Annotated in this window: 117 protein-coding genes (2 of these 117 running past the window's edge); 57 read left to right on the top strand and 60 right to left on the bottom strand. The window is 64.9% G+C overall.

Translation table 11 applies throughout. From position 1 onward, the window contains the following. Together GGQ64_RS04265 and GGQ64_RS04260 are read left to right on the top strand one after the other, a co-directional pair. A protein-coding gene (locus GGQ64_RS04265) for an NAD-dependent epimerase/dehydratase family protein (protein ID WP_343059413.1) crosses the window boundary here: on the top strand, positions 1–458 show its 3' portion. The gene continues 397 nt to the left of window position 1, outside the view; 458 of the gene's 855 nt are visible here — the last part of the coding sequence; the start codon falls outside the window, past its left edge; the stop codon is at positions 456–458. A 17-nt stretch (positions 459–475) separates the two neighbouring features. Then, complete coding sequence (locus GGQ64_RS04260; RefSeq protein WP_343059412.1) at positions 476–1,057, top strand: MarR family winged helix-turn-helix transcriptional regulator; 582 nt, start codon at positions 476–478, stop codon at positions 1,055–1,057. A 22-nt stretch (positions 1,058–1,079) separates the two neighbouring features. Here GGQ64_RS04260 and GGQ64_RS04255 read toward each other — a convergent pair whose 3' ends face one another. After that, positions 1,080–2,222 carry a PQQ-dependent sugar dehydrogenase gene (locus tag GGQ64_RS04255; RefSeq protein ID WP_183799613.1) on the bottom strand — a complete coding sequence of 381 codons (1,143 nt, stop codon included), beginning with the start codon at positions 2,220–2,222 and terminating at the stop codon, positions 1,080–1,082. Between the two features lie 213 nt (positions 2,223–2,435). Here GGQ64_RS04255 and GGQ64_RS04250 point away from each other — a divergent pair, with 213 nt between their 5' ends. After that, the gene (locus tag GGQ64_RS04250) at positions 2,436–4,997 is read left to right on the top strand and encodes a GcvT family protein (protein WP_183799610.1); all 2,562 of its coding nucleotides are present in this window, start codon (positions 2,436–2,438) and stop codon (positions 4,995–4,997) included. Between the two features lie 109 nt (positions 4,998–5,106). On the opposite strand, the gene GGQ64_RS04245 is transcribed toward GGQ64_RS04250, so the two are convergent. The 6 genes from GGQ64_RS04245 to GGQ64_RS04220 all read right to left on the bottom strand — a co-directional run bounded on the left by GGQ64_RS04245 (position 5,107) and on the right by GGQ64_RS04220 (position 13,527). Continuing rightward, positions 5,107–6,939, bottom strand: a complete 1,833-nt coding sequence (locus GGQ64_RS04245) for an ABC transporter ATP-binding protein (RefSeq protein ID WP_183799607.1) — start codon at positions 6,937–6,939, stop codon at positions 5,107–5,109. Between the two features lie 2 nt (positions 6,940–6,941). Then, positions 6,942–7,811 carry an ABC transporter permease gene (locus GGQ64_RS04240; RefSeq protein WP_183799604.1) on the bottom strand — a complete coding sequence of 290 codons (870 nt, stop codon included), beginning with the start codon at positions 7,809–7,811 and terminating at the stop codon, positions 6,942–6,944. Then, positions 7,808–8,758, bottom strand: coding sequence for an ABC transporter permease (locus GGQ64_RS04235; RefSeq protein WP_210300140.1), 951 nt, complete (start codon positions 8,756–8,758; stop codon positions 7,808–7,810). The genes GGQ64_RS04240 and GGQ64_RS04235 overlap by 4 nt, the downstream gene beginning before the upstream one ends. Before the next feature lie 11 nt (positions 8,759–8,769). Further along, the gene (locus GGQ64_RS04230; RefSeq protein ID WP_183799601.1) at positions 8,770–10,287 is read right to left on the bottom strand and encodes an ABC transporter substrate-binding protein; all 1,518 of its coding nucleotides are present in this window, start codon (positions 10,285–10,287) and stop codon (positions 8,770–8,772) included. A 95-nt stretch (positions 10,288–10,382) separates the two neighbouring features. After that, positions 10,383–11,864 carry a M81 family metallopeptidase gene (locus tag GGQ64_RS04225; protein WP_183799598.1) on the bottom strand — a complete coding sequence of 494 codons (1,482 nt, stop codon included), beginning with the start codon at positions 11,862–11,864 and terminating at the stop codon, positions 10,383–10,385. 574 nt (positions 11,865–12,438) lie between these two features. Next, on the bottom strand, positions 12,439–13,527 hold the full coding sequence (locus GGQ64_RS04220; protein WP_183799595.1) for a D-TA family PLP-dependent enzyme: 1,089 nt from the start codon (positions 13,525–13,527) through the stop codon (positions 12,439–12,441). A gap of 184 nt (positions 13,528–13,711) precedes the next feature. Here GGQ64_RS04220 and GGQ64_RS04215 point away from each other — a divergent pair, with 184 nt between their 5' ends. Continuing rightward, positions 13,712–14,575, top strand: a complete 864-nt coding sequence (locus GGQ64_RS04215) for a MurR/RpiR family transcriptional regulator (RefSeq protein ID WP_183799592.1) — start codon at positions 13,712–13,714, stop codon at positions 14,573–14,575. Positions 14,576–14,606: 31 nt separating this feature from the next. Here the strand turns inward: GGQ64_RS04215 and GGQ64_RS04210 are convergent, their stop codons facing one another. Then, on the bottom strand, positions 14,607–15,002 hold the full coding sequence (locus GGQ64_RS04210) for a RidA family protein (protein WP_183799589.1): 396 nt from the start codon (positions 15,000–15,002) through the stop codon (positions 14,607–14,609). A 191-nt stretch (positions 15,003–15,193) separates the two neighbouring features. Between GGQ64_RS04210 and GGQ64_RS04205 the strand changes: the two genes are divergently transcribed. Then, the gene (locus GGQ64_RS04205; RefSeq protein ID WP_183799586.1) at positions 15,194–15,592 is read left to right on the top strand and encodes a hypothetical protein; all 399 of its coding nucleotides are present in this window, start codon (positions 15,194–15,196) and stop codon (positions 15,590–15,592) included. Positions 15,593–15,775: 183 nt separating this feature from the next. After that, entirely contained in the window at positions 15,776–16,288 is a 513-nt protein-coding gene (locus GGQ64_RS04200) for a copper chaperone PCu(A)C (protein ID WP_246422324.1), read from the top strand. Positions 16,289–16,365: 77 nt separating this feature from the next. Here the strand turns inward: GGQ64_RS04200 and GGQ64_RS04195 are convergent, their stop codons facing one another. Genes GGQ64_RS04195 through GGQ64_RS04185 form a run of 3 tightly spaced genes read right to left on the bottom strand, consistent with a single transcriptional unit; the run spans position 16,366 to position 19,039 of the window. After that, positions 16,366–17,199 (bottom strand): ABC transporter ATP-binding protein, encoded by an 834-nt coding sequence (locus GGQ64_RS04195; protein ID WP_183799581.1) that lies wholly within the window; start codon positions 17,197–17,199, stop codon positions 16,366–16,368. A 3-nt stretch (positions 17,200–17,202) separates the two neighbouring features. Next, positions 17,203–18,039, bottom strand: a complete 837-nt coding sequence (locus tag GGQ64_RS04190) for an ABC transporter permease (protein WP_183799578.1) — start codon at positions 18,037–18,039, stop codon at positions 17,203–17,205. Positions 18,040–18,070: 31 nt separating this feature from the next. Continuing rightward, positions 18,071–19,039, bottom strand: coding sequence for an aliphatic sulfonate ABC transporter substrate-binding protein (locus GGQ64_RS04185; protein ID WP_183799575.1), 969 nt, complete (start codon positions 19,037–19,039; stop codon positions 18,071–18,073). A 233-nt stretch (positions 19,040–19,272) separates the two neighbouring features. On the opposite strand from GGQ64_RS04185, the gene GGQ64_RS04180 reads away from it, so the two are divergent. After that, positions 19,273–20,391: an acyl-CoA dehydrogenase family protein gene (locus tag GGQ64_RS04180; RefSeq protein WP_183799572.1), complete on the top strand. Its 1,119-nt coding sequence runs from the start codon at positions 19,273–19,275 to the stop codon at positions 20,389–20,391. A gap of 16 nt (positions 20,392–20,407) precedes the next feature. Here the strand turns inward: GGQ64_RS04180 and GGQ64_RS04175 are convergent, their stop codons facing one another. Beyond that, positions 20,408–21,856 carry an FAD/NAD(P)-binding protein gene (locus tag GGQ64_RS04175; protein ID WP_343059411.1) on the bottom strand — a complete coding sequence of 483 codons (1,449 nt, stop codon included), beginning with the start codon at positions 21,854–21,856 and terminating at the stop codon, positions 20,408–20,410. Further along, entirely contained in the window at positions 21,853–23,022 is a 1,170-nt protein-coding gene (ssuD, locus tag GGQ64_RS04170; RefSeq protein ID WP_183799570.1) for an FMNH2-dependent alkanesulfonate monooxygenase, read from the bottom strand. The genes GGQ64_RS04175 and ssuD overlap by 4 nt, the downstream gene beginning before the upstream one ends. A 173-nt stretch (positions 23,023–23,195) precedes the next feature. Between ssuD and GGQ64_RS04165 the strand changes: the two genes are divergently transcribed. Further along, positions 23,196–23,741: a flavin reductase family protein gene (locus GGQ64_RS04165; RefSeq protein ID WP_183800813.1), complete on the top strand. Its 546-nt coding sequence runs from the start codon at positions 23,196–23,198 to the stop codon at positions 23,739–23,741. 49 nt (positions 23,742–23,790) lie between these two features. On the opposite strand, the gene GGQ64_RS04160 is transcribed toward GGQ64_RS04165, so the two are convergent. Beyond that, positions 23,791–24,255 (bottom strand): RrF2 family transcriptional regulator, encoded by a 465-nt coding sequence (locus GGQ64_RS04160; RefSeq protein ID WP_183799567.1) that lies wholly within the window; start codon positions 24,253–24,255, stop codon positions 23,791–23,793. A 520-nt stretch (positions 24,256–24,775) separates the two neighbouring features. Here GGQ64_RS04160 and GGQ64_RS04155 point away from each other — a divergent pair. From GGQ64_RS04155 to GGQ64_RS04135, 5 genes are read left to right on the top strand one after another with little or no spacing between them, the layout of a single operon-like run. Beyond that, positions 24,776–25,612 carry a metallophosphoesterase family protein gene (locus tag GGQ64_RS04155; RefSeq protein ID WP_183799564.1) on the top strand — a complete coding sequence of 279 codons (837 nt, stop codon included), beginning with the start codon at positions 24,776–24,778 and terminating at the stop codon, positions 25,610–25,612. After that, positions 25,609–26,778 (top strand): ABC transporter ATP-binding protein, encoded by a 1,170-nt coding sequence (locus GGQ64_RS04150; RefSeq protein ID WP_183799561.1) that lies wholly within the window; start codon positions 25,609–25,611, stop codon positions 26,776–26,778. The genes GGQ64_RS04155 and GGQ64_RS04150 overlap by 4 nt, the downstream gene beginning before the upstream one ends. Beyond that, a complete protein-coding gene (locus tag GGQ64_RS04145; protein WP_183799559.1) occupies positions 26,771–27,706 on the top strand; it encodes a carbohydrate ABC transporter permease in 936 nt (311 codons plus the stop codon). The genes GGQ64_RS04150 and GGQ64_RS04145 overlap by 8 nt, the downstream gene beginning before the upstream one ends. Beyond that, positions 27,703–28,539 carry a carbohydrate ABC transporter permease gene (locus tag GGQ64_RS04140; protein ID WP_183799557.1) on the top strand — a complete coding sequence of 279 codons (837 nt, stop codon included), beginning with the start codon at positions 27,703–27,705 and terminating at the stop codon, positions 28,537–28,539. The genes GGQ64_RS04145 and GGQ64_RS04140 overlap by 4 nt, the downstream gene beginning before the upstream one ends. A gap of 23 nt (positions 28,540–28,562) precedes the next feature. Then, entirely contained in the window at positions 28,563–29,828 is a 1,266-nt protein-coding gene (locus GGQ64_RS04135; RefSeq protein WP_183799555.1) for an ABC transporter substrate-binding protein, read from the top strand. A gap of 62 nt (positions 29,829–29,890) precedes the next feature. On the opposite strand, the gene GGQ64_RS04130 is transcribed toward GGQ64_RS04135, so the two are convergent. Then, a complete protein-coding gene (locus tag GGQ64_RS04130) occupies positions 29,891–30,865 on the bottom strand; it encodes a substrate-binding domain-containing protein (RefSeq protein WP_183799553.1) in 975 nt (324 codons plus the stop codon). 28 nt (positions 30,866–30,893) lie between these two features. Here GGQ64_RS04130 and GGQ64_RS04125 point away from each other — a divergent pair, with 28 nt between their 5' ends. Genes GGQ64_RS04125 through arsK form a run of 6 tightly spaced genes read left to right on the top strand, consistent with a single transcriptional unit; the run spans position 30,894 to position 34,404 of the window. Then, positions 30,894–31,037, top strand: coding sequence for a hypothetical protein (locus GGQ64_RS04125; protein WP_183799551.1), 144 nt, complete (start codon positions 30,894–30,896; stop codon positions 31,035–31,037). A gap of 27 nt (positions 31,038–31,064) precedes the next feature. After that, positions 31,065–31,403 (top strand): ArsR/SmtB family transcription factor, encoded by a 339-nt coding sequence (locus tag GGQ64_RS04120; protein WP_183799549.1) that lies wholly within the window; start codon positions 31,065–31,067, stop codon positions 31,401–31,403. Then, positions 31,400–32,098, top strand: coding sequence for an aquaporin (locus GGQ64_RS04115; protein ID WP_183799548.1), 699 nt, complete (start codon positions 31,400–31,402; stop codon positions 32,096–32,098). The genes GGQ64_RS04120 and GGQ64_RS04115 overlap by 4 nt, the downstream gene beginning before the upstream one ends. 2 nt (positions 32,099–32,100) lie before the next feature. Continuing rightward, positions 32,101–32,523: an arsenate reductase (glutaredoxin) gene (arsC, locus tag GGQ64_RS04110; RefSeq protein ID WP_183799547.1), complete on the top strand. Its 423-nt coding sequence runs from the start codon at positions 32,101–32,103 to the stop codon at positions 32,521–32,523. After that, positions 32,516–33,223: an arsenical resistance protein ArsH gene (gene arsH, locus GGQ64_RS04105; RefSeq protein WP_183799546.1), complete on the top strand. Its 708-nt coding sequence runs from the start codon at positions 32,516–32,518 to the stop codon at positions 33,221–33,223. The genes arsC and arsH overlap by 8 nt, the downstream gene beginning before the upstream one ends. Then, a complete protein-coding gene (gene arsK, locus GGQ64_RS04100) occupies positions 33,220–34,404 on the top strand; it encodes an arsenite efflux MFS transporter ArsK (RefSeq protein WP_183799545.1) in 1,185 nt (394 codons plus the stop codon). The genes arsH and arsK overlap by 4 nt, the downstream gene beginning before the upstream one ends. 108 nt (positions 34,405–34,512) lie before the next feature. Here the strand turns inward: arsK and GGQ64_RS04095 are convergent, their stop codons facing one another. Next, entirely contained in the window at positions 34,513–35,718 is a 1,206-nt protein-coding gene (locus GGQ64_RS04095) for an NnrS family protein (protein ID WP_183799544.1), read from the bottom strand. A 176-nt stretch (positions 35,719–35,894) separates the two neighbouring features. On the opposite strand from GGQ64_RS04095, the gene nirK reads away from it, so the two are divergent. The 7 genes from nirK to GGQ64_RS04060 all read left to right on the top strand — a co-directional run bounded on the left by nirK (position 35,895) and on the right by GGQ64_RS04060 (position 40,353). After that, positions 35,895–37,028, top strand: a complete 1,134-nt coding sequence (gene nirK, locus GGQ64_RS04090; RefSeq protein WP_183799543.1) for a copper-containing nitrite reductase — start codon at positions 35,895–35,897, stop codon at positions 37,026–37,028. 121 nt (positions 37,029–37,149) lie between these two features. Continuing rightward, positions 37,150–38,058, top strand: a complete 909-nt coding sequence (locus tag GGQ64_RS04085) for an SUMF1/EgtB/PvdO family nonheme iron enzyme (RefSeq protein WP_183799540.1) — start codon at positions 37,150–37,152, stop codon at positions 38,056–38,058. A 139-nt stretch (positions 38,059–38,197) separates the two neighbouring features. After that, complete coding sequence (locus tag GGQ64_RS04080; RefSeq protein WP_183799537.1) at positions 38,198–38,893, top strand: cyclic nucleotide-binding domain-containing protein; 696 nt, start codon at positions 38,198–38,200, stop codon at positions 38,891–38,893. A gap of 113 nt (positions 38,894–39,006) precedes the next feature. Then, positions 39,007–39,453, top strand: coding sequence for a pseudoazurin (locus tag GGQ64_RS04075; RefSeq protein WP_183799535.1), 447 nt, complete (start codon positions 39,007–39,009; stop codon positions 39,451–39,453). A gap of 95 nt (positions 39,454–39,548) precedes the next feature. Further along, a complete protein-coding gene (locus GGQ64_RS04070; RefSeq protein WP_183799532.1) occupies positions 39,549–39,731 on the top strand; it encodes a hypothetical protein in 183 nt (60 codons plus the stop codon). 16 nt (positions 39,732–39,747) lie between these two features. Continuing rightward, complete coding sequence (locus tag GGQ64_RS04065) at positions 39,748–40,140, top strand: hypothetical protein (protein ID WP_210300139.1); 393 nt, start codon at positions 39,748–39,750, stop codon at positions 40,138–40,140. Between the two features lie 30 nt (positions 40,141–40,170). Continuing rightward, positions 40,171–40,353: a hypothetical protein gene (locus GGQ64_RS04060; RefSeq protein WP_183799529.1), complete on the top strand. Its 183-nt coding sequence runs from the start codon at positions 40,171–40,173 to the stop codon at positions 40,351–40,353. Between the two features lie 202 nt (positions 40,354–40,555). Here GGQ64_RS04060 and ubiV read toward each other — a convergent pair whose 3' ends face one another. The 3 genes from ubiV to ubiT are packed head-to-tail and all read right to left on the bottom strand — an operon-like array spanning position 40,556 to position 42,974. Beyond that, positions 40,556–41,491 carry a ubiquinone anaerobic biosynthesis protein UbiV gene (gene ubiV / locus GGQ64_RS04055; protein WP_183799526.1) on the bottom strand — a complete coding sequence of 312 codons (936 nt, stop codon included), beginning with the start codon at positions 41,489–41,491 and terminating at the stop codon, positions 40,556–40,558. Positions 41,492–41,499: 8 nt separating this feature from the next. Then, positions 41,500–42,477 (bottom strand): ubiquinone anaerobic biosynthesis protein UbiU, encoded by a 978-nt coding sequence (gene ubiU, locus GGQ64_RS04050; protein ID WP_183799523.1) that lies wholly within the window; start codon positions 42,475–42,477, stop codon positions 41,500–41,502. After that, positions 42,468–42,974, bottom strand: a complete 507-nt coding sequence (ubiT, locus tag GGQ64_RS04045) for a ubiquinone anaerobic biosynthesis accessory factor UbiT (RefSeq protein ID WP_183799520.1) — start codon at positions 42,972–42,974, stop codon at positions 42,468–42,470. Before ubiT ends, ubiU begins: the two co-directional genes overlap by 10 nt. Before the next feature lie 111 nt (positions 42,975–43,085). Between ubiT and GGQ64_RS04040 the strand changes: the two genes are divergently transcribed. The 5 genes from GGQ64_RS04040 to GGQ64_RS04020 are packed head-to-tail and all read left to right on the top strand — an operon-like array spanning position 43,086 to position 47,609. After that, entirely contained in the window at positions 43,086–44,597 is a 1,512-nt protein-coding gene (locus GGQ64_RS04040) for a UbiD family decarboxylase (RefSeq protein WP_183799517.1), read from the top strand. After that, positions 44,594–45,169, top strand: coding sequence for a UbiX family flavin prenyltransferase (locus tag GGQ64_RS04035; protein ID WP_183799514.1), 576 nt, complete (start codon positions 44,594–44,596; stop codon positions 45,167–45,169). The genes GGQ64_RS04040 and GGQ64_RS04035 overlap by 4 nt, the downstream gene beginning before the upstream one ends. Before the next feature lie 19 nt (positions 45,170–45,188). Continuing rightward, complete coding sequence (gene mog / locus GGQ64_RS04030; protein WP_183799511.1) at positions 45,189–45,725, top strand: molybdopterin adenylyltransferase; 537 nt, start codon at positions 45,189–45,191, stop codon at positions 45,723–45,725. Between the two features lie 29 nt (positions 45,726–45,754). Further along, a complete protein-coding gene (locus tag GGQ64_RS04025) occupies positions 45,755–46,426 on the top strand; it encodes a DUF542 domain-containing protein (protein WP_183799508.1) in 672 nt (223 codons plus the stop codon). 4 nt (positions 46,427–46,430) lie between these two features. After that, positions 46,431–47,609 carry an NnrS family protein gene (locus tag GGQ64_RS04020; protein WP_343059408.1) on the top strand — a complete coding sequence of 393 codons (1,179 nt, stop codon included), beginning with the start codon at positions 46,431–46,433 and terminating at the stop codon, positions 47,607–47,609. Positions 47,610–47,632: 23 nt separating this feature from the next. Here the strand turns inward: GGQ64_RS04020 and GGQ64_RS04015 are convergent, their stop codons facing one another. The 5 genes from GGQ64_RS04015 to GGQ64_RS03995 form a co-directional block, all read right to left on the bottom strand. Further along, on the bottom strand, positions 47,633–49,030 hold the full coding sequence (locus GGQ64_RS04015) for a 4Fe-4S binding protein (RefSeq protein WP_183799506.1): 1,398 nt from the start codon (positions 49,028–49,030) through the stop codon (positions 47,633–47,635). Continuing rightward, positions 49,027–49,872, bottom strand: a complete 846-nt coding sequence (locus GGQ64_RS04010; RefSeq protein WP_210300138.1) for an FTR1 family iron permease — start codon at positions 49,870–49,872, stop codon at positions 49,027–49,029. Before GGQ64_RS04010 ends, GGQ64_RS04015 begins: the two co-directional genes overlap by 4 nt. Before the next feature lie 11 nt (positions 49,873–49,883). Then, positions 49,884–50,222, bottom strand: coding sequence for a cupredoxin domain-containing protein (locus GGQ64_RS04005; protein ID WP_183799503.1), 339 nt, complete (start codon positions 50,220–50,222; stop codon positions 49,884–49,886). A gap of 1 nt (position 50,223) precedes the next feature. Next, positions 50,224–50,775 (bottom strand): iron transporter, encoded by a 552-nt coding sequence (locus GGQ64_RS04000; RefSeq protein WP_183799500.1) that lies wholly within the window; start codon positions 50,773–50,775, stop codon positions 50,224–50,226. Positions 50,776–50,890: 115 nt separating this feature from the next. Beyond that, positions 50,891–51,046: a hypothetical protein gene (locus tag GGQ64_RS03995; protein ID WP_183799497.1), complete on the bottom strand. Its 156-nt coding sequence runs from the start codon at positions 51,044–51,046 to the stop codon at positions 50,891–50,893. Positions 51,047–51,170: 124 nt separating this feature from the next. On the opposite strand from GGQ64_RS03995, the gene GGQ64_RS03990 reads away from it, so the two are divergent. The 10 genes from GGQ64_RS03990 (at position 51,171) to GGQ64_RS03945 (ending at position 59,519) form a co-directional block, all read left to right on the top strand. Next, positions 51,171–51,722 carry a cytochrome c oxidase subunit 3 gene (locus GGQ64_RS03990; RefSeq protein WP_183799493.1) on the top strand — a complete coding sequence of 184 codons (552 nt, stop codon included), beginning with the start codon at positions 51,171–51,173 and terminating at the stop codon, positions 51,720–51,722. A gap of 5 nt (positions 51,723–51,727) precedes the next feature. Further along, a complete protein-coding gene (locus GGQ64_RS03985) occupies positions 51,728–52,006 on the top strand; it encodes a cytochrome C oxidase subunit IV family protein (protein ID WP_183799490.1) in 279 nt (92 codons plus the stop codon). 222 nt (positions 52,007–52,228) lie between these two features. Then, complete coding sequence (locus tag GGQ64_RS03980; RefSeq protein WP_183799487.1) at positions 52,229–52,681, top strand: c-type cytochrome; 453 nt, start codon at positions 52,229–52,231, stop codon at positions 52,679–52,681. Positions 52,682–52,702: 21 nt separating this feature from the next. Further along, positions 52,703–54,049 carry a nitric-oxide reductase large subunit gene (locus GGQ64_RS03975; RefSeq protein WP_183799484.1) on the top strand — a complete coding sequence of 449 codons (1,347 nt, stop codon included), beginning with the start codon at positions 52,703–52,705 and terminating at the stop codon, positions 54,047–54,049. A 60-nt stretch (positions 54,050–54,109) separates the two neighbouring features. Continuing rightward, positions 54,110–54,922, top strand: coding sequence for a CbbQ/NirQ/NorQ/GpvN family protein (locus GGQ64_RS03970; RefSeq protein ID WP_183799481.1), 813 nt, complete (start codon positions 54,110–54,112; stop codon positions 54,920–54,922). 9 nt (positions 54,923–54,931) lie between these two features. Next, positions 54,932–56,830 carry a nitric oxide reductase activation protein NorD gene (locus GGQ64_RS03965; protein WP_183799478.1) on the top strand — a complete coding sequence of 633 codons (1,899 nt, stop codon included), beginning with the start codon at positions 54,932–54,934 and terminating at the stop codon, positions 56,828–56,830. A 236-nt stretch (positions 56,831–57,066) separates the two neighbouring features. After that, a complete protein-coding gene (locus GGQ64_RS03960) occupies positions 57,067–57,339 on the top strand; it encodes a DUF2249 domain-containing protein (protein ID WP_183799475.1) in 273 nt (90 codons plus the stop codon). Positions 57,340–57,372: 33 nt separating this feature from the next. After that, entirely contained in the window at positions 57,373–58,719 is a 1,347-nt protein-coding gene (locus GGQ64_RS03955; protein ID WP_183799472.1) for a hypothetical protein, read from the top strand. Positions 58,720–58,721: 2 nt separating this feature from the next. Further along, entirely contained in the window at positions 58,722–59,234 is a 513-nt protein-coding gene (locus GGQ64_RS03950; protein WP_183799469.1) for a DUF2249 domain-containing protein, read from the top strand. Then, the gene (locus GGQ64_RS03945; RefSeq protein ID WP_183799467.1) at positions 59,235–59,519 is read left to right on the top strand and encodes a metal-sulfur cluster assembly factor; all 285 of its coding nucleotides are present in this window, start codon (positions 59,235–59,237) and stop codon (positions 59,517–59,519) included. Positions 59,520–59,619: 100 nt separating this feature from the next. Here GGQ64_RS03945 and GGQ64_RS03940 read toward each other — a convergent pair whose 3' ends face one another. From GGQ64_RS03940 to GGQ64_RS03895, 10 genes are all read right to left on the bottom strand, one after another. Continuing rightward, complete coding sequence (locus GGQ64_RS03940) at positions 59,620–60,318, bottom strand: NapC/NirT family cytochrome c (RefSeq protein ID WP_183799463.1); 699 nt, start codon at positions 60,316–60,318, stop codon at positions 59,620–59,622. A 4-nt stretch (positions 60,319–60,322) separates the two neighbouring features. After that, a complete protein-coding gene (locus GGQ64_RS03935) occupies positions 60,323–60,826 on the bottom strand; it encodes a nitrate reductase cytochrome c-type subunit (RefSeq protein ID WP_183799460.1) in 504 nt (167 codons plus the stop codon). Beyond that, positions 60,793–63,300, bottom strand: coding sequence for a periplasmic nitrate reductase subunit alpha (napA, locus tag GGQ64_RS03930; protein ID WP_183799457.1), 2,508 nt, complete (start codon positions 63,298–63,300; stop codon positions 60,793–60,795). The genes GGQ64_RS03935 and napA overlap by 34 nt, the downstream gene beginning before the upstream one ends. Then, the gene (locus GGQ64_RS03925; RefSeq protein WP_183799454.1) at positions 63,275–63,562 is read right to left on the bottom strand and encodes a chaperone NapD; all 288 of its coding nucleotides are present in this window, start codon (positions 63,560–63,562) and stop codon (positions 63,275–63,277) included. The genes napA and GGQ64_RS03925 overlap by 26 nt, the downstream gene beginning before the upstream one ends. Continuing rightward, positions 63,555–64,073, bottom strand: coding sequence for a ferredoxin-type protein NapF (locus GGQ64_RS03920; RefSeq protein ID WP_183799451.1), 519 nt, complete (start codon positions 64,071–64,073; stop codon positions 63,555–63,557). Before GGQ64_RS03920 ends, GGQ64_RS03925 begins: the two co-directional genes overlap by 8 nt. A gap of 9 nt (positions 64,074–64,082) precedes the next feature. Next, the gene (napE, locus tag GGQ64_RS03915) at positions 64,083–64,262 is read right to left on the bottom strand and encodes a periplasmic nitrate reductase, NapE protein (RefSeq protein WP_183800801.1); all 180 of its coding nucleotides are present in this window, start codon (positions 64,260–64,262) and stop codon (positions 64,083–64,085) included. Between the two features lie 309 nt (positions 64,263–64,571). Beyond that, positions 64,572–64,724: a twin-arginine translocase TatA/TatE family subunit gene (locus tag GGQ64_RS03910; RefSeq protein ID WP_183799448.1), complete on the bottom strand. Its 153-nt coding sequence runs from the start codon at positions 64,722–64,724 to the stop codon at positions 64,572–64,574. 126 nt (positions 64,725–64,850) lie between these two features. Then, a complete protein-coding gene (locus GGQ64_RS03905; protein ID WP_183799445.1) occupies positions 64,851–66,464 on the bottom strand; it encodes a DHA2 family efflux MFS transporter permease subunit in 1,614 nt (537 codons plus the stop codon). After that, positions 66,461–67,555: an HlyD family secretion protein gene (locus tag GGQ64_RS03900; protein WP_183799442.1), complete on the bottom strand. Its 1,095-nt coding sequence runs from the start codon at positions 67,553–67,555 to the stop codon at positions 66,461–66,463. The genes GGQ64_RS03905 and GGQ64_RS03900 overlap by 4 nt, the downstream gene beginning before the upstream one ends. A gap of 91 nt (positions 67,556–67,646) precedes the next feature. Further along, on the bottom strand, positions 67,647–68,399 hold the full coding sequence (locus GGQ64_RS03895) for an SDR family oxidoreductase (RefSeq protein WP_183799439.1): 753 nt from the start codon (positions 68,397–68,399) through the stop codon (positions 67,647–67,649). Positions 68,400–68,627: 228 nt separating this feature from the next. On the opposite strand from GGQ64_RS03895, the gene GGQ64_RS03890 reads away from it, so the two are divergent. Next, a complete protein-coding gene (locus GGQ64_RS03890; RefSeq protein ID WP_183799436.1) occupies positions 68,628–70,223 on the top strand; it encodes a winged helix-turn-helix domain-containing protein in 1,596 nt (531 codons plus the stop codon). A 32-nt stretch (positions 70,224–70,255) separates the two neighbouring features. On the opposite strand, the gene GGQ64_RS03885 is transcribed toward GGQ64_RS03890, so the two are convergent. After that, a complete protein-coding gene (locus tag GGQ64_RS03885) occupies positions 70,256–70,432 on the bottom strand; it encodes a hypothetical protein (protein WP_183799433.1) in 177 nt (58 codons plus the stop codon). A 475-nt stretch (positions 70,433–70,907) separates the two neighbouring features. Between GGQ64_RS03885 and GGQ64_RS03880 the strand changes: the two genes are divergently transcribed. Further along, complete coding sequence (locus tag GGQ64_RS03880) at positions 70,908–73,127, top strand: tetratricopeptide repeat protein (protein WP_183799430.1); 2,220 nt, start codon at positions 70,908–70,910, stop codon at positions 73,125–73,127. Positions 73,128–73,155: 28 nt separating this feature from the next. Here GGQ64_RS03880 and GGQ64_RS03875 read toward each other — a convergent pair whose 3' ends face one another. The 13 genes from GGQ64_RS03875 to ehuR form a co-directional block, all read right to left on the bottom strand. After that, positions 73,156–73,653, bottom strand: coding sequence for a YHS domain-containing (seleno)protein (locus GGQ64_RS03875; protein ID WP_246422321.1), 498 nt, complete (start codon positions 73,651–73,653; stop codon positions 73,156–73,158). Positions 73,654–73,694: 41 nt separating this feature from the next. After that, positions 73,695–74,318, bottom strand: coding sequence for an ankyrin repeat domain-containing protein (locus GGQ64_RS03870; RefSeq protein WP_183799427.1), 624 nt, complete (start codon positions 74,316–74,318; stop codon positions 73,695–73,697). Positions 74,319–74,424: 106 nt separating this feature from the next. Next, entirely contained in the window at positions 74,425–75,321 is an 897-nt protein-coding gene (locus GGQ64_RS03865) for a DMT family transporter (protein WP_343059406.1), read from the bottom strand. A gap of 143 nt (positions 75,322–75,464) precedes the next feature. After that, a complete protein-coding gene (gene doeB, locus GGQ64_RS03860; RefSeq protein ID WP_183799424.1) occupies positions 75,465–76,469 on the bottom strand; it encodes a N(2)-acetyl-L-2,4-diaminobutanoate deacetylase DoeB in 1,005 nt (334 codons plus the stop codon). Positions 76,470–76,476: 7 nt separating this feature from the next. Then, entirely contained in the window at positions 76,477–77,658 is a 1,182-nt protein-coding gene (gene doeA, locus GGQ64_RS03855; RefSeq protein WP_183799420.1) for an ectoine hydrolase DoeA, read from the bottom strand. A gap of 32 nt (positions 77,659–77,690) precedes the next feature. After that, a complete protein-coding gene (gene eutC, locus GGQ64_RS03850; protein WP_183799416.1) occupies positions 77,691–78,683 on the bottom strand; it encodes an ectoine utilization protein EutC in 993 nt (330 codons plus the stop codon). Continuing rightward, positions 78,680–79,684 (bottom strand): hydroxyectoine utilization dehydratase EutB, encoded by a 1,005-nt coding sequence (gene eutB, locus GGQ64_RS03845; protein WP_183799413.1) that lies wholly within the window; start codon positions 79,682–79,684, stop codon positions 78,680–78,682. The genes eutC and eutB overlap by 4 nt, the downstream gene beginning before the upstream one ends. 4 nt (positions 79,685–79,688) lie before the next feature. Then, positions 79,689–80,471: an ectoine utilization protein EutA gene (gene eutA, locus GGQ64_RS03840; RefSeq protein WP_183799410.1), complete on the bottom strand. Its 783-nt coding sequence runs from the start codon at positions 80,469–80,471 to the stop codon at positions 79,689–79,691. After that, on the bottom strand, positions 80,468–81,130 hold the full coding sequence (gene ehuD / locus GGQ64_RS03835) for an ectoine/hydroxyectoine ABC transporter permease subunit EhuD (protein WP_183799407.1): 663 nt from the start codon (positions 81,128–81,130) through the stop codon (positions 80,468–80,470). The genes eutA and ehuD overlap by 4 nt, the downstream gene beginning before the upstream one ends. Positions 81,131–81,132: 2 nt before the next feature. After that, entirely contained in the window at positions 81,133–81,792 is a 660-nt protein-coding gene (gene ehuC / locus GGQ64_RS03830; protein WP_183799404.1) for an ectoine/hydroxyectoine ABC transporter permease subunit EhuC, read from the bottom strand. Between the two features lie 102 nt (positions 81,793–81,894). Next, a complete protein-coding gene (gene ehuB, locus GGQ64_RS03825; protein ID WP_183799400.1) occupies positions 81,895–82,749 on the bottom strand; it encodes an ectoine/hydroxyectoine ABC transporter substrate-binding protein EhuB in 855 nt (284 codons plus the stop codon). Between the two features lie 61 nt (positions 82,750–82,810). Further along, positions 82,811–83,596, bottom strand: coding sequence for an ectoine/hydroxyectoine ABC transporter ATP-binding protein EhuA (gene ehuA / locus GGQ64_RS03820; RefSeq protein ID WP_183799397.1), 786 nt, complete (start codon positions 83,594–83,596; stop codon positions 82,811–82,813). 121 nt (positions 83,597–83,717) lie between these two features. After that, a complete protein-coding gene (ehuR, locus tag GGQ64_RS03815) occupies positions 83,718–85,103 on the bottom strand; it encodes a MocR-like ectoine utilization transcription factor EhuR (protein ID WP_183799394.1) in 1,386 nt (461 codons plus the stop codon). A gap of 105 nt (positions 85,104–85,208) precedes the next feature. Between ehuR and GGQ64_RS03810 the strand changes: the two genes are divergently transcribed. The 10 genes from GGQ64_RS03810 (at position 85,209) to GGQ64_RS03765 (ending at position 95,123) form a co-directional block, all read left to right on the top strand. Next, positions 85,209–85,706 carry an Lrp/AsnC family transcriptional regulator gene (locus GGQ64_RS03810; RefSeq protein ID WP_183799391.1) on the top strand — a complete coding sequence of 166 codons (498 nt, stop codon included), beginning with the start codon at positions 85,209–85,211 and terminating at the stop codon, positions 85,704–85,706. 121 nt (positions 85,707–85,827) lie between these two features. After that, entirely contained in the window at positions 85,828–87,324 is a 1,497-nt protein-coding gene (locus GGQ64_RS03805) for an NAD-dependent succinate-semialdehyde dehydrogenase (protein ID WP_183799388.1), read from the top strand. Positions 87,325–87,368: 44 nt separating this feature from the next. Beyond that, the gene (locus GGQ64_RS03800; RefSeq protein ID WP_183799385.1) at positions 87,369–88,745 is read left to right on the top strand and encodes an aspartate aminotransferase family protein; all 1,377 of its coding nucleotides are present in this window, start codon (positions 87,369–87,371) and stop codon (positions 88,743–88,745) included. Between the two features lie 368 nt (positions 88,746–89,113). Beyond that, on the top strand, positions 89,114–90,247 hold the full coding sequence (locus GGQ64_RS03795) for an ABC transporter substrate-binding protein (RefSeq protein ID WP_183799381.1): 1,134 nt from the start codon (positions 89,114–89,116) through the stop codon (positions 90,245–90,247). A 27-nt stretch (positions 90,248–90,274) separates the two neighbouring features. Beyond that, positions 90,275–91,204 carry an ABC transporter permease gene (locus GGQ64_RS03790; protein WP_183799378.1) on the top strand — a complete coding sequence of 310 codons (930 nt, stop codon included), beginning with the start codon at positions 90,275–90,277 and terminating at the stop codon, positions 91,202–91,204. Beyond that, positions 91,204–92,019, top strand: coding sequence for an ABC transporter permease (locus GGQ64_RS03785; RefSeq protein ID WP_183799375.1), 816 nt, complete (start codon positions 91,204–91,206; stop codon positions 92,017–92,019). The genes GGQ64_RS03790 and GGQ64_RS03785 overlap by 1 nt, the downstream gene beginning before the upstream one ends. Before the next feature lie 14 nt (positions 92,020–92,033). Further along, entirely contained in the window at positions 92,034–93,122 is a 1,089-nt protein-coding gene (locus tag GGQ64_RS03780) for an ABC transporter ATP-binding protein (protein ID WP_183799372.1), read from the top strand. Next, positions 93,098–93,652, top strand: coding sequence for a nucleoside deaminase (locus tag GGQ64_RS03775; protein WP_210300137.1), 555 nt, complete (start codon positions 93,098–93,100; stop codon positions 93,650–93,652). Before GGQ64_RS03780 ends, GGQ64_RS03775 begins: the two co-directional genes overlap by 25 nt. Then, on the top strand, positions 93,649–94,443 hold the full coding sequence (locus GGQ64_RS03770; protein WP_183799369.1) for a GntR family transcriptional regulator: 795 nt from the start codon (positions 93,649–93,651) through the stop codon (positions 94,441–94,443). The genes GGQ64_RS03775 and GGQ64_RS03770 overlap by 4 nt, the downstream gene beginning before the upstream one ends. A 2-nt stretch (positions 94,444–94,445) precedes the next feature. Continuing rightward, positions 94,446–95,123 carry a flavin reductase family protein gene (locus GGQ64_RS03765; RefSeq protein WP_425488485.1) on the top strand — a complete coding sequence of 226 codons (678 nt, stop codon included), beginning with the start codon at positions 94,446–94,448 and terminating at the stop codon, positions 95,121–95,123. Positions 95,124–95,183: 60 nt separating this feature from the next. On the opposite strand, the gene otnK is transcribed toward GGQ64_RS03765, so the two are convergent. The 5 genes from otnK to GGQ64_RS03740 are packed head-to-tail and all read right to left on the bottom strand — an operon-like array spanning position 95,184 to position 99,855. Further along, the gene (otnK, locus tag GGQ64_RS03760) at positions 95,184–96,455 is read right to left on the bottom strand and encodes a 3-oxo-tetronate kinase (RefSeq protein WP_183799365.1); all 1,272 of its coding nucleotides are present in this window, start codon (positions 96,453–96,455) and stop codon (positions 95,184–95,186) included. 2 nt (positions 96,456–96,457) lie between these two features. Continuing rightward, a complete protein-coding gene (locus tag GGQ64_RS03755) occupies positions 96,458–97,126 on the bottom strand; it encodes an aspartate/glutamate racemase family protein (protein WP_183799363.1) in 669 nt (222 codons plus the stop codon). Beyond that, positions 97,123–98,094, bottom strand: a complete 972-nt coding sequence (locus GGQ64_RS03750) for a sugar phosphate isomerase/epimerase family protein (RefSeq protein ID WP_183799358.1) — start codon at positions 98,092–98,094, stop codon at positions 97,123–97,125. The genes GGQ64_RS03755 and GGQ64_RS03750 overlap by 4 nt, the downstream gene beginning before the upstream one ends. Before the next feature lie 3 nt (positions 98,095–98,097). After that, the gene (locus tag GGQ64_RS03745) at positions 98,098–99,102 is read right to left on the bottom strand and encodes a PdxA family dehydrogenase (protein WP_183799355.1); all 1,005 of its coding nucleotides are present in this window, start codon (positions 99,100–99,102) and stop codon (positions 98,098–98,100) included. Positions 99,103–99,141: 39 nt separating this feature from the next. Beyond that, the gene (locus GGQ64_RS03740) at positions 99,142–99,855 is read right to left on the bottom strand and encodes an FCD domain-containing protein (RefSeq protein WP_183799352.1); all 714 of its coding nucleotides are present in this window, start codon (positions 99,853–99,855) and stop codon (positions 99,142–99,144) included. 343 nt (positions 99,856–100,198) lie between these two features. Between GGQ64_RS03740 and GGQ64_RS03735 the strand changes: the two genes are divergently transcribed. The 3 genes from GGQ64_RS03735 to GGQ64_RS03725 all read left to right on the top strand — a co-directional run bounded on the left by GGQ64_RS03735 (position 100,199) and on the right by GGQ64_RS03725 (position 103,276). Further along, positions 100,199–101,170 (top strand): Bug family tripartite tricarboxylate transporter substrate binding protein, encoded by a 972-nt coding sequence (locus GGQ64_RS03735; protein ID WP_183799348.1) that lies wholly within the window; start codon positions 100,199–100,201, stop codon positions 101,168–101,170. A 64-nt stretch (positions 101,171–101,234) separates the two neighbouring features. Beyond that, positions 101,235–101,708, top strand: a complete 474-nt coding sequence (locus tag GGQ64_RS03730) for a tripartite tricarboxylate transporter TctB family protein (RefSeq protein ID WP_183799345.1) — start codon at positions 101,235–101,237, stop codon at positions 101,706–101,708. Between the two features lie 59 nt (positions 101,709–101,767). Next, positions 101,768–103,276, top strand: a complete 1,509-nt coding sequence (locus tag GGQ64_RS03725; protein ID WP_183799341.1) for a tripartite tricarboxylate transporter permease — start codon at positions 101,768–101,770, stop codon at positions 103,274–103,276. Positions 103,277–103,348: 72 nt separating this feature from the next. On the opposite strand, the gene GGQ64_RS03720 is transcribed toward GGQ64_RS03725, so the two are convergent. The 7 genes from GGQ64_RS03720 to GGQ64_RS03690 all read right to left on the bottom strand — a co-directional run bounded on the left by GGQ64_RS03720 (position 103,349) and on the right by GGQ64_RS03690 (position 109,777). After that, positions 103,349–103,687 carry a cupin domain-containing protein gene (locus GGQ64_RS03720; protein WP_183799338.1) on the bottom strand — a complete coding sequence of 113 codons (339 nt, stop codon included), beginning with the start codon at positions 103,685–103,687 and terminating at the stop codon, positions 103,349–103,351. 10 nt (positions 103,688–103,697) lie between these two features. After that, on the bottom strand, positions 103,698–104,453 hold the full coding sequence (kduD, locus tag GGQ64_RS03715; RefSeq protein ID WP_183799334.1) for a 2-dehydro-3-deoxy-D-gluconate 5-dehydrogenase KduD: 756 nt from the start codon (positions 104,451–104,453) through the stop codon (positions 103,698–103,700). Continuing rightward, positions 104,450–105,292: a 5-dehydro-4-deoxy-D-glucuronate isomerase gene (gene kduI, locus GGQ64_RS03710; protein ID WP_183799331.1), complete on the bottom strand. Its 843-nt coding sequence runs from the start codon at positions 105,290–105,292 to the stop codon at positions 104,450–104,452. The genes kduD and kduI overlap by 4 nt, the downstream gene beginning before the upstream one ends. Before the next feature lie 31 nt (positions 105,293–105,323). Continuing rightward, on the bottom strand, positions 105,324–106,061 hold the full coding sequence (locus tag GGQ64_RS03705) for an ATP-binding cassette domain-containing protein (RefSeq protein ID WP_183799328.1): 738 nt from the start codon (positions 106,059–106,061) through the stop codon (positions 105,324–105,326). Then, positions 106,061–107,080, bottom strand: coding sequence for an ABC transporter permease subunit (locus GGQ64_RS03700; protein ID WP_183799325.1), 1,020 nt, complete (start codon positions 107,078–107,080; stop codon positions 106,061–106,063). The genes GGQ64_RS03705 and GGQ64_RS03700 overlap by 1 nt, the downstream gene beginning before the upstream one ends. Positions 107,081–107,149: 69 nt before the next feature. Further along, the gene (locus GGQ64_RS03695; RefSeq protein WP_183799322.1) at positions 107,150–108,100 is read right to left on the bottom strand and encodes a sugar ABC transporter substrate-binding protein; all 951 of its coding nucleotides are present in this window, start codon (positions 108,098–108,100) and stop codon (positions 107,150–107,152) included. A 162-nt stretch (positions 108,101–108,262) separates the two neighbouring features. Beyond that, positions 108,263–109,777, bottom strand: coding sequence for an aldehyde dehydrogenase family protein (locus tag GGQ64_RS03690; protein WP_183799319.1), 1,515 nt, complete (start codon positions 109,775–109,777; stop codon positions 108,263–108,265). Positions 109,778–109,904: 127 nt separating this feature from the next. Here GGQ64_RS03690 and GGQ64_RS03685 point away from each other — a divergent pair, with 127 nt between their 5' ends. Further along, positions 109,905–110,357 carry the 5' portion of a GntR family transcriptional regulator gene (locus GGQ64_RS03685; protein WP_183799316.1) on the top strand. 249 nt of this gene lie beyond the right edge of the window, so only the first 453 of its 702 coding nucleotides appear in the window; the start codon lies at positions 109,905–109,907; the stop codon falls past the right edge of the window.

Raw genomic sequence — 110,357 nt, 5'->3', positions numbered from 1 at the left:
CGCCGCTCGAACCTTCGAGCTTCTATGCGGCCTGCAAGCTGTCCGCCTACCATATGCTGCAACAGTGGCTCGGCGCCCGCGGCGTTGCCTTCTCCTGGTGCAGGGTCTTCTACCTCTACGGCGAAGGGGACCATCCCCGGCGGCTTGCCGCCTATGTGCGCCGTCAACTGGAAGACGGCAAGACCGTGCAACTGACCAGCGGCACCCAATTGCGAGACTTTCTGGACGTGAGCGAAGCCGGCGCAATGATCGCGGATGTGGTCGAGACGCGGCAGGCCGGCGCGATCAACATATGCTCGGGCGAGGCCGTCACGATCCGCACCTTCGTCGAACGGATCGCGGACGAATACGGCAGGCGGGATCTTCTGGAGTTCGGCACCGTCCCGCCGCATGCGTCCGACCCTGCTGCCGTCGTTGGCGTCTGCAATCTCGTCAGGCCACCACAGGCAGCCGACTAACCGAACGTTTGTCGACCGTGATCTTACCGCCGAGCGAACGCGGTTTCCTGCCGTTGCGCAATCCCGCCAGGCTGCGCGGCGCTATCGTCGGCCCCGTCTGCAACAACGCTGCCCGCATCCATCACGCCATGACAAAGCTCAAGCTCGAGACCTTCCTGCCCTATCGGCTCAATCGCATCAGCGCTGCGGTATCGCAGCAATTCCGCTCCATTTATGGTCCGGACTTCGACCTCAGCGTCCCCGAATGGCGCGTGCTGGCCACGCTCGGCCAGTTCGAGGTGGCGACGGCCAAGGCGATCGGGGCGCATTCGGCGATGCACAAGACCAAGGTGAGCCGGGCCGTGAAGGCACTGGAGGACCGGCGCTGGCTGCGGCGGCGGCAGAGCGAGGAGGACCGCCGCGAGGAACTGCTGCAACTGACCGATCTCGGCCGCGGCATCTATCTCAGGATCGTGCCGAGGGCGGAAGCCTTCGAGAAGCGACTGCTCGCCTCGCTCGGCGACGATGCTGGCGCTTTCCTGCGGGGGCTGGAGATGATCGAGGAACAGCGCCTCGACGGCGTCCCACTCGACAGCCCCGACGAGGGCGGCCAAACGTAGGCGCGACGCCCGCCGCTCCGAATCAGTCGTCCGGCGTCAGACGGAGCAGGCGGCCGGGGCTGTTGTCCTCGATGAGCCAGAGTGCGCCATCCGGGCCGACGGCGACGTCGCGGATCCGCTCCTCCATATCCCAGCGGTCGGCCTCGTCGGCACCGCCGTTGCCGTCGAAGGTAACGCGGATCAGCGCCATCGCGGAAAGCCCGCCGATGAAGGCCGATCCCCGCCAGGCGGGAAACATCGCGCCGTCGTAGATTGCCATGCCGGCAGGCGCGATGACCGGGTTCCAGTAGAGCGGGGGTGCCGTAAATTCCGGGCGCGTCGCGTGCCGGGGAATGCGCGTGCCGCTGTAGTTGTCGCCGTTGGAAACGACCGGCCAGCCGTAGTTCTTCCCCGGTTCGATCAGGTTCAGTTCGTCGCCGCCGCGCGGGCCCATCTCGTGCAGCCATAGCTTTCCGTCGGGCGCAAATGCGAGGCCGTAGGGGTTGCGGTGGCCCATGGTCCAGGTCTGCGCGCGCACGCCGCCCTCGGCGCTTTGCGGATTGTCGTCGGGCGTCGAGCCGTCGAGATTGAGGCGCAGCACCTTGCCGCGGGTGTCGTCCGGATCCTGCGCCGTCTTCGGCAGCATGCGGTCGCCGGAGGTCAGGAACAGGTGCCGGCCGTCCGGATCGAAGGCGATGATGCCGCCCGGCTGGCCGCGGCCGCCCTGCGGCTCCTGCCGCCAGATCACCGACAGGTTTTCCAGCGCGGCCGCCCTGTCGCCCTCGCCCAGAGTGGCGCGGGCGAGCACGAGGCTGCCGCCACCGGAACCCGGCTCGACGTAGGTGATGTAGACGGTGCGGCTGGAGGCGAAGTCCGGGGAGGCTGCGACATCAAGCAGGCCGTTCTGCCCGGACGCCGCCACGTCGGGGACGTTTGCGACCGGCGTCTTCGTCCCCTCCTGCGTCACCAGGAAGATGGCACCGGGCTTTTCCGTCACCAGCATGCGGCCATCGGGGAGGAAGGCGATCGCCCAGGGGGTATCGAATTCCGCCACGGCCTCGGCTGCGAAAGGCGTCTCGCCGGAGGCCTCGCGATCGCCCGCATTGACGCCTTGCGCATGCGCGCCCGGGGCCAGCGCAAATACCGTGAAACCGAGGGCTGTGAGGATGTGCCTGCCTGCAATCATGGTCGTTCCCTACTGCGATCTCCCTACAAGATCGACCATCCTTAACACGACGCCGCCGGCACGGTTCCTTCACGTCTGCGTGTGCCGGGCGTGACGCCAGACCGCCTCGGCCCCGGTCGTCGTGCAGCACGATGATTATGTCGTAGACAGGCTCTACACCTGATGAGACAAGCCCTAATATCCGCCTCCGGTATCAAATCAGGGTCGCACGCAATGGCTGAATTTCCCACAAATGCAAAGGTCGTCATCATCGGGCTCGGAGGCATCGTCGGCGCCTCGATCGCCCACCACCTGATCGAGCGCGGGTGGGACGATATCGTCGGCATCGACAAGTCCGGCATTCCGACCGATATCGGCTCGACGGCGCACGCCTCGGACTTCTGCTACACCACCAGCCATGACTACCTGTCGGTCTGGACGACCCAGTACTCGATCGATTTTTACGAGAAGATGGGCCACTACGCCCGCATCGGCGGCCTCGAAGTCGCCCGCACCGGCGACCACGCCTGGATGGAAGAAATCAAGCGCAAGCTCTCCTCCGCCAAGGCATTCGGCACCCGTGCCCACTATGTCGGCCCCGCCGAGATCAAGGAGAAGTTTCCGCTGATCGAGGAAGACCAGGTGATGGGCGGCCTGTTCGACCCCGATGCCGGCCTTGTCATCCCGCGTTCGCAGACCGTTGCCGGCAAGCTGGTGGATGCGGCCGAAAAATCGGGCAAGCTTGCGATGTTCGGCAATACACCGGCCAAGTCGCTGATCGTCGAGGGCGGCCGCATCAAGGGCGTCGTCACCCATCGCGGCACGATCATGGCCGACCACGTCATCGTCTGCGCCGGCATCTGGGGCCGCCTCATTGCCGAAATGGTCGGCGAGGACCTGCCGGTCATGCCGGTCGACCACCCGCTGACCTTCTTCGGCCCTTACAACGAATTCGAAGGAACCGGCAAGGAGATCGGCTTCCCGCTTCTGCGCGACCAAGGCAACTCGGCCTATATGCGCGACACCGGCGACCCGAAGACGACCGAGGGCGGCCAGATCGAGTGGGGCTACTACGAGACCGACAATCCGCGCCTCTGCCATCCGCGCGACATCCTCGAGAAGAACGAGGCTCGCCTTTCGCCCTCGCAGCGCGATCTCGACATGGAACAGATCATCGAGCCGCTCGAGCGCGCCATGGAGCTGACGCCGATCCTCGGCGAACTCGGCTACAACGAAAGCCATTCCTTCAACGGCCTGCTGCAGGTCTCCGCCGCCGGCGGCCCCTCCTGCGGCGAGAGCCAGAAGGTGCGCGGCCTGTGGTACTGCGTCGCCATCTGGGTCAAGGACGGCCCCGGCTACGGCAAGCTGATCGCCGACTGGATGACGGACGGCCGCACCGAGATCGACCATAACTCGATCGATTATTCCCGATTCTATCCGCACCAGCTGACCGAGGAATTCATCCACGGCCGCACCTACGAGGCTGCGCAGAAGATCTACTTCCCCGCCGTCCACACCCGCGAGCCCTATGCGACCGGCCGCGACGTCAAGCGTTCGCCCTTCTACGAGCGCGAAGTCGAGCTCGGCGGCCACTTCATGGAGCTCGGCGGCTGGGAGCGCGCGCACGGCTATGCCGCCAACGGGCACCTGCTGGAAAAATACGGCAACCGCGTTCCGGTGCGCGAGAACGAGTGGGACAACCGCCACTTCTGGCGCGTCTCGAACGCCGAGCACCTGGCGATGAGCGACGATTGCGGCATCGTCAACCTCTCGCACTTCCACATGGTCGACATCGAAGGCCCTGATCATGTCGAGCTGCTGGAATGGCTGTGCGCGGCCAAGATCGGCGGCGACGGCAACATCGGCAAGGGCGTCTACACCCACTTCCTAGACGACGAGGGCATGGTGCGCGCCGACTTCACGGTCTTCCGCATGGCCGACTGCGGCCGTCTCGTCAACGGCGCCGACGCCGGCCCGCGCGACTTCCACTACATGAAGCGCGTGGCCGAGGATCGCGGCCTCGACGTCACCATCACCGACGTGTCGGAAAAATATGTCACCATCGGCATCTGGGGGCCGAACGCCCGCGACACCCTGAAGAAGGTGGTCGCCGATCCGGCCGGCCTCGATCCCGAAAACTTCGCCTTCGCCGCGATCAAGCCGATCGAGATCGCCGGCAAGCAAGTGACCGCCTTCCGCATCTCCTATGTCGGCGAGCAGGGCTGGGAACTGCATATGAAGTACGAGGATGGCCTGGCCGTATGGGACGCGCTTCGTGGCACCGGCGTGATGGCCTTCGGGGTGGAGACCTATGCGAACTCGCGCCGCATGGAGAAGAGCCTGCGCCTGCAGAATGCCGATCTTCTGACCCAGTATAACCTGATCGAGGCCGATCTTGCGCGTCCGAAGGTCAAGGAAGCGGACTTCCGCGGCAAGGCGAAGCACCTGGAATACAAGGCTCGCGAGCACCAGCCGGCCATGCTTTGCACGCTGGTGATGACCGAGAACACCGACAGGACCGGCGTCGAGCGCTATCCGGTCGGAAGCCTGCCGGTCATGGACCCGCAGACCGGGGAAACGCTCGTCGACGAACTCGGCCGCCGCTCCTACACCACCTCGATCGCCTTCGGCCCGACGATCGGCAAGAACATCGCGCTCGCCTACCTGCCCTGGTCCTATTGCCAGGTCGGCCGCAAGCTGAATGTGGAGTATTTCGCCGAGACCTATCCGGTCGAGGTGGTCGGCATCGGCTACAAGCCGCTCTACGACCCCGAAAATCTCAAGCCGCGCACCTGATCTGCCCGGCGACCGGGCCGGCAGCCGTCCATGCGTCTCTCGGAAAGCCCGCCACTGGCGGGCTTTTTGCTGCGCAGGGCTCCGAAGAACCCTCAGCAGGGCCGGGTCGTCAGGCGGACAGGCTCGCGATCTCCGCCATGGCCGTGTCCTGGACGAAATGGCCGGGAGAGACTTCGAGGTAGGTCCGTTTCGGCGGCACGTAGTCATGGGCGCGGACCGGGCTCTTGATCTCCTCGTTGAGCATTGGCCGCGCCATTCCGCGCCGAGAGGGATCGGGCAGCGGCACGGCGGAGATCAGGCGGCGGGTATAGGGATGCCGGGGATTGCCGAAAATGGCGGCGCGCGGCCCGATTTCCACGATTTCACCGAGATACATCACGGCAACGCGGTGGCTGACGCGTTCGACGACGGCCATGTCGTGGGAAATGAACAGATAGGCGAGTTGCCGCTTTTCCTGGAGATCGAGCAGGAGATTGGAGACCTGCGCCTTGACCGAGACGTCGAGGGCGGAGACCGCCTCGTCGGCGACGATCAGCTTCGGCTCGAGCGCCAGGGCGCGGGCGATGGAGACGCGCTGTCGCTGGCCGCCGGAAAACTCGTGCGGGTAGCGATCGGCCATGGCCGGCGACAGGCCGACCTGCTCCAGCAGTTCGGCGACACGCGCCTTGGACTCACGCTTGCCCATCAGCCCGTGCGCCAGCATCGGTTCGGCGATCGCCGAGCCGATCGTGATGCGCGGGTTCAGCGAGGCGAACGGGTCCTGGAAGATCATCTGCGACGTGCGGCGCATGGCGCGAAGCGCCCTCGTGCCGGCCCTGGTGACATCCTGGCCATCGACGACGATCGATCCTGCGGTCGGTTCGATCAGGCGGATGATGGCGCGCCCGGTGGTCGACTTGCCGCAGCCGGATTCGCCGACGAGCGCCAGCGTTTCTCCGGGGCGCAGATCGAATGAGACGTTTTCCACCGCATGCACGCGCCCGTTCGGCAGGTCGAAGCGGACGGTGAGGTTGTCGACCTTCAGGATCGGGGCTGCCTCCGGCGCGACCGCCTTCGTTTCGCGGCCGCCGGTCGCCATGCCCGTCTCCGGATCGACCTCGGGGAAGCGTCGCGGAGACCGTGCCTCGCCCATGGTCCCGAGGCGGGGGATCGAGGCGAGAAGCGACTTCGTGTAGATCGCCCTGGGTGCGGCAAAGATCTTCTCGGTGGACCCGGTTTCGACCATGTCGCCGCGGAACATCACGACCGTCCGGTCGGCGACCTCGGCAACCACGCCCATGTCGTGGGTGATGAACAGGACGCCCATGTTCTCTTCGCGCTGCAGTTCGCGGATCAGGTGGAGGATCTCCGCCTGGATGGTGACGTCGAGCGCGGTCGTCGGCTCGTCGGCAATCAGGAGCTTCGGCCGGCAGGCGAGCGCCATGGCGATCATCACGCGCTGGCGCATGCCGCCGGAGAACTTGTGCGGATACTCGTGCAGCCGGGCTTTCGCAGCCGGGATGCGGACGCGCTCCATCAGGCGCAGCGCCTCCGCCTCGGCGGCCTTCCATGACAGCGCCTGGTGCAGCACCAGCGCTTCGGCGATCTGGTTGCCGATGGTGAAGACCGGGTTGAGCGACGTCATCGGCTCCTGGAAGATCATGCCGATGGAGCCGCCGCGCACCGCGCGCATCTCGGCCTCGGATGCCTTCAGGAGATCCCTGCCCTCGAGCAGGATACGCCCTTCGCAGCGCGCCCTGTCGGGCGGCAGGAGGCGCATGGTGGAAAGGGCGGTCACGCTCTTGCCCGAGCCGGATTCGCCGACGATCGCCACGGTCTCACCGGCATGCACTTGCAAGCTGATGTCGCGGATGACAGCGCGCCAGCCGTCGGGCGTCCGGAAGGCGGTCGTGAGGTTTTCGATGGACAGCACCGGCTGGCCCGCAGAGGCGTTTTCACGCATGGTCAGCTTTCCTTCGCAAGACGCGGATCGACGAGATCGCGCAGGCCATCGCCCAGCAATTGCAGCGACAGGACCGAGAAGACGATGGCAAGCCCCGGGAAGACCATCAGCCACGGCGCGTTGTTCATGTATTCGCGCCCGGACGCCAGCATCGTGCCCCAGGTCGGCATGTCGGTGGAGACGCCAACGCCCAGGAACGACAGGCTCGCCTCCGCCAGCATCGCCGAGGCGAACACGAACGTCGCCTGCACCAGGATGGGAGAGGCGAGGTTGAGCAGCACGTGGCGCAGCAGGATCTGCCATGTCGGCAGGCCCATGGCGACCGCCGCCTCGATATAGGGCAGTTCGCGCAGCACGAGCGTCGAGCCGCGCACGATGCGGGCCAGCCGCGGCGCGTAGGTGATGCCGAGCGCGAGGATGACGGTTGCGAGCGACGGGCCCAGGGCTGCGACCAGCGCGATCGCCAGGAGGATGTCGGGGAAGGACATCATGGCATCGAGAAGGCGCGAGATCGGCGCGTCGAGCCTGCGGAAGAACCCCGCGGCGACGCCGAGAAGGACGCCGAGCACGGTGGAGATGCACACCACCCCGAGGCTGACGAGAAGCGAGATGCGGCCGGCAAAGATCGCCCGGGAAAAGATGTCGCGGCCGAACTCGTCGGTGCCGAAGAGGTGGCCCAGCGACGGCCCCTTGAGCTTGTTGACGATCGAGAGTTTGTTGGGCGCATAGGGCGCGATCCACGGCGCAAGCAGCGCGGCCAGGACCACGACCAGCAGGATGACGGCACCGAACAGGATGGCGCGATTGCCGAAAAGGCGGCGCAGGCTTGCGGCGAACGGCCGGGCAGCGGATGCGGTCGTCAGGGTCGTCATAGGCGCACCCTCGGATCGACGAGAACGTAGAGCATGTCCACGGCGAAATTGATCAGCACGTAGATCGCGGCGACGACCAGCAACGCGCCTTGGATGACAGGATAATCACGGCGCAGGACGGCCGAGACGACGAGATTGCCGATGCCCGGCAGGCCGAACACCGTCTCGGTCACGACGGCGCCGGCGACCAGCATGGCGATGGAGAGCCCGATGACGGTGATGATCGGGATCATCGCGTTCTTCAAGGCGTGCTTGAGAATGACGCGGCCCTCGCCCGCCCCCTTGGCGCGGGCTGTGCGCACGTAGTCGTCGCCGAGTACATCCAGCATGGCTGCCCGCGTGAAACGGGTGATCAGCGCCGAATTGACGACCCCCAGCGCGATCGCGGGCAGGACGAGGTGATGCAGCCGCACGAGGAAAGTCGTATCCGGGCCGCCATAGCCCGACGCCGGGAACCAGCCCTGACCCACGGCGAGCACCTGGATCAGCAGGAGGCCGAGCCAGAAGCTGGGCACGCTCGCCGCCACCATGGTCAGCGTGACCACGATCTGGTCGAACAGCGTGCCGCGTCGGACGGCGGAGAGTACGCCGACCGGCAGCGCGATCGAAACCGCGATCAGGATCGAGAACAGCGTCAGGAAGAAGGTGGGCTCTGCCCGTGAGGCCAGCGCCTGTGTGACGGGCTGGTTGAGAAAGATCGACTGGCCGAGATCGCCCCGCAGCAGGCCCAGCACGAACTGGACATACTGGACGATCAGCGGCGCATCGAGCCCCATCTTTGTGCGCAGGTCGGCGATGTCCTGGGGCGTGGCGTCCGACCCGAGCATCACGGCGGCCGGATCGCCCGGCGTCACCCGGACGATGACGAAAACAACCGTCACGACGATGGCGAGCACGACCAGCATGCCCCCAAGCCTGTTCAAGAGTGTCCGGGCGATCCGTGCCATGGTCCTATGCCTCAGTTCTTCGGGGTGACGTTCCAGAAGTGCGGCCAGTAGGTCGGCGTATAGCCGCCGACCGTTGCTGCGACACCTGCAACCGCATTGAAGTTGCCGACCTTGAACAGCGGTGCGTCGTCGTAGATGACCGTCTGGATCGCTTCCCAGGCCTTGAGCTTGTCGTCGTCGCTCGTGGCTTCCATGTAGGCGGCGACGGCCTTGGCCTTCTGGTCGGAGACGTACCAGCCCGGATAGCTGTCGGTGATGGTGTTGATCGTGGTCGGGTCGCCCGGGAAGTTGGAATGGGTGATGAAGATGTCCCATTCCTTCGGGTCGGCGCGGCGGGTGGTCAGCGTTGCCCAGTCGACCACCTGCAGGTCGACCTTGAAGCCGGCGGCCTCGAGATAGGCCTTGGCCACTTCACCGATCTTGTAGTGGAACTCGTATTGGCGGCTGGTCATGAGGCGGATCGGGGTGCCGTCATATCCGGCCTCCTCGAGCAGCTTTGCCGCAGCCTCCGGATCGCCTTCGCCGTACCGGGCCACGCCCGCTTCGGTATGCCAGAAGGAGCCGGTCGGGAAGAGCGAGGCATCGACACTGAAGAAGCGGTCGTCGGAGAAGGCCGCCAGCATCATGTCGGAGGGGTTGAGGGCGACCTGGACTGCCTGCCGGAGCGCCTTGTTCGTCAGCGGGCCCTGCTGCATGTTCATGTTGAGCGAAGCCCAGCCGGCATTCTCGAAGATCACCGGCTTGGCGTTGCCGCTCGCCTCGACGCGTTCAAACGCGCTGACGGGGAGAGAGTCCGCGTAATCGAACTGGCCGGAAATCAGGCCCTCGACACGAGTGTTCGCATCCGGCACCGGCACGAAGCGGACTTCCTTGGCGATCGCCTCGCGCTTGCCGGCATAGTTGCTCGGCTCGCCTTCGGGCGACGCGTAGTCCTCGAAGCGGACAAGCTGGGTATACTGGTCGGGCTTGCGCTCCTTGAGGGCGTAGGGACCGGTGCCGACGAACTCGGTAAGCGTATCGGCCACCTTTTCCGAAGGCAGGATGATCGACGCCTGCGACAGCGTCGCCAGCAGCGGAGCGTAGCGGGACTTGAGCTTGACGACGACGGCGTTGGCGCCGTCCTCGGTCAGGCTCTCGACGATCCCGGCGACCTGCTTGCCCTTGGAGTTGACGGCCATCCAGCGCGTCAGCGAGGCGACCACGTCCTTGGCGTCGAAGTCGCTGCCGTCGTGGAACTTCACGCCTTCGCGCAGCGGAATGCGGTAGATCAGCCCGTCTTCGGAGACCTCGGGCATCGCGGCTGCCAGCAGCGGCACCGACTTCCACTGGGCGTCGTAGGTATAGAGCGTCTCGAAGATGTGCTGGTCGATCATCAGCACGATGTCGGTGGGCGTCTGCATGGCATCGAGCGTCGGCGGTTCGCCGATGGTGGCAACCGTCAGGATGCCATCGGACGCCTGCGCCGCGGCAAGGCCGGTCGATGCGGCCAGAGCGGACGCCAGAGTGGCAATGAGAAATGTCTTCTTCATGAGGTTCCCTTCCTTTTTTTGACATGGCGTACGCGCTTTTGCGCAGGCCGGCTTCTCGCAACATGGTTCGAGGCGGCACGGACGCCGCCCCCGGGTCAGCTTTCCAGGCCCAGCGGATCGGCAACGCGCGGCCACAATTCGAGGCTCGCTTTCCTGTAAGGCGTCGTTGCCGGGTCGGTGGGATAGGAGGTCGGCGCGGCTATGTAGACGATCTCGGAAGCGACCGGCTGAAAGCCTGCGTGAAAGTGGTTGGTCGATTTCACCAGCAGCATGGTCTTTGCGGCGAAATCTATGCCGAGGTTGGAAAAGATGTCCGGCTCGTAGGTCTGCGTGCGGCTGGTGATCAGGACGATGTCGATCGAAGTCCCGACCGGGCGGACGACCGCGGCACTGCCGAGCGTCACGCGGCTGTTGCGGAAGCTCTGCCAGCCGGCATCGACGACGCGCTCCACGCGGACCCGCAGATCGAGCGGCTCGCCGCCCTGCGGGCCGGACTTGCCGCCGATGCGCAGGTCGAGTTCCGCCCCCTCCCCTGCCGCATGGCAGAAGGAAACGGCGACGGGATCCCAGATGGTGGCAACGGCGAAGTCGTCGAGGCCGCGCTCGATCATCCGGCGAAGGACGTAGGTGGCATCGCCCGCCACGCCGCCACCCGGATTGTCCCAGACATCAGCGATCACGACCGGCTTGTCGGACCGGGAGGTGCGCAGTTCCAGCGCGCGGTCGAGCCCGGCCTCGGTGTCGAGCATCGGCATGGCCGTCTGCCTGCGCATCCGGTAGAGCTCGTGCCCGAGTGTCCTGGCGAGCGCATCGCCCTTGGCCTTATCGTCGTCGGTGACGACGACGATGCGCGTTCCCATGTCGGGCACGTCGCCGGCCATGAAGCCGTGGATGACCGAAATCGAGGCGACGCCGTCCTTACCTTCCAGTGCCTTCAGGCGATCGACGAAGGAGCGCATCGGCTCGCGGCTGGTCGGATAGATCGTGATCATCCGGCAGTCGAAGGTGGAGATCGCCGGCTTGAACCCTTCGCGCAACGCCCGAAGCGCGAGATCGACGACGTGTTCGCCGCGCTGCTCGAAATCCGTGTGCGGAAATTCGAGGAAGGTCGCCATGAGGTCGAGATTGGCGAGGCGGAGCGCCGTCAGGTGGCTGTGCGGATCGAACTCCGCGGCAACGAGGATGTCGGGACCGACGATCGCGCGGACCTTCGAGAGGAAGTCGCCTTCCGGGTCGTCGTAGCCCTGCGCCACCATGGCGCCATGCAGGCCAAGGACGACGCCGTCGACCGGCAGGGCTGCCTTGAGTTCACCGAGGATCCGGTCGCGCAGCGTCTCGTAGGTCTGGCGCTGGATGAGGCCGGCCGGTTCGGCCCAGCAGGACGTGCCCTCGATGACGGTGAAGCCCTCGGCGCGTCCGCGGCGGCGCAGGATCGGCACGACGGACGAACAGAGCGTGGGCGTGTCGGGATGCTCGCCCGGCCCGGCGTAAAACGCCGCCTTGAAGGCGTGCATGTCGGTCGGGACGGGAGAGAATGTATTGGTCTCGGTCGCCAGTGAGGCGGTAAATATGCGCATCAGATGTCCCAAAGCTGTCCCGGCCCGATGGCCGTCGCCTGCCGACGCCCATGCCGATAGACATGGCGCGCCGCCGTTCTTTTCATGACCGGACGCACTCCGAGGACGTGTTTCGCCCTGCCATGCGCAGCCATCAGGGGCGGCCAAACATGCCAGTCGGCGAATTGCGGCTCATTTCGGAGGCATGCCTGCCTGCTGTCCTGCTCACCCGTTCACTGTAAACCAGTGTAATTTATTTTCTTCATAATGCGTCCATGAGCGCGATTGTCAACGGACTTTCGATTGCGAGCAGTGATTTATGTAATTCCTTTACATATCGCTTGTAACGGGACGAAATTTTTCATGGCCTTCGGCATGCGCACCGCCTGCCGATGCGCACCACGCCGTCCGTTTCCTTTTGCAGATCAGATGCTTCCGGAGCGCATGCGCCCGGCATCGCTCCAAGGCGCGCGGGCACGCCATGAAAAACACGCCGGGAAATCGCCCGAAATTTTCGCCGCCCGGCGCGTCCGGACCGGGCCCGCAGACAGAATCCGGGGCCCGGCGTGAAGAAAGATTTACATCGGCGGGCTTTTCACCACACCGTGCCGCGCGCGTCCACGGCTTCCACGCGGGTGACGACGCCGTCGCGATGGAACACCATGCGGTCGAAGAGGTTGCTGACCACGCAGGTATGGTTGGGCACCACCCTGACCATCGCGCCGACTTCGGCGAAGGTGCCCGCGCAGTCCTTCAGGTCGACCACGGCATGCTCCTCCGACAGGGAGACGATGCGCGCGCCTTCGAAGCCCTCGATCATGCCGTAGTCGCTGAAGCCGAGCAGGTCGGAGGTCAGCGCCTTCGACCCGCAATCGAGGACGACGCGATCGGGCGCCGGCCTGGAGACCACGGTCGCCAGGATATGCATGGCGAGATCGTCCTGCGTGCAGTGACCCGCACGAACCATGCTGCGGTCGTTGTAGACGTAGGTTCCGGCGCGATGTTCGGTGGCGGACGGGACGAGGTGGGCGGAAAACAGGTCCGGCGAGCCGCCGTTGGAGCGCACCGGGCATTCGATGCCCTTCGCCGCCAGGAGTTCCATGGTGCGGACGATGAAGGCCTCGACGCTTTGGGCGCCGCCGGCGGCCGGATAGGTCAGGATGCCGGTAAAGCGAAGGCCGGGCGCGGCAGCGATCCTTTCCGCCAGGGCTGCGGCATCTTCGGGCGTCTGCACGCCGCAGCGCCGGCCGCCGGTATCGCATTCGACCAGGACGGAAAGCGGCCTGCCCGTCTCGAAGGTCGCCGCCAGCCCTTCAACGACCGCAGCACTGTCCGCCACCACGGAAAGGCGCGCCACCCGTTCCTGCAAGGCGCGCAGGCGCTTGAGCTTGGGCGTGCCGAGGATGTTGTAGGTGATCAGGATATCCTCGAATCCGGCATCGGCGAAGATCTCCGCCTCGCTGATCTTCTGGCAGTTGATGCCGACGGCGCCGGCCTCGAGCTGCTGGCGCGCGATGGCGGCGATCTTGTGCGTCTTGATATGCGGACGGAACGCCTTGCCGTGGCTTTCGACGTAGCGCTGCGCCCTTACGATGTTGGCCGCAACGCGATCCTCGTCGATGACCGGCATGGGGGTTGCGACCTGATCGAGCGGCGTGCCGACTTCGGGCCATGGATTGAACATTTGCTACACCTCGTTCTTGGGGAGGAAACGCGCCGTTTGCTGCGGCGCTGTCATTTATTTTCGCCCGAGCACCCGCTTCCGTTGAAGCTCTGTCGCACTATGCTATGAAAAGACACTCGGAAGAAATTCATTTTCACACTGGAACGGCATCGCCAAGGCGACGCCATCGCCTTGGGGAGCCCCTATGGATCTTTTTCACGGCCTCTCCGACGAGGACGGCAAGTTGTCCGGGCTGGAGAAGAAACTCGCCCGGCTCGTGCTCGACGACGTGGAATTCGTGGTCAACTCGTCGATCATCGAGCTTGCCGAGCGGGCGGGCGTCTCGCCCCCGACGGTGACGCGCTTCTGCCGGCGGCTGGGATGCCAGGGCTATTCGGACTTCAAGGTGCAACTGGCGCGGATGACCTATGTCGGGCTGCGCTACCTCAAGCCCGAGGCGCCGACGGCCACGCCCGAGGAGGTCGCCGAAGACATCGTCACCAAGGCGCAGAACGCGCTGTTCGAACTTCATCGCCAACTCGACCTCGTCGTACTCGACAAGGCCGCTCATCTTCTGCGCGGCGCCGAGTTCATCCAGGCTTTCGGCGCGAGCGGAAATTCCGCCATGATCGTCAACGAACTGCATAACCGCCTCTTCCGGCTCGGATGCCGCATCAACGCCTCGAACGACCACAACATGAACATCATGATGTCGGCCGCCGTGCAGCCGGGCACGGTCGTGTTCGGCTCGTCGTTTACCGGCCGCGACCTCGGCCTCGTCCACTGTCTGGAACTGCTCCGGCAGGCCGCCATTCCGACGATCGTGATCACCCAGCCCAATTCGCCTGTCGCTGCCGCTGCAGACGTGGTGATCGCGATCGAAATGCCGGAGGGCAAGAACATCTTCCGTCCCACGTCGACGCGCTACGCCTATCTCGCGGCCATCGACATCCTCGCCAACCTGGTCGCCTATGCCGATCGCACCACGGCGATCAGGGCCCTGCGCAGTATCAAGGAAGAACTGGTGCGCCACCGCGACGGCGACGATCGGCAACTGCTGGGCGACTGAGGCGTCGCCACAGGCTGCGCCCCGGGAGGGGTCAGTCGACCGGCTTGTAGGCGATGACGTCCATCTCCACCTTCGCATCGACCATCAGCGGCGACTGCACGGTGGAGCGCGCCGGGGGATGATCGATGAAGTGCTTCTGGAAGACGGCGTTGAAGCTCGAGAAATCGCGCGCATCGGCGAGCCAGACGTTGACCTTCACCACGTCCGCCAGCGTGCAGTCGGCAAGGGCAAGGACGTCCTTGATGTTGGCGACGACCTGCTCGGTCTGGGCGACGATGTTGCCGACGACGACCTCGCCGTCAACAGTCGGGACCTGTCCGGAGACATAGACGAAGTCGCCGGCCCTGACGGCCTTGGCGAAGGGCCGCCGCTGGCCGCCGGCCTGGGTGTCGGCCGTTTCCAAACGCACCAGTTTCTTACGGGACATGATGGATCCTGCAATTCATTTTCATGTGTTGGACTTATTTTGCGACATTACCGGTCAGATTTAGCAAAGTCCATCAATCGGTGAAAATTATTTCCACGATGCCTAGGCCGCGCACGCCAGTTTGCCGCATTGAACGGCGGATGCGGCGTGGGATATGGTGTTGCCCGTGCCGCAACGGTGCCGGGGAATTCATGGTCGGGCGTCTGAGCTTTGTCGAACACTGCATGGTGCGTGCGCTCTGCACGCTCGCCCTGCTGTTCGTCGGCTTCGCGCACGAACCGGCGGTCGGACAACAGCGGCCGATACCCGCAACCGAGCTTGCGCAATATGTGCTGCCGGACGGTACTCTGCCGGACCTCTGCTCTTCCGAGCATGGCAAGGACAGCCATGGCGAAAGCGACCGGCGCTCCGGCTGCGAAGCCTGCAGGCTTACCGCCGCCGTGCTGCTACCCGCGCCGCAGCACGGTGCGGGCGAACCGATCCTTGCCGAGGCCGACCGGAATGTCGCTTTCCGCACCGAAGCCCACTACCGGCAGCTCTTTCCCCCGAACACCGCCCCGCGCGGTCCTCCCTCCGGCCTGCACGCCTGAGCCGTTGCCGCGATCGCGGCAGCGCCTTCCGTCGCGCCGGGAACAGACTGCCAAGTGCGGCCTGTGCCGGCACTCGGCCGGATCAAGTTTCATGTTCAACAAGTCACATCCGGAAGCCGCTCGAACGCGCATCGAGCTGACAAACCCACCCTTCCACAGAAAGACCAGATAATGGAGACCATCATGAAGAGGCATTTTTCGACACGTCTCGCCCTCGCCCTGCTCCTGTTCGCGCCGGGCCTTGCCCTGGCGCACGACTTCAAGGTCGGCCAGATCGAGATCGACCATCCCCATGCGCGGGCCATGCTGCCGGGGGCGAAAGTCGGCGGCGGCTACCTCACGATCATCAACAACGGTGCCGACGACCGTCTCGTCGCCATCGTCACCACGCGCGCCGGCGACGCCCAGTTGCACGAGATGAAGATGGACGGCGAGGTCATGGTCATGCGCGAACTGAAGGACGGCGTGGCGCTTCCGGCCGGGGCCACGGTGGAGCTCAAGCCCGGCGGCTACCACGTCATGTTCATGAACGTCGGCCAACCCTTCAAGGAAGGCGAGACGGTCAAGGCGACGCTGACCTTCGAGAAGGCCGGCTCCGTCGACGTGGAGTTCGCCGTCGGCCCGGCCGCGGGCGGTGCGCCGGAAAAGAAGCACGATCCCGCCGGGCAGCCTGCGGACGCAGGGCATGGGCAGTAACGCCGCGCGCCGCCGGGCCGACCGCCGAGGCCGTCGCAGCGAAGCCGTGAGGCGCCGCGACTGCCGCAGGTGCGCGCTCAGGGAACGAACGGGACGCGGACGGGTTCGCTGCCCAGGGCGTTTTCGGGGGCGCGAACCGGTGAGCGGTCGGTGGATCGGCCAGGGGAGCGACCGGGGGATCGGTCCAGCGAGCGGTTGAGGGCTGCGACCAGTTGGCGCTTCAGCGCCTCCACCTCCGGCGCGGTGCGTTCCCGCGGCCTCTTCAGGGCGATCTCGATCTCCTCGAGCTTGCGGCCCGGCCAGGGCCGCATGACCACGATCCGGTCGGCAAGAACGGCCGCCTCCTCGATGTCGTGCGTGACGAGGATCATGGTGGTGCCGCTTTCGGCCCAGAGATCGGCCAGATGGTCCTGCAGGTCCGCGCGCGTGAGCGCATCGAGGGCGGAGAAGGGCTCGTCGAGCAACAACACCTCCGGACGGGTGACGAGGGCGCGGGCGATCGCCACGCGCTGCGCCTGCCCGCCGGAGAGCTCCTTCACCCACCGCCCGCCGTATCCGGCGAGACCAACTCGCAGCAAGGCCTCCTCCACCCGCAGTGCGCGGTCGTTCGCGGCGAGATCGGCCAGGCCGAAGCCGACATTGCCGGCAACCGTGAGCCAGGGCAGCAGCCTCGGCTCCTGGAAGATGATGTTGACCAGCGGGTGCGGCTGCGTAAGCGTCGCCCCGTCGAGGACGGCACGCCCGCGCGACGGCTGCTCGAGGCCGGCGATCAGGCGCAGGAGCGTGCTCTTGCCGCATCCGGAACCGCCGATCACGGCGACGATCTCGCCCTCGCGCACGGTGAGGGAGAACGCCTCCAGCGCGTGGACGCCGTTCGGATAGACCTTTGTCAGGTTCTGCAGTTCGAGCATGGCTCAGGCATCCCGCCCATAGGTGTCCTGCCAGCGCAGGAGCGGCGCGGTTCCCAGCACCAGCAGCGTATCGGTCAGCTTGCCGACCGCGGCGAAGGTGAGGATGGCCGCCAGGATCTGGTCGGGCTTGCCGAGCTGCTGGCCGTCGACCAGCAGGTAGCCGAGCCCTTCGGAGGCCCCCATGAATTCGGCGGCGACGACGAACATCCAGCCGAGGCCGAGGCCCGAGCGCAGGGCCACGACGTAGCTCGGCAGCACCGCCGGCAGGAGGATGCGACGCACCAGCGCCGGCCCCGAAAGCCGGAAGACCCGGCCGACCTCGACGATCTTCCGATCGACGGAGGCGACCGCGCCGCTGACGCCGAGATAGACGGGAAAGAACACGCCGACGGCGATCAGCGCGACCTTGGAGGTCTCGAAGATGCCGAACCAGAGAATGAAGAGCGGCACCCAGGCGATCGAGGGGATGGCGCGCAGCGCCTGCAGCGTCGGATCGGCGAAGCGGCTGAGCCGCGGCGAATACCCCGTCAGGGCGCCGGCGATCGTGCCCGCCGCGGCACCGGCGACAAAGCCGACGACAACGCGCCAGAGAGTGACGGCGATGTGACGCACCAGTTCCCCGGTTGCGGCCAGATCGTAGAGCGTGACGGCGATGCGAGAGGGCGGCGGCATCAGCCGCCCCGTCGCAAGACCCGTCCGGACCAGGAGCTCCCAGAGGACGAGGGCGGCGATGGGCAGGACGAAGGCGGCAGCGATCCGCTGGACCCCGAACGGGCGCGGCCTGCACGTCTTCGTTGCGGCTGCCGGGGCTGCGGCACCCGCCAGGTCGAGAAACCCCATCGCCTCACCTCTTTCCGTGTTGTCGCCGCGTCTACTGGCTGATCGAAGCGCCGAAGCTCGGCTCGACCAGTTCACCGGTGACGGCCTTGACGTCGACGGCGGCGGCGACGACGCCTGCCTGCTGCAGGGCGAGACCCGCGGCCTCGATCGTCTGCCGCTGCGCGTCGCCGATCAGCGAATGGCTGAGGTCGGTGCGCTCGAGCTGCCGCGCGATGACGGCATCGGGCAGCTTGGTGGCCTCGATCAGCGCGGCCTTCAGCGCGTCCGGCTCGGCGATCGCCTTGGCGCGCGCCTTCTCGTAGGTCGCGATGACGCGGGTGACGATCTCCGGGTGCTCGGTTGCGAATTCCTCGCGGACGTTCAGCACGCCCCAGGTATTGTTGTCCGGATTGCGGTGGAAGAGCTGGGCGCCGCCCTCGATCTCCGCAGACGCCATCAGCGGATCGAGGCCGGCCCAGGCGTCGACGTCGCCGCGCAAAAGGGCGAGCTTGCCGTCGGCATGCTGGAGCAGCACCAGCGAGACATCCTTTTCCGTCAGACCGGCGTCGGCGAGCGCGCGCACGAGGAAGATGTGCGGGTCGGTGCCGCGGGTGACGGCGACAGACTTGCCCTTCAGGTCCGCGACGCTGGAGATGCCGGCGTCGGGGCGGGTGACCAGCGCCGTCCATTCGGGACGGGAATAGACATAGACGGACTTCACCGGGTTGCCGTTGATGCGGCCGATGAGGGCTGCCGCGCCCGCGGTCGAGCCGAAATCGAGCGAGCTGGCGTTCAGGAACTCCAGCGCCTTGTTGGAGCCCGCCGACTGCACCCAGGTGATGGCGATGCCGTCCTTCTCGAACTCCTTCTCCAGCAGGCCTTCCTTCTTCAGGACGAGGCTCACCGGGTTGTACGTCGCCCAGTCGATGCGGATCTCGGTCGGCTCGTCTGCATGCGCCAGCCCGACGGCTGCAAAGGCGGCTGCGGCAAGGCCGAGGACGATGGAACGAAGCGAAAGCATTTGACCCCCTTTTCCGGCCCGGCCGGATTGTCACGATCCGACCGCAATCGCCGGCCGGAATTAATAAAATACATAGCTTTTATAGAGTTTTATCGCCCGATATACCCGGTCAAAATGCCTCAATTCGGCCCGAAAATAGCAAAACCAATCTATACAATCTCTATAGAATATGGTCTTTCTACCCCTGTAAAGCCTGTGCGTCCTGAAACCGCATGATGCAAGGAGCAGTCGACATGGGTACGTTCTCGCCCGCGATTGGCCATCCTGTCCGCACCGCCGCTCTCATCGGCGCGGAAGACGAAGCGATCAGCGTCGCCGCCTCCATTGCCGCCACCTTCGAGCCCGCCGGGACCGACAGCGCCTTCGACAGCCAGGAGGCCCGGCTGGAGCTGGTCGGCCGGTCCGGGCTGTTCGGCGTGTCGGTGCCGACCGAGCACGGCGGCATCGACGTCTCCAACACCGTTCTTGCCGAGATCTGCGCGCTTGCATCGCAACGTTCGGCCGCGCTCGGCGAAGTCCTGGCTGCGCATTTCGTGGCGCTCGAGCATCTGCGCAGCCATGGCTCCGAGGGGCAGCAGACGACGCTTTTCCCGGCGGCGCTGGCCGGGGCGCGGCTGTCGATGGCGACGCCCGTGCAGCGCGACGGCGGGACGGCCACCGCCCTGTCGCTGATGCCAACCGGCGTCGGCTGGCGGATGGGCGGAGAGTTGCTCTGTACCCCCTGTGCACGACACGCCGACTGGGTGCTGGTGCCAACAAGGAGCGAAGCGGGCAAGACGGCACTGGTTCTGCTGCCGACCCGCATCGACGGGCTGCACTACGTCGCCAACAGTTGCGAGCCGACGGCCCGGGGCACCTCGCGGCCGGAGCACGTCCTCGTCAAGGACGTGCTCGTCGAGGCCGGCACACTGCTGCATGCGGTCGCCGACACCACGCGCAGCGACGTGCCGCATGCGCTGGACCTGCTGCTGCAGGCCGCAACGCATCTCGGCGCCGGGCGTCTTTCCCTGCAGATAGCCCTCTCCGACGACGATGCAGATCCGGTGGCGATCGGGCTCGCCTCCGCCCGGCTTGCCGCTGCGGGTGCTGCGGTCGAGCAGGCGGGCCGTGCGATCGACGCCGCCCAGATCGGCCTTGCAGACCTGCACCGGACGAATGCATTCCTGGCCGCGGCGGACGCCTTCGTCACCGCCGTCGATGCCGCACGCGGGGCTGCTGCGACGGCCCGGCCGCGCGCGCCCGGTACCCCGGCGAAGGCGCACGACGATCTCGCCCCGGCTATTGCCGATATCCTGCGCGAGACCGGCGCCCTGCGGCTGGCGGCGCATCGCCTTCCGCCCGAGGAAGACTAGATCCGAGTTTGAGAGGTCAACTCACCTGGCGCTGCGGGACGGCCGTGTTCGCTTCAGTGAGCGAGCGGATGTCCGCAGCCACCCGATCGGCCACGAAGACCGCGTGCTCGGTGACCTGCGGCAACCCCATCAATTCTCCGAACGTGCCGCGCGCAAGCGGGCCTGCGACATAGAGCGAGCGTTCCGGCAGCCCGCCGGCATCGATGGCGCGACTTTCCCCATCGACCTCGATGCCGAGTCCCACCGGGTCGGCACGCAGCCGCCCGTCGGCTGCAAGCCCGGCGAGGTAGGGCTGGCTGGCGAGGATGCCGGCATGCCCCGGGCCGGTGGTCACGACGACGGCGTCGTAGCGTTCCTCGCTCGCGCCCTTTTCCTGCCGCGCGCGGAGCCGGACGGCGATCTCGCCATCGCCCGAGACCTCCACGCCCGCAATCGACGCGGCGCGGAACGTCAGGCGGCCGTCAGCGAGCCGCCCTTCGATCGCCGCTTCGACCTGTGGGGCGATCCGGAAGCGATGCACGTCCCAGTATGGCCGCAGGAAGCGCACGAGACGGCGGCGCTCGGCCACCGGCAGCGCCTTCCAGATCTCGCCCCCCTCTGCGCGCAGCCGGTCGAAGACCGCATGCCAGGAGATGCCCTCGGCCGCAGCCTCGGCGACGGCGCGACGCGTGGCCCGAAGCAGGCCCAGCGCAGTCCGGCTCGGCTGTGTCATGAAATCGCCGAAAGGCTCCTGCGGCAGGGGGTTGTGCCCGCGCGAGCGCAGTCCCCTGCGCGAGATCGCCGCGATCGCGCCGCGATGGCCGGCGGCATCGAGCGCTGCAATCACGTCGGCGGCCGTCAGGCCCGCCCCGACCACCAGTACCCTGTCGTCCGGCCGGATGACGGAGAGCGCCCGGGGCACGGTGGTGTCCGCCACGTAGCGCGGGTGGCCCGTGAGCGCGCGCGCCAGCGCGAACGGTGCCTGCGGGCTCGGATGGGTGGTGGCGACGACGACGATGTCGGCGACCGTCTCGGAACCGTCATCCGCCTCCAGGCGCCAGCGTCCCTGACTTGCGGCCGTGACCGAGCGCACGCGCGCCTTGCGGTGCTCCAGGCTGCCGTCGGCCACCAGCGGGGCGAGATGGGCGTGGACATAGCGGCCGAAGGCGCCGCGCCGCGGAAACACGCGGCCATCCGTCGTCACGGCCTCCGGGTCGTGCCGAAGCGCGCCCGTCTCCTCCAGCCAGCGCGGGAAATGCTCCTCGTCGCCGGGAAAGAGCGACATGCGGGTTGCCGGAACGTTGATGCGGTGGACGGCCTCGTCGGTGTCGTAGGCGAGGCCGCCGCCGATGAGTTGCCGGGGCTCGAACATCACTATGCGCGCCGAACCAGCTGAAATCCCGTGGACGAGATGGTAGGCCAGCGCTGCGCCGGTGAAGCCGCCGCCGATAATGGCAACGACCGGCATCGAGGAGGCGCGGCTCACGACTGCGAAACCTTCAGCGCCGGACGATGGTCGCCAGCGATCGATTCACCGAAGGAACCGGTGTCGATGGGCGCCTGGCGTGCCGGAATGACATGGTTGAGCGGAAGATGCGGCATGACCAGTTCCCCGAAGCGATAGGCCTCTTCCAGGTGAGGGTAGCCGGAGAAGATGAAGCTGTCGATGCCGATCCGCCGATACTCCTCGATGCGCGCCCTGACCTGGCCGGGATCGCCGACCAGCGCCGTGCCGGCCCCGCCCCGCACGAGCCCCACGCCCGCCCAGAGGTTGGGCGCTACCTCCAGCCTGTCGCGCCGACCGCCGTGAAGCGCGCTCATGCGGCGCTGGCCGGCCGAATCCATACGCGAAAAAACCTTCTGCGCCGCCTCGATCGTCGCATCGTCGACATGCCGGATGAGATCGTCGGCCGCCTGCCAGGCCTCGCTGGCCGTCTCGCGCACGATGACGTGCAGGCGGATGCCGAACGTCACATCCCTGCCCGCGTCCTCGGCGAGCTTGCGCACCTCGGCGATCTTGCCGGCGACCTCCTCCGGCGGCTCGCCCCAGGTCAGGTACTTGTCGATCGTACGCGCCGCCACCTGCTGGCCGACCCCCGACGAGCCGCCGAAATAGAGCGGCGGATGGGGCGTCTGCACCGGCGGGAAGAGCAGCCGCCCGTCCTCGATGTCGAAATGCCGGCCCTTGTGGTCGACGGTCTGGCCGGAAAGCACCTTCTTGTAGATGTCGAGGAACTCCTCGGTGACGGCGTAGCGGTCCTCGTGGGAGAGATGGATGCCGTCGCCCTTGTTCTCGATCGGGTCGCCGCCGGTCACGACATTGATGAGCAGCCGGCCGTTGGAGATGCGGTCGAGCGTGGCGGTCATCCGGGCGGCGAGCGTCGGCGACAGAAGGCCCGGCCGCACGGCGACGAGGAACCGTAGCTTCTCCGTCAGGGGTGCCAGCGCCGAGGCGACGACCCAGCTGTCCTCGCAACTGCGCCCGGTCGGGAGCAGCACGCCGTAGTAGCCGAGCGCATCCGCAGCCTGCGCCACCTGCCGCAGATAGGCGAGGTCGACATTGCGCCCGCCAAGCGGGGTGCCGAGATAGCGGCTGTCCCCGTGTGTCGGAAGAAACCAGAAAACGTTGATCTTTTCGGGCGCGGCAGGCATGTCTCGATGCTCCTGATTTCGCATGTCCGGCGCCGCCCCTAGAGCATCGGGTGCCGCCGGACGCAGAACATAAATTACATAAATTTGGTTGACAATAAAATTCCGCGCCAGCATTCTCGCCCCGAAATTCGAGCCCCTTCGCCGGGGGCGGAGACAGGAGAGCAGGAATGAACATGGCCAGGCTGACGCGGGACGAGCGCGACGAAGTCCGTGCGCAAGGGTCCACCTTCATCGACCCGAGCCTGCTGAAATCGGCCATGCGCAGCGTATCGGGGGCCGTGTCGGTGATCAGCGCGGGCGTCGGGCCGGACCGGACGGGGGCGACGGTGACCTCGGCGACCGCCCTGTCGGTCGAGCCGCCGACGATGATCGTCAACATCAACCGCTCCTCGTCCACCTTCCCCATCATCCGCCGCTATGGCCACTTCTGCGTCAACATCCTCGCCGGCGGGCACGAGGCGGTGGCCAACCGGTTTGCAGGGTTCGACGGGGCGAAGGGCGAGGCCCGCTACGAGGGGGCAAGCTGGACGACGCGGATCAGCGGCGCCCCGGTCCTGATCGGCGCGCTCGCCTCGATCGATTGCGAGGTCGAGGAGATCATCGAACGCCACAGCCACGGCATCATCCTCGGCCGCGTCGTCGAGGTGCTTTCCGGCAGCGGCCAGTCGCTCGTCTACAACAACGGCCGCTACGGCAGCTTTGCGCCGACGATCGAGTAACCTTTCAGGATGGACTTGTTACCGACGCCTCACGCCGCGCGCGGCGGGCTCAGCCCGTCCGCTTCTGCGGCTCGTTATCATCGATAATGGACACGGCATCCGGCGCCGAGACGAACTGACTAAGCGTCATGGTGTCGAGGATCGAGGCGATCGCATCGCGGACGTCGGTCATCGCCCGGCGCACCTGACAGGTCTCGGGGTCGGCACAGTCCTCGCAGGCCTCGAAGGCGGTGCGGCTGGCGCAGCGGATCGGCGCCAACGGACCGTCGAGGACGCGGATGGCATGGCCGATGCGGATTTCGGAGGCCGGATGGGACAGCGCATAGCCGCCGCCGGGCCCCTTCTTGGAGCGCAGCATGCCGGCATTGCGAAGCTCCAGCAGGATCGTGTCGAGAAACTTCTTCGGGATATTGTTGCGCAGCGCAATCTCGCTGACGAAAGCCGTTTCGCCCGGTTCCAGCCGCGCCAGGTCCACAAGCGCCTTCAGGCCGTATTTTCCCTTTTTCGTCAGCATCTCAATCCGCTTTCATCAGCATCTATATCGTATCCGGATACGCCCGGAAGCGCCGACGCGTACGCCGCGTCACGCGATGTTATTGGCACCCAAGTGCGAAAATCATATAAAACCGGTATAATTAATTTATAAGACCCGCAGCAACGAAATAGACGTGCTTGACCCGCGATCTATTCACTTTTGCGCAAGCGGCGTAACCAATCGGCATCATCTGGCGGCGGCGAGCGTCGTTCCGGCCGGAATCGAGGCGAAATCCGGGGTCCGCCCGGCAGTCGCTCGATGGCCCACAGTGGGCCTCACCCCTTGCCGAAAGCCCACTCCAGCAAAGCTTCGCCATCCCCACGGACGTTTCCCGCTCGCAGGCCGCGGCCGGCGCGTCCGGACGCCGATCGCTGCCGTTTGTGACAAAATTGGAAGGGAATTGGAAAAGACCGTTACAGCGCTGACACGAGAGCCGGCTAGGGCCTGCCCTACGGCGCGTCCGACAGTCTGAGACGCTCCGGCCCGGAGAAGCGGCCCCATGAAAGTCATCCAGATCACCGACACCCATTTCAGCCCCGAGAAGACCCATTTCAACGGCAACTGGGCGCCGCTCCTGAACTTCATCGAAGACAGCGGCGCCGATCTCGTCGTCCATACCGGCGACCTGACGGTGGATGGGGCCGACAAGGAAGCCGACATCACCTTCTCGATGGAACTGATGCGGCAGGTGAAGGTGCCGATGCTGATCGTGCCCGGCAACCACGACGTCGGACATTTCGCCCACATGGACCAGCCGGTCAACGCCGAACGCCTCGGGCGCTGGCGCCGCATCGTCGGCGGCGACCGCTTCGTCGAGGATGCGAACGGCTGGCGTCTCGTCGGGCTCAATGCGCTTCTTCTCGGTCACGAGGACGAAGAGGAAGAAGCACAGTTCGAATGGTTGCAGACCGCCTTCGAAGAGCGCGACGGACGCCGGCTGGCGCTGTTCTCCCACAAGCCCCTGTTCGTCGATGCGCCGGACGAGGGCGACACCGGCTATTGGAGCGTGCGGCCGGTGCAGCGCAAGCGCCTCACCGACCTGATTGCCGCCCATGACGTGGCGCTGTTCGCCAGCGGCCACCTGCACTGGGCCTGGCAGGGGCGGTTCGACAACACCGCGATCACCTGGGGACCGTCCGCCGCCTTCGTCATCGACAAGCTGGAACGCGAGATGCCGGGCGAACGCCTGGTCGGCGCGGTCGTCCACACCTTCGCAGACAACGTCCGCAGCGAGATCGTCGCCGTTCCGGGCATGACCGCGCACGTGATTGACGAGGTCGTCCACGAGGTCTATCCGCGATCGGCCCACAAGGTCGCCAAGGCGGCCGCCGAATGAGCGCGCTCTCGCTTCGCAACATCGAGAAGTCCTTCGGCGGCAACCACATCTTGAAGGGTGTGACGCTGGATGCCGGGCCTGGCGAATTCATCGCCCTGGTCGGCCCTTCGGGATGCGGCAAGAGCACCCTGCTGCGCATCCTCGCCGGGCTCGAGACGGCCGACAGCGGCGATATCCTCATCGCCGGCCGCGACATGACCGCGGCCCATGCCGCCGATCGCAACATCGCCATGGTGTTCCAGTCCTACGCGCTCTATCCGCACCTTACGGCGGCGCAGAACATCGCCGTGCCGCTGGTGATGCGACGCCTGACGCGCGCCCGGCGCCTGCCCTTTCTCGGCCGGATGATGCCCGGCCAGCGCAAGGCGGTCGCGGACATCCATCGCGACGTACGCGACATGGCGGCATCGCTCAAGATCGATCACCTGCTCGACCGCAAGCCGGGCCAGATGTCCGGAGGCCAGCGGCAGCGCGTGGCGCTCGCCCGCGCCATGGTGCGCCGTCCGTCGATCTTCCTCATGGACGAGCCGCTGTCCAACCTCGATGCGAACCTGCGCGTGCACGCCCGCGGCGAGATCGTCGACCTGCATCGTCGCGCCGGCGTGCCGACCCTCTACGTCACCCACGACCAGGCCGAAGCGCTCTCGATGGCCGATCGCGTGGCCGTGATGATCGGCGGATCGCTACTGCAACTCGCCTCCCCGCAGGTGATCTACGAGGATCCGCAGCATGTCGAAGTGGCGAAATTCATCGGCCAGCCACGAATCAACCTGATCGCCTCCCAGGTCGAGGACGGCGCGACCGTCGCACTCGGCGGCACGCGCTGCCGCCTGGTCGACCGGGCGGCTGCGGCCGGATCGGCGGTAACGCTCGGTATCCGGCCGGAATTCGTCAGCGTCTCGCGCCAGGGCAACGAGGGCCTGCCGGCCCGCATCGAGCGGCTGGAATTCCTCGGCTCGGAAGTCATCGTCTACTGCCGGCTCGACGCGATCGGCGAGACCATGGTCGCCAAGGTCACCCCGGCCGAAGGGGCGGACCTTTCGCCCGGCGTGCCGGTGCGGCTTACGGCGGATGCCCGGCATATCTTCGTCTTCTCGAAAGACGGCAGTCGCCTCGCCGCCGCCCCGCTCTCCAGCATCGTTACGCGGGAGGCGCTGCATGGCTGATCTCGCGGCCCCTTCCACTGGCCTAGCAGGAACCGTGCCGCGCGCCGGCACGCCGGAGCAGCGCGAGGCCCGCATTGCCTGGCTGCTCGCCGCGCCCGCGCTCCTGCTCGTGCTCGTCTTCATCATCCTGCCGGTGGCCGCGGTGATCGGCCTCGGCTTCACCGATTTCGAGCTCGGCTATGCCGACTTCCGTTTCGTGGGCCTGGAGAACTATGCCGAGCTTTTCGACGACCGCACCTTCCAGCGTTCGCTATGGAACACCGCCGTCTATGCCGGCATCGTCACGCCCGTCTCCATCTTCATGGCGCTCGGACTTGCCATGCTGATCGAGGCGGAGGGCATCGGCCGGTCCTTCTTCCGCACCGCCTATTTTCTTCCCGTAGCCTCGCTGCTGGTGGCGATGGCGACGGTCTGGCAGTATCTTTTCCACCCGAGCATCGGTCCGATCAACGCCATGCTGGCCACCTTCGGCATTCCCGGCCCGAACTGGCTCGGGGCCTCCTCGACCGTGCTCTACAGCCTGTCGATCATCGGTGTCTGGCAGTCGGTCGGCTTCAACCTCGTGCTCTTCCTGGCCGGCCTTACCGCCATTCCGCGCGAACTCTATGCCGCAGCCGAGGTCGACGGCGCGAAATCCGGCTGGGACCGCTTCCGGCTGGTCACCTGGCCGATGCTGGGACCGACCACGCTGTTCGTCACAACCATCAGCATCATCAATTCGGTGAAGGTGTTCGAGACGGTCAAGACGCTCACCGAAGGCGGGCCGAACAAGGCCTCCGAAGTGCTGCTCTTCACCATCTACCAGGAAGGTTTCGTCTACCTGCGCGTCGGCTACGCATCGGCGATGACGGTCGTCTTCCTCGCCATCCTCGTCGTGCTGATGTTCCTGCAATACCGCGTCCAGGACAGGCAGGTGCACTACTCATGACCTCTGCAAGCTTCACGCCCGGCCGCGTCGCCCGGCTTTCCATCCTCGGCCTCGGCGCCCTCGTCTTCCTCGCGCCCTACATCTTCATGGTCTCGACCGCCGGCAAGGCGCAGAGCGACATCTTCACCTCGTCGCTGTCGCTGATCCCGCAGCAATGGTTCTACGTGCAGAACTTCGCCAAGGCGCTGTCGCGGGTGTCGATGGGCCGGCTTTTGATGAACGGCGTCGTCGTCTGCGCGCTGATCCTCGTCTTCCAGGTGGTGATCGCCATCCCCTGCGCCTATGCCATGGCGAAGCTGAAGTTCCGCGCCGCCCGCGCCCTGATGGTGCTGGTCATGCTCGGCCTGCTGGTGCCGATCCACGCCACTGCACTTCCGCTCTATGTGGCGTTCGACCGGGCCGGGGCGCTCAACAGCTACGTGGCGCTGGTCGCGCCCTTCACCATCTCGGTGTTCGGCATCTTCCTATTCCTGCAGTTCTTCCGCGCCATGCCGGACGACCTCATCCATGCCGCGCGTCTCGACGGCATGAGCGAGCCCGGCATCATCGCCCGCGTGATCGTGCCCAATGCCTGGCCGGCCGTCACAGCGTTTTCGATCTTCTCGGTGGTGGCCCACTGGAACGACCTCTACTGGCCGCTGATCGTGGTCTCGAACCAGGCCTATGCCACGCCGCCGCTCGGCCTGCTCTACTTCCGCGCCGCCGAAGCCGGCGACGACTACGGCGCGCTGATGGCCGCCACGCTGATCATCACCTTCCCCCTCGTCGCCGCATTCCTGCTCGCGCAGAAGCGCTTCGTCGAGGGCATCACCATGACCGGTCTCAAGGGTTGACCGGCCTTCAACAGGAGCCATCCATGAAGCACTTCAAGCAATTCCTTGCCACAGCAGCGATCACCCTGTCGGTGACGTTTCCGGCCCACGCCGAGACGACGCTGACCGTCCACTATCCGATGCCGGGCTTCTTCAAGGACGTGATGGACACGATCTCGACGAAGTTCATGGAAGAGAACCCGGACATCAAGATCCAGTTCGCCAACCCTTCCGCCACCTACGAGGAAGGCATCCAGACCATCATGCGCCAGGCCGGCACCGACGAGATGCCGGACATCACCTTCATCGGCCTCAACCGCCTGCGCATGGCCGACGAGCGCAGCATTCCGGTCGACATGGGCCCGCTGATCGCCAAGGACGCCAGCATGGCCGAGCAGGGCTTCTCCGACACGATCCTGAAGCTCGCCCAGGTCAACGGCAAGCAGGTGGGCCTCGCCTTCGCCACCTCCAACCCGATCATGTACTACAACGCCGACCTGGTTAAGGCTGCCGGCGGCAATCCGGACCAGCCGCCGAAGACCTGGGACGAAGTCATCGAACTCGGCGCCAGGATCAAGGCGCTCGGCAACGGCGTCGACTCGGTCGACTTCCGCTGGCAGGGCGACGACTGGATGTTCTCCGCGCTGCTGTTCGGCGCCGGCGGTACGATGCTGAGCGAGGACGAGAGCGAAGTGACCTTCAACGGTCCGGAAGGCCAGAAGGCGTTTCAGCTGATCGACCGCCTGGTCAAGGAAGCCGGCATGCCGGTCTTCACCAAGCAGGCCGGCGAGCAGGCCTTCGTCGCTGGCAAGGTCGGCTTTGCCTTCCAGACCACCGGCGCGCTGCGCAACACCATCAAGAACGTCGGCGACAAGTTCGACCTGCGCACGGCCGAGATCCCGCTTCTCGACCCGGAGAACGGCAAGCTGCCGACCGGCGGCAATGCCGTCGTCATCCTGACCCACGACGAAGCCAAGCAGGACGCAGCCTGGAAGTTCGCCAAGTTCGCGGCCGGCCCCTACGGCGCCTCGGTCGTCGTCCCCGGCACCGGCTACGTTCCGAACAACGAGCTCGCCGCGAAGTCCCCGGAATACCTCGGCGACTTCTACAAGGAGAACCCGCTGTTCCAGGCCGGCCTGAAGCAAATGCCGCGCATGATCCCCTGGTACGCCTTCCCCGGCTCCAACGGCGTCCGCGTGACCCAGACGATCGTCGATAACACCTCGCGCGTCGTCGACCAGTCGGCAACGCCGGACGAAGCGCTCAATGACGCTGCCGACGAGGTGAAGCGCCTGCTGCCGCGCAGTTGAGCACTTCCTTGAACCGATGAGCGAAGGTCGCCGCAATCTCCACTGCGGCGGCCTTCTCCTTGCTACAGGGCGCGCACGGTGCCGCCGCGCCGCAGTTGGTAGTCGAAATCGAAATGCCGGGCCGGCGCTCCGTTGCCGGCAATGTCCAGCAGCAGCGACGCCGCCGTCGTCCCCATGCTGGCGTCGGGCATTTCGATCGTCGTCAGCGGCGGGTCCAGCATCTGCCCCATCTCGATGCCGTCAAACCCTGCGACAGAGACGTCGCGCGGCACGCACAGCCCCTCGCGCCGCAGCGCGCCGATGACGCCGAAGGCCAGGAGATCGTTGGAGGCGATGATCGCGGTGGGCGAAGACCGGGAGAGCACGGTATCGAGCTCGAGCTGGCTGTAGCCGCCGACAAAGGCGATCTGCATCGCCTCCAGCGGCTCGACGCCCGCATCCGTCACGGCCTGCAGATAGCCTTCGTGCCGCGACCGGGCGCGGTCGGAGGCGGTGAAGTTTCCCGAGACGAACAGGATCCGGCGATGGCCGAGGTCCAGCAGGAACCGGGTCAATTCGTGGCCCGCCCCGACATTGTCGACACAGACCGCAGCCGGAAAGGCGGCGGCGGGGCGGTTGCCGAGGAGCACGGTGGGCGGCAGGTCGGGCGGCAGGTGCCCGGTGTTCCCCGGATCGCACAGGGTGAGGATCAGACCGGTGGGCCGATCGGTCAGGAGTGCCGTGACGGCATCGGCCTCTCTGGCAGGATCATAGTGGGACTGCGCGATCACCACGCCATGGCCGGCGATCAGCATCCTGTTCTCGATGCTGGAGAGGGAGGAGGAGAAGACAGGATTGGTGACGCTCGGCACGAGGACGCCTATGACCCGCCGCCCCGCCTTGCCGCCGGCGGGCGATTGGCGGTAGCCAAGCTCCGCTGCCGCGCGCCGCACCTTGCGGATCATCGCGTCGCTGACGCAGCCGTTCCGGGTGAGCGCGCGGCTCGCGGTCGCAACCGAGCAGCCCGCTCTCAACGCCACGTCTTGCAGCGTACTCATCGACAACCCCTTCCAGTCGACACCGCCGATGGCCGACCAGGCGTCGTTTTCCCGGTTTCTCATGAAGGAATTGTGTCAGGCGATCCTGATCCGCATCGCCATCCTTTCCCGCGCGTCGTCGCAGGGCAATAAAATTGTCTTGCCGACCGCGGCCATCGGCGCTATCGCTTGATTTCAATATTTCAAGGATCATTGAATCATGGATGACCGTCAAGCCCTGGCGTCGTTTGCCGCCCTGTCGCAGGAGACCAGGCTCCAGATCGTGCGCATGCTCGTGGTGGCCGGTCCCGGCGGAATGTCGGCCGGCGCCCTCGCCGAGAAGATCGGCGTCTCGCCGTCCAATATCTCGTTCCATCTCAAGGAACTTGACCATGCCGGCCTGATCGGCCAGCAGCGCGAGTCCCGCTCGATCATCTATACCGCCAGCTACGATGCGCTCGGTGGCCTGGTGCGGTTCCTCATGGACGACTGCTGCGGGGGGCATCCCGACATCTGTGCCCCGGCTATCCCGGCTCCGGCGTGCTGTGTGACCGAATGAAGGCGTCGCTGTCGCGCAGGCTCGCTGCCGAACTCCTCGGGACGGGCATCCTCGTCGCCACGGTCGTCGGCTCGGGCACCATGGCCGACATGCGGACCACGGACGACGCGCTCGCGCTCCTCGCCAACACGCTGCCGACGGGCGCGATCCTGGTCGTCCTCGTCATGATCCTCGGACCGATCTCCGGCGCGCATCTCAATCCCGCCGTGAGCGTGGTCTTCGCCGCGCGCCGCGAATTGGCCGCGAGGGAGCTGGGGCCCTACGTGATCGCCCAGGTTCTCGGCGGGATCCTCGGCGCCTGGCTCGCCCATCTGATGTTCGAGCTTCCGCTGCTGCAGGTGTCGGAAACAGCCAGAACCGGACAGGGCCAGTGGATCGCGGAATTCGTCGCGAGCTTCGGTCTGCTTCTGACGATCCTCGGTGGCCTGCGCTACAGGATCGAGGCGGTTCCGATGCTGGTCGGGCTCTACATCACGGCCGCCTACTGGTTCACGGCCTCCACCTCTTTCGCCAATCCCGCCGTCGCGGTCGCGCGGAGCCTGACCGACACCTTCGCCGGCATCCGCCCCGCCGATCTTCCGGCATTCGTCGTCGCCGAAGTCGCCGGTGCCCTGGCGGCGGCGATGCTGGCGGGCTGGCTGTTCGACGACCGACGCAGCGACAAGAACCCCATAGCTCCAACCGGAAGGCCGTGACCATGAACGTCGTCATCTATCACAACCCCGCCTGCGGCACCTCCCGCAACACGCTGGAACTGATCCGCAATGCCGGGATCGAGCCGACAGTGATCGAATACCTGAAGACGCCGCCATCGCGCGACGAACTGGCCAGGATGATCTCCGACGCCGGACTGACGGTCCGGGAGGCGATCCGCGAGAAAGGAACGCCCTATGCCGACCTTGGCCTCGACGATCCGGCGCTGACGGACGACCAGTTGCTCGACGCCATGCTGAAGGATCCGATCCTGATCAACCGTCCCTTCGTGGTGACGCCGATGGGCACCCGTCTCAGCCGGCCGTCGGAAGTCGTTCTCGACGTCCTGCCGGACACGCACAAGGGACCGTTCGCCAAGGAAGACGGCGAGCAGGTGATCGACGCGGAGGGCAAGCGCATTGTCTGATCTGCCTGCCGCCGCCGCCGAACATCTCCGGGCGCCGGACCTGGAAGCGCTCCGCCCGCCATTCTCGACGCACAAGCCGCGCATCCTGATCCTCTACGGGTCTCTGCGTGAGGTGTCCTACAGCCGCTTTCTCGCCCACGAGGCGCGCAGGCTTCTCGAGCATTTCGGATGCGAGGTCCGGGTCTACGATCCGAAAGGGCTGCCGTTGCCAGACGAAGTTCCGGCCAGCCACGCCAAGGTGCAGGAACTGCGCGAACTGTCCGAGTGGTCCGAGGGCCAGGTCTGGGTCAGCCCGGAGCGCCACGGCGCGATGACGGGCATCATGAAGGCTCAGATCGACTGGATTCCGCTTGCGATCGGGTCGGTTCGGCCGACGCAGGGCAAGACGCTGGCAGTGATGGAGGTGTCGGGCGGCAGCCAGTCCTTCAACGCGGTCAACCAGATGCGCGTCCTCGGCCACTGGATGAGGATGCTGACGATCCCGAACCAGTCGTCGGTGGCCAAGGCTTACCAGGAGTTCGACGCCGACGGGCGCATGAAACCGTCGTCCTTCTACGACCGCGTCGTCGACGTCTGCGAGGAGTTGGTGAAGTTCACGTTGCTGACCCGCGATGCGTCCGCCTACCTGACCGACCGCTACAGCGAGCGCAAGGAGAAAGCCGCCGATCTGGAAAAGCGGACGTCGCTGAAATCGATATGACACCCCATCGCCTGCCAGTCGGTGCCGTTCTCGGCCTGGGCGTCACGCAGATCATCGGATACGGTACGCTGTATTACAGCTTCAGCATCCTCGCGCCCGACATGGCGCGGGGCTACGGCCTGCCGGTCGAGTGGATGTTCGGCGCGCTGTCGGTGGCGCTGCTGGTCGGCGGCCTCGTCTCGCCGTCGATCGGCGGCTGGATCGACCGGTTCGGCGCGGGGCGGATCATGGCGGTGGGTTCGCTGGTGGCGGCGCTGGCGCTCATCGGCTGTGCGGCATCGCCGAACCGGCCGTCCTTCCTGGTGGCGCTGGTCGTCATCGAGGTGGCCGCCAACTTCGTCCAGTATGGAGCCGCCTTCGCGCTCCTCGTCCAGATCGCGCCGAACGTCGCCTTGCGGAGCATCACCTACCTGACGCTGATCGCCGGGTTCGCCTCCACGATCTTCTGGCCGGTCACCAGCGCCCTGCACGCCTCCCTGTCATGGCAACAGATCTATCTGGTCTTCGCGGGCATGAATGCCCTGGTATGCCTGCCGGTGCATGCCTGGCTGGCGCGCACGGCGAGACCCGTGCGCGGCAACGCCTCGACGACAGAGGTGCGCAAGGTCGAGGGCTCCCTGCCGCCGGAGAAGAGGAGATCCGGATTTGTCCTCATGATCGTCGGTTTCTCGTTGCAGGCCCTGGTGAGTTCCGCCGTCCTCGTCCACATGGTTCCCCTGCTGTCGGGCCTCGGCCTCGGAGCCGCGGCAGCGCTCGTCGGCACCCTGTTCGGCCCTGCGCAGGTCGCCAGCCGACTGATCAACATGCTGCTGGGTCGAGACCTCCAGCCGCTCGTGCTGGCGGCGATATCGGCGCTGCTGATGGCTGCCGCGATCGCCGTCCTGGCGGCGACGGCCCCGTCCATGGTTGGTGCGATGGGGTTTGCCGTGTTGTTCGGGTTCGGAAGCGGGCTCTTCAGCATCGTGTCGGGCACGCTGCCGTTGTCGCTGTTCGGAAGCGAAGGGTATGGGCGCCTTCAGGGCAAGATCACATCCGCGCGGCTGATCGTTTCGGCGATGGCGCCTTTCGCCTTCGCCATCGCCATCAAGCCTCTCGGCGAAGTCCTGTCGCTCTCGATAGCCGCCATTTGCGGCAGCCTTGCCCTTTTGGCCTTCTTGGCCATCGGCCGGCGCGCGGGCTAGACGATCACGACGATTTCGGCCCTGTCGGGCAGTTTGCCGCGCATTCCTCGTAGTCCGGCGGGCAGCGTTTCCGCGCTGCCCGCCGGAGTTCTGTTCGGGCAACCCGACCTACCAGCGGCGGCCTTTCACCAGCATGGGCGCGTATTCGACGACGAAGAGGCTGAAGGAGGCCAGCCACAGGATGCCGGATACCGCATAGATCGTTGCGGCATGGTCGGGCAGCAGGCCGGCGGCGGGCCGCGCGAATGCGCAAAGGACGATCGCGGCGTAGGAGATCGTGGTCAGCGTCGATGCCGTCAGCTCGCGCCCGGTATGGCCGCGCGTCGCCCGGGTCATCACGGCGACCATCATGGCTGCGACCGTGCCGATCGTCATGACATGCAGCGTCGCGGTCGGATCCACGAGGCCGATGGCCGAGAGCGAGATCGCCAGGAAGCCCAGCGGAACGAAGGCATAGGCGACGTGCAGGATCGCGACGAGTGTTTCGGAAAACGTCGTCCAGCCGCGCCAGCGAAAGAGCCGCATCGCATGCAAGGCTGCGGCCACGGCTGCGCCGATCGCCGTGACAATGCTTTCCGGCAGCGCGATCCAGAGGCCGAGCGCGACGATGCCGATGGCGATCGAGGCGGCGTCGAAGCGGTTGTAGGGAACGGGAAAGTCCGTCCGTCCCTGCTTGTTGATCCAGTTCCGGGTGAAACTCGGAATGATCCGGCCGCCGATGACCATCACCAGGCCGACATAGGCGGCGATCGCAAGCCGATAGGCCCTGTCGGGATGTTCGCCCATGATGACTTCGTAGTGGAAGCAGGCATTGGCGAGCGACAGCGCCAGAAGACCGGCCGTCACCTTCAGGTCGTTCCACTTTTTCCCGGCGACGACTTCGCGCACGCAAATATAGAGGAGTGCGGGCAGGAAGATCATGTCGGCTGCGACAGCAAGATTAACCCCGATGGCATCCGAGGCGAGGAAAGCCACCCTGCCCCCGGCCCAGAGCAGGAAAAGGAAAAAGAGCGGCCAGCCGGACACCGGCAGGCGCCCGGTCCAGTTGGGCACGGCCGTCAGCAGGAAGCCGGCCAGGACGGCCGAGGCGTAGCCGAAGAGCATCTCGTGGGCATGCCAGTGATGGGCGCCATATTCCGACGCGAAATCCAGCCAGCCCGTAAGTGCTGCGATCCACAGCGCCATGGCGGCGATCGCCCAGAGCGCACCTCCGAGGAAGAACGGGCGGAAGCCATAGGAAAAGAGAACCGGCCCGGTGCGCGCGAGCCCGCGCGGAATACCTCCAGTCCTTACATTCGGTGTCGAAGTGCTCATCTTGCGGTCGCTCCTGTATTCAGGGCGATCAGTAAACAAAATGTCGCACCCTTCTTTGATATCTCGCAAGCAATCGCGCAGTAAAGTTTGTCGAGGATCAAAGACCACCTTAGCGAGTGGCGTAGATTTTTCTCCAACGGAACGGGATAGCCCGCTCCTGTTCAAGGAGAAGACCGATGACTGAACACTTCCAGATGACCAGACGCTCGATATTGGCTGGCGCTGCGTTCGCGGGAGCCATGACGCCGATCATTACGGCAACATTCGCCCAGGCCGAAGAGGCTCCTCCCGCAGCGATGAAGCCGGCCGACCTGTCGACGCTGCCGCACGTCAAGGTAGAGCTCGTCAAGCCACCCTTCGTTCACGAGCACACCCAGAAGGCCGAAGGCGGCCCCAAGGTCGTCGAGTTCACGCTGACGATCGAGGAAAAGAAAATGATCCTCGACGACGCCGGAACCGAGGTCCACGCCATGACCTTCAACGGATCGGTCCCCGGCCCGCTGATGGTGGTCCACCAGGACGACTACGTCGAGGTGACGCTCGTCAATCCCGAGACCAACACGCTGCAGCACAACATCGACTTCCATTCGGCGACAGGCGCCCTGGGCGGCGGTGCATTGACGATCGTCAACCCGGGTGAAAGTGCTGTCCTTCGCTTCAAGGCCACCAAGGCCGGCGTCTTCGTCTACCATTGCGCACCTCCGGGAATGGTGCCCTGGCACGTCACCTCGGGCATGAACGGCGCGATCATGGTGCTGCCGCGCGAAGGCCTGACGGACGGCCACGGCAAGGAACTCGTCTACGATCGCGTCTACTATGTCGGCGAGCAGGACTTCTACGTGCCGAAGGACGAGAACGGAAACTACAAGAAGTACGAGAGCAACGGCGATGCCTATGCCGATACGCTCGCAGTCATGCGGACGCTCACACCGAGCCACGTCGTCTTCAACGGGGCCGTCGGTGCGCTCACCGGCGAGAACGCGCTGAAGGCAGCCGTCGGCGAGCGGGTACTGGTCGTCCATTCGCAGGCCAACCGCGACACCCGCCCGCACCTGATCGGCGGACACGGTGACTACGTCTGGCAGACCGGCAAGTTCAACAACGTGCCGGATCGCGACCAGGAAACCTGGTTCATCCCGGGCGGCACGGCAGGGGCTGCGTACTACACGTTCCAGCAGCCCGGCATCTACGCCTATGTGAACCACAACCTGATCGAGGCGTTCGAACTCGGTGCGGCGGGGCACTTCACCGTGACCGGCGACTGGAACGACGATCTCATGACATCGGTTCGGGCTCCTTCGGGGAGCTAGGTCATGAGACCCATGCGGGCCGGCACCTTCGGCCCGCAGACCTGGCTGCCGCATCTCCACGTGCGGCAGCCCCTTTGATCATCGTCTGGCCATGCGGGCCGCTTCGCCTTTGGGGGCGACCATGACAACCTTCCGCGCCAAGCTCACAAGTCCGATCCTCCAGACACTCCTCCCCGTTGCGGTCCTCGCTGCCCTTGCCGGCGGCATAGCCCACCAGACAGGCTTCCTTGCCGAAGCACCGGCCACTGCCCAGCTTTTCCAGCCGCAGACGGTCACCATCGCGCCGCGGACGTTCGCCTACCGCGAAGACGGGGAATTCCTGCGGGCAAACTACGTGACCGATGCGCCGATGCGCACGGTCACCGAAACCTGGCCGCTGACCATCATGAAGCACCAGGTCTCTTTGTCGGAATATACCGCCTGCGTTTCCGAAGGAGTCTGCAGCGCGCCCGTAGGTGTGGCGTACGATCTCGGAAACGTCCCGGTGACGGGCGTCAATTATGACGATGCCCGGGCCTATGCCCGGTGGCTGTCGGACAAGACCGGCGAACTATGGTCGCTGCCGACCGACCAGCAACTGGCCTTCGCAGCCGGCAAGAGTTTCCCCGACGACGCCTTCGGCCTCGAGGACGACGGCAGCAATCCGGCCATCCGCTGGCTCGCGGACTACCGCCGCGAGGCCGCGGAGCGCTCGAAGCGCGATCCCGTTCCGCGCGTTCTCGGCAGTTTCGGAGAGAACGAGTACGGGCTGTCGGATTTCGGCGGCAATGTCTGGGAATGGACCGATACATGCCATCGCCGGGTCATGCTCGACAAGGACAACACGATTCTTCGCAGCGAAGATGCGTGCGGCGTCTATGTCACCGTCGGCAACCACCGCTCGCCCATGACATCCTTTTTCCGGGATCCGAAGGGTGGCGGCTGCGCCGTCGGCACGCCTCCCGACAATCTCGGCTTCCGGCTGGTCAAGGCGACGGCGTGGTATGCGCCGCTGGTGAAGGCGCTGCGGGACCGAGGGATCGATTTGTAGCACCGACAGGGTCGCGACGCTGGTTGCGTCTGCGACCTTCTGATCCATGTCAATGCACGCTTGCCATATAGCTGCTGCCTTGCGCCGGCGCCGTCACTGGTCGTAGAACCATGGGGTGGCAGCGAGGGGAGTGACGGCAGTGAAGATCGACAAGAGCCTGGTCAGGTCCATCCCGCTATTCGACCGCATGAGCGATGCGGATCTCGACAAGTTCCTCGGCCATGCCGTCTCTCGCCGCGTGCCTGCCGGAGAGGCCGTATTCGAACAGGGTGCGGCTGCGACGCATTTCTTCCTGTTGCTGCATGGCCGGCTGAAGGTCACGCAGGTCACCGAGGACGGCCAGCAGATCATCGTTCGTGTCGTCCATCCGGGCGACCTCTTCGGTTTTGCCAAGGCGCTGCAGCGATCGGACTATCCGGGCACCGCACTTGCGGTTGCCGAAAGCATCGCGCTCTGCTGGCCGACCGAACTCTGGCCGCAGTTCGTTGATCGCAATCCCCGCCTCGCCGTCACGGCCATGCAGACGATCGGCCAACGTCTCGAGGAAGCCCACACCCGCATCCGCGAGATGTCGACCCAGGAGGTCGAGCGACGCGTCGCGCACGCCGTCCTTCGCCTGGCCAACCAGGCCGGCCGAAAGGAAGGAACCGGCGTGCGGATCGACTTTCCCATTTCACGCCAGGATATTGCCGAGATGACGGGTACCACCCTGCACACCGTTTCCCGGATCCTGAGCGCCTGGGAGGGCAAGGGACTGGTCGAAGGCGGGCGCCAGAAGCTGCTCGTTCTCGACCTCAACGGGCTCGCCGCACTGGCAGACCACGTCAAGGAATAGCATCCGGATCATCGTTCATGTCGATGTTTGCGCTATGTCAAAGATGACTTTTCCGGTCGGGATAAATTGCTCCTGAAGAAGCCGAGAGGGCTTCCGATCCAGGAGTAAAGAAAATGAGGACGTTCCTTCGTACTTTGGCGGGCGCTGCTTTTTTGACCGCCGCACTGGGCGGCTATGCCGTTGCTGCCGATCATGAAATCCACATGCTGAACAAGGGCAAGGACGGCGCGATGGTGTTCGAGCCCGCCTCGCTGAAGATCGCCGCGGGCGATACCGTTTCCTTCGTGCCGACCGACAAGTCCCACAATGCCGAAAGCGTCAAGGACCTGATTCCGGACGGCGCGCAGCCCTTCAAGGGCAAGATGAACGAAGCCATCAAGGTCACGTTCGACGTGGCCGGCGCCTACGCCATCAAGTGCACGCCGCATGTGGGCATGGGCATGATCGCCCTCGTCGTGGTCGGCGATGCGCCGGCGAACGCCGATGCCATCAAGTCTGCGAAGCTGCCGAAGAAGGCACGCGACCGGCTCGACGCGGAAATCGCGGCAACGGGGCTCTAGTCTCCGCGCACCACCGGATGGCTCCGACCGGGGCCCTCCGGTTTCGGCAGGAGGTGCCGGATGTCCCGGCCCTCCGCAAACCCGAGGAGGCGGTCATGGATATCGTCGACGATCTGCGTGTTCACCTCGACTATCTGAGCCGGACCGTGCTGTTGCAGGTGCGGGAGAGATACGTCCGGCAGGACGAAGGCGCAGACAAGGTACAGACGGGAAATCAAGTTCGCGAAGCCTACGTATCGGCAGCCTCCCGCCGCCGTATTCCGTTCGTTCGCTGGTAGCCGGCAGGGGGCCGCCGTGAAGGACAACGGGTTCTCGCTTATTACCGGAGGCGACAGGCGTACCGAGCCGCGCGACGACGTCCTGCACGCCATCCGGCGGGTTCGCACCATCGTTCTGGCCAGCGCCGAGGATTGCCGGTGCCGCGATCGCGTCGCCGATGCCATCCAGAGCTTCGAACACCTCGAGCATCGCCGCGAGAAGAAGCGCCTGGCGGATGCGACGCGCACGCAACGGCGCAAGATCAAGGCGCTTCTCGAGTTGCTGGAGGATCTCGATCCTGCCACGGCCGACGACGGAGAGCTTTCCGAGGCGAGCCTGCTTCTGAACGATATCGCAGCGGAAGCGGCGCTCGCGTCAAGCCACTTGCGGGAATTGCTGCGTCTCCGCGCTGCTGCGGACGGCAACTGACACCCGGAGGACCCGGGAAAGGAGAAGGCAATGAAGCCTGTTCCAAGATGCACCGACAGAGACGGCCTGCTGGATATCCTGATGTCCGGGGCGATAACGCCCGGAGACACAACCCTCTTTCTCGACATGCTGGACCGCGAGATCAGCAAGCGCCCGCGGAATGTCGATATCGTCAAGCGGCCAAGCCTGACGGCAAGAGAACCACGGCGCTAGGCCGGCCCGATGGCATCAGGCGGGACTCCCTCCCTGCCGTCCTCAAGGCTACTCATATGAAGGAAAACCCCTCCCCACCCTCCCCACGAGGGGGAGGGCTTAACCCAGCAGCGCCGCCCGAGCTCCCTGCAGGCAGACGGGTGCCGCCGGCAGGCCAGAGGGGGGACTTGCCACAGGCGATTGCTCTGTCGCCCGTCCTCCGTCAGCCATGCCCGAGCGAGGCATTCCGCCCCTTGGCAATCCATGCAGCGCCTTCCTGCTGGTGATAGAAGCCGTTCGAGAATGCCGCGCCCGGATAGACGTCCGAAAGTTTCGAGATAGCCTCGTCGGCATCCATGGAACCGTCGAGCACGGCGCGATAGATCCCGGCCACCGCGACCATGTCGCAGTCCTGCGGAGAAAGACGCACGCGTGCTATTCCCGCAGCCGAGAGGGCAGGCAGTTCGCCGAGCAGCACGACGCAACTGTTCGACATGGTCTGCACGCCGTTCAGGACGAGGAACGACTGGCGATCGAGGGTGCGAAGCGGCAGGCCGTCCGGTTCCTCCCCGCAGATGAACTGGCAATTGTCCTTGGTCAGCCCCTTGGACCGCGCGTGTGCGCAGCGGGCGGAAATCGCAAGCGGCATGCGCCCGAAGGCAAAGATCTCGAACGAAAGATCCGGCAGGCTCTGCACGATCTGTTCGATCGAGCTCATCGGAAGTTCCGGCGGCAGACAGATGTTCTGCGCGCCGCGTGCCGCCAGCACCCTGGCTGTTGCGGCGTTATAAACGTTGACGAGCGGTCCGATGGAATGCGCCCTGCCTGAAATGAGGCCCAGCGCCGAAAGATCGTTGGCCTCGATGAGATGCGCGCTGTCGCGGATCAGGTCGCGAACATGCCGGCTCTCGCGTTCGAGCGTGACCATGGCGAGCGTCGACAGCGTCACCGTCTTGCCGGCGGCCTCGAGCCGTTCGACGACCTCGGCGATATGCCGCTCGGTGAAGTGCTGGCGCTTCGAGCAGACCGTTTCACCGAGGGTGACGTGTTCCACCGGCGCCTCGTCGGCGATCCTGAAATAGAAGTCCCGCCATTTGGGACCGTCCCAAAGATAATAGACCGGGCCCAGGCTGAGTGCCGGCGTGCGCGCGTTCGTCATGATCTCTCCTATCGCCAGCGCTTGTCGTATGCGCCCGAGGTGGTGCGCTGGCCCTCGCTCATCGAGCGAAGCCGGGCGACGAGTGCTGAGCGTTCGGCAGGCTGGGCCGACAGGGCCTTCTTCAGGGACGATACCACTTCGGCGACATAGGCCTTTCCGCGTTGGCGTCCTTCGATCTTCAACGCCGAGACGCCCGCTTCCCTGAGGGCTTCGATATGGTCGACGACGTCGAGCGATACCGGGTCCTCGAAGGCGTAGCCGTGTGTCTCGCCGATCTCGAAACGCCCCTTGCAGAGCGTCGGATATCCTGATGCTTCATCGGGACCGAAGCGATTGATGGTGTAGGCGCCGAGTTCGGAAACCATGGTGTCGCCGTCCCGGCGGTACTTCACGTGGCTGGCCGGCGAGCAGACGCCGTTCATGTTCGGCGATTTTCCCGTGGCGTAGGACGAAAGCGAACAGCGTCCCTCCGCCATGACGCACAGCCCGCCGAAAGCGAAGACCTCGACCTCGCAATCGATCTGCCGCGTCAGCCTGGCGATGTCCTGCACCGTCAGAATTCGTGGCAGCACGACCCGCTTCGCCCCGAATGCCTCGACCAGGAACTGGATGGCATCCCTGTTCGAGGCCGAGGCCTGCACCGAGACATGCAGGCGCTGGTCGGGGTACTTCTCCGCCACATAGGCCATCAGGCCGAAATCGGCGAGGATCAGCGCGTCGGCGCCCAGTTCGACGGCGTCGTCCGCAGCCTTGTACCAGAGTGCTTCACTGCCCGCCCGCATAAAGGTATTGAGGGCGACGAAGGTCTGGACGCCTCGCTTTCCGGCATAGCCGATCGATTCTTTCAGTTCTGGGCGGCTGAAGTTAAGGCCCGGAAAGTTGCGGGCATTGGTTTCGTCGCGGAACCCGCAATAGACGGCGTCCGCACCGGCATCGACCGCCTCGCGGAAGGCCGATGGCGTGCCTGCAGGGCAGATCAGTTCCATGTCGCGTCCCTTCCTTCGAGCGCCCGTTTGCGGACATAGCGTGCCGCGCCGGCGACGAGCGGCGCCAGCGGCCCGGCGAGGCTGCCGATTTCACCGGGGAGGTCGATCGCGCTGTCATCGAGAGCGTTGCGCAGCGCCAGCATCGCCTCCATGTCTCCCGTCACCGAAAGCTCGCGCGAGAAGAACAACGCATCGGCGTCGCATCGCCCCTCCAGCAGCCCGAGGAGCAGCACAAGCGGCCCCTCGATGCAGGCATCCGACACGGGTCGTTGAGTCTTTCGGGAAACGTGCACCGTCTTCGACGCCGGAACGACGAGGAAATTCAACGGCAAGTCCAACGGGCAGAAGAGATAGCGGGTCTGCCGGTACTCCCCCAAACGCTCGAAGAGATCGGGGTGAGCGCGAAGGACACTGGAAAAGATCGTCCTGGCTGCGCGCTCGATCAGCCAGAGAGGCGCAAAATCGACGGGCGCAACCAAGGCGGGCGGAAGGGTCATGCGTAAAGCTTTCGGCAGTGTACGTTACACGCCGAGACTATGGACCGGCGTCCGGTTTCAGTTTGAGCCAGGACAAAGACGCTCCAGTTTTTCGGCGGCAATCCTTGTCGAATGAAAGCCGATGTTCCCGTTCCGCGCCGATTCGACAGCCTGCAGGATTTCGTAGCCCTCCTGGAAAGCAGGGCGAGGCTAAAGCGCATCGTGCGCCCGGTTTCGCTGGTTCACGAGATCACCGAAATCCATCGTCGAGTCCTGCACGACGAGGGCCCGGCACTGCTTTTCGAGAAGCCGGTCGATGCTGCCGGCAATGTCCAGCCCATTCCGCTCCTTGCCAATCTGTTCGGAACGAGAGAGCGGATCGAGTGGGGACTGGGCCTGGAGTCCGGCGGACTGCCCCGCCTTGCCGAGATGTTTGCCGACCTGCGCGACCCGAGGCCGCCGCGTTCCATGCGCGACGCCTGGCAGAAGCTGCCCCACCTGAAGGCAGCGCTCGCCATGCACCCGCGCTCGGTCGGACGCGCGCCCTGCCAGCAGGTGATCTGGTGCGGAGACTATCTCGACCTGGACCGCCTGCCGATCCAGACGTGCTGGCCGGGCGAGCCTGGACCGCTCGTCAGCTGGCCGCTCGTGATCACCCAGGCACCCGACGACCCCACGGATGTCAACGTCGGCATCTACCGGATGCAGAAGCTGGGGCGGGACCGGCTCATCATGCGCTGGCTCGCCCATCGCGGCGGCGCGCGCCACCACCGGCTGTGGCAGGCTGTGGGACGCGACATGCCCTTAGCCGTGGTCATCGGCGCGGATCCCGCCACCATTCTTTCCGCCGTCATGCCGCTGCCAGACGGCATGAGTGAACTGAACTTCGCCGGACTGCTGAAGGGCAAGCGGCAGGACATCGCAACCGGCGTGACCGTGCCCCTGCCCGTTCCCGCTGCCGCCGAAATCGTGCTGGAAGGGACTGTATCGGCGAGCGAGACCGCGGACGAGGGTCCCTTCGGCGATCATACCGGCTACTACAACAGCGTCGAAGCCTTCCCGGTGATGACGCTGTCGGCGATCACCATGCGGAAGAACCCGCTTTATCTGTCCACCTATACGGGCCGCCCGCCGGACGAACCCTCCCGTCTGGGAGAGGCGATGACGGAATTGTTCGTGCCGCTGGTCAAACGCCAGTTTCCCGAGATCAGGGACCTGTGGCTGCCGCCGGAGGGGTGCTCCTACCGGGTTATGGCGGTTTCCATCGACAAGCGCTACCCCGGCCAGGCGCGGCGCATCATGATGGGGCTCTGGTCGATCCTGCCGCAGTTCAACTACACCAAGATGATCATCGCCGTTGACGGCGACATTGACGTCAGACGCTGGGACGACGTGATCTGGGCGCTGTCCACGCGCTTCGATGCAAGCCGCGATCTCGTCGTGGTGGAAAACACCCCGATCGACTATCTCGACTTCGCCTCGCCGAAATCAGGCCTCGGCGGCAAACTGGGCCTCGACGCCACGACCAAGATCGGTGCCGAGACGGACCGCGAATGGGGACGGGTGCTTGCGATGTCCCCCGAGGTGAAGGCCAAGGTCGACGGCATCTGGGCTTCGCTGGGGCTCGGCGAGGCCGGGCCATGACGGCCGAGCGCGTCATCGTCGGGATATCGGGCGCCTCGGGTGCTGCGATCGCCATGCGGATCGTCGAACGGCTGGCGTCGATACCGGATGTCGAAACGCATCTCGTCGTCTCCGACGCTGCGCGGCGCACGCTCGATCTCGAGCACGGCGCCGGTGCGATCGATCATCTGCTGCCGCTCGTCCACAAGCATCATTCGATCGCCGATGTCGGCGCGTCGATTGCGAGCGGCTCGTTCCCGGTCCGGGGCATGATCGTGGCCCCCTGTTCCATGCAGACGCTGTCTGCGATCGCCACCGGGCGCGCGGACACGCTGCTGACGCGCGCAGCCGACGTGCAGTTGAAGGAGCGGCGGCGGCTGGTTCTCCTCGCCCGGGAAACCCCGCTTCACCTGGGCCACCTGCGCAGCATGTGCGCGGCGACGGAAATGGGAGCGATCATCATGCCGCCCGTGCCGGCATTCTACCATCTGCCGCGCACGGTGGACGAGATCGTCGATCACCTGGCTGCGCGAGCGATCGACCTTCTGGCACTCCCTTCCGGCCCGATCGCCCTGCCCTGGCTGGGCCAATAGCAGCAACAGGAGAGGCGCAATGCCGACAGAAACAACGGTCAGGATCGCCGTCGTCACGGTCTCCGACCGGGCGAGCCGGGGCGAATATGCCGATCTGGGCGGGCCCGAGATCGATGCCTGGCTGCGCTACGCCATCGTCACTCCCTTCGAGACCGTCCGCCGGCTGATCCCCGATGGCCGGGAACCCGTGCGCACCACGCTGATCACGCTCTGCGACGAGGACGCGGTCGATCTCGTGCTCACCACGGGCGGGACAGGCCCCTCGCCGCGGGACGAGACGCCCGACGGCACCAAAGCCGTGCTGGACAAGGAACTGCCGGGCTTCGGCGAACTGCTGCGCCAGGCCGGTCTCGCCCAGACGCCGACCGCGATCCTGTCGCGCCAGACCGCAGGCGTGCGCGGCAAGACCCTGATCGTGAACCTGCCTGGGCGGCCCGCCTCGATCCGGCTGAGCCTCAACGCCGTCTTTCCTTCCATTCCCTACTGCCTGGACCTGATCGGCGCCGGCCGCATCGAGACCGATCCGGCGCGCATCGTCAGCTTCAGGCCGCGCTAGCAGCCCCGACACCCCACAAGGAGACACCCATGATCGAGATAACCCCGGACAAGACCGTCAGCGCCATCTCGGCGACGCTGCCGGGTGCAGCAGAGCTCTTCCGCCGCGCCGGCATCAATTTTTGCTGCGGCGGAAACGTGACACTGACTGACGCGGCAACCGAGGCAGGGCTGGAGCCTGAGGCCCTGGTCGCCGAGCTCGAGGCGCTGCTTGCCGCCGCCGGGCGGGACGCGCCGGAGGAGACGGGACTGCTCATCGACCACCTGATCAACCGCTACCATCTCGTGCACCGGACCGAACTCGAATGGCTCATCCCGCTCGCCCAGAAGGTCGAGCGTGTCCATGGCGACCGGCCGAACGCCCCGAACGGTCTCGCCGACGCCCTGATCGAACTGCGCGAGGAGCTCGAGGGCCATATGCGGCGGGAGGAGCAGATCCTGTTTCCGATGATGAAGCGCGGCGGCAGCGCAACGATCGACCATCCGCTGGCGCAAACGCGCCACGAGCATGGCGATACGGCAAAGCTTCTCGGCCGGATCGAACATGCCACCAACGGCCTGAACCTGCCGCAGGGCGCCTGCGGTTCCTGGACGGCTCTCTATACGGGCCTGCGCAAATTCTGCGACGACCTGGTCACCCACATGCTGCTGGAAGACGCCGTCCTGTTCCCGCGTTTCGAGCAGAAGGGCGCTTCCGCCTGATGCCGTGCGAAAACGCCGGATAGATCATCCGTTCTGGCAGTCGCCGCATCGGCCGCTGTTCGCTCTCGCCGGACTGTGGGCACTGGTTGCGCCCCTGGTCTGGCTTTTCCCCGACGGGTTTGCCACCGATCCCGTCGGCTCGCACCGGCACGAGCTGATGTTCGGAATGGGGGGGGCTGCGGTCGGCGGCTATCTCCTGACGGCGCTGCCGGCGTGGACCGGGAGAGGCCAGGTGCCGGCGGGGCTCACCCTTGCGCTGTCATTGCTCTGGATAGCGGGGCGTCTCGGCTTCCGGCTTTCGGAGATGTTGCCGTCGATTGTCGTCTCGGTCGCGACATCGGCCTACTTCGCGGTGCTCGCAACGTTCATTCTGTGGACGCTTCTGCAGTCCCGGCTCTGGTCGAGGCTCTGGGTCGTCGCGGCGATTTGCGGGTTGATGCTGGCGGACCTTCTGCTCGTCTCCGGTCCGGTCGCCGTGCACGGACGGATCGGTCTTTGCGGCGTCCTGCTCTTTGCAGTCCTGATCAGCGCGATCGGTGGACGGGCGGTGCCCGCCTTCACGCGCCACTGGCTCGAACGGCGGAAAGTCGCGGCCCATTTCCACGATGGCCGGCGGCTGGGCCGCCTGGGCCTCAGTGCGCTTGCGGTCGGCGGCGCGACGGCTTTCGCCGATGCCAGTACCGCTGCCGGGGCGCTTCTCGTGCTCTCCGGAATGTTGCAGCTGGTGCGAATGGCAGGCTGGCAGAGCTTTCGCGCGGTCCGCTACCCTGCTCTTCTGCTGCTCCATCTCGCCTGGTTCTGGCTCCTGGCCGGATTGGTGCTCGTCGGCCTCGCGCTGCTGTCGCCACAGACATTGGCACTGTCTGCGGCGATGCACGCGCTGACCATGGGAGCCATGGGAACGATGATGCTGGCCATCATGAGCCGTGCGGCCATGGCCCGACGGTGCGACCGGCTCGTCCTGTCCCCCACGCTGGCGTTCGCATTTGCTCTGGTCTGGCTGTCAGCTCCCATCAGGATCGCCGCCGGGAGCATGGCTGCGGAAACGCTCGTGCCGATACGCGTTGCATCGCTCTTCTGGATCGCTGGCTGGGCGCTCTTCCTCTGCTCCCACCTACAGTCGTTGCGGCGACCAGTGCCCCTGCCGGTGCTCAGCGCGCGCATCGGTCGCCCGTCGCCGTAGCCGAGGCGACAGGCGCCGGCCGGCTACCAGATCCAGAAGAACAGTATCCACGACCCGGCAGCGATGCCCCAGGCAAACGACAGGCCGACCATCGAGGCCATGCGGCGACCGGGGCTTTCGGTGTAGAGCGCGCCGACGCGCCAGCCGAGATAGGCGCTCCAGATTGTCGCCAGCAAAAGGAATCCCGCCCGGAGCTCCGCGACAAAGGGAATGACGATGCCGTCCGAATGCAACTGGGTGACGGTCATGGCGGAAAGCCCGAGGAACAACCCTGCCCCGGCGAGCGGTATCAGGGTCTGCGCCATATGGTGAAAGCGCCGGGCATCCCATTGGCCAAGGCAGCGAACGGACAATGCCACCGACAGCGAAAGGATGGCCCCGAGGGCAATCGCGGATGCCAGGATATAGGCCAGTAACAGGGCGCCGTCGGCGATCGTCAACACGTCGTTGCGCCCCGGATAGTTGGTCAGTATCCACCAGGGCAATGCCTGTTCGAGCGGGGCAAACCAGCCGATGTCGATCAGGAACCCGCCCAGCGCCTGCTTTGCGGAAACGAACCAGGGACTTGCGCTCCAGTGAAAGGCGCCGACCGCCAGCCCCAGCAGGCCGGCCAGTATCAGGATCGTCTCGGCCGGCTTCGGCACTGTCCCCGCGACGTGGATGATCTCGTGGTTCGGTGATCGGCGCGCCAGGGAAATGGCGCTGCGAAAGCCGCTGCAGCGGCCGCACATGTGGCAGTCGCTGGCGCCACGCATCGTCCTGAGCGGCACGAGCGGCGCACAGTCGACCGCACCCGGTTTGTCGCCCCGCTCCTGCGACAGCCGCCAGAGGACGGGATCGGAGCGGAAATGCAGCGGGGCCAGCTTGGCCATCAGGGCAAAGACGCCCCCGACCGGGCAGAGGTAGCGGCACCAGACCCGCTTGTTGCGACCATAGGCATAACCCACCGCCATCGCCGCCACGGTCGATCCGCCGAGGATGAGGGCTGCGGGCTTCGGGTACTGGTAGACGCTCGTCATCTGGCCATAGATGGTCGTAATCGCAAAGGCCGCCGTCGGCCAGCCGGACCACTGGATCCACTTCGGGATCGCGCCACCCCGTCCGTGCCGGCTCGCGAACTCCGAGAGCGCGCCTTCCGGGCATAGCAGGCCGCACCACATGCGCCCCACCAGTGCGGTGCCGAGGATGACGAAGGGCCACCAGATGCCCCAGAACATCAGTTGCGCGAAGCGGGTGAGGTTGTTCCAGACCGTGGCGGTGCGGTCCGGCAGCGGCAGGAACAGCGGCACCAGGAGCAGGGCCAGATAGAGGCTGACCACCGTCCACTGGGCCAGCTGTATGTGACGGCGGTGGCGGAACAGCCAGTCGCCGACGCGTCTCCACGGATCGACCCTCGGCGGTGCCGCATAGAGCATGTTCATGATGCGGCCGCAGCCTTTCGCAAGCCCCAGGAGCCGAAGAGGCTGACGACGAACCAGTAGCCGCCAAAGACGATCACGGGCAGCAATTCCGGCCGGGCGCGATAGCCGGTCAGCGTCGCGAGCAGGCCACCGACGCCGCGACCGTCGTCCAGGAGCCATGACGTGTCCCACAAAGACTGCGAAAGCGGCGACACGACATCCAGCGAAATCAGCCTGTCGAGGCCGTTCATCAGCAGCGAACCGGCAAGGATGAGCAGCATCGCCTCACTGAACCGGAAGAACGATGTCCAGCTCAGCGCGCGGGCGCCGAATTGCAGCGCAAGATAGAGGCCGATTGCCGCCGCAAACCCCAGCCCGGCAGCGGTCAGCGCCAGAAGATCGACGCCGCGTCCGGACGAAACCAGGATTCCGTAGAGAAAGATCGTCGTCTCGCTGCCCTCGCGCGCGATCGCCAGCGCCGGGATCAAAAGCAATCCCCACCCGTTTGCCGCAGACAGAGCCTGGCTGGCGCGGCCCTCCAGTGCCCGTTGCGCGCCTGGGCCCTGCCGACGCATCCAGTGGACCATCTGAAGGATGAGCGCTGCCGCGACGAGCACCATCGTCGCCTGGAAATAGTCCTGGCGGTCGCCGTCGAGCCATTCGCCGACGAAGAGGATCACGCAGGCGATCAGCAGGGCCGCCAGCAATCCGGCGACGATGCCCGCGCGCAGCCAGCCCTGTCCCCTCTTCCGCTCGGCCGCCGGCTGGCGCTGGAGCCACGCATGGAGAACGCCGATGACCAGCAGCGCCTCGATACTCTCGCGCCATACGACGAGGGCAACCTGGATCATGTAGGCTGACATAGGTCGGTTCCTTATTTGGCGATCAGTCTGGCCGGCGGCATGTCGAGATGGAAATCGTCGAAGAACTCGTACTCGCCCGGATCCAGCCGGCGGATGACGATGAAGCTGGACGCGCCGGGGCCCAGCACTTTCTCCTTGCGGAGCACGATGCTTTCGAACTCCACGGGGCTGTCGCCGATGTTGTGAAGCTCGAGCTTGAAGCGCGTGTCGGCCGGCACGACGAGCTCGGACGGCGCGATCGCGCCGTCCTTGAACTCGATGACGAAGACGGGATCGTCGTCGGCGCGGGCGCTGCCGACCGGTGCCCAGGGAAGAAGGGTTGCAAGAAGAACCGCAACCAGCCGGCGCATCTCAATACGCGCCCTTCTTGCCGGTGCCGGTGAAGGCGAACTCGTAGGACAGGTTCAGGGGCTTGGGCCAGGGGGCGACACCCGTCTCCTTGTCGACATGCCGGCCGAAATGGCCGTGCCCTTCGCCGTCGCTGTTGACGACGAGCTCGAGGCGGTACTTGCCGGGGCCCTTGAGCTTGACGTTGTCGCCGTAGTGCGGACCGTCGCTCGCCACCATGGTCATGAGCGTGCCGCTGACCACCTGGCCATCGTCGATTTTGGTCAGCCGATAGTCGATGGAGAGGTTCGGCAGCCAGTCGCCTTCGGCAAAACCGTTCGCATTGTCGGCCGTCGCGTGGATATCGGCCTCGAGATGGATATCCGTCTCGCTTGCCGGCGCCATCATGCCTTCCGGTTCCATTTCGATCGGCTGGAGATAGACGGCTGCGATCTCCATGCCGCTGACGAGTTGCGGCTCACCGATCGGGTATTCTGCAGCAGAGGCGGACTGAAGCGACAGGCCGAGAAGACCGATGCCGGCAAGGGAAAAGGAAAGGGATCGAGATAGGCGCATGAGATGTCCCCGTTAATATGAGATAACGAGTCATGTTTAAACGCGATCGCGGTGGGCGCTGTTTGCGCTGGAGCAAACAACTACGATTTTAAGATCGGGATTGAGACAGATGCAGCTATTGCTGCACGAACAGAACCGCTGCGATCGCGACGGAAAACAGGACGGCGGAGACGGCGCTGTAGCGCTGGAGCACGCCCATCCGATGGAGCGCGATCGCAAAGACGATGATGATCGGCGTGGCCACGAGCAGGCCGGCTTGTGCGTCAGACATTCTGATAAGCCCTATCGTTTGTAGCGATCCTAACCGCCCGGCCAACTCCGTCTTTGCGAAAGCGCAAAGAACGGGCGTCGTGGAGGTGCCAAGCCTTCTGCCGGACAGAGCTGGGAGATGCAGAATGACCATGGCGCCGCTATCACAGGACGACGCGTCCGACGAAGGAGGCGACCTGCTTCTGTGGGTCCTCGTCTTCAGCGAACTGGCCGCCTTCGGCATTCTCCTCGGCGGCTTCCTCGTCATGTCGGTGCTTCATCCGGAGAGCTTCGGCGCGGCAAAACTTCACCTGTCGGCGCGCATCGCCGGCTTCAACACGGTCGTCCTGCTGGCCAGCGGCTGGCAGGCGGCGCTGGCGGCCCGCGCAGGCGCCAGCGCCATGCAGCAACGCATCGCGCTCCTTGTCGCCGCAGCGCTGGGTTTCGTCTTCGTCGGGCTGAAGTTCTTCGAATACAGCACCGAACTGACATACGCAGGCGACGATACGTTTGCGGCCTTCTTCGAGCTGTACTTCATGATCACGGGCTTTCATTTGGCGCATGTCGCCTTTGTCGCCGGCCTGTTCGTGCTCGTCGCCAGAAGGCCCGAGCGGTCCAACATCGTGATGCTGACAACCATCTGGCACGTGATCGACATCGTCTGGCTCGTCATGTTCCCGCTGATCTACTTCGGGTGAGACACATGACCCCCAAAAACTCCGGATCGCTGTTTGCAAGCACCAACTGGATTTTGATGATGGGTGTCGTGTCCGGCGTCATCTCGGCGCAATGGAAGCACGAAACGCTGCCGGTCGCAGCCTTGGTCTCGATTCTGCTCCTGACGGTGTTCAAGGCCCGCCTCATCATCCTCGACTTCATGCACCTGCGCGAGCGCCCGGCGCTCGCGGCGGCCTTGCTCGCCTGGCCGATCCTGTTCTGCATCGCCATCCTGGCACGGATCGCGGCTCCCCGCCTGTTCTAGCCCCGGACGAGGGCCGACCGGCCCTTTGCGGGCGTGTCAGTCCGCCGCACCAGAGGTGCTTTCGCGTTCCCACCGCGTTCTTGTTTGCAAAATCACAAAGAAGGGCGGCCGGAATAACCTCAATAAACTGAAGGTCGTATGCGCCACATCGCGCCCGGTTGCCGCGAACATCCTCGCGGCAAACAGCGGACGGTGCGGCCTCCAATGCAAGGGGACCTCGGAATGGCTGAACGCCTGACAAAGACAGGAGCCCGAAACGTCTTTTACGGCGGCTCGGCGTTCTTCTTCGCAATATTCATCGGGCTCACCGCCCATAGTCACTACTACATACGCACGACATCCACCGACGAGACGACGCTGACGGACTCCGTCGCCCGCGGCAAGCACGTGTGGGAAAAGAACTCCTGTATCAACTGCCACACGTTGCTCGGCGAGGGTGCCTACTTCGCCCCGGAACTCGGCAACGTGTGGAAGCGCTGGGGCGGCGACACCGACCCGGAGAGCGCCCGCGATACGCTCAAGGGCTGGATGGCCGCACAGCCGTCCGGCATCGAGGGGCGCCGGCAGATGCCCCAGTTCAACCTCACCGAGCAGGAACTGAACGATCTGGCGGACTTCCTCGAATGGGCGAGCCGCATCAAGACGCAGAACTGGCCGCCGAACGACGCCGGTTGACCAGGGGAAAGGAACACGGACATGAAGTATCAAACACAGAAGGTCGCGATGCTGTATTTCTACGGCGCGCTCGGCCTGTTTCTCGCCCAGGTCCTGTTCGGGGTGCTCGCCGGGACGATCTACGTCCTGCCGAACACGCTCTCCGAACTGCTGCCGTTCAACATCGTACGCATGGTCCACACCAACGCCCTGATCGTCTGGCTGCTGATGGGGTTCATGGGCGCGACCTACTATCTGCTGCCCGAAGAGGCGGAGACCGAGCTCTACAGCACGAAGATCGCCGTCGCGCAGTTCTGGCTCTTCCTCGTTGCCGCAGCGATCGCCGTGGTCGGCTACCTCTTCCACATCCATGAGGGCCGCGAGTTCCTCGAGCAGCCCTTCGCGATCAAGGTCGGCATCGTGATCGTCGCGCTGATGTTCCTCTACAACGTGACGCTGACGATCCTGAAGGGCCGCAAGACCGTCGTGACCAACATCCTGGTGTTCGGGCTCTGGGGCGTGGCGATCTTCTTCCTGTTCGCCTTCTACAACCCGACCAACCTCGCGCTCGACAAGATGTACTGGTGGTACGTCGTGCACCTGTGGGTCGAAGGCGTGTGGGAACTGATCATGGCCTCGGTTCTGGCCTTCCTGATGATCAAGCTGAACGGCATCGACCGCGAGGTCGTCGAGAAATGGCTCTACGTGATCGTCGGTCTTGCGCTGTTCTCGGGCATTCTCGGCACCGGCCACCACTACTACTGGATCGGGGCTCCCGGCTACTGGCAGTGGATCGGCTCGCTCTTCTCCACGCTCGAGGTCGCGCCCTTCTTCACCATGGTCGTCTTCACCTTCGTGATGACCTGGAAGGCGGGCCGCAAGCATCCGAACCGCGCAGCGCTGCTGTGGTCGATCGGCTGCTCGGTCATGGCGTTCTTCGGCGCCGGCGTCTGGGGCTTCCTGCACACCCTGTCGTCCGTGAACTACTACACCCACGGCACCCAGGTCACCGCAGCCCACGGCCACCTCGCCTTCTTCGGCGCCTATGTGATGCTCAACCTCGCCATCATGGCCTATGCCGTCCCCGAGATCCGCGGCCGCGCGCCCTATAACCAGTGGCTCTCGATCGCGAGCTTCTGGATCATGTGCTCGGCCATGTCGGTGATGACGTTCGCGCTGACCTTTGCAGGCGTGCTCCAGGTCCACCTCCAGCGCGTGCTCGGCGAAGGCTACATGGACGTCCAGGACCAGCTGGCGATGTTCTACTGGATCCGGCTCGGCTCCGGCGTGTTCGTCCTGATCTCGGCGCTGATGTTCCTCTGGGCCCTGTTCGTGCCGGGCAAGGAGCGCAAGCCCAGCCTCTCCGCAACGGTCCAGCCGGCCGAATGAAGGATGCGGCTCCGGGACCCGACGGAGCCGCATTTCCCCTCTTCTTGAAGGAATCCCGTCATGACTGTACTGACCCCGACCCCGTTCCAGGCCCAGCCGGAAATTCCCCCCTATGTTCCCCAGGGCAACGAATGCCAGCTGTTCGAGACCGCGCTCGTCAGGCAACTGCCGCTCCTGCTCAAGGGGCCGACCGGCTGCGGCAAGACCCGCTTCGTCAGCCACATGGCGGCCCGGCTCGGCCTGTCGCTGACGACCGTTTCCTGCCATGACGACCTCGCCGCGGCCGATCTGACCGGCCGTTATCTTCTCAAGGGCGGCGATACGGTTTGGGTCGACGGCCCGCTGACCCGCGCGGTGCGCTCGGGCGGGGTGTGCTATCTCGACGAGATCGTGGAAGCCCGCAAGGATGTGGCCGTCGTCCTGCACCCGCTGACCGACGACCGCCGTATCCTGCCGCTGGAGCGGACCGGCGAGATCCTGGATGCGCCGCCGGGCTTCATGCTCGTCGTCTCCTACAATCCGGGCTACCAGAACATTCTCAAGGCGCTGAAGCCTTCGACCAAGCAGCGCTTCGTCGCGATCGAGTTCGACTTCCTGCCGAAGGAGCAGGAGATCGCCGTGGTCTCGACCGAAAGCGGCCTCGAGGCCGCAAGGGTCGCCCCGCTCGTCGACCTGGCCCACCGCCTGCGCGCGATGAAGGGGCACGATCTCGAGGAAGGCGTTTCCACGCGCCTGCTCGTCTACTGCGCCTGCCTGGTCGACAGCGGAATGCCGGCAAGGGAGGCGGTCCTTGCCGCCTTGATCGAGCCCTTGACCGACGAGCCGGACGTGCGGGCGGCGCTGCGCGAAATAGCCCATGCCGTGATCGCGTAGGGGGCATCGATGCTCGACTTTCTCGAACTGGAAGAAACGGTCGGCAAGTTCTGGCATCGGCTGGTGGGTTCGACCGCCAGCATGCCCCGCTATTCCGACCATGCCGTATCCTTCGAGGAACTGAAGCCGATCCTCGGCTCCTGCTTCAGGGGATTTGGCGGCGCACCCGCGGTCCAGCTGACCCCGGCGCACGCGAAGACGTCGCGGCACCGGCTGCGCCTGCGCCAGTTGGTCGGACTCGGGGAGGAAAAAGTGGCGGGCGCCACCCGCGACCTCGCCACCGCGATGCTCCCGCCGGTGATCGACCACTTTCCGGACCGCCAACTCAATCGCGATCTCTACATCTGGCTCGCCGCCGCCATGGCGCTGATGGAGCTGGAGGCACCGGACGGGACGGACCCGCTGCGGCGAGACCTCCGCCGGATCGAAGCCGCGCAGGCGACGGTCTTGCGCGTGACCGCCGCATTTCCGGGCCTGGGCGCGACCTACCGGCGCCTTTGCGCAGCCACGCTCAAGGAGCGAACCCGCGGCATCCTGCCTGCGGTCGAACAGCTCGTCGAAAACCGCATCCTCGCGCTCCTGAAGAAGGGCGCAGGCCTCAAGGACGATACGCTGTCGGCGATCTTCCCGCACCACGCCCCTGCAGGCTACCAGCCGATGATGGGCGTGCCGCTCTGGCCCGAGTTCCAAGTCCGGTCCGAAGCGGATACGACAATCGAGGATGCGGCGCGGGACGGCACGCAGGAACCGGGGCTTGCAGGCAATGCGCGCTATCTGGCGACGCGGCAGACCAGGGAAGAACGCAAGGGCGAGCGCAGCCCCTTCATCCTCAACCGCTTCGAGAAGATCCTGGCGATGGCCGAGATGGTCAACGTCGACCGGCCGACGGACGACAGCGAGGACAGCGACAGCAAGGCGGCCGACGACCTGGACGAGATGAAGCTCGGCCAGCGTCGGGAGCGGCCCTCCTCGAAATTCCGATTCGACCTCGATTTGCCGCCGGAAATGATCGACCTGTCGGAGATTGCAGCCGAAATCAGCTATCCGGAATGGGACTACCGCAAGGGGCGCTACCTGGAGAACTACACCAACGTTCTTGCCGTGCCGGCCGACAATCTGGGTGAAAGAAGTGTCCTGGACAACGAGACCCGCTCGCTCGTACGCAAGGTGCGGCGCCAGTTCGAAGTCCTGCGGCCGCGCCACGAACTGCTGAAGGCTCAGATGGACGGCTCCGATCTCGACCTCGATGCCGTCATCCGCTCGCGGGCGGATCTCGCCGCCGGTGGCCAGGGCAGCGACCGGATCCACCTGATGAGCCGGCCGCTCGCCCCCGATCTCGCGACGACGATCCTGGTCGACGTCTCGCTTTCCACCGACGCCTGGGTCGACAACCGTCGCGTGCTGGACGTCGAGAAGGAGGCTCTGCTGGTGCTGGCGCACGGCCTTTCCGCCTGCGGCAGCATGCATTCGATCCTGACGTTCACATCGCGTCGCCGGTCGTGGGTGCGCATCGAGACGGTGAAGGGCTTCGACGAAACGATCAGCAGCGCGACCGAGGATCGCATCGCCGGCTTGAAGCCCGGTTACTACACGCGGATGGGTGCCGCCATCCGCCATGCCGCCGCCGACCTGCAGAAGCAGCCAAGCCGGAAAAAGCTGCTGCTCGTCCTCACCGACGGCAAGCCGAACGATATCGACCACTACGAGGGCCGGTTTGCGCTGGAGGACACCCGCAAGGCCGTGCAGGAGGCGCGCCGCGCCGGGACGAGCGTGTTCGCCGTCACCGTGGACCGGGATGCCAACAACTACCTTCCGACGCTCTTCGGCAGGAACGGATATGCGCTTGTCGGCGATATCTCCAGACTGCCGGTGGCGCTGCCCACGATCTATCGCGGATTGACTGCATAGGGGGCGAAAATCCGCGATGGTGAGCGACGAGGTCGGTCGCTCGGGGGCCCGGCATCAGGCGGAATGCCGGGCCCTCTTCGTTTCCAGTCTGGTTCGGCGACACTGGCTCTGGTGCCAATTCTGCGTCTTGTTTGCCCGGCGACAAAAAGATGCGGGCGATGGACCGGTAGTCTTGAAGGATCGGGGGCGCGCCGGCCCGGTCCCCGAGACCCGGATCGGGGCCGATGGAAGACAACATGTCGAATTCCGAGAACATACCGCTGATCGATGTCAGGACGATTGCTCCGCCGGAGCGCCATCCGAGGATCTTCGGGATGCTGACCGCGCTTGCGCCCGGCGGCATGATGCATGTCGCCAGCGATCACGACCCGCGGCCGCTGCACTACCAGATCGAGACCCGCTATCCCGAGCAGTTCGAGTGGACCTACCTCGAGCAGGGCCCGGCCGTCTGGCGGGTTTCGATCAAGAGGCACGACAGTTCTGGCTGCGACTGCTGCTGCGGTCACTGAACCCGCAAACCTTGTACTATCGAGGTGATGACGATGCCTGGTGCCACGCTATCCAGATGGACGATGTCCTACTTCGCCGCAGCACTGGTGTTCCTGCTTTGCGGCGAGGTGCTGCTGGCGGCAGGGTTCGGCTACCCGGCATTGGCGGTCGAGGCTCCCGAGACGCTGGTGATCGTTCACACGCTCGCAATCGGCTGGCTCGGGCTTCTCTTCTCCGGCGCGCTTCTGCAGTTTGTCCCCGTCCTGGTCGCCAAGCCGCTGAAGGCGCCGTTCCTGGCGCTGCCCGCGCTGGTCCTGATCGTCTGCGGCCTGCTGGTCCTGCTCGCCGGGTTCCTCGGCCTCGGCGGCCGCCTTCCCGTCCCTCCGGTCTCCCTGCCTGTCGGCGGTTTCCTGCTTGCCTTCGGCTTCGCCGCGCTGGCTGCGAGCCTTGCAGCCACGATATGGTCGGCGCGGCCGCTGGCGCTTCCGGGCCGCTTCGTCCTGACCGGGCTCGTCGCCATGGGGCTGACCGTGGCGCTGGGACTGTGCTTCACCTTGGGCCTGTCCGGGCTGGTGCAGGAGGTCCACGCGCTCAATCTCCTGGTCGGCGGCGTCGGCCTGCATGCGACGATGGGACTGTTCGGCTGGATGACGGTCACCGCGATCGGCGTATCCTACCGCCTGCTCTCGATGTTCCTGCTGTCGCCGGAGCACGATCGCAGCACGTCGCGGATCGTCCTTGTCGCGGGCATCGCGGCGGTCCTGCTCCTTGCCGTGCAGATCGCGATGACGGCAATCGGGATCGACGGCGTCTGGCCCGCCGCTGGGGCAGCCGTGGCCGGGTTTGTCGGCCTCGGCCTCTACGCATTCGACGTCGCGGCCATCTTTCGCCAGCGCAGGCGCAAGTCGGCCGAACTGAACACGCTCCTGAGCCTCGCGGCCGTGGTCTTTCTGGTGGTTTCAGCCGTTCTCTTCACTGTATCCTCGCTCACGGGGACGCTGGCAGAGAACGGCGCCCCCTTGGTCTGGCTCGTGGGCATGGGGTGGCTGACCTGCCTGGGTCTCGGACAGCTCTACAAGATCATCCCCTTCCTGACCTGGCTCGAATGCTACGGGCCGGTGCTCGGCAAGGTCGCCGTTCCCCGCGTGCAGGATCTCGTCGACGAGCGTCGGGCGATCTGGTGGTTCGGTCTCTACATCGTGACGGTCGGCGTCTGCGCGCTGGCGCTGTTCGTCCACGACCGTCAGGTGTTTACGGCTGCCAGCGTTCTGCAGATACTGGCAACGCTCGGGCTGATCGTGGAGTTCATAAGGGCCCGCCGGCTCTCCTGCGCGCCGCCTGACATACGGCTGCCTTCGGGCGTATTGCCCCCTCATCTCTTCCTCACGCACCGGAGATAAAAATGAACGAAGACTTTGCGGAACTGGACGTCCGTCCGATGCTGAAAAATGGCGGCGAGCCCTTTCAGGCGATCATGAGCGCCGTGGATGCATTGCGACCCGGACAGGGTCTCAAGCTTCTCGCCCCCTTCCGCCCGCAGCCGCTCTATGGCGTGATGTCCAACAAGGGGTTCGACCACGAGGTGATCGAGACGGAGGGCGGCGATTTCGAGATCCGCTTCACGCCCAAGGTCCTGCCGGAGGTCCAGCTCTCCACGGATGCCGGCGAGCCCGAGCTCTGGGCCGACCCCGTCGTGGACCTCGATCTCACCGACCTGCCGCCGCCCGAGCCGATGGTGCGGATCCTTTCGGAAGCCGAGAAGCTGGACGACGGCGACGTGATCTTCGCCCTTCTTTCGCGCGAGCCGCTGCTGCTCTTTCCGGAACTGGCCAAGCGCGGCCACCAATGGGTCGGCAACTTCGACGAGGCGCGGACGGCCTATCGCATCATGATCCGCGTTGGGAAGGCGAAGTAGATGTCGAACGACGCCCTCGCCCGGCGCATCCGCGAAGCGCTGGCAATCGTCATCGATCCCGAGCTCGGCAAGAACGTCGTGGAGATGGGCCTGATCTACGCGATCGAATGCGACAGCGACGGAAAGGTCGCCATCGCCATGACGACCACGACGCGCGGGTGCCCGGCTGCCTCGTTCCTGACCGAAGCGGTCCGGGAGCGCGCCGCGCAGGTCGAGGGTGTCCATGACGTGGACGTGACCCTGACCTACGACCCACCCTGGACACCCGACATGATGGCGGGCTGACGCCGGCCGTTGACCATGCAATGAAAAGGGCGAGACCGTTGGCGCAGTCTCGCCCTTTCGATTGGTCCGGATGGCCTTGCGACTGCGGGCACGCTTCTCGTCAGAAGGCTTCCGCGTGCAACTCGTTCATCGCACGGCTGAGATCGTCGATGGGGGTCATGTTCGACGCCCTGTTGCCTTCCAGTTCCGGAGGCATCTTCCAGCCCGGGTCGACGCCTTGCATGTTGGGCAACTCGTGCGCGATGCCCTTGTGGCAATCGATGCAGGTCGCCTTGCCGGGAAGCAGGTAGCGCGTGTGGATCTCGGCCGCACGTTGCGTCTGTTTCTGCAGGTCCATGGCCGCCGACGAATGACAATTGCGGCATTCGAGGCTGTCGTTGGCCTTCAGGCGCGCCCACTCGTGCTGCGCCAGCTCCAGCCGATGTGCCAGAAATTTCGGCCGGGTGTTGATCGTGCCGAAGATCTTGCCCCAGACTTCCTTCGACGCCTGCATCTTGCGGGCGATCTTGTCGGTCCACTGATGGGGAACATGGCAATCCGGACAGGAGGCGCGCACGCCGGAGCGGTTGGAGAAATGGATCGTTCGCGTCAGCTCCTGATAGACGTTGTCGCGCATCTCGTGGCACGAGGTGCAGAACTGCTCGGTGTTGGTCAGTTCCAGCGCCGTGTTGAAGGCGCCCCAGAACATCACTCCGCCGACGAAACCACCGAGCGTGAGGAAACCGAGCCCCAGCGTGCCGGCCGGGGTCGCGACAATCTTCCAGGCCCAGAGGATGATGCCCTTTATCCATCCGATCATGGCGTCACTCGCTTCCGGCGGGCTTGACGCCCATCTCGCTCATGTCCCTGAAGCCGTTGGGCACCAGCGGGCGCGTGTCGGCCTGCGGCACGTGGCAGGCGGTGCAGAAATAGCGCCGCGGCGAAACATCGGCGAGCATCTGGCCTTCCCGGGTCATGTAGTGCGTCACGCTGATCATCGGCGCACCGGAATCCTGCGTGAACTCCCGCTTGTGGCAGGACAGGCACCGGTTCGCGTTGACCGAAAGCTCGTAGCCCTCGATCGAATGCGGGATGATCGGCGGCTGGTCGGGATAGGCGCGCATCTTGCGCTGATCGTCGACCACCCATTTCGGCAGCGGAGCCGCCGCGTCGGTCGCCATCGGGGGCGTCGGCCCCTCCAGTTGCGGCGGGGTTTGCGTCACCACCTGGGCAATTGCGGCCGTCGCGACGAAAAGCAGGAGCCCCGCTGCGATTGCCATCCATTCAGGCCGCCTCAGACGGCGACGGGGAGAATCTTGACCGCGCATTTTTTGAAATCCGTCTGTTTGGAAATGGGATCGGTGGCGTCGAGGGTGACCTTGTTGATCAACTGGCTCGCGTCGAACCAAGGGACGAAGACGACGCCCGCCGGCATGCGGTTGCGGCCGCGCGTCTCGACGCGGGAGCGGATTTCGCCGCGGCGCGACACGATACGTACTTCCGCTCCCTGGTTGATGCCGCGCTTGCGGGCGTCGTCAGCGTTCATGAAGACGCGGGCGCCCGGAAACGCCTTGTAGAGCTCCGGTACGCGCATCGTCATCGAGCCCGAATGCCAGTGCTCCAGCACGCGCCCGGTCACGAGCCAGACGTCGAACTCCTCATCCGGAGACTCCGCCGGCGGCTCGTACGGCACGGCGAGGATGACCGCCTTGCCGTCCTTCTGGCCATAGAACTTCACGCCTTCGCCCGGCTTGACGTAGGGATCATAGCCTTCGCGGTAGCGCCAGAGGGTCTCCTTGCCGTCGACCACGGGCCAGCGCAGCCCGCGCACCTCGTGATACATGTCGTAGGGCGCGAGGTCGTGGCCATGGCCACGCCCGAAGGCGGCGTATTCCTCGAACAGCCCCTTCTGGATGTAGAAGCCGAAGGCTTCGGCTTCGTTGTTGTCGTATTCGGGATTGATGCCGCTCAGCGGGAACCGGTCGACCTCACCGTTGCGGTACAACACGTCGTAGAGCGTCTTGCCGCGGTATTGCGGATTTGCGTCCAGGATCTCCGCGGGCCAGACCTCGTCGGTCGTAAACCGCTTGGAGAACTCCACCAACTGCCACAGGTCGGAGCGCGCCTCGCCCTTGGCCTGGACGAGTTGATGCCAGACGTGGGTGCGGCGCTCGGCATTGCCGTAGGCGCCCTCCTTTTCCACCCACATGGCGGCCGGCAGGATCAGGTCCGCACTCATGGCCGTGATCGTCGGATAGGCATCCGAGACGACGATGAAATTGTCCGGGTTACGATAGCCCTGCCAGGTCTCGTTGGCGGTATTGGGACCCGCCTGGACGTTGTTGTTGACCTGGACCCAGTAGAAATTCAGCTTGCCGTCCTTGAGCATGCGGTCCTGCTGGACGGCATGGTAGCCCGGCTTTTCCGGGATGATGCCGTGCGGGATGCGCCAGATCTCCTCGGCATGCTTGCGATGCTCGGGGTTGGTCACCGTCATGTCCGCCGGAAGGCGATGGGCGAAGGTGCCGACCTCGCGCGCCGTGCCACAGGCGGATGGCTGGCCCGTCAGCGAGAACGGGCTATTGCCGGGCTCGGAGATCTTTCCGGTCAGGAGATGGAGGTTGTAGACCATCTGGTTGGCCCAGACGCCGCGGACGTGCTGGTTGAACCCCATGGTCCAGAGCGACATGACCTTGCGATCCGGATCGGCATAGAGCTCGGCCAGCTGTTCGAGGAAGCTGGGGTCGACGCCGGTCATTTCCGCCGTCTTTTCCAACGTGTACTCGGAAACGAATTCCTTGAACGCCTCGAAGTCGATCGGTTCTGTCTTGGTCGGGTCGGCCGAATTCGCAGCGTTCGTCTCCAGCGGATTGTCCGGCCGCAGGCCATAGCCGATATCGGTGGCGCCGCGGGCAAACTTCGCGTGCTGGCGGACGAAATCCTCCTTCACCCGCCCCGTCTGGATGATGTGGTTGGCGATGTAGTTGAGAATGACCAGGTCCGTTCCCGGCTTGAACACCATCGGGATATCGGCCAGGTCCATGCTGCGGTGGGTGAAGGTCGACAGCACCGCGACCCGCACATGCGGATGCCCGAGGCGGCGGTCAGCCACGCGGGTCCACAGGATCGGATGCATCTCCGCCATGTTCGAACCCCAGAGCACGAAGGCGTCGGCATGTTCGAAATCGTCGTAGCAGCCCATCGGTTCGTCCATGCCGAAGGTGCGCATGAAGGCGTAGGCCGCGGACGCCATGCAATGGCGGGCGTTCGGATCGAGGTTGTTGGAACGGAAGCCCGCCCGCATCAACTTGGTGGCCGCATAGCCTTCGAAGATGGTCCACTGACCGGATCCGAACATGCCGACGGCGGTCGGTCCCTTTTCCTTCAGCACCTTCTTGCATTGCTCGGCCATGACGTCGAAGGCCTCGTCCCAGCTCACGGGCTCGAACTCACCGTCCTTGGCGTAGGCGCCGTCGCGCTTGCGCAAGAGCGGCGTCTGCAGCCGATCCTGCCCGTACATGATCTTGGAGAGGAAATAGCCCTTGATGCAGTTCAACCCGCGATTGACCTCGGCCTGCATGTCGCCGTGGGTCGCGACGACCTGGCCTTCCTTGACGCCGACCATGACGCCGCAACCCGTGCCGCAAAACCGGCACGGCGCCTTCGACCACTTTATCTCCAGCGCCTCCACTCCGCCCGGCACCGGCTGGGCGGCCGCGGGAAGCGCGACCCCGGCCGTGGCCGCGGCAATGCCGGCGGCATGGGCCTTCAGGATGTCACGCCGCGTCAGTGTTCCGGTCATCGCTTCCAGTCTCCTCTGTCTCGACGTGCTCGAAAACCATGTTTGCAGAGATCACTCCGTCCAGGAGCGACATGCGCGTCAAACTTTCCCCGAGCATGCCCGTGGACGATCCCTCGATCACGACGACGATCTTGCCGCCGCCTTCGCCGTGGACTTCCACATTTTCCATCTTCGCGATCTCGGCGAGGACTGCCGCGGTATGGGCAGGCATCGTGGCGATCACGGCGCTCGAAATGTGATGTCGTTTCGGCTGCTCAGGCATCGGCAGCCTCCGTCTCGCCAACCTCGGCCTTGCGTGGCGCGAGACCGATCGCATTGACCGGGCACACGGCGAGGCAAGCGCCGCAGCCACTGCACAGCTCTGCGCTCAGTTCCGGCTCGAATGGTCCGCCGATGCGCGGGCGAAAGCGGATCGCCTGCACGGGACAGCTCTCGCCGCAGGACAGGCACGAGACGCCGTGCCGGGCAAGGCACGCGTCGTCGATCGCGGCGACATGCGGAAAGCGCGTCGCCGGCTCGGCCTCAAAGACGGGTTCGGGACAGGCAGCGCTGCATTGCCCGCAGAAGGTGCATTCGCCGAGGGCAAAATCGATCGACGGCAGCCCGCCCACAAGGGCGATGATGCCGGTGGGACATCGTTCCGCGCAAAGCCCGCAGCCGGTGCAGGCGGCCTCGATGCTCCCGATCGTGGCGCCGGGGGGACAGATGATGGCGGCCCTGGCCGTCGGACGACCAAGCAGGAGTTCACGCCGTGAAAGCGAAGCTGTCTGCATTTCAGCGCCTCAGTGACCGAGCGGCCCGGGCGGGCCATAGATGATCTGGAACATCCAGACGAGGAAGCCGTATCCGCCGACGACGGCGACGGCGACCAGCGGCCAGATGCCGAAAGCCAGCACGAAGAACGCGATCAGTTCGGCACGACGCCGCGAACGCTTCTCGGGGACAGGGTGCTCGGTAGACAGATCAGACACGTCCTCACCTCTCCTGACTGCAACCAACTCCGGCTACGGACCACATTGGGTGACCGCAGCCAAGGGCCGGGGCGCCTGAAACACCACCTCCGTTGCAGCCGGCAAGAAGCCGATCACAACACCTTCCGGAATGACTAATGGTATCCTCGATTTGCGGGATTGCCAGTCCGATGGTCCAAAGAGGATACATTTGATTCGGTTCACTTTTTATTTCAGCTTCGAAGAAACCCTGCCCGTTGCTTCACAATCCTGATTTTCAGAAGCGTCCTCGCCCTGCGCACGATCTCCGGCCGCAGGAAATCACGCTGCGGCATCGTCGTCCTTGAGGCCCTTCCTGAAATCGCGGATTCCCTTGGCGACATCGCCCATCAACTCCGGGATCTTGCCGCGCCCGAACAGGAGCAGGACGACGGCGAGAACGATCAGCCAGTGCCAAATACTGAAGGAACCCATGGTCTTCGCCTCTCTCACTGAAGATAGGAGCGAGGATAGGGGCGGTGCCCGGGATGTCTTTGTCCTAGATCAAGAGGGGTGGCGCGCACGGTGCGCGAAGCTGCCGCAGAGCCTGGAGGTCGCCGCTCAGACCGGGGCTGGCTCGCTCGTCCCCGGTGACTGCACAGGGTGCCGTTTCCTGTATCGGGCGAAGCCGATCTTGATGCCGACCAGCACGGGGGCGGCAACGACGAAGAGAAGGGCGACTGCGTTGAACGCGGTATCGAAGGCAACCACTGTCGCCTGACCCGATACGGTGCGGCCGAGAAGGTTCGCGGCTGCCCGGCCGGCGGTCGCCGGGTCCAGTCCCTTCGCGGTCAGCATGGCTGTCATAGCCGCCAGCCGTTCCATGACTGCTGGCCTGCCGGCGGTCACGTTTGCGCCGAGGATTGCGACGTTGGCTGCGACGTTGTGGTCGATCAGGGTCTGGAGTGCTGCGACCCCCATCAATCCGCCGAGCTGGCGACCCGTGTTGAAGAGGCCAATTCCGGAGGCGAGGTTTCGGCTGTCGAGGTTGGTGAAGGCGATCAGGGTGATCGAGAGAAACAGGAAGCCGAGGCCCAGGCCGCGCAACAGGATCGGCGCCATCATGTCGCCCGCGCCGCTCTCGCTGGTCGATCCGGACAGCATCCACATCGCGACCATGATCGTCAGGATGCCGAAGGGCACCGTGGCGAAAGGAGGAACGCGGCGCTTTTGCATGAGAAAGGCGGCCATGAGGAGCGCGCCGACGAACAGCCCGCCGCTCGGCAGCAGCAGCAGTCCGGCATCGGTGGGCGTGAGCGAAAGCACGGATACGGCAAACGCCGGAATCAGGTACGCGCTTCCGAACAGGGCCGCCCCGGCGACAAAACTGACGATGAGGGCGAAGCAGAAATCGTCCGAACGGAACAGGGAAAAGTCGAGCAAGCCCTGGCCCCTGGCCAACACCTGCTGGCCGAGAAATAGCAGCAGGGAAGCTACACCGATCACAGTCAGCCACAGGATGCGCGGTTCCTCGAACCAGTCCCACCGGCTGCCCTGGCTGAGGACGTAGGTGAAGCAGAAGAGGCTGACGGAAACCAGCAACAGGCCGATCCAATCGAGCGGGCGATGCGCGCTCCTTGTGATTGTCGGGCCGTCGGAGATCAGCATCAGACCAACAGCCGCCAGCGCCAGCGGAACAACGCCGAAAAAGATCCACATCCAGGATTGGCTGTCGAGCAACCACCCCTGAAGGGCCGGGGCGACCGTCGCGGGGGCGACGACCGCTCCCATCGCAAAGATCGCCTGAAGGAGCGGCTGATGGGATCGCCGATAGGCGAGAAATATGATCGCCTGCCCCGCAACAAGCAGCGTGCCGCCGGAGAAGCCCTGAACGATCCGAAGGGCGACGAGCAGGTCCAGGCGGGCCGTGACGGCGGCAATGGCGCAGGCCATGCCCATGGCGAGCGTGGCGCCGATGAACACGCCGAGCGGATGGATGCGGCTCACCAGCCAGGGCGCGGTCATGAAACCGATGAGCTTGAGGGTCGTGTATCCGATATCCAGCCATGCAAACTCGTCGGGCGTTGCATAGGTGTCGCCGATGATGTCGCCGCGCCCGAGCGACAGGATGGTGCCGGCGATGGCCTCCGTCAGCGCGGCGAGCACGATGCCCGCGAGAAGAAGGCTGCTTCCCGTAGATCTTTCGCGGTCCAAGGCGACGGCGGTCGGGGTCATGACCCGCTCCCCAGGTCTATCGCGACCCGTGCCGACAGGCCGGGCACGAGGCGACCGGGCAACGGATTGCTGGAAAAGCGGATCTTGACCGGAACGCGCTGGACCACGCGAACGAAGTTCCCCGTCGCATTGTCGGCGGGCAGCAGGCTGAAGGCCGATCCGCTGCCGGGGGCGAAGCTGTCGACGACGCCGTCGAGCGTCTCGTTCGGATAGCCGTCGATCGTGATGCGGGCGCGCTGGCCGGGCCGGATGTGCTGGAGCTGGGTTTCCTTGAAGTTCGCCACGAGCCACACCTCGTCGACCGGAACGATGTCGAGCAGGGAAGTCCCCGGCGCGACCAGTCGCCCGATGCGGATCTGTCGGTTGCCGACGACGCCGTCGACCGGCGCACGGACCACGGTGCTTTCGAGATCGATCCCGGCGAGATCGCGCGCGGCCCGTGCCTGCGCCACGGCGGCAACGGCCGCGTCGTGCTGGGACGCGAGGACGGCGATGCGTTGTTGTTGGGCCTCCAGCGTCGCAGAGGCGGCCGAAACGCCCGCCTCGGCTCTCGACCGGGTCGCGTCGGCTTCCTCGAGATGGGCCTGGCTGACGGTGTTGTTGCGGATGAGCTGGCGGCTGCGGTCGTACGCCTTCATCGCCAGATCCAGCTCCGCGAGGCTCGACCGCTTCTGCGCTTCGGCCTGACGGATCAGCGAATGCTGAAGCTTGGTTTCCGCAGCGACGTTGGTGAGGCGAGCGTCGGCAGCCTCGACATTGGCGACGGCCTGAGCGACGCGCGCGCTGTAATCCCGTTCGTCGATGCGGAACAGGACGTCCCCGGCCCTGACGGTCTGGTTGTCCTCGACCTCCACCGCGACGACATAGCCTCCCACCCGTGGTGCGAGCGAGGTGACATCCCCGCGAACATAGGCGTTGTCGGTCGATGCCGTGCCGCTCGAACGGGCTCCGGCCCATCCGGCAGCTACGACCACCACGGCGCCGAAGCACAGCAGAAGGCCGAGGATCTTCTTCTTGCTGGGCCGCGCCTTGCCGGCTCCCGCTTCGGAATTTCCACCGCTGACGATGGCGGCCTTGTCGAGCGAATCCATTTTCTCATGTCCTGTTGAATGCGGATGATCGCGCCGCGACCCCGGGCGACAGCATTCTGCCGCCAGGCGTTCGGGCATCGTCCGGGGAAACTCAGTGCGCGACTTGCCGGCCGAGCCAGTCATCGAAGCGGTTCGCGCCGATGCGCGGGTTCCTGCCGGGGGTCAGCGACTGGTCGTCGAGGACGGCTCCGAAGTAGCGTGCATGCACGTCCGGCACGACCTTGCGAGGATCCTGCGTCAACCGCAGGAAACGCCTGACCAGTTCGTCGAGCGGGATTGCCTCCGGACCTGCGACCTCCACCGTGCCGTTGAGCGGGGGTGCCACCGCGACATCGGCGAGCGCCGCGGCCACATCGTCGGAGGCGATCGGCTGGATCAATGCCGGCGACAGGCGGATCTCCTCGCCAGTGGTTGCCGACTGGGCGATGCCGCCGACGAACTCGAAGAACTGGGTGGCCCGCAGGATGGTGTAGGGAATGCCCGACGCCTTGATCAGGTCTTCCTGCGCGACCTTCGCGCGGAAATAACCGTTGTCGGGCAGCCGTTCGCTACCGACGATCGACAGGGCAACATGGTGGCGCACGCCGGCGGCAGCTTCGGCAGCCATCAGGTTGCGACCGGACGCCTCGAAGAACTCGAGGACGGCCTTGTCTTCCCATACCGGTGCGTTCGCCACGTCGACGACGACCTGGGCCTTGTCCATCGCTTCGGCCAGGCCCTCGCGCGTGATGGTGTTCACGCCGGTGCCGGGGGCCGCCGCAACCACCTCGTGGCCGCCATCGCGGAGGTGCTTCACAAGTTTCGATCCGATGAGGCCGGTGCCTCCGATGACGACGATCTTCATGGCTTTGCTCCGTGTCACCCGACCGCAACCATCGCCGTCGGCATGGGTGGAGATTGCCTGCGCGCTTCCGGGAAGTCCTTGCGGCCACCTTGAATTGCCCCTCAGGCAAGCTTGGAGTTTTGTCCAAGAACGGGGCACTCGGTTGGCGGTGTTGCGCCAGACAGGCGCGCGAGCCGCGCAATCCCGTGCTATCAGAGTTAAACGATACGCGATCAGGGGACAGTTTACGTGCATTTCGTGTTTGGAGACTACGTGCTCGACCCGCAGCGAAGGGAACTGACCCTGCGTTCGCAAGTCGTGACCGTCGGGCCGCAGGTTTTCGACCTGTTGCTGCATCTGGTGATGAACCGTCACCGGGTCGTCAGCAAGGACGACCTGCTTCAGGCGGTGTGGGACGGCAGGATCGTCTCGGAATCGACCATCACCAGCCACATCAACGCGGTCCGAAAGGCGGTCGGCGACAGCGGCGAGGAACAGCGCCTGGTCCGGACGATCGCCCGCAAGGGCTTCCGTTTCGTCGGCGACGTCACCGAAGGCGAGACCGGGCAGACGGGACCGTCCGACGGTTCCGCCGTCACCGAAGAACCGGCCGGTGATGTGTTGGAGAAGCCGGCAGCACCCGCCCTTCCGAACAAGCCTTCCATCGCCGTCCTCGCTTTCCAGAACCTGAGCGGCGATCCGGAGCAGGATTATTTCGCCGACGGCGTGGTCGAGGATATCATCACCGCGCTGTCGCGCCTTCGATGGCTGTTCGTCATCGCGCGCAATTCGAGCTTCACCTACAAGGGACGGTCGGTAGACGTCAGGGAGATCGGCCAGGAACTGGGCGTGCGTTACGTGCTGGAAGGCAGCCTGCGCAAGTCCGGCAACAAGGTACGCATCACCGGGCAGCTCATCGATGCAACAAGTGCTACCCATCTCTGGGCGGAGCGCTTCGAGGGCACGCTCGACGACATCTTCGAACTTCAGGACCAGATCGCCGAGAGTGTCGTCGGCGCGATTGCGCCGCAGCTGGAGCAGGCGGAGATCGAGCGCGCCAAGCGAAAACCCACGGAACGGCTGGATGCCTACGACTACTACCTGCGCGGCACGGCGAAGCTGCACAGCGGCACCCGCGAGGCGCTCGATGGCGCCCTGCCCTTGTTCTACAAGGCGATCGAACTCGACCCGGAGTTCGCGTCAGCCCATGGCATGGCGGCCTGGTGCCATTTCTGGCGCAAGGTAAACGGCTGGATGACCGATCGGCCACGAGAGATCGCCGAGGGGATTCGCCTGGCGCGGCTGGCGGTCGAACTGGGCCGCGACGATACGGTGGCGCTCACAAGAGGCGGCCACGCGCTGGCCCATCTCTCCGGCGACCTCGACGGCGGCATCGCGCTGCTGGACAGGGCCGTCCTGCTCAACCCGAACCACGCCCCCGCCTGGTTTCTCGGCGGCGCCCTGCGCGCGCTCCGCGGTGAAACGGACGCCGCGATCGCACATCTGACGCATGCCTCCCGCCTGAGCCCGCTGGATCCGGAAATGTTCCGGATGCAGGTGGGGATAGCGCTGGCGCATTTCTTCGCAGGACGCCCCGATCCCGCCTCCACCTGGGCGGAGAAGGCGTTGGGCAACCTGCCCAGTCTGCTCCCCGCGGTCGCCCTCCTGGCGGCCAGCCACGCCCTTGCCGGACGAATGGACAATGCGAAGCAGGCGATGCAACGCCTGCGCGCCCTCGATCCATCCCTGCGGGTCTCCAACCTCGATGAGTGGCTACCGATCTATCGCCCAAGCGATCTCGAACGGTTTGCGGACGGACTGCGGCTGGCCGGCCTGCCCGAGTGACGGCGGCGCCCGCCGGGAGCGCCGCGCGCGTTCTACTGCCGTACCAGTTCCTCGAGCTCCTGGCGCGAAAGGCAACGCTCCTGCCGGGCGTCGACGGCGGTCCGACAGAACCTGAGTTCGGTGAAATGAGGCAGATTCAGCGCTTGCCTGACGGTGAGCAGGCCCAGCGGCACCCGACTACCGGCGACCACCGCGGATACTTCGATCATTTGTGGCATTCTTTTCCTCCCTGATTGCGGGGGCATATGCCCGACTTTAAGGGCAACTTGATGGCATCGGCCTCTACAATGCCTACTGTCCCATCGCCGCCAGGACGATAGCCGTCGGAAGCCCGACCGTTATCAGGGTGCCGGCCACCAACGAGGCCAGCCTCCAAATGCGCTCACGCGTCGCCTGTCTCTGGTCCCATTCATAAGCCATCGCATCGTCCTCCCTCGAGGCAAGGAAGCAGTTGGCCGTCGCGGAGTCGAGTCGGGCGTGGTTGAAGGCGGGGTCCAATCCGACAACATCTCAGATTGTCGCCCTTCACCGGCAAACCTGCCAGGCAGCTACATCCCCTCAATCTCTGCTCAATCCGCGGCTCATCGCGATCGCAGCAGGAGCCGGATGCCGGTCGACGGCGCATGGCCCCGTCGGCATTCCTGCGGTAGCATGAGCAGCACGGGGCTTCGTGGATTGTCGAGAATGGAGCGTCATCTTGCAGCCGTCATGATCGCTGACGTCGTCGGATACAGCCGTTTGAGCTCGACCGACGAGGAGGGAACGCGGGCGCGGTTCAGGTGCGACCTCTCCGAGGTGTTTCAGCCCAGTTTGGCGCGACATCACGGACGGCTGGTCAAGACAATGGGCGATGGCCTGCTGATCGAGTTTCGAAGCGTTCTCGACGCGCTCCAGTGCGCGATCGAGGTGCAGAATGCAAAGCGGCAGCGAGAGAACGACGTCCCGGCCGACCGACGGCTGTTGTTTCGCATCGGCATTACCCTCGGCGACGTGATCGTGGAGGGTGACGACATCCACGGCACCGGCGTCAACATTGCCCACCGGCTGCAGACGCTGTCGGAGCCAGGCGGCATCGCCGTCTCCGGCAGCGCCTACGAACAACTGCGCGGCAAGACGGACGCGCCTTTCGTCGATCGCGGCCTGCAGCGGGTCAAGAACATCGACGAGCCCATTCGGGTCTATCTGGTCCAAACGGACGCGTCCGCGCGACGCCCAGGGGCATGGTCGCCGCTCCGCGGCCTCTCGCGGCGCAGGATGCTGGTCGGAATGGCGATCCTCGCCGCTATTCTCATCGGAGGGCTGAACTGGTGGAAGCCGTGGACGCAACTCGCCCCTTCACCGCCCACTCAGCAGCGATTGGCCTACCCGCTGCCGGACAAACCTTCCGTCGCCGTGCTTCCCTTCATCAACGTGACCGGAGACAAGGAGCAGGACCATCTGGCGCGGGGCCTGACTGACGACCTCATCACCGAACTCTCCAAAGTGGGGGGCCTGTTTGTGATCGCCCGGCATTCTGCCTCCGCGGTCGCGGACGCAGGTGGTGCGATCGAAGCGGCCGCGGGGAAACTTGGCGTTCAGTACGTCATCGAAGGAACCCTGCAACGCGCCGGCATCAACCTTCGCATCAACGTCAAGCTGCTCGACGCCATGTCCGGTCTTTCGCTCTGGGCGGAGCGATACGACCGACAGTTCACCGACCTGTTCGCGGTACAGGACGATGTGATCGGAAAGATCATCTCCGCTCTGGAAGTCCGGATCAGCGAGGGAGAGAGGAACCAGATCGAGCGCATACCCACGGACAATCTCGAGGCCTACGACTACTACATGCGGGCCGAGCAGCAAGGGCCGAGCTACGGCAATGTCCAGACCTATCGGCAGGCACTGTCCTACTACCAGAAGGCCATCGACCTCGACCCGCGTTTCGCCGACGCGCATGCCGGCATTGCCCGGATCGCTGTCGATATCTGGCGCAACGACTTCAACTACATCTGGTCGGCGGCCGTTGCGAGAAAGATCGCATATGACGCAGCCGGCGAGGCGCTCAAGATCGATCCCGAGAATGCGCGCGCGCACACGGTGCTGGCGCTGCTGCAACTGGTCGACGGACATGGCGACGAGGCCGAGGTGTCGGCCACCCGCGCCACGGCAGCGCGACCTAACGATCCGGAAGCGCACGCCAATCTCGGCCTTGTCCTTGCGCTGACCGGGAGCCACCGCGAAGCGATCGCCGAGGCGGAATACGCCTTGCGACTCGACCCGACCCCCGTGCCGAGCTTCACGCTTCTCGCCGGCATGATCCTTTATATCGCCCGCGCGAACGATGAAGCGATCCCGCTGATCGACACAGCCGCGAAGGAACTCGGCAGCTCAGAAACTGCGCATGAATTTCTCGCAGGCGCCTATGCAGCCGCTGGCGATGAAAAGGCCGCCCGGGAGGAGGCGCGCAAGCTTCAAACGCTCTTTCCCGAGACAAACCTGACCTACTACAGCCATCTCTACGATTACTGGCCAGCGCAGGATCTGGACTATCACCTCCAGCACCTCCAGGCCGCCGGTATCTCGGCCTGGCCGTTCGGCATCGAGACGCAGGGGCCTGAACGCCTGACTAGGGACGCGTTGGGCAATCTCATCGCGAACAGGACCTGGGTCGGGCGGCACCGGAACGGAACGGAGTTCATGCAGTACTTCGACACGAGCGGCGACACCGCCTACCGTACCGCCAACACCAGCATCACCGGCAAGGCCGAGGTCAGCGGTGACCGCCTGTGCGAACAGTTCGAGGGATATTTCCTCGACAGGATGGTCTGCGGCTATGTGCTCCGCAACGACGACAAGCTCCATCCCGACATGGACTACATTCACGTCACGCCACAGGCGGCGAAATATTTCTCGCTTGCGCCCTGACGCGTGGCCGCAGGCGGGCGTCCACTGCTCAACGTGGAGCGTGGCGCCAATCCGTCCCGGCTTTCTCGGTGACGAGGGTCTGTTCCACTTCGGACCAATGCTCCTTGGAATCCGGCAACTTGCTGGGGTTCTTCTCGAACCCTTCTGCCGCGCCAGGGTCGTAGGAGATGTAAAGCTTGCCGTCGATGATCCGCCATGCCTTGGGATCGATGTTGGTCGTGACCGTACCGAAGGAGACGCCATCGGCGCAGTATCCGCCATATTGCGGGGCGTACTTCGCCGGCTCCTTGGCAAACAGGTCGCGGTTTTCTGCGCTGGCGAATTGCCATGTCGCGCCGAGCCAACGGTAGGTGTACCGGGGCGATCCCTCCACGGCTTCGTTCCGGGTGAAATAGGCGACCGTGTCGTATCCCTTGATCGCCACGTCACCGAAGTAGCCTGTATTGACGAAATCCCCGGCGAGGACGGGCCCCGTCAGGCAGACGGCAGCGACAAAGGCCGCTCCAGTCCAATAGGAAGTTCGCATGCGATCTCTCCTTCCCGGCGCCTGTCGCCAACGCGACAGGATCATTGCCGCTTCGTGCACTCGGCATAGAGCCAGTCGCCGACGAGCTCGGCTTTCTGGCAACTGGCGCCCGCCTTCAGCAGCAGTTCGGCCGCCTCCCAATGGGAACGCCATCCGGCCTGCGTCAGCGGGGTGTAGCCATTCCTCTCCTTCGCCTCGATGTCCACCTTTTGAGCCAGAAGGAAGGCGACCACATCGGCATGTCCCTCCTCCGCCGCCCCATGCAGGGGGGTCATGTGGTAGAAATTCCCCGCATCGTTGACATCGGCACCCCGCGCGACCAGCATTTCCACCACGTCTATGTTTCCGGCATAGGCTGCGGCATGAAGAGCCGTCAGGCCGCCCCGGTTGCGGGCCTTTACATCCGCACCACGCTCCACCAGCAGAGCGATCACTTCCGGGCGCCCGGCGAGTGCGGCGATGATGAGTGGCGGCTCACCGGTTTCGTCTGTGTCCGACGGTGCGGCGCCCTTGTCGAGCAACTGCTTGACCGCCACCACATCGCCATCCCGCACGGCGTCATGAAACGGGCCCGCAGACAGCGTCGCTGTCAGGCACAGGAGGATCGGTACAGAAAGAGGCAAAATCCGCACTGCAAACCTCCACGGTGGGCGTGCACCGGCCATGCCGGCCTTAATATGCGGTACGTCTTATATACATGTGACCGGATGGACGATCAAGCTTCGCGACGAGAGCTGCGATGCGCAGCGTGCGTGACAGATCAACGGCAATCTATCGCCTGCGGGCATAGAGGATGCCACAGAGGACGATGGCGCCGCCGATCGCCTGCGTGATGCTGACGCCCTCGCCGAGCACGACCACGCCGAGAAGGGCAGCCACGACAGGCTGGATCAGCAGGGTGAGCGAGGAGAAGGCCGTCGGCAGGTAGGCGAGCGCATAGGTGATCGCCACCTGCCCGCCGGCATGGCTGATCAGCGCCAGCCCGAGAAGCATGGCCCAGCCGAAGAGCGTGACGGGGAAGAACTGGTTCTCGGTCAGGAGTACCACGGGCAGCAGGCAGACCGCCGCCGAAGCCGTGCTCCAGAGCATGACGCGGGCGGTGTCGAAACGGCCGCGCAGCCTGGCGACGCCCAGCATGTAGCCGGCGTAGAACAGGGCCGCGAGGATCGCCAGGGCATCACCTACCGGATTGCCTTCGGAAAGCCCGCTCAGCCCGCCCTTCAGGACGACAATACCGGTAATCGCAACAGTGAGGCCGATCAGGAAGGCACGGCTGATCGATGCGCCGAGGAACAGCCAGCCGACTGCTGTCACAAAAACGGGGGCCAGATTGGCGAGCAGCGTCGCATTGGCGACGGTCGTCACATGGATCGCGGCGTGCCAGGCGACGAGATCGGCTGCGAGGAAGACGCCCGGCAGGGCGAGTGCGACCATGTCGCGCAGTCCCGCCGGCCCGGCTGCCTGGCGCTTCTCCGTCATGCGGAAGAATACAAGCAGCGGCACAAGAGCGAGGGCCACGCGCCAGAACGCCGTCGCCATGGGGCCGATCTCGGAAAGTCGCACGAAGATCGGCGAGCCGCCGATCGCTACCCCGCCCGCCAGCAGCGCGATCAGCGCCAGGCGGTTGCGGGCGGCGGATGCCGTGGCGGCAAGTTCGGTCTGCGTCACGGCAATGTCCAGTCTGCGTGTGGCTCGAATGCCGCGAAGGACTAAAGCATGTCGCGATCCTTCGGATTCGCTCTGCACGCTTTAGTCTCTGTTTTTTGCATGTCGTTATCGCAAAACCGCTGCACACTTTTGCGCGACATGCTTTAGACCGTGATCGCCAGAACCGCAACACAATCTCCGGCCTTGACGAGGCCGGGAAAATGCCGGGCGCAGAGGATGCCGTCCATCTTCGCGCGAACCTCGGAGGGCGGCGCCCCCGTGCGCCCCGTCGGGTAGATACGGGCCACCACCTGGTCCTTGACCACGGTGTCGCCCATGTCCACCAGCGGCTCGATCAGACCGCCTTCTTCGGCGAAGGCAAAGCAGTCGCCGTCCGGCATGTCGAGCCACTGCGTCGGGGCGACGTCCGCCTTGCCTTTCACGATGCCGGCCTGTCGCAGCACGTTGATCACGCCGCGCTTGGCTATCCCGGCACTTTTTGCCGTCGCCGTGCCGCCGCCGCCGAGTTCGGTGGTGATGAACACCTTGCCCATTTCCTCCGCAGCCGTGTCGTACATGCCGACCGCATCGATTTCGAGCATCTTCATGGAATAGGGTGCGGAGAAGGCCTGCACCAGTTCGAAGGAGCGCTGCTCCTGCGCCTTGTCCGGCAGGATGTGCGCGGCGCAGAAGGGCAGGAAATCAAGCGTCTTGCCGCCCGAGTGGAAGTCCAGGACGATGTCGGCCAGCGGCAGCAGCGCGCGCTGGAAGTAATCGGCGATCTTCTGCGTTACCGTGCCGTCCGGCCTGCCCGGAAAGCTGCGGTTCAGGTTGCCCTTGTCGATCGGAGACGTCCGGGTGCCGGCGACGAAGGCCGGATAGTTCATCGCCGGGATGATGATGACCCGCCCGGAGACATCCTCTGCCTTCAAGGTGCGCGCGAGGTCGAACAGCGCGATCGGCCCCTCATACTCATCGCCATGGTTGCCGCCGGTGAGAAGGGCCGTCGGCCCCTCCCCGTTCCTGACGACCGTGATCGGGATCATCACCGAGCCCCAGGCGGAATCGTCGCGGCTGTAGGGCAGCCGGAGGAAGCCGTGCTGGATGCCCTCGGCCGAGAAATCGACCGTGGGCGTGACCGGCGAGGCGCGCAGTTCGGTTTCGCTCATGGCAGGCTCAATCCTTGACGAACAGCTTGCGCGGCACGTTGGCGAGGCATTCGACGCCGGTGTCGGTGATCAGGATGCTCTCGGTGATCTCCAGGCCCATGGTTTCCAACCAGAGACCGGTCATGAAGTGGAAGGTCATGCCCGGCTTCAGTTCCGTACGGTCGCCGGGGCGCAGGCTCATGGTGCGCTCGCCCCAGTCCGGCGGATAGGAGATACCGATGCCGTAGCCGGTGCGGTTGTCCTTGACGATGCCGTATTTCTTGAGCACCGCGAAGAAGCCGTTGGCGATGTCCTCGCAGGTATTTCCCGGTTTCGCAGCGGCGAGACCCGCCTCCATGCCTTCCAGCGTCGCCTTCTCGGCATCGAGGAATTCCTGCGTCGGCTTGCCAAGGAAGACGGTGCGCGACAGCGGGCAATGGTAGCGGTTGTAGGCGCCGGCGATCTCGAAGAAGGTCCCCTCGCCCCGCTTCATCGGCTTGTCGTCCCAGGTCAGATGCGGCGCGGAGGCATCGACTCCCGACGGCAGCAGCGGCACGATCGCCGGGTAGTCGCCGCCGATGCCGTCGACGCCGCGCGTGCCGGCATCGTAGATCTCGGCCACCAGGTCGCACTTGCGCATGCCGACCTCGATCTTGTCGAAGATGCGCTGGTGCATGCCCTCGACGATGCGGGCGGCATTGCGCATGTACTTGATCTCGGTCTCGCTCTTCACGGCGCGCTGCCAGTTGACCAGCGCCGTCACATCGACGAAGCGGGCATTCGGCAGGTGCTTGACCAGGCTCGCGAAGGCGGCGGCGGAGAACCAGTAGTTGTCCATCTCGACGCCGATCGTCAGCTTATCGAAGCCGCGCTCGACCAGCCTGGCGGCGAGATAATCCATCGGATGGCGCTCGGTCGACTGCACGTAGTGATCGGGATAGCCGATGATGTTCTCATGCTTGAGATAGGCTGTCAGCTTGGCGCCATTGGCATCCTGGCCGCGGCCGTACCAGATCGGCTCGCCGGTCGGCGGCACGACGACGGCCTGGTGCACGTAGAACGACCAGCCGTCATAGCCCGTCAGCCACGCCATGTTCGACGGGTCGCTGACGATCAGAAGGTCGACGCCCTTCGTCTCCATGGCCTTGCGCGTCTTTGCCAGGCGCGTCTCATATTCCCCAAGGGAAAATTTGAGGTTCGGTTGGGTCATGTTTCTCCCTCATTCTCCGGCACTTGCCGGTCTCAACTTTCAAATGGTGTACCGGCACCGGCAGACGTCGCGCGCGAAAAGGCGAGCGTTGCGATAGCCGTGTCCTGAATGCCCGTCCCGGTCAGGTCGGCAATGGTGATCTGGCTTGCGTCACTGCGTCCCTGCTCCAGCCCGGCCGCAATGCGGCCGAGTTCGGCGAAGGCTGCGTCCCGGGCCACGAGGCCCGCCTCGATCGCGTGATGCAGTTCGCCGAGACGACGGGTCTGGCCGAGACTGTCTGCCACATACAGGCCAGCCCCCACGATCGCCGCCGGCTCGATCTCGTTCTTGTGCTCGGCATCCGAGCCCATGGCGGTGAGGTGCTGGCCCAGTTCCAGCCATTCGGCCTTCAGGATCGGTGTCTCCGACGGGGTCGTGGTCACGATGACATCCGCGCCGGCAACGGCCATCTGCGGATCGGCCATTGCTGCGACGGATATGCCCAGCGTCCGCGTGAGATCGGCAGCGACCTTTTGCGCCTTTTCCGCGTCGCGCGCCCATATCCGCGCCTCGCGGATCGGCCGCACCAGCATCAGTGCCTGCAATTGCAGCCGCGCCTGCATGCCGGCGCCAAAGATCGCGGCAACGCTGGAATCCTGCCGGGACAGGTACTTGGCGGCAACGGCGCCAGCAGCGGCGGTGCGCACGTCCGTCAGGTAGCCGTTGTCGAGCAGCAGCGCCTGGACGAGGCCCGTCTTCGCCGACAGGAGCACCATCATGCCGTTGGTGCTCGGCAGGCCGATATCCGGGTTGCCGAAGAAGCCGGGGCTGATCTTGATGGCGAAACCGTCCAGACCGGGCACGTAGGCGGTCTTCACGTCGACCTCGCCGCGGTGCTCGGGAATGTCGAGGCGCAGGATCGGCGGCATAGCGACGGCCTTGGTGGCGAGCGCCCGGAAGGCGTCCTCCACGCAGGCGACGGCGTCCGCGTCCAGCGTCACCACCCTCCTCAGGTCGGCCTCGGTCAGAATGATCATCCGGCTCATGCCGCCACCTCTTCCTGAACAGACGTCGCGCCGTTGATGATCCGGCGATGCAGGATCATGTCGACATTGCGGCCGGAGAGGATGGCGACGACAGGTCCCGAAGACTGGAGCCGTCCGGAAAGCAGCGCTGCGATGCCAACCGCGCCGGCGCCCTCAACGATCTCTCGCTCGAGGCCGTAGGCGTGCCGCATGCCCGCGGCGATCTCTTCCTCTGACAGCAGCAGCACATCGTCGAGCAGGTCGCGGCACATGGAAAAGGTCAGCGCATTGTCGAGCCCGATACCGCCGCCGAGCGAATCCGCGAGGCTCAGCAGTTCCTCGACCTGGACCGGGCGTCCGGAATCGAGGCTCGCCTTCATCGCAGCGCCGCGTTCCATGGTCAGCCCGATGACCCTTGTCCTCGGATTCGCGCTCTTGACGGCCGCGGCCACGCCGGCCGCAAGCCCGCCGCCGGAGAGCGGCACGAGCACGGTCGCGACGTCTGGCAGTTGCTCGATGATTTCCAGCCCGAGCGTTCCCTGACCGGCAATGACGGCGGCATGGTCGAAGGGCGGCACCATGACCATGCCCTTCTCCACAACCAGCCGGTCGACCTCCTCCTGCGCCTCGTCCTGCGAATTGCCGACGATGCGGACCTCGGCGCCGAGCCGGCGGATTTCCGCGACCTTGTTTTCCGGCACCAGCTTCGACATGCAGATGGTCGCAACCGCACCTTCCGCCCTTGCCGCATGCACAAGCGCCCGGCCGTGATTTCCGGTGGAGGCGGCGACGACGCCGCGGGCGCGCTCCGCCGGCGTCAGCGACAGGACCGCATTGGTCGCGCCGCGCAGCTTGAAGCTGCCGGTCGTCTGATGGTGTTCGAGCTTGAGGTGGACCGGAACGCCCGTCATCACCTGAAGGACGGTGGACTGCACCATCGGCGTGCGCAGGACCCGCCCGGCGATGCGGGCGGCTGCCGCGCGGATATCGTCGATCGAAACGGATGCCGGTTGCGCGCACATACGATCAACCTTCCGGATAGGGCTTGGTCATGAGAATGCCGAGCTCCGGCCGCGGCGCCGCATCGCCGCAAAGGCGCAGGCATGCCCAGGCCGTAGCAAGGTTGCTGCTGACCACAGGCTTTCCGAGCGCGTTTTCGATGCGCGGGGCGACCTCGGCCGCGCGAACGGCCGTGCAGGAAATGAACAGTGCATCCGACTGCGGCGCCATCGCCTCCGCCGCGAATGCTGCGATCTCGTCATGCGAAATCCGCGCCATCTCCCGATCATCCGTTAGACCGAGGCAGGTGAAGCGGTCGATCTCGAAGCCGAGATCGGCGAAATAGCGCGCCATCGGCCGACTGGTCTCGACCGTATAGGGGGTCAGTATCGAAATCCGCCTGGCGCCCACGGCCTTCAGGCCCCGCACGGCCGCAGCCGTCGGCGTGACGACGGGAACGCCGGGCTTTGCCGCCTGCACCGCCGCCTCGATCTGCCCGTCGCCGATGACCACGGAGGCCGAGGTGCAGGAATACATGACCACGTCGAGCGGTTCGTCCGGCAGGATCAGCGCCGCACCGGCCGTCAGTTGCGGCTGCATCTTCATCAGGTTCTCGGGCGTCACGGGGTTTGCATAGGGGATGCGCGTGACGTAGACGCCGATCCGCTCGCTGGCCACCATGCGCTGGAAATCGACCTCGGTCGTATGGTCCGTCGCCAGGATGATCAGGCCGACCCGCTTTGCCAGCGGGCGGTCGTCGAGGCGCGGGGCGCGGCTTGCCGTGCCGATCGGGATATCGCTCGGCGTCATCGCGCATCCACCCTGGCATAACGCTCTTCGAGGAAACGCAGCGCGACGACGGACATCAGGCTGATGACCAGGAAGAACACGCCGACCAGCGTCATCGGCTCGATATAGCGGTAGCTGCTGTTGGCGACGCTCTTTGCCTGGTTCATCAGCTCCAGCACGGTGATGGCCGACAGCAGCGGCGTTTCCTTGAACATGGCGATGAAATAATTGGCGAGCGCCGGGATCATCGGCGGAATGGCCTGCGGCAGCACCACATGGATCCAGGCCTGACGAATGCTGAGATTGGTGGCGCGCGCCGCCTCCCACTGGCCGCGCGGCACATTGTCGATGCCGGCGCGATAGACCTCGGCCGCATAGGTGCCGTAGTGGATGCCAAGCCCGATGACGCCCGCGACCAGCGGTGACAGCCGGATGCCGATATCCGGCAGCACGTAGAAGATGAAATAGAGCTGTACCAGCAGCGGCGTGCCGCGAATGAAATCGGCAAGGAACCCGACCGGGCGCGCAATCAAAGGGTTCGGCGAGCGCCGTGCAATCGCCAGAACGAGGCCGACGACAGCGGCAACGATCGCGCCGAGAACGGTCGCAAGGATGGTGATCTTCAGCCCTTCGAGAAGGGTCGGCATGATCTGCCAGACGAATGCCCAATCCCACTCCATGATCAGACCCTCACGCCATCAAGACCGCGCGACGCGCGGCGTTCCAGCCAGCGCATCCCGGCAGAAATGGCCATGGCCATGGCGAAATAGAGAACGAGGATGGTCGCGAACGGGACCAGGGTATTGCCCGTCTGCGCCCTGACCACCTGCGCCTGGAAAGTCATGTCGGTCAGCGAGATCAGCGAGACGACGGCCGTTCCCTTCAGAAGCTCGATGGCGTTGTTGCCGAAGGTCGGCAGCATCAGCGGCAGCGCCTGCGGCAGGATCACGTGGCGCAGGCGCTGATAGCGGCCGAGATTGAGGGCGACGCAGGCCTCGTGCTGTTCCCGGCCGATGGCCCTGACGGCGCCGCGCACGACTTCCGCACCATAGGCGCCGACATTCAGCCCCAGCGCCAAGACGCCTGCCTGCAGCGGCGTCAGCGTGATGCCGGCGAACGGCAGGACGAAATAGGCCCAGAAGAGCTGCACGAAGATCGAAGTGCCGCGGAAGAACTCGATATAGACCGTGGCCAGCGCGCGGACCGCGGCAAAGCGGGACAGACGGCCGAGACCGGCGACAAAGGCCATGACGAGCGCCAGCGCCGAGCCCATGACCGTGAGCTCGATCGTCACCAGCGCGCCTTGCAATATCAGTCCCAGGTAGCCGGACCAGTCGATCATCGTGCTTTCTCTGTCATTGCCGGTTCTGATGCGGTTGGCGAGGCGTCATGCCCTGCCCGTGCCGCAAGCGGGGAGAGGCAAAACGCCTCTCCCCGGCGATCGTCAGTTGGCAGCCGCGCAGAGCTTCTCGCGGGTCGTGGACATCGCGGCCGCGGCCGAGAAGCCGTAGGGCTCGATGAGCTTGGCGAACTCGCCCGATTCCTTCAGCTTTGCGAGTTCCACGTCGAAGGCATCGCGCAGCGCCTCGTCGCCCTTCTTGAAGGCGGCGCCGTCGCAATAGACCGGGGCACCCTGAACTGGAGCCACGACTTCGAGGTTAGGGTCGTTCGCCTTCTTGACGAGATCGTTGATCGACAGGACCGGCAGCGAATAGACGTCGATGCGGCCGTCCTGCAGCATCTTCAGGCCGCTCTGGCCATCCGGCACCACGATGACGCGCTCGCGCGGCACGCCGGCTTCCAGCGCCAGTTTCTCTTCCGTGCCGCCGCCGGGCGCGCCGATGGTGGCCGACTGGTCCTTGGCGATGTCGGCATAGCTCTTGAAGCCCTTCGGATTGCCCTTCTTGACGAGCATGGCTTCCGCGTCGCACAGGACGGGCTCGGAGTAGGCGACGGCCGCGCAGCGCTCCGGCTTCATGAACAGGCCGGCGGTGACGGCGTCATGACGCCCTGCCTGCAGGCCCGGGATCATCGCGCCATATTCCGAGATCGAGGCGACGACGTCTACGACGCCGAGGCGCTTGAAGACCTCGCGGGCGACGTCGGGTGCCGCACCCGAAACCTTGCCGTCTGCGCCGACGGCCGTGAACGGCGGTTCGTTGGCGATCGCGATACGGGCGAAGCCCTGCGCCTTGAGCTCCTCCAGCTTGGCGTCATCGGCGCTTGCGGGGGCTGCGGCAAACGCCGCCATCAAAGCCGTGGCACCGGCTGCCATCGTCATGAAATGTTTCAATGTCATCGTTCCATCTCCTCTGGATTTTCCCATTTTTATCGGAGGCATTGCCGGATCGCCCCAGCGATCAGACGCGGTGCCCCGCCGCGATTATCTTGCGCAGGAAGGTCTGTGTTCGCTCCTGCCTGGGATTTCGGAATATGTCGTCTGGCTTGCCCTCCTCGACGATCCGGCCCTTGTCGAAGAACAGGACGCGATCGGCGAAGTCATGGGCAAAGCCCATCTCGTGGGTGACGAGCAGCATGGTCATGTCGGTCTCGGCGGCGAGTTTGCGCATGACGTTCAAAACCTCCTCGACCAGTTCCGGGTCGAGCGCCGAGGTCACCTCGTCGAACAGCATGATCTTCGGCGACAGCGCCAGGGCGCGGGCGATGGCCACGCGCTGCTTCTGTCCGCCGGACAGTTGCGCAGGCATGCTTTTCGCCTTGTCGGCCATGCCCACCATGTCGAGAAGTTCCTTCGCCCGCGCTTCGGCCGAGGCCTTTGCCACGCCCTTGGTCAGCATCGGCGCCAGCGTGATGTTGTCGAGCACGCACTTGTGCGGAAACAGGTTGAAGTGCTGGAAGACCATGCCGATCTTCTCGCGCATCTTCTGCAGATGCCTTTCGTCGGCGGGGACCAGTTTGCCGGCCTTGGGCATGTGATAGAGTTGCTCGCCGTCCAACTCGATATGACCGCCGTCGATCTTCTCGAGCGTCATGAGGATGCGCAGGATGGTGGTCTTGCCGGATCCGGACGGACCGATCAGCGCCAGCTTCTCGCCCGGCATGACATCCATCGACAGACCGTCGAGCACCGTCAGCGGGCCGTAGGTCTTCGTGATGTTGTCGATGCGAATGATGGGCGAGGCCATGCATGTCTCTCCCTGTTGAGACGAGCGATGCCCAACGATGACCAGCTTGTTAAATCATGTCAATTATCAAAATAATATCATGACAATTATTCCTTACCTGCTCAAATGTCAGGCGGAACCGTCAAATAGCAAGCAGAAGCGCTTCCGGATTTCCCTGAGCCAATGAAGCGACGATACCAAGCCCCGTGCGCAGTTCCGCTTCGGACGTGGAGCCGAGCGAGATGCGCACGGCCGGAGCGTGGCCCTGGTCGGCGGTGTGGAAGGAGGCGCCGGGGGCGATCGCCACGCCGCGCAGCCGTGCCTGCGCCACGAAGCCCTCTTCCGTATGCTGGCATGTCAGCGGCAACCAGACGTGCAGGCTCTGCGGATGGGCGTGATAGGCAAGCCCCGCCAGCGCCTCGGCAGCGATCTCGTGGCGCCGCGCCAAGGCCCGTCTTTGCCAGTTCACCAATTCCATCGCCGTACCGTTGCTGACCCAGCGCGTGGCGACCTCGACCATCGCCGGAGTGGCCATCCAGTTGGAAACCAGGTGCCGGTTGGCGACCGCTGCGACATAGCGGTCGGGCGCGACGAGATAGCCGACGCGCAGGCCGGGTACGGTGATCTTGGTGAAACTGGTGACGTAAAGCGTGCGATCCGGCGCGAAGGCCTGCATCGGCGGCGGCCGGTCTTCGACCATGGGCCCGAGAATATCGTTCTCGATGATCGCGATATCGTGTCTGGCAGCGACGGCGGCCAGTTCCTCACGCCGTTTGGCGCTCATCAGCGTTGCCGTGGGGTTGACCACCGAAGGCTGAAGGAACACCGCCCGGATCGGCCCCTTGCGGCAGGCAGCGTCCAGGGCGGCAGGGATCATCCCGTCCGCATCTATGGCCAGGCCCTCGAGGTGGATGCCGAGATAGCTGCAGAGCGGTACCAGCGTATGATGGCTGATGGCCTCCGTCGCGACCGTCGATCCGGGGGGCGCGACGCTCATCAAGGCCACGGTCATGGCCGATGTGGCACCGTTCGTGAGATTGATGTTGAGCGGGGATACGTCCACCCCGCAAAGCTGCAGCCATTCCGCCGCAACGGCCCGGTGGCGGGGAAACACCATGTTGGGGCGGAACGAGAGCGCCGAACTGGATGGCAGGTTTTCCGCCAGCCATCCGAAGGCCTCGCGCATGCGCTCGAGATGGATCTGCTCGCAGACAGGCTTCAGGATCGACAGGTCGATCACCTCGCCGAGCCGCTCCGGCAGATAAGGTGGTTCCGGCTCCTTCGTCCTCGTCTGCACGAAAGAGCCGCGGCCGATTTCGCCGGCCACCATGCCGCGCCGGGTCAACTCATCATAGGCGCGGCTCACCGTCTGGATCGAAAGGCCGAGGTCTTCCGCGAGCTTTCGATGCGTCGGCAGGCGGTCGCCGTCGGCAAGCTTGCCGTCATGGATGGCATTGGCGATCTGCTCGGCCAGCGAGAGGTAGGCCGGACGACGAAGCTGCAGCGGATCGGGGCGCCAATTTGTCATGATTTGACAGTGATAAAATTCAGGTCAATTGACAATGCAAAAATTGCATTCGTCTCGGCTTTTTCATAGTCTTTGCCATGATTTCGATTTGGGGCCGCCCTCCGCATGAAACTTGACGCGATCGACCTGCGCATCCTCGACGCCGTCCAGCGGGACGGCCGCATCACCAAGGTGGCGCTCGCCGAAGAGGTCGGCCTGTCGCCCACGCCCTGCTGGATGCGCCTGCGCAAGCTCGAAAAGGCCGGCATCATTTCGGGCTATCATGCCCGCGTCGCAGTCCGCCGCGTCGCACCGGTCGCAAGCGTGATGATGGAGGTCACCCTCGAAAACCATCGCCAGGCCGATTTCGACCGCTTCGAACGCGCAGTCGCGGCGATCCCCGAAATCGTCGCCTGCTGGTCGGTCGGCGGCGGGGTCGACTATATTCTGAAGATCATGGCGGCCGATATCGACGCCTACCAGCGGCTGGTCGACGGCCTGCTGGACCGGCAGATCGGCATCGCCCGCTACTTCACCTACATCGTCACCAAGACGGTGAAGGAGGAAACCGCCCTGCCCCTGACGGCGCTGCTGTCGGCCCCGGAACCCGCGAACGGCCAATAGACGATTCCTCTGCGGCGGCTTACTCCCTTGGACCAATCCTCTGCCCCTACCGCCGACAACAGACCATTTCTCGCGCCAAACCTGCCAGACTCCGTGCCGATAAAAGCCCAAGGAGCCGGAGATGAATGCCGTATTCGCACGACCTGCCTGCCATGATGCGCTTGAGCGCCTGAAGGACAGACATCTCCTCAAATCGCTGGCCTATGTCGGCGGCCGCTGGGTCGCCAACGCGGCAAACCGCACTTTCGAGGTTCGCGATCCCGCGTCCTCCGTGCCGCTCGCCTGGGTTTCCGCGCTGGATGCCGACGAGACGGGAGGCGCCATCGACGCGGCATCGGCTGCGTTCGCGAAATGGCGCGCAATGCTTCCGCAGGATCGTGCGGCGATCCTGCGGCGCTGGTACGACCTGATGCTGTCGGCCAAGGACGATCTCGCGCTGATCATGACACTGGAGCAGGGAAAGCCGCTGTCTGAATCGCAGGGCGAGATCGCCTATGCGGCCTCGTTCATCGAATGGTATGCCGAGGAGGGCAAGCGGCTGAATGCCGAGAGCGTGACCAGCCATCTTGCGGGCGCCGAGATGATCGTGCGCCGCGAGGCGCTCGGCGTCGTCGGCATCGTCACGCCCTGGAACTTCCCCTCCGCCATGGTCACCCGCAAGGCGGCAGCGGCACTCGCCGCCGGCTGCACGGTGGTCGCGCATCCCTCGTCCGAGACGCCCCTGTCCGCGCTGGCGCTGGCGGAGCTCGGCGAGCGGGCCGGCCTTCCGGCCGGTGTCTTCAACGTCGTCACCGGCGATGCCGCCACGATCGTCGGGCGGATGTGCGAGGATCACCGCGTCCGGGCCCTCAGTTTCACCGGCTCGACCGAGGTCGGCAGGATCATCACCGGGCAGTGTGCCTCGACCATGAAGCGGCTGGTGATGGAACTCGGCGGGCACGCACCGCTGGTCGTCTTCGACGATGCGGATATCGGCAAGGCCGTGGACATCGCCATCAATGCCAAGTTCGCGACCTCCGGCCAGGATTGCCTCGCCGCCAACCGCATCTATGTCCAGCGCCCCATCCTGGAAGCCTTCAACGCCGCCTTCAAGGCACGCATCGAGGCCCTGAAGGTCGGCGACGGCCTTGAGCCCGGCGTCGAGATCGGCCCGCTGATGCATGCGCGCGCCATCGAAAAGGTGGGCGAGCAGGTCAAAGACGCCATCCGGCGGGGCGCGCGCTGCATCACCGGCGGCAAGATCCATTCGGCCGGCCCGCTGTTCTACACACCGACGCTTCTTACAGACGTGCCCGACGATGCGCTGATCATGCGCGAGGAAACCTTCGGGCCGGTCGCAGCGATCACCGCCTTCGACACCGAAGCCGAGGTCATCGCCAGGGCCAACGACAGCGAATACGGCCTGGTCGCCTATGTCGTCACGGAGAACGGCGCCCGCCAGATGCGGCTTGGCCGGGCGCTGGAATATGGCATGGTGGCGATCAACCGCGTCAAGATCACCGGCGGCCCGATCCCCTTCGGCGGCTGGAAGCAGTCCGGCATCGGCCGCGAAGGCTCCCGCCACGGGATCGAGGCCTTCACCGAACTCAAATATCTCTGCATCGACACGGCCGCCTGACGCCTCGCGAGGCCGGCACCCAATATACGGAAAAGGAAAGCAGCATGCCCGAACACAGCAATGAAATGACCGCCTGGGACCGCGACCACTTCTTCCACCCGTCCACCCACATGGGCATGCACGCCCGCGGCGAAACGCCGACGCGCATCATCGCCGGCGGCGAAGGCGTCCACATCACCGACACGAACGGCAAGACGAGCCTCGATGCCTTTGCCGGGCTCTATTGCGTCAATGTCGGCTACGGTCGCCAGAAGATCTCCGATGCGATCGCCGAGCAAGCCAAGAACCTCGCCTACTACCACGCCTATGTCGGCCACGGCACCGAGGCCTCGATCACGCTGTCGAAGATGATCATCAACCGCGCGCCGGAAGGCATGAGCCGCGTCTATTTCGGTCTGTCCGGCTCGGATGCCAACGAGACCAACATCAAGCTGATCTGGTACTACAACAACATCCTCGGGCGTCCGGAGAAGAAGAAGATCATTTCGCGCTGGCGCGGCTATCATGGCTCCGGCGTCATGACCGGATCGCTGACCGGCCTCGAACTGTTCCACAATCTGTTCGACCTGCCGCGCGCGCCGATCCTGCACACCGAAGCACCCTATTATTTCCGCCGGCCGGACCGCGCGATGAGCGAGGAACAGTTCTCGCAATATTGCGCCGACAAGCTGGAAGAGATGATCCTCGCCGAAGGCCCCGACACCATCGCCGCCTTCATCGGCGAGCCGATCCTCGGAACCGGCGGGATCGTTCCCCCGCCGCAGGGCTACTGGCAGAAGATCCAGGCGGTGCTGGAGAAATACGACATCCTGCTCGTCGCCGACGAGGTGGTCACCGGCTTCGGGCGCCTCGGCTCGATGTTCGGCTCCGATCATTACGGCATGAAGCCCGACCTGATCACCATCGCCAAGGGCCTGACCTCGGCCTATGCACCGCTGTCCGGCTCGATCGTCTCCGACAAGGTCTGGCAGGTTCTGGTGCAGGGCTCGGACAAGATGGGGGCGATCGGCCATGGCTGGACCTATTCCGCCCACCCCATCTGCGCCGCAGCCGGCGTGGCAAATCTCGAGCTCGTCGATGAACTCGGCCTCGTCGAGAATGCCGGCTCCACCGGCGCCTATTTCCGCGCCGAGTTGGCAAAGGCCGTCGGCCACCACAGAAACGTCGGCGACGTGCGCGGCGACGGGTTGATGGCTGCGGTCGAATTCGTCGAAGACAAGGACGACCGCGTTTTCTTCGACCCCGCCCGCAAGATCGGCCCGCAGGTCTCGGCTGCCCTTCTGGAACGCGGCGTCATCGGCCGCGCCATGCCGCAGGGCGACATCCTCGGCTTCGCGCCGCCGCTGTGCCTGACCCGCGACGAAGCCGACACCGTCGTGAAGGCGGCAGCCCAGGCGATCGAAGCGGTCCTCGGCCGCTGAGCGAGCCCCGCTTGCACAAAAGACGATAGCGTCGGCAGGAGCACAGGCCGGCGCCTCCGACATGAATAGAGCCGCTGGCTGGGGATATCTCACGGCAAACCCCGGCCGCGGCTTCCGGCGCCGATGGAACCAATGCGGTTCCGCGCAAAAATCGCATGCGATATGACTGGTATATATGCATGCGATTTAATCAATGCATAGATTTGATGCATCCGAAGCGGGCAGCCACAGAAACCTTCCAAAACAACCAGCCGCCATCAACCATTGATTCTATTCAACTATTTTATACCTGAGAAACTGGCATACCGCTTGCTTATGGAATTGCGTGCACCGATTGCATGCGATAACGAACCCATAAGGAGCAGCACATGCGCATCCCGAATTTCATGTCAGGTGACATCAGCCGACGCGGTTTTCTCAAGGCGGGCGCGGCAGGCGCTGCTCTGGCAGCTTCGAGCCAATGGTCCAGCGCCTATGCCGACGACCCGAATGTCCTGAACTATCTCTCGTGGCCCGGCAATGCGGACCCGTACCTCATCGCGGAATTCGAAAAAGCCAACAACGTCAAGGTCAAGATCAAGGAATATGTCGGCGGCGACCAGATGCTGGCGGTCATCAACCAGTCGCCTCCCGGCTCGTTCGACGTCGTCCTGGCAGACGCGGAATACATGCACTTGCTGCATGCATCCGATTTCATCGAGCCGCTCGATCCTGACGATTATCCGCTCAAGGACTTCTGGCCGGAATTCCAGAAATTCCCGCTGCACTGGTTCGACGGACAGCTCTACGGCGTGATGACGGATTTCGGCTATCTTGGCCTGTCCTACAACACCGATGTCTTCAAGCCGGAGGAGGTGAAGTCCTACGCCGCCATGTGGTCGGAGAAGGCAAAGGGCAAGGTCGGCTTTTTCGACTGGTACCTGCCATCGATGGGTTCCATCAGCCTTTCCAACGGAAACCTGCCGCCTTTCGATCTTTCGGAAGACAAGTTCGAGGCCGTCAAGGAGAAGCTCTTCACCCTGAAACCGCAGGCCTCCGGTTTCTACACGATCGCCGACATCTTCTCGTCGCTGACCAACGGCCAGGCCCAGCTCGTTCCCGGTATCGGCGAATGGATCACGCTCGGCCTGCGCCTGAACGGCGTTCCCGTCGATACGATCATTCCCGACGAAGGCGGCCTGCAGTGGACGGAATCGCTTTCCATCGTGAAGGGCACGCCGAAGAAGGACCTCGCCCGCAAGTTCATCCAGTACACGACCTCTCCGGAAGGCCAGGTCAAGATGGCGACCAAGGTCGACAACAAGAAGTCGATCCCATCCATCGCCGGCTGGAAGCTGCTGAACGAGACCATGCCGAAGGATGCCGAAATCCTGCGCCTGCAGCTCGATAAACCGAACGTCATGGACGAATACAAGGCCAAGAAGATCCAGTTCCGGCAGTTGCCGTCCGAACAGTCCATCGAGGACTGGAATGACGTCTGGAGCGAATTCAAGAGCCTGTGATCGCGTCCGGAACGGGAACCCCTTGCCATGACAGATATCGAAGCATCCATGCCGCCGGTGAAAGCACCGGCAACGGAGCGCGGATTGTTCCGCGCCCGCTACACTGCATCGCCTGCGACCATGCCTGTCATGCTGGGACTTCCCGTTCTCGCCTGGCAACTGGTATTCTTCGCCGCACCGCTCGTCTTCCTGATTGTCGTCACGTTCTGGAAGGTCCGGTCGTTCCGTCTGGAGCCGGACTTTTCCTTCGACAACTGGACGAAGATCATCTTCTCCGTCCCGTTCCAGCGGGCGCTGGCCTATACGGGCGAGGTCGCCGTGCTCTGCACGGCGCTCACGCTGATCGTCGCCTTGCCTGCCGCCTATACGATCTCGTTTCGCCTGTCGCAGAAGTTGCGCGACCTGGCCATCACCTTTCTGATCGTGCCCGTCTTTTCGAGCTACATGCTGCGCATCTACGCCTGGCAGATCGTTCTCAGCCCGGACGGCATCGTCAACAGCCTGATCAGGATGGCGGGGCTCGATGGCCTGCCGCTTCTGGGAGGGCAGTTCGCGCTTCAGGTCGGGCTCTTGACGCTGACGCTGCCCGTCGCGATCCTCATCCTCGTCCTTGCTTTCTCCGGCATCGACCGGAACCTGGTCGAGGCTGCGGAAAATCTCGGATGCAGGCGCAGCAAGGTGATCCTGCATGTGCTGATGCCATCCATCCGCAATGCGACCTTCCTTGCCGGCTCGACCGCATTCCTGATGTCCTTCGGCGATTACATCAGCCCGCTGTTCATGACCGGAAGCAAGCCGCCGACATTGTCGATCCTGATCGTCGATACCGTGAAATCCGGCTCCCAGTGGCCCCGCGCCTCGGTGATCGGCGTCATCATGCTCGCCATTCTTGCCCTCGTGTTCCTGCTGGCAAACTTTCTCGGGCGCGACCGCAAAATCCAGGCAGGAGGCAAGTGATGCCGGCCAATCTTTCCACGGCCCTCTCCCGGATCGGACAGTACACGCTGATCGCCGCGATCGCCCTGTTCATCGCCACGCCGATGCTGGTGATCGCCGTGTTCTCCTTCGACGCCAATCGTTTTCCCACGATCCCATGGGGCGGCTTCAGCCTGCAGTGGCATCAGGCGGTGTTCGAAGACGCCATGATCCGCGACGCCTTTCTCAACAGCCTGATCGTCGGCCTCGGTACGGCGATCATCGCCACCCTGCTCGGCTTCGCCGCTGCCTATATCGACTACCGCTACATGTTTCGCGGCAAGACGCTGTTCGGCCTGCTGGTGGCCATTCCCCCTGCCGTGCCGGTCAGCATTCTCGGCATGGCCATGCTCGCCTTCCTGTCCCGCCTTGGTCTCTTCGGCAGCGTCGAGGCCATCATTGCCTGCCATGTCGCCATTGCAACATCCTTCGCCATGGCCATCATCCGGCTGCGGCTCGGCGAATTCTCGCGCGATCTGGAGCCAGCCGCCTGGAACCTCGGGGCATCCCCCGTGGCGACGCTGTTCACCGTCGTCGTGCCCTTCTGCAAGCCGGCCTTGATCGCCTCGTTCTTCCTGTCGGCCGCCGTTTCCTTCGACGAGTTCCTGATTGCCTGGTTCGTCGGCGGCGTGAACGAGACCTTGCCGGTCAGAATCCTCAATCTGCTGCAGGGTCAGGTCAATCCGAAGATCAACGCCATCGGCACCATCGTCCTCATCATCAGCGTCCTCCTTGTCCTCGTCGCCCAGCGTTTTACCAGCGTGCGCGCCGGCAAGGCCGCGTCGTCCAGTTCCTAGAAAAGGCAGAAGCCATGTCAGATGCATTCGTGACCTTGGACCACCTCGACAAGCGCTATGCCGGTCACCACGCCGTCAAGGGCATCAATCTCGACATCAAGAGCGGCGAGTTCATCGCGCTGATGGGGCCGTCGGGATGCGGCAAGTCGACCACGCTTCGGCTGCTTGCCGGACTGGACGAACCCACCGGCGGCGATATCCGCATCGGCGGGCGCAGCATGAGCGGCATCCCCGCCTTTCAACGCGATACGCCGATGGTGTGGCAGAGCCTGGCGCTCTTTCCGTTTCTCTCTGTGGTCGAGAACGTCGAATTCCCGCTGCGCATGAAGAAGATCGGCAAGATCGAACGCCGCAAACGGGCGATGGAGTGGCTCGAACGCCTGGGCCTTGGCACGATGGCAGAGCGCGGCATCTCGCAACTCTCCGGCGGCCAGCGCCAGCGCGTCGCCATCGCGCGTTCGCTGGTGACGCAGCCGTCGATCCTGCTGCTGGACGAGCCTCTCTCCGCGCTCGACGCGCATTTGCGTGTGCGCATGCAGACCGAGTTGTCCCGACTTCACAAGGAACTCGGCATCACATTCGTCTACGTCACGCATGCGCAGTCGGAAGCTTTCGCGCTCGCTGACCGGATCGTCCTGATGAATGACGGGACCATCCAGCAGACGGGACGGCCGCAGGATGTCTACCGCGAGCCGGCCAACGCTTTCGTCGCCGAATTCATGGGCATGAACAACATCGTCAGTGGCAATGTCGCGGGGCACGAAGGCACCGATGTTCGGATCGATGGGCCACTGGGCCGTTTCACCGTGCCCGCGAAGTCTAGCCCAACCTCGGAAGGCAAAGTCAGCTTCGTCATCGCCGCCGACCGCGTTACGCTGTCTGACGCGGCCAAGGATGGGGGCGCGGCAAACCGCGTCACCGGCAATGTCATCGGCATCGAATTCGTCGGCTCGACCCAGACGATCTTCTTCGATGTCGACGGCCAGGAGTTCCGCGTCCAGAAACAGCAGCACGAGATCGATGCCCTCGATCTGACGCCGGGAAGGCGGTTCGACCTGAACTGGCAACCGCAACACGCATGGCTGCTGCCGCAAGCCGCGTGATGAAAATCAAGAAACGGGAAGGAGACACGATGACGTACAACGAAGACTTCATGAGGAAAGCGGTGGAACTTTCGCGCCAATCGCTGAGCAAGCCCGGAACGGAACCGTTCGGGGCGGTCGTCGTGCTGGACGGAAAGATCGTCGGCGAGGGCCTGAATCATTCCCTTGCCCACTTCGATCCCACGTCCCATGGCGAGATCGAAGCGATGCGCGATGCCTGCCGCAAGCTAGAATGCGTCGATCTGACGGGTGCGGACATGTACACATCCTGCGAACCCTGCGCGATGTGTGTTGCAACCATGGAGGTTGCGGGTATATCGCGTCTCTTCTACGCGGCGTCGATGGCCCAGGCAGGTGCGGCGTTCGAAGGTTTGACGAAAGAGCAGCGGCATCCCATCGACGTCGAGAAGGTCCGCCAGGCTGCCGGGGCGCTCATCGCCGACCGTTCGATGCCGAATGCGCAGAGCATGGACGAGGAAGCCACCGACATCCTCAAGGCCTGGGTCGACATGAAGAAGGCAGGGAAATGACAACGAAGAACGCGCAAAGCGGCGGGACGGCTCGTTCGGTGAACGACCCGACCGCCAAGGGCAAGGGTCCGCCTGCCGACGACACCGACATCGCGGCAAAACCCATTCCCGCCTCACGAACCGAAGCCGTCCAGGAGGCCCTTCGTCAGGCGATCATCGAACAGAAACTGCAACCAGGCGCACGTCTGCCCGAAGATGCCATCGGGGAGACATTCGGAACCAGCCGCACCATAGCAAGGGAGGCGCTGGGCCGCCTTGCCGTGGAAGGATTGGTCGAGTTGAAACCGAACAAAGGCGCCTATGTCGCAAACCCGTCGCTCGAAGAAGGACGCGATATCTTCATGGTCCGTCGTGGCCTGGAGCGTACGGTCACGGGTCTGCTGGCAGGCAAGCTGAAGCCCGCCGAGATCGCCGCGCTGACGAAATTCGTCGACAAGGAGCACGCGGTCTCCGGCGTCGACGAGAGGGAATCGATCAGGCTCGCCGGCGAATTCCACCTGCTCCTGGCGCGAATGACGGGCAACCAGTTGTTGATCCGCTACGTCACCGAAGTGGTGTCGCGATGCTCGCTCATCCTTGCCATGTACGGCCGTCCGCACTCCGCCGACTGCGGCGTGGACGAGCATCGCCAGATCGTCGACGCATTGGCCAGAGGCGATGCGAACCGCGCCAACGAACTGATGGACGGTCACCTGGCCTCGGTCGCGAGCCGGGCCATGCTGGAAGCAAAGCCGGAACGGGATATCCGCGATCTGCTCGCGCCCTATGCCGCCAAGATAAAAGGACTCTGATCATGTCAGCCATCGCTGCCGGGGAACCTGCAAACAGCGGGACGGTTTCGTTCGACTTCACGACGCTGAGTGCCCGCGATCGCTACAAGCTGATGATCGGCACGGTCATTCCCCGCCCCATCGCCCTGGTGACGACCGTGGACGAGAACGGCCGCATCAACGCTGCCCCGTTCAGCTTCTTCAACTGCCTGTCAGCCGATCCGCCGATCCTGGCGCTGGGCGTCGAGAACAACCCCGACATGTCGTTCAAGGATACCGGTCACAATATCCGCATGACCGAGGTGTTCACGGTCAATATCGTGTCCTTTGCCATCGCCGAGGCCATGCATGCCTGCGCGTCGAAATATCCGCGCGGCGTCGATGAACTGAAGGAGGCAGGCCTGACCGCGATGCCCGGCACGAAGGTCGCGTCCCCTTGGATTGCAGAAGCACCGGCCGCCTTCGAATGCCGACGCCACGTCACGCTGGAACTCGGCAAGTCGCGGCAGATCATCATGGGCGAGATCGTCTGCGCGCATTATCGGGAAGGCGCGGTCGACGAACGCCTGCACGTCGACCCCGATGCGATCGACGCAATCGCACGGCTTGGCGGCGATACCTGTTCAACGATCAGGGACCGGTTCGAGATGTTGACACCAAAATATTCAGTCCCGGAAATCGGTGGATCGGATCGAGGGTGAACCGTTCCGGTTCTTTTGTCCGGCATCGGCAAGACACCGGGCCGCCGGCGATGCTGCAAGTCAAACCTTGCCCTCCAGAGCATCGACGGCGTGGGAGAAGAAAGTCGCTCGGCCGAAATTGCCGGATTTCAGCGCCAGGGCGATCCCCCGCTTGCCGCTGACCAGGATCGGGACACCGGCATCGATCTCCGGTCCGATCCGAAGATCGCCGAGCTCCAGCGCCTGCGCCACCGCACCGGAGGTCTCGCCGCCGGCGACCACCAGCCGCGTGACGCCCGAATCCACCAGCCGCCGCGCGGTCTGCGCAAACAGCGTGTCGAGCCGATCCGCCAGCACTTTGCGGCCGTAGCGCGCCTGTGCGACCGCCACGTCCTGCGGCGTGCCGGACGAATAGGCGAGCGGCTTCCCGCCGCGGTGCTTTTCGAAGAAGGCGATCAGGTCGTCCTCGTCAGTGTCGCCGCTCATGATGGCGTCCACGGACAGCGGCAGGACCGGATGCTCCCTGGCATGGACCTCGATCTGGCCCCGCGTCGCGCCGGAGCAACTCCCGGCGAGAATAGCCTCCGGCCCGGTCACTCCCTCGAAAGCGGTGTCCGAGCCCCGGGCCAGCCCCGCGGCTATAAAATTGCCGGGAAGGCCGATCGCGATCCCCGAACCTCCGGTAATCAGCGGCGCTGTGGCCGCAGCCCGCCCCAGCACGACGAGATCGTCATCGATCGCCGCATCGGCGATGACGAGCGTTTCGCCACGGTCCGCAGCGGCCACGAGCGCCGAACTGACCGCGTCGGCTCCCGCTCGGACCACCGATGCAGGTAACAGACCGACTGGGTTCTTCGCCTGCCGCGACAGCCAGCGCCGTATGTCCGAATCCGACATCGGCGTCAGCGGATGGTTCTCCATGCCGGACTCGTTCAGCAGCCTGTCGTGCACGAAGAGGTGCCCCTGATACACCGTCCGGCCGACCTGCGGGAACGCCGGGCAGGCGAGCACGCCCTTGACGCAGAGCGCATCGGCCAGCGCCTCGCCGACCGGGCCGATATTGCCCTCGGGCGTCGAATCGAAAGTCGAGCAGTACTTGAAGACGATCTGCCGGCATCCCTGCTCCCGCAGCCACCGCAGCGCAGCGAGCGACTGGGCAACGGCATCGGCGGCCGGGATCGAGCGCGTCTTCAGCGAGACGACGCCGGCCTCGATCAAGGGGTCCGCAGCCTCGGACGGCACGCCCATGTATTGCGCCACGACCAGCCCGCCCTGGCCGGGAAGCCCCTTGGCCAGGGTGTTGGCGATGTCGCCGGCGCCTGTGAAGTCGTCGGCTATGACACCGAGAAGCATCGTCACTCTCCGTTGACAAGCACGCGCATGCGCAGGACCGCCGCATCTGGCGCGGACAGCACGGGCACGTCGACGACCGCCCGCACGGCCTCCACCGCCCGCGACGTCGAGAAGTGCGCCAGCATGATCGCGTCATGCTTTGCGAGCTCCGGCGCGCGGGACGCGACGAGACGGTTGTGCGCAGCCGCGTCCCCCTTGCGCAACAGATCGATGGCATCAGCGACGACGATCGTGTCCAGCGTCGCAGCAGAGCCAGTGTCCGAAGCGAACTGGCCGAACTCCTCCGTCATCGTCGAGACGGCAGGGGCGAAGGTCGCAAGCATGCCGATGCGCCCGCCGGCCGTGATCGCGTCGCGGAACATGGCCTCGTTCGGCTTCAGCACCGGAACGGGCAGTTCGTCGGCCATCTTTTCGATCGCAGGCCCGAAGGCCGAGCAGGTCACCAGGATGCCGTCGGCGCCGATCCGGTGCGCGTAGCGGCCGAAATCGACGAAGCGCCCGGTGAGTTCGTCGGACAGTTCCGCCCCCTCCTTCGCCCGGTCGATGGTCAATCCGTCGTCGAGCAGGTTGACGGCTTCGGCCTCGGGCCACAGCCGCGCCATGGACGATATCACCGGTTCCATCGCGACCGGCGTCGCATGATAGAGGACGATCCGCGGCCTGGATTTCATGGTTCTGCCCCCTGTACGCCCGACGCCTCCCGCGCCAGTTCGATGTCGGCACGCATCGCAGCATGCGCGAGCATCCGCAAGCCGCTGGCGAGCACCAGTTCCGGCGTCTCGCCCTGCGGCGTCTTCATCTCGACGGTGATGATCGGCATCGTCGTCGGCAGCGCCCGCGCGCCGTAACCGTTGCGGACGAGCGCCTTGAGAAAGCGCACGACATCGGCGAGGACGACGGCGCCGCCCGCCGCACCGAAGCGGCAATGCGAATCGCCGAAGGTTGCGGCAACGGCGCGGTCCAGCCCGCAATTGGCGACATGGGCATGGATCAGAAGATCACCTGCGACCGCCACCGCCTCCTCGACGTCCTCGCCGAGCTGGACGACGTGGCTGAGGTCGATGGTCATGCCGACATTGGCGTGGCGCTTGCGAACCTCCCGCAGCAGCGCCGCCGCCTCCACGGTCGGGCCGAGCAGCCGCTTCTGGTCGAGTTCGCGGTCGAAATGCTCGACGGTGATCCACATCGGACGCTCCGGCCGGATCACCCGTGCATGTGCGCAGAGCGCCTCGACCGCCGCGCCGAAATGGACGATTGCTTCGGCTCGCCGCTCCGGCCCCGGATCGGCTCCGGAGCAGAGAAGCATCATCGTCGCGCCATAGCCGCTGGCGGTCTCCACCAGCGCCTTCAACGCTTCCAGTGCCTTTGCCCGCGCGTCTGCCATAGCCGCGCTCGGGTCTATGCCCTGCCGGCGCATGAAGCCGCCGACGACGTAGACGACGTCGCAACCCGACCAGGAGAGGCGGTCGCGCAGGCGGGCCGCCGCCTCCCCGTCCAGTTGCCAGGCGCCTTCGACGCACTGGACCGCGGGATCGAGCAGGAAGCGTTCCGTCGTCGCGATCTGGTCGTGGTCATGACCGGCATAGGCCGCGCCATGGACGACGCCCGCTCCAAAAACGTGGGGGCCGATGCGCAGCATCGCTCAATGCGCCCTGACGCTCTTCGCCGCGGCGATGATCGACAGCTCCATGTTGGTGGAGCCGGCGATGCCCCTGCCGGCGATGTCGAAGGCGGTGCCGTGCGAGACCGTGAAGACCGGGATCGGCAGGCCGCCGATGAAATTCACCAGATGGCCGAACTCGAGGATCTTGATGCCCGAATTGCCGTGGTCGTGATACATCGACAGCACGATGTCGAGGCCGAGCTTGTCGATGTCGACGAACACCGTGTCGGCCGGGATCGGGCCGACGACGCGCAGCCCCTCGGCGCGGGCATCGTCGCAGGCCGGGCCGATGTCGGTCATCTCCTCGGTGCCCATCAGACCGTGCTCGCCATTGTGCGGGTTGAGGCCGGAAACGCCGATGACCGGATCGTTCAGGCCGACCATCGCCAGGCTGTCCTTCAGCACCTTGATCTGGCCGAACACCCGTTCGCGGGTGCAGATGTCGGCCACCTGGCGCAGCGGAACGTGGTTGGTGACGCGGGCGAGGTTGTACTTGCGGCCCATCAGGATCTGGATGGAGCGCTTCGCGCCGGTGTAGTGACGGGCGATCTCCTCGAAGCCGGTATGCTCGTGGCCGCCATTCTTCATCGCGCGCTTGTTGTTCGGCGAAACGACCACCGAGTGAACCGTTCCCGCCATGCCAAGCTCGATGGCTTTCGCGATGCTGAAGCCGCTGTAGCGGCCGGCTTCGGCCGAGACCTCGCCGCGCGGGCACTGCGAGAGATCGAGCCTGTCGAAGGGCAGGATCTCGACGGTGCCGGCGTCGCCGGTGGCGTCCGACGCCTTTTCGAGCAGGCGGATCTTCAGCGGCGCGCCGGCCAAAGCGAGGTCGCGCTCGAACACTTCCGGGCTGCCGACGACGATCGGTGCGGCGACCTCGCGCACCTCCGCCTTCGTCATCGCCTTCAGCGTGATCTCGGGGCCGATGCCCGACGGATCGCCGTTCGAGATCGCGACGATGGGTTTACCGGACTGGGTATACATGGGAACCTCTTTAATTGGCTTGCAACTTGGGAAATGTGTTCAGTCGTCGTCCCAGTCCGTCTGCAGCTTCGCCACCTGCTCCGGCATGGTGCGCAACAGGCGGTTTCGGCCGGCCAGACTGTGGTCGCGCAGCACCTGCGCGATCCGGCTGGGATTGCCGTTTCTAAGGACCTCGAGGATCAGCCCGTGCTCGGCCGACGAGGCCCGCACGTTGCCATCGAGGATAAGGGCGCGCTTGCGCCAGATGTGCAGCTCGCGATCGAGGCCTTCGTAGATGTCGGCCAGATGACCGTTCCTGGTGAAGGCCATGATGGAGGAATGGAAGCGCCTGTTCAGCGTATAGAAGCTATCCGCCTCCCGCGCCTCGACCGCCGCCTCCATCTCCTCGTGCAGCGCGGTGAGTTCGGCGAGCTGGTCGCCGGTGATCCGCCGCGCGAGAATCCGGCCCGCATGGGCGAACAGCGCCGCCCGGACATCGTAGATTTCCAGGACCTCGCGAAGGTCGAGGACGCGGACGAAGAAGCCGCGATTGACCTTGAACTCGACGAGCCCGGCCTCTTCCAGCCGCCGGCAGGCCTCGCGGATCGGCCCACGGCTGATGCCCCGTTGGTCGGCGAACGACTTCTCGTTGATGCGGTCACCCGGCGCAAGCGCACCTTCGATGATCATCGTCTCGAGCTCGCGATAGATGCCGGTCGCGATCGACTGCGCCGCACCGGATTCCGGCGAGGGATAGAGTTCGGTTGTCGGCATGATCAGGTCTCCTTGGGGCTGAGCATAGCTTGGCGGGGTTAAGTGTCAACAATTTTTGGAAAGTGTCGGCAATTTTAAGACCAATGACCACTTCTGCGCATGGGACGGAACATGAAGCAATAGCCCTGATGTCGCATTTTGTTGTAGTATATCAATAGCTTGTTGCATTTTCATATTAAACATCACAGGTAAATCACAAAAAAATCTCGAAACTTATTGTTGACAATTATGCCGCATAGGCGTTTGCTGAACATCGAAAGTCGTGCCGTCGAGGGAGATTCAGGCGGCCATCGAGTGGCTTTTCGGGCTATTTTGCCGTATGGGATCTGGGAGGAAATCTTAAATGTCGACAATTCTATCGCATCGTTTCAGCAGCCATGGTGTTCGCACGCTCGCCTTCGCCGCGGGACTTCTCTCCACCGGCGCGGCACATGCGTTCGCGCCGGATCGCGACGTCACGGTCGTCGTCACCAGTTCGGCGGGTGGCGGCAGCGACACCATCACCCGCATCCTGACCGACACCATCTCCAAGATGGACCTGACGGAATCGAACTTCATCGTCGAGAACCGCACGGGCGGCAGCGGCGCCGTCGGCTACAGCTACGCGGCCAAGCGAAGCGATGACCCCTACCTGTGGGCGAATATCGGCGTCAGCTTCTTCACCACGCCGCTGCTCGGCGAATCTCCGGTCACCTACAAGGACTTCAAGCCGCTCGCCGCAGTCTCCGAAGACCCCTACATCATGGTGGTCTCCAAGGATTCCCCGATCAAGAGCCTCCAGGACATCAAGGCGGCCGGCAAGATGATCTCCGGCACCACCGGCATCGTCGCCGACCCCGCCCTGCTCGCGCAGCGCCTGGAAACGGCGATGGGCATCGAGGCCGACATCGTTCCTTTCGGCGGCGACGGTGAAGTGGTGGCCGCCCTTCTCGGTGGCCACATCGAAGTGCAGTTCGGCAATCCGAGCGAGGTGCTTCCGCTGATCCAGTCCGGCGACGTGCGCCCGATCGCCGTCAGTTCCGAGGAGCGGCTGCCGGCCTTCCCGGACGTGCCGACGATCAAGGAAAGCGGATTCGACGTGGTGCTGACGCAGCTTCGCGGCTTCGTCATGCCCGCCAACGCCCCCGACGATGCGGTCGCCTACTGGGCGGACCTGATCAAGAAGGCGCTGGAAAGCGAGAACTGGAAGACGCAGTATCTCGACCGCTTCAAGGTCGTTCCGAAATACATGGCCGGCACCGAGTTCGCCGCGGAGATGGACAAGCGCAACGCCGACTACACCGCGCTGATGACGTCCCTCGGCCTCATCAAGTGACGATCACGCTGCGCCGGGAAACCGGCGCAGCCATTCGCCCTTCAGGCATATCCGGGAGGATTTCATGAAGATCGCCCTTCTCGACCGCATGTTCACGATCGCAGCGCTCGTGCTCGGTCTTTACGTCACGATCAGCGCCTGGAACTACGGCCTCTATCGTGGTGCCGTGCCGGGTCCCGGCTTCTTCCCGGCGATCGCCGGCGTGCTCATGACCGTTCTCGCCGCCGCCATCCTGCTGCGCGACCTCGCCGGACGTGAGCGGATCAAGGGCGAGATCGCCCGGCCCGTCCTGCTCGGCATCGCCGGCGTCACCGCCGCCATCGTCGGCTTCGTCTTCGCCGCCCCGCTCATCGGCATGGCCGCGGCCGCCGCCATCGCCATGATCGTGATCGGCTATCTCACCGAGGAGCCGCACCGCAAGGGCGGCATATTCCGCTGGAAGCTCATAGGGCTCAGCATCGGCACCGTCGTCGTCTGCCACATCCTCTTCGGCATGATCATCCGCGTGCCGCTCGTCACCGGCCCGCTCGGCTTCTGAGCCGCCATCCGGCACGCAACCTCCACTGACGCGGGTCCCCGCCGACCCCGGAGACTGTTATGGAAACGCTTACACTGTTGGGACACGGCATCGCGACGGCCGCGACCGATCCCGGAATGCTTCTCGCCATCTTCGTCGGCGCCCTCGTCGGGCTCCTGATCGGCGCCCTGCCCGGGCTCGGCCCAACCGCGGGCGTCGCCATCATGCTGCCGGTGGCCGTCGGCTTCGAGCCGACCGTGGCGCTCGCCATGCTGGCCGGGGTTTATTACGGCGCGATGTTCGGCGGCGCCGTCACCTCGATCCTGCTCGGCATCCCCGGCGACGCGCCTTCCGTCATGACCGTGATGGACGGATATCCGCTGGCGAAGATGGGACAGGCCGGTCGCGCCCTCGGCCTCGCCACCTACGCCTCCTTCATCGGCGGCCTGATCGGTCTCGTCGGCCTGACGCTGATGGCCAATATCGTTTCACGATACGCGCTGATGTTCGGCCCCACCGAAATGACGGCGCTGATGGTGCTGTCGCTGTCGCTCGTCACCGTGCTCGGCACGGAGGATCATCTGAAGAGCTTCCTGGCGCTCGGTATCGGTCTGTGGCTCGGAATGATCGGCCTCGACCAGATCATGGGCGGCCCGCGCTTCACCTTCGGCAGCATGGCGCTGCTCGAGGGCATCGAGTTCTCGCTGATCGCGGTCGGCATGTTCGGCCTCGGCCAGATGTTCCTGGCGCTCGAGGAGCATACGCCGGAGAAGGTGGATGCGGCCACCTACAGCTACCGCTCGATGATGCCGCGGCTCGGCGACCTCATCGCCACCAAGACCTCGCTCGTCGTCGGCTCGCTCATCGGCTTCGTCATCGGCGTTCTGCCCGGCGCCGGCGCCACGGCGTCCACGATGATGGCCTATGGCGCGGCCAAGAAGATGTCGAAGGAACCCGAGACTTTCGGCAAGGGTGCGCTCGACGGCGTCGCCGCCCCGGAAGCCGCCAACAACAGCGCCTCCTACGGCAACATGGTCACGCTGTTCACGCTCGGCATTCCGGGCTCCGCCACGACCGCAGTCCTGCTCGCCGGCCTGCTGATGGTCGGCCTGCAACCCGGGCCGCGCCTGTTTCAGGAACAGGGCGAGTTCGTCTGGACGCTGTTCGGTACCTTCTACATCGGCAACCTGGCGCTGGTGTTCATCACCATCCTTCTGACCCCGCTTCTCGCAGCGGCGATCTTCGTCTCGCGCGGGCTGCTGTTCTCGGTCGTCATGGGCATCGTCATCTACGGTATCTACAGCATCGACCTCAGTCTGGAGGCGCTGCTGATCATGGCCGTCTTCGGCGTGCTCGGATATGTGATGGCGAAGCTGAAGTATCCCTCCGTGCCGCTGATCATGGGCGTGGTACTCGGCCCGCTCCTGGAACTCGGCGTCCGCCGGACCCTGATCGCCTCCCGCGGCGACCCCAGCGTCTTCTACTCGCATCCCATTTCGCTGGCGATCTTGATCGCCACGGTGCTGGTCATCGTGCTTCCCTGGCTCAACCGCCTCTACCAGCGCACCCTGAAGCCCTCCCAGGCTTGACGCGGCGGGAGTGGCTACACAAAGATCGCCACTCCTGCCCCACCGACCTGCTTTTGCGCAGCTACTGCCGCATCACGATGGAGACATCAGGAAGTCGTCGCGTCGCGGAGTAAACGTGTCGATCAATAGCCCGTCCGTCAGAGCCACCACCCCATGGACAAGATCTGGCGCGACAATGAAGCTGCTTCCCGGGCCAAGGTGGCTGGTGACGCCATCTACCGTGACGTCGAAGTTTCCCTCGGCAACGTAGCTTACCTGCGTATGCGGGTGCGAGTGCAATGCGCCAACGGCACCCTTGTCGAAGCGGAAGGCAACCAGCATCAGTTCCGGACGCTCGCTCAAGACTGCGCGGTGGTTTCCCGGCGCAACTTCGGTCCAGACGATGTTTTCAGGCAACGAATAGTAAGGCATTTCGGTTCTTTCATCGGGCAAGCCAGCCGCCGTCGACCGGCAGGATGGTGCCATGGATATAGTCAGATGCGGGGGCCGCAAGGAAGACCGCGGCGCCAACAATATCGTCAGGCTGCGCCCAACGCCCGGCCGGAATGCGCTTCAATATGTCGGCGTTGCGCTCTGCGTCTGCCCGCAGGGCTGCCGTATTGTTGGTCTCGACATAGCCCGGCGCAATGGCGTTGACGTTGATGCCCTTGGCCGCCCATTCGTTCGCCATCAGCTTCGTGAGACCCGCAAGGCCGCTCTTTGCCGCGGTGTAGGACGGCACACGAATGCCGCCCTGGAAGGAGAGAAGCGAAGCGATGTTGATGATCTTCGCCGGCCGCCCGGCCGCAATCGCCGCCTTCGCAAAGGCCTGACAGAGAAAGAATACGGATTTCAGGTTGGTGTCGAGCACCGCATCCCAATCCTCCTCGGTGAACTCGATGGCATCGGCGCGGCGGATGATGCCGGCATTGTTGACGAGGATGTCCGGCGCAGCACCGGCCGCGAGAGCCTCCGCGATGACCTTTGCGCCGATGCCCGATTTGGACAGGTCGGCCGTAACGGAAACGAACCGTCGTCCAGTGGAAACGACATCAGCCTCGGTCTCCGTCATGGTCGACCGACCGACACCGACGATATCGGCACCTGCTTGCGCAAGCCCAACGGCGATGGCCCGGCCGATGCCGGTATTGGCGCCGGTGACGATCGCAGAGCGGCCGGCAAGATCGAAGCGGATCATCGAAGCTCTTCCATCGGCACCTTGTCCATGTCGGTAAAACTCATGTTATCGCCGGCCATGGCCCAGATGAAGGCGTAACGCCCGGTACCGGCGCCGGAGTGGATCGACCAGCCCGGCGACAGCACGGCTTCAAGGTTCTTGAGGACGACATGCCGCGTCTCGCTCGGTTTGCCCATGAAGTGGAAGATCCGCGTCGCCTCGTCCATGCCGAAATAGAGATAGACCTCCATACGGCGGTCGTGCACATGCGCCGGCATGGTGTTCCACACCGAGCCCGGCTCGAACATGGTGAGACCGACCAACAACTGGCAACTCTCGCAGACGTCCGGATGCACGTACTGATTGATCGTGCGGGCATTGGATTCGTTTGCGGAACCCAGGACAACCTTCTTCGCCATGTCGCGCGTGATGTGCACGGTCCGGCAGGTGCGATGCGCGGGTGCGCTCAGGACGTAGAACAGGGCCGGCGCTTGCGGATCCTCGCTCGCAAAGCCGAGCGCGCCCTGCCCCATTCCGACATAGACGGCCTCCTGAAAGCCGAGCACATAGTCCTTTCCGCCGACGCTGACCGTGCCGGCGCCACCGATATTGACGATTGCCGCTTCGCGGCGTTCGAGAAACTGCTCCGTTCCCGTCTCGGGAACATGGTCGATCACAAGCGTCCCGGAGGCCGGCACGACGCCGCCGACAATCATGCGGTCGAGATGGCTGTAGGTGAGGTTGATCTCGCCCGGGCGGAACAGATCCTCGATCACAAAGCCATCGCGCAGGCCCTGGGTATTGCGCCTTTCGGCATCCTCCGGTCCGACGACTTGGCGTACTGATACGGTAATTGTCACGGCTTTTGCCTCTTGCTTTCAGAAATAGGAATCAGGTCAGCACCACATATTCGGTCAACTGGTTGATCGTGGTGTCGGCCTTGTCGACGTCGAACACCTTGGTTCCGTGGCTCATGATCACGAAACGATCGCAAACCTGGTAGGCGTGGTAGATATTGTGCGTCACCAGTACGCTGGAGACATTCTCCGCCTTGAGCTTCAGCACCTGGTTCAGGAGCGCCTCGGTTTCCCGCACGGAGAGCGCCGACGTAGGCTCGTCGAGAAGGAGCACACGCTTCTTGAAATACACGGCGCGGGCAATCGCGACCGCCTGCTTCTGGCCGCCTGAGAGATTGCCGACGAGGGTGTCCGGGCTGTCGATCCCCGAGATGTGCACGGCATTCTGCAGCACGTCCATGGCGATGTCGCGCATCTCGCGCTGCCGGAGAAAGCCGAACCGATCCGTCAGCTCGCGCCCCATGAAGATGTTGCGGGTGATCGACAGCGAGTCCACCAGGGCCGTGTGCTGGTAGATCGTTTCGATGCCGGCATCCGCAGAATCCGAACGGCAGGTGAAGGTGGTCTTCTTGCCATCGATGCTGAGATAGCCGTCGGTCGGCTTGTGAATTCCGGAGATGAGGTTGACGGTCGTCGACTTGCCGGCGCCGTTGTCGCCCAGCAAACCCACGACTTCCCCCTCACCGATGTGGAAGCTCAGGTTACGCAGCGCGGTGAGTGCGCCAAAGCTCTTGGAGATGTTGTGCAGTTCGAGAAGGTTGGTGTTCGACATCACGCAAGCCCTCGCCGCTCGATGAGATGGTTGAAGATGGCGGCCAGCACGATCAGCGTTGCGATGAACATGTCGAGATAGAAACCCGGTGCGCGCAAGAGGAGCAGCACGTCGGTGATCGTGTGGATGAGCAGCACGCCGAGAAAGATGCCGATGATCGCGCCCCGGCCGCCGCGCAGCGACAGGCCACCAATGACGCATGCGGCGATCGCCTGGAGCTCGAGGCCGGCGCCCTGACCCGGTTGCACGCTGCCGACGCGGGTCGTGGCAAGAATGCCCGCAACCGCCGCCATGCCGCCCGCAATGGCAAAGGCGATGAGTTTCACACGGTTCGTATTGATGCCGATTGCCTCAGCGGCAGCGCGATTTCCACCTGTCGCGAAGACGTGGTTGCCGAAGCGATGGCGGTGGACGAGGAAATGGAAGCCGACAACGAAGAGGACGATCCAGATGAAGGCGGCATTGATACCGAGGAGCGTTCCGGAAAAGAGGCTGGTAAAGATCGGCTCCGGATCGAAGCGTACCTGGACCGCGCCATTATAGAGCAGTACCGCGCCGCGCCAGAACAGCAGGCCGCCCAGCGTCACGATGAAGGACGGCAGGCCAAAGCGCAGCGTGATATGGCCATTGAGCAGCCCGATCATCACGCCGGCCAGAATGCCGAGCGGTGCGGCGACGAAGGCGCTCAGCCCGGCCCCGACGAGCGAGGCCATCAGGACGGCCGTGAACGTGTAGACGGAGCCGATGGAAAGGTCGAATTCGCCGGCGATCATCAAGACGCCCGCGCCGAGCGCCAGGCACCCGAGCACGGGGATCGCCTTCATAAGGATCGTCAGGTTCTGCGGCGACAGATAGCGGAACTCATTCGGAAAGAGCAGTGCGCCGGCGATGCAGACGATCTGCAACGTCATGAAGACGAGGAAGATGGCACCTGCGGGCATGCCCATGATTTGTCTCAGAATGGACTGTCTTTGGGTCCGCGACCGGGGCGCGGCACTTTCGGCTAGGATAGGTGTCACGGTCTGGCACTCGATCGTTGGGGAACGGGGAACCCGCCGGGCGCGCCGGCAGGTTCCCACGGGATCCAGTTAGCGGAAGCTGCCGATGAGCGGCTTGACCGAACTGATGCGCGACTTGTCGAGGAAGGCGCCCTGCCCGGTGTCGACATCGGTCGGCGTCAGCCCGTACTTCTTCGAGAGTGCAATCTGGGCGATCGGATAGTAGCCCTGCAGATAGGGCTGCTGGTCCATGGTCGCGAACATCGCACCGGACTCGACTGCATTGACGATCTCGACCGCAAGATCGAAGCCGCCGAAGGGGATATCGACGCCGGCATCCTTGATCGCGCCTGCACCGACTGTCGAGGTGACAGAGCCCGTGCCGAACACCGCCTTGACGTTCGGATTGGCGATCAGGAACTGCGCCATGATGTTCTGCGCTTCCGCCGGATCGAGGCCGGCGCGCACCGTCTCCACCTTGATGCCGGCTTCGGTCATCGCCTTCTCGATGCCGCCGCCGCGGGCGACGGCGAAGCTCGCCTCTGGAATTTCGCGCGGGTTGAAGACGACGTCGCCGGATTTCAGGCCGAACTCCTTGATCATGCGGTTGCCGAGTTCATAGCCGGAGGCAAACTCGTCCATGCCCACGTAGGCCTGGCGGCAATTGCCCTTGGCGCCTTCCAGATCGTCGTTGTTGAAGCCGATGACGACGATGCCGGCCTTAACGGCAGCGCAGATGCTTTCATCGAAGGCATCCGACGAGGAAATGGCGACGGCAATGCCATCGACACCACTGGCCGTCGCGCTTTCGATCAGGTCGTTCTGGCGGACCGGATCGTTGTTGGCATACTGCACGTCGAGATCGACGCCGAACTGAGCGGCGGCGTCTTGCGCGCCCTTAACCACGGGGTTAAAGAACTGAACACTCGGATCGAGATAGATGATCATCGTTGCCTTGACGTCTGCGGCCAGCGCCGTCGACGTCATCATGGCGGCAATGCCCGCAGCGAGCGCTGCGGTTTTGAGCTTGGACAGTTTCATTTGCGTATCCTCCCTTTGGATGTGCAATGCGGGTCGAAAGACCCAACAAGTCTCGGCTGGCGGGCTCCGACCAAAGATCACGCCGGCCGAGATTTTCCTCCCCAGCCACTCCACCTTTCTCCCAAGCGAAGTGGCTCTATTTCTTTGTTTTCCTGTGCTCGATTACGTGAACCAGGGTGCCGGGCGACCGAGCGTCACGTGGACGCCCTTGAACTGGGAATATTCGTCGAAGCCGTAGCGGCCGAGTTCGCGGCCGAGGCCGCTCTTCTTGTAGCCGCCGATCGGCAGTTCCGGCGTGCCGTCGATAACGCTGTTGATCCAGCAGCGGCCGGCGCGGATGCGGCGGATGCTCTGCAGCGCGTTTTCCAGATTGGTCGACCAGACCGAGGCTGAAAGGCCGAACTCGCTGGCATTCGCCAGCGCCACGGCCTCGTCCGCCGTCTTGAACGTCAGCGTGGACAGGACCGGTCCGAAGATTTCCTCCCGGGCGATCGACATGTCCGGCGTCACGCCGCCGAAGACCGTCGGCGCGTAATAGAGACCGGCCTCCCTGCCGACCCTTTCACCGCCGAGCAGCAGTTCGGCGCCGGAGGCGATACCGGCCTCCACATAGGAATGCACCTTGTCCGCATGCGCCTCCGAGATCATCGCGCCGATCTTGGTACGCTCGTTCAGCGGATCGCCGAAGGTGACCTTCCGAGAAATGTCGAGCAGGCGCTCCATCAGCGCATCGCGGATGCCCTCCTGCACGAGTAGGCGGCTGCCGGAAATGCAGCACTGGCCGGCATTGTGGTAGACGCCGTAGGCGATGCCGTCGGCGGCCGCGTCGAGATCCGCATCGGCAAAGACGATCTGCGGGCCCTTGCCGCCAAGCTCCAGCCCGACGCGCTTGACGCTGCGCGCCGCGATCTCGCCGAGCTTCGTGCCGACCCGCACCGAGCCGGTAAAGGCGACCATATCGACGCCGGGGTCTTCAGCGAGCACCTGGCCGGCCGGATCGCCATAGCCGGTGACGACGTTGAAGACGCCGTCGGGAATGCCGGCCTCGCGCGCCAGTTCCGCCATGCGGATCGACGTTCCCGAGGTGAACTCGGACGGTTTCAGCACCACCGTGCAGCCGGCGCCGATCGCCCAAGGCACCCGCTCGGAGGCGATGATGAAGGGGAAATTCCAGGGCGTGATGATGCCGACGACGCCGACCGGCTCGCGCAGGACGAGGCCCAGGCGGTCGTCGCCGATATTGTTATGCGTCTGGCCTTCCAGCGCACGGGCCTGACCGGCGGCATAGGACCAGAGATCGGCGCAGAAACCGATCTCGCCGCGGGCCTGGGCGATCGGCTTGCCGACCTCCAGGCTCTCGGCAAGCGCCAGTTCTTCCTGATGCGCAAGGATAAGGTCCGCCACCTTGAACATCAGGCGCGAGCGCTCCGCGCCCGACATGCGCGGCCAGGGGCCGGTATCGAAAGCCCGACGCGCCGCAGCGACCGCCAGACGCACATCGTCAGCCGAGGCTTCCGGCCAGGTTCCGACCACGACGCCCGCATGGCCGGGGCTCACGCGGTCGATCGTCTTGCCCGAAGCGGCGTCGACCGACTTGCCATCGACAAGCATCCGGTAGCGGGATTTAATGCCGAGGCGCGGATCGTTGGAATCGGGTGCAATGAAATTGGACAGCAATATCTCTCCCAGGCCGGACGCATAGCGCCGACCCCTCCCTGACTTTAATCCGGTTTTCAGGCCACCGGATTTCTGTTGCGTTTGAATTGTATGGTACTGTATGGTGGTTTAAATTGGATGTCAACGCATGACGGCGGCGAAAGAGATGAACCTTGAATCCCTGAAGATCGACACCGGCGAAACCGCGGCGGCGCAGGTCGAACGGGACCTGCGCGAGTCCATCATCCAGTTGGAACTCGCTCCCGGCATGCGGCTTTCCGAGCAGGAAATCGCGACCCGCATGGGCGTGTCGCGCCAGCCGGTGCGCGAGGCGCTGATCGCGCTCGGCAAGTCGAAGCTGGTGGATATCCGTCCGAACAGGGGTACCGTCGTCGTGCGGATTTCAGCGCGGCAGATGATGGAAGCCCGATTCGTGCGCGAGGCGATAGAGACTGCCGTGGCGCGGCGCGCCAGCGAAACCTTCGACAGCTGGACGCGGCGCAAGATCGATACGATCCTCGCCCGCCAGAAGGCGGCGATGGCGACGCACGACCACAACGCCTTTCGCCGCGAGGACGAGCAGTTTCATATCGCGATTGCG

The organism is Mycoplana azooxidifex (assembly GCF_014196765.1).
Taxonomy (GTDB): Bacteria; Pseudomonadota; Alphaproteobacteria; order Rhizobiales; family Rhizobiaceae; genus Mycoplana; species Mycoplana azooxidifex.
This window is presented reverse-complemented; position numbering and strand designations above follow the sequence as displayed.

What these genes read in the sequence shown, in the direction of transcription:
- GGQ64_RS04255 (WP_183799613.1), bottom strand. Translation starts at nt 2,222, where the DNA reads ATGATTGCAGGCAGGCACATCCTCACAGCCCTCGGTTTCACGGTATTT.
- GGQ64_RS04250 (WP_183799610.1), top strand. Translation starts at nt 2,436, where the DNA reads ATGGCTGAATTTCCCACAAATGCAAAGGTCGTCATCATCGGGCTCGGA.
- GGQ64_RS04245 (WP_183799607.1), bottom strand. Translation starts at nt 6,939, where the DNA reads ATGCGTGAAAACGCCTCTGCGGGCCAGCCGGTGCTGTCCATCGAAAAC.
- GGQ64_RS04240 (WP_183799604.1), bottom strand. Translation starts at nt 7,811, where the DNA reads ATGACGACCCTGACGACCGCATCCGCTGCCCGGCCGTTCGCCGCAAGC.
- GGQ64_RS04235 (WP_210300140.1), bottom strand. Translation starts at nt 8,758, where the DNA reads ATGGCACGGATCGCCCGGACACTCTTGAACAGGCTTGGGGGCATGCTG.
- GGQ64_RS04230 (WP_183799601.1), bottom strand. Translation starts at nt 10,287, where the DNA reads ATGAAGAAGACATTTCTCATTGCCACTCTGGCGTCCGCTCTGGCCGCA.
- GGQ64_RS04225 (WP_183799598.1), bottom strand. Translation starts at nt 11,864, where the DNA reads ATGCGCATATTTACCGCCTCACTGGCGACCGAGACCAATACATTCTCT.
- GGQ64_RS04220 (WP_183799595.1), bottom strand. Translation starts at nt 13,527, where the DNA reads ATGTTCAATCCATGGCCCGAAGTCGGCACGCCGCTCGATCAGGTCGCA.
- GGQ64_RS04215 (WP_183799592.1), top strand. Translation starts at nt 13,712, where the DNA reads ATGGATCTTTTTCACGGCCTCTCCGACGAGGACGGCAAGTTGTCCGGG.
- GGQ64_RS04210 (WP_183799589.1), bottom strand. Translation starts at nt 15,002, where the DNA reads ATGTCCCGTAAGAAACTGGTGCGTTTGGAAACGGCCGACACCCAGGCC.
- GGQ64_RS04205 (WP_183799586.1), top strand. Translation starts at nt 15,194, where the DNA reads ATGGTCGGGCGTCTGAGCTTTGTCGAACACTGCATGGTGCGTGCGCTC.
- GGQ64_RS04200 (WP_246422324.1), top strand. Translation starts at nt 15,776, where the DNA reads ATGAAGAGGCATTTTTCGACACGTCTCGCCCTCGCCCTGCTCCTGTTC.
- GGQ64_RS04195 (WP_183799581.1), bottom strand. Translation starts at nt 17,199, where the DNA reads ATGCTCGAACTGCAGAACCTGACAAAGGTCTATCCGAACGGCGTCCAC.
- GGQ64_RS04190 (WP_183799578.1), bottom strand. Translation starts at nt 18,039, where the DNA reads ATGGGGTTTCTCGACCTGGCGGGTGCCGCAGCCCCGGCAGCCGCAACG.
- GGQ64_RS04185 (WP_183799575.1), bottom strand. Translation starts at nt 19,039, where the DNA reads ATGCTTTCGCTTCGTTCCATCGTCCTCGGCCTTGCCGCAGCCGCCTTT.
- GGQ64_RS04180 (WP_183799572.1), top strand. Translation starts at nt 19,273, where the DNA reads ATGGGTACGTTCTCGCCCGCGATTGGCCATCCTGTCCGCACCGCCGCT.
- ssuD (WP_183799570.1), bottom strand. Translation starts at nt 23,022, where the DNA reads ATGCCTGCCGCGCCCGAAAAGATCAACGTTTTCTGGTTTCTTCCGACA.
- GGQ64_RS04165 (WP_183800813.1), top strand. Translation starts at nt 23,196, where the DNA reads ATGGCCAGGCTGACGCGGGACGAGCGCGACGAAGTCCGTGCGCAAGGG.
- GGQ64_RS04160 (WP_183799567.1), bottom strand. Translation starts at nt 24,255, where the DNA reads ATGCTGACGAAAAAGGGAAAATACGGCCTGAAGGCGCTTGTGGACCTG.
- GGQ64_RS04155 (WP_183799564.1), top strand. Translation starts at nt 24,776, where the DNA reads ATGAAAGTCATCCAGATCACCGACACCCATTTCAGCCCCGAGAAGACC.
- GGQ64_RS04150 (WP_183799561.1), top strand. Translation starts at nt 25,609, where the DNA reads ATGAGCGCGCTCTCGCTTCGCAACATCGAGAAGTCCTTCGGCGGCAAC.
- GGQ64_RS04145 (WP_183799559.1), top strand. Translation starts at nt 26,771, where the DNA reads ATGGCTGATCTCGCGGCCCCTTCCACTGGCCTAGCAGGAACCGTGCCG.
- GGQ64_RS04140 (WP_183799557.1), top strand. Translation starts at nt 27,703, where the DNA reads ATGACCTCTGCAAGCTTCACGCCCGGCCGCGTCGCCCGGCTTTCCATC.
- GGQ64_RS04135 (WP_183799555.1), top strand. Translation starts at nt 28,563, where the DNA reads ATGAAGCACTTCAAGCAATTCCTTGCCACAGCAGCGATCACCCTGTCG.
- GGQ64_RS04130 (WP_183799553.1), bottom strand. Translation starts at nt 30,865, where the DNA reads ATGAGTACGCTGCAAGACGTGGCGTTGAGAGCGGGCTGCTCGGTTGCG.
- GGQ64_RS04125 (WP_183799551.1), top strand. Translation starts at nt 30,894, where the DNA reads ATGGCCGACCAGGCGTCGTTTTCCCGGTTTCTCATGAAGGAATTGTGT.
- GGQ64_RS04120 (WP_183799549.1), top strand. Translation starts at nt 31,065, where the DNA reads ATGGATGACCGTCAAGCCCTGGCGTCGTTTGCCGCCCTGTCGCAGGAG.
- GGQ64_RS04115 (WP_183799548.1), top strand. Translation starts at nt 31,400, where the DNA reads ATGAAGGCGTCGCTGTCGCGCAGGCTCGCTGCCGAACTCCTCGGGACG.
- arsC (WP_183799547.1), top strand. Translation starts at nt 32,101, where the DNA reads ATGAACGTCGTCATCTATCACAACCCCGCCTGCGGCACCTCCCGCAAC.
- arsK (WP_183799545.1), top strand. Translation starts at nt 33,220, where the DNA reads ATGACACCCCATCGCCTGCCAGTCGGTGCCGTTCTCGGCCTGGGCGTC.
- GGQ64_RS04095 (WP_183799544.1), bottom strand. Translation starts at nt 35,718, where the DNA reads ATGAGCACTTCGACACCGAATGTAAGGACTGGAGGTATTCCGCGCGGG.
- nirK (WP_183799543.1), top strand. Translation starts at nt 35,895, where the DNA reads ATGACTGAACACTTCCAGATGACCAGACGCTCGATATTGGCTGGCGCT.
- GGQ64_RS04085 (WP_183799540.1), top strand. Translation starts at nt 37,150, where the DNA reads ATGACAACCTTCCGCGCCAAGCTCACAAGTCCGATCCTCCAGACACTC.
- GGQ64_RS04075 (WP_183799535.1), top strand. Translation starts at nt 39,007, where the DNA reads ATGAGGACGTTCCTTCGTACTTTGGCGGGCGCTGCTTTTTTGACCGCC.
- GGQ64_RS04070 (WP_183799532.1), top strand. Translation starts at nt 39,549, where the DNA reads ATGGATATCGTCGACGATCTGCGTGTTCACCTCGACTATCTGAGCCGG.
- GGQ64_RS04060 (WP_183799529.1), top strand. Translation starts at nt 40,171, where the DNA reads ATGAAGCCTGTTCCAAGATGCACCGACAGAGACGGCCTGCTGGATATC.
- ubiV (WP_183799526.1), bottom strand. Translation starts at nt 41,491, where the DNA reads ATGACGAACGCGCGCACGCCGGCACTCAGCCTGGGCCCGGTCTATTAT.
- ubiU (WP_183799523.1), bottom strand. Translation starts at nt 42,477, where the DNA reads ATGGAACTGATCTGCCCTGCAGGCACGCCATCGGCCTTCCGCGAGGCG.
- ubiT (WP_183799520.1), bottom strand. Translation starts at nt 42,974, where the DNA reads ATGACCCTTCCGCCCGCCTTGGTTGCGCCCGTCGATTTTGCGCCTCTC.
- GGQ64_RS04040 (WP_183799517.1), top strand. Translation starts at nt 43,086, where the DNA reads ATGAAAGCCGATGTTCCCGTTCCGCGCCGATTCGACAGCCTGCAGGAT.
- GGQ64_RS04035 (WP_183799514.1), top strand. Translation starts at nt 44,594, where the DNA reads ATGACGGCCGAGCGCGTCATCGTCGGGATATCGGGCGCCTCGGGTGCT.
- mog (WP_183799511.1), top strand. Translation starts at nt 45,189, where the DNA reads ATGCCGACAGAAACAACGGTCAGGATCGCCGTCGTCACGGTCTCCGAC.
- GGQ64_RS04025 (WP_183799508.1), top strand. Translation starts at nt 45,755, where the DNA reads ATGATCGAGATAACCCCGGACAAGACCGTCAGCGCCATCTCGGCGACG.
- GGQ64_RS04015 (WP_183799506.1), bottom strand. Translation starts at nt 49,030, where the DNA reads ATGAACATGCTCTATGCGGCACCGCCGAGGGTCGATCCGTGGAGACGC.
- GGQ64_RS04010 (WP_210300138.1), bottom strand. Translation starts at nt 49,872, where the DNA reads ATGTCAGCCTACATGATCCAGGTTGCCCTCGTCGTATGGCGCGAGAGT.
- GGQ64_RS04005 (WP_183799503.1), bottom strand. Translation starts at nt 50,222, where the DNA reads ATGCGCCGGCTGGTTGCGGTTCTTCTTGCAACCCTTCTTCCCTGGGCA.
- GGQ64_RS04000 (WP_183799500.1), bottom strand. Translation starts at nt 50,775, where the DNA reads ATGCGCCTATCTCGATCCCTTTCCTTTTCCCTTGCCGGCATCGGTCTT.
- GGQ64_RS03995 (WP_183799497.1), bottom strand. Translation starts at nt 51,046, where the DNA reads ATGTCTGACGCACAAGCCGGCCTGCTCGTGGCCACGCCGATCATCATC.
- GGQ64_RS03990 (WP_183799493.1), top strand. Translation starts at nt 51,171, where the DNA reads ATGACCATGGCGCCGCTATCACAGGACGACGCGTCCGACGAAGGAGGC.
- GGQ64_RS03985 (WP_183799490.1), top strand. Translation starts at nt 51,728, where the DNA reads ATGACCCCCAAAAACTCCGGATCGCTGTTTGCAAGCACCAACTGGATT.
- GGQ64_RS03980 (WP_183799487.1), top strand. Translation starts at nt 52,229, where the DNA reads ATGGCTGAACGCCTGACAAAGACAGGAGCCCGAAACGTCTTTTACGGC.
- GGQ64_RS03975 (WP_183799484.1), top strand. Translation starts at nt 52,703, where the DNA reads ATGAAGTATCAAACACAGAAGGTCGCGATGCTGTATTTCTACGGCGCG.
- GGQ64_RS03970 (WP_183799481.1), top strand. Translation starts at nt 54,110, where the DNA reads ATGACTGTACTGACCCCGACCCCGTTCCAGGCCCAGCCGGAAATTCCC.
- GGQ64_RS03965 (WP_183799478.1), top strand. Translation starts at nt 54,932, where the DNA reads ATGCTCGACTTTCTCGAACTGGAAGAAACGGTCGGCAAGTTCTGGCAT.
- GGQ64_RS03960 (WP_183799475.1), top strand. Translation starts at nt 57,067, where the DNA reads ATGTCGAATTCCGAGAACATACCGCTGATCGATGTCAGGACGATTGCT.
- GGQ64_RS03955 (WP_183799472.1), top strand. Translation starts at nt 57,373, where the DNA reads ATGCCTGGTGCCACGCTATCCAGATGGACGATGTCCTACTTCGCCGCA.
- GGQ64_RS03950 (WP_183799469.1), top strand. Translation starts at nt 58,722, where the DNA reads ATGAACGAAGACTTTGCGGAACTGGACGTCCGTCCGATGCTGAAAAAT.
- GGQ64_RS03945 (WP_183799467.1), top strand. Translation starts at nt 59,235, where the DNA reads ATGTCGAACGACGCCCTCGCCCGGCGCATCCGCGAAGCGCTGGCAATC.
- GGQ64_RS03940 (WP_183799463.1), bottom strand. Translation starts at nt 60,318, where the DNA reads ATGATCGGATGGATAAAGGGCATCATCCTCTGGGCCTGGAAGATTGTC.
- GGQ64_RS03935 (WP_183799460.1), bottom strand. Translation starts at nt 60,826, where the DNA reads ATGCGCGGTCAAGATTCTCCCCGTCGCCGTCTGAGGCGGCCTGAATGG.
- napA (WP_183799457.1), bottom strand. Translation starts at nt 63,300, where the DNA reads ATGACCGGAACACTGACGCGGCGTGACATCCTGAAGGCCCATGCCGCC.
- GGQ64_RS03925 (WP_183799454.1), bottom strand. Translation starts at nt 63,562, where the DNA reads ATGCCTGAGCAGCCGAAACGACATCACATTTCGAGCGCCGTGATCGCC.
- GGQ64_RS03920 (WP_183799451.1), bottom strand. Translation starts at nt 64,073, where the DNA reads ATGCAGACAGCTTCGCTTTCACGGCGTGAACTCCTGCTTGGTCGTCCG.
- GGQ64_RS03910 (WP_183799448.1), bottom strand. Translation starts at nt 64,724, where the DNA reads ATGGGTTCCTTCAGTATTTGGCACTGGCTGATCGTTCTCGCCGTCGTC.
- GGQ64_RS03905 (WP_183799445.1), bottom strand. Translation starts at nt 66,464, where the DNA reads ATGACCCCGACCGCCGTCGCCTTGGACCGCGAAAGATCTACGGGAAGC.
- GGQ64_RS03900 (WP_183799442.1), bottom strand. Translation starts at nt 67,555, where the DNA reads ATGGATTCGCTCGACAAGGCCGCCATCGTCAGCGGTGGAAATTCCGAA.
- GGQ64_RS03895 (WP_183799439.1), bottom strand. Translation starts at nt 68,399, where the DNA reads ATGAAGATCGTCGTCATCGGAGGCACCGGCCTCATCGGATCGAAACTT.
- GGQ64_RS03885 (WP_183799433.1), bottom strand. Translation starts at nt 70,432, where the DNA reads ATGATCGAAGTATCCGCGGTGGTCGCCGGTAGTCGGGTGCCGCTGGGC.
- GGQ64_RS03880 (WP_183799430.1), top strand. Translation starts at nt 70,908, where the DNA reads ATGGAGCGTCATCTTGCAGCCGTCATGATCGCTGACGTCGTCGGATAC.
- GGQ64_RS03875 (WP_246422321.1), bottom strand. Translation starts at nt 73,653, where the DNA reads ATGCGAACTTCCTATTGGACTGGAGCGGCCTTTGTCGCTGCCGTCTGC.
- GGQ64_RS03870 (WP_183799427.1), bottom strand. Translation starts at nt 74,318, where the DNA reads ATGGCCGGTGCACGCCCACCGTGGAGGTTTGCAGTGCGGATTTTGCCT.
- doeB (WP_183799424.1), bottom strand. Translation starts at nt 76,469, where the DNA reads ATGAGCGAAACCGAACTGCGCGCCTCGCCGGTCACGCCCACGGTCGAT.
- doeA (WP_183799420.1), bottom strand. Translation starts at nt 77,658, where the DNA reads ATGACCCAACCGAACCTCAAATTTTCCCTTGGGGAATATGAGACGCGC.
- eutC (WP_183799416.1), bottom strand. Translation starts at nt 78,683, where the DNA reads ATGAGCCGGATGATCATTCTGACCGAGGCCGACCTGAGGAGGGTGGTG.
- eutB (WP_183799413.1), bottom strand. Translation starts at nt 79,684, where the DNA reads ATGTGCGCGCAACCGGCATCCGTTTCGATCGACGATATCCGCGCGGCA.
- eutA (WP_183799410.1), bottom strand. Translation starts at nt 80,471, where the DNA reads ATGACGCCGAGCGATATCCCGATCGGCACGGCAAGCCGCGCCCCGCGC.
- ehuD (WP_183799407.1), bottom strand. Translation starts at nt 81,130, where the DNA reads ATGGAGTGGGATTGGGCATTCGTCTGGCAGATCATGCCGACCCTTCTC.
- ehuC (WP_183799404.1), bottom strand. Translation starts at nt 81,792, where the DNA reads ATGATCGACTGGTCCGGCTACCTGGGACTGATATTGCAAGGCGCGCTG.
- ehuB (WP_183799400.1), bottom strand. Translation starts at nt 82,749, where the DNA reads ATGACATTGAAACATTTCATGACGATGGCAGCCGGTGCCACGGCTTTG.
- ehuA (WP_183799397.1), bottom strand. Translation starts at nt 83,596, where the DNA reads ATGGCCTCGCCCATCATTCGCATCGACAACATCACGAAGACCTACGGC.
- ehuR (WP_183799394.1), bottom strand. Translation starts at nt 85,103, where the DNA reads ATGACAAATTGGCGCCCCGATCCGCTGCAGCTTCGTCGTCCGGCCTAC.
- GGQ64_RS03810 (WP_183799391.1), top strand. Translation starts at nt 85,209, where the DNA reads ATGAAACTTGACGCGATCGACCTGCGCATCCTCGACGCCGTCCAGCGG.
- GGQ64_RS03805 (WP_183799388.1), top strand. Translation starts at nt 85,828, where the DNA reads ATGAATGCCGTATTCGCACGACCTGCCTGCCATGATGCGCTTGAGCGC.
- GGQ64_RS03800 (WP_183799385.1), top strand. Translation starts at nt 87,369, where the DNA reads ATGCCCGAACACAGCAATGAAATGACCGCCTGGGACCGCGACCACTTC.
- GGQ64_RS03795 (WP_183799381.1), top strand. Translation starts at nt 89,114, where the DNA reads ATGCGCATCCCGAATTTCATGTCAGGTGACATCAGCCGACGCGGTTTT.
- GGQ64_RS03790 (WP_183799378.1), top strand. Translation starts at nt 90,275, where the DNA reads ATGACAGATATCGAAGCATCCATGCCGCCGGTGAAAGCACCGGCAACG.
- GGQ64_RS03785 (WP_183799375.1), top strand. Translation starts at nt 91,204, where the DNA reads ATGCCGGCCAATCTTTCCACGGCCCTCTCCCGGATCGGACAGTACACG.
- GGQ64_RS03780 (WP_183799372.1), top strand. Translation starts at nt 92,034, where the DNA reads ATGTCAGATGCATTCGTGACCTTGGACCACCTCGACAAGCGCTATGCC.
- GGQ64_RS03775 (WP_210300137.1), top strand. Translation starts at nt 93,098, where the DNA reads ATGGCTGCTGCCGCAAGCCGCGTGATGAAAATCAAGAAACGGGAAGGA.
- GGQ64_RS03770 (WP_183799369.1), top strand. Translation starts at nt 93,649, where the DNA reads ATGACAACGAAGAACGCGCAAAGCGGCGGGACGGCTCGTTCGGTGAAC.
- GGQ64_RS03765 (WP_425488485.1), top strand. Translation starts at nt 94,446, where the DNA reads ATGTCAGCCATCGCTGCCGGGGAACCTGCAAACAGCGGGACGGTTTCG.
- otnK (WP_183799365.1), bottom strand. Translation starts at nt 96,455, where the DNA reads ATGCTTCTCGGTGTCATAGCCGACGACTTCACAGGCGCCGGCGACATC.
- GGQ64_RS03755 (WP_183799363.1), bottom strand. Translation starts at nt 97,126, where the DNA reads ATGAAATCCAGGCCGCGGATCGTCCTCTATCATGCGACGCCGGTCGCG.
- GGQ64_RS03750 (WP_183799358.1), bottom strand. Translation starts at nt 98,094, where the DNA reads ATGCTGCGCATCGGCCCCCACGTTTTTGGAGCGGGCGTCGTCCATGGC.
- GGQ64_RS03745 (WP_183799355.1), bottom strand. Translation starts at nt 99,102, where the DNA reads ATGTATACCCAGTCCGGTAAACCCATCGTCGCGATCTCGAACGGCGAT.
- GGQ64_RS03740 (WP_183799352.1), bottom strand. Translation starts at nt 99,855, where the DNA reads ATGCCGACAACCGAACTCTATCCCTCGCCGGAATCCGGTGCGGCGCAG.
- GGQ64_RS03735 (WP_183799348.1), top strand. Translation starts at nt 100,199, where the DNA reads ATGTCGACAATTCTATCGCATCGTTTCAGCAGCCATGGTGTTCGCACG.
- GGQ64_RS03730 (WP_183799345.1), top strand. Translation starts at nt 101,235, where the DNA reads ATGAAGATCGCCCTTCTCGACCGCATGTTCACGATCGCAGCGCTCGTG.
- GGQ64_RS03725 (WP_183799341.1), top strand. Translation starts at nt 101,768, where the DNA reads ATGGAAACGCTTACACTGTTGGGACACGGCATCGCGACGGCCGCGACC.
- GGQ64_RS03720 (WP_183799338.1), bottom strand. Translation starts at nt 103,687, where the DNA reads ATGCCTTACTATTCGTTGCCTGAAAACATCGTCTGGACCGAAGTTGCG.
- kduD (WP_183799334.1), bottom strand. Translation starts at nt 104,453, where the DNA reads ATGATCCGCTTCGATCTTGCCGGCCGCTCTGCGATCGTCACCGGCGCC.
- GGQ64_RS03705 (WP_183799328.1), bottom strand. Translation starts at nt 106,061, where the DNA reads ATGTCGAACACCAACCTTCTCGAACTGCACAACATCTCCAAGAGCTTT.
- GGQ64_RS03695 (WP_183799322.1), bottom strand. Translation starts at nt 108,100, where the DNA reads ATGAAACTGTCCAAGCTCAAAACCGCAGCGCTCGCTGCGGGCATTGCC.